Source organism: Streptomyces sp. NPDC055966, assembly GCF_042269865.1.
Classification (GTDB): Bacteria; Actinomycetota; Actinomycetes; order Streptomycetales; family Streptomycetaceae; genus Streptomyces.
This window is the reverse complement of record NZ_JBHJYK010000017.1, coordinates 57501-172843: the sequence shown is the minus strand read 5'-3', so window position 1 is coordinate 172843 and position 115343 is coordinate 57501. Positions and strand designations below refer to the sequence as shown.

The following is a 115343-nucleotide window of genomic DNA, read 5'->3' as shown; positions in this document are numbered from 1 at the left end:
CCAGTTGGGGGCGCGATGGCCGCGGGCCCGCCGCTCCTCCAGGAAGCCGATGAAGGGCGCGACGCCCGTGCCGGGGCCCACCATCACGGCCGGGGTGGCGGGGTCGGCGGGCGGGCGGAAGTGCGGTGCCCGCTGGACCCGGACCGGCACGGGGGTGCCGGGCTCGGCGTCCGCGAGGAACGGGGAGCACACACCCTGACGGGGACGCCCGTCCGGGTTCTCGTACCGGACCACGGAGACCGTCAGGGACACCAGGTGGGGGTCGGTCAGGGGGCTGGACGATATGGAGTACAGCCGGGGTTGCAGCCTCCCCAGCACGTCGGCCCACTCCTGCGCCCCGGCCCGGACGCCGAACTCGGCGACGACGTCGACGGCCTGGCGCCCCCAGGACCACTGCGCCAACTCGCCCTTGTTGTCGGGCCGGAGCAGCTTGCGCAGCTCACGCGGGTCGCGGGTGCGGTCGGCGGCGAAGCGCAGCAGGCCGGGGGTGACCCGGGTGATGTCCAGGTGCCGGAGCAGGGCTTCGGCGAACGGCACCTCTCCGGCGTGCTTGACCTGTACGGCCGTGTCCGCGTCGACGCCGGTGACGGCGAGCCATTCGGTCATCAGCTCCGGCCGGTTGACCGGCTGTACGGACAGGGCGTCCCCGGCCTCGTAGACGAGGGGGGCATCGCTGTCGCGGGTGTCGAAGGTGAACCGCCGGACCTCCTTGCCGGCGCCGGGCAGGCTGAGCAGGCAGTTGCCGGTGAGGCGGGCGGTGACGGGGGTGGGGCGGCTCGACCGGGGCGCGGCCTGCGGGGCGGCAGGGGTCGCGGGCGCGGCGGGGGGCGGCTGCTCGGCGGTGCTCAGCGCGGCGAGTATCCGGTCGAGCCAGGCCCCGGCCGCGCTCTCGTAGTCCGGTTCGCAGTCGATGCGCGGTGCCAGCCGCGTCGCGTCCAGCTCCGCCATGCGCCGGTCGAGGCGCCGGCCGTGGCCGCAGAAGTCGTCGTAGGAGGAGTCGCCGAAGGCCAGGACGGCGTACCGCCTGCCGTCCAGGCGTGGTGCGTCGGGCGCGGCGAGGGCGTCCCAGAAGACGGCGCCGTTGTCCGGGGCATCGCCGTCGCCGAAGGTGCTGGTGATGAACAGCAGGTCGGCGTCCGAGGGCAGGGCGGCGGGGTCCGCCTCCTCCATGGGCAGCAGGGCGGCGCGGTGACCGTCCGCGGTGACCCGCTGCGCGGCCTCGGAGGCGAACTCCTCGGCGTTCCCGGTCTGCGACGCCCACAGGATCACCACCTGGCGGCGGGCAGCGTGCGGCTGTGTCGCGGACGGGGGCGTCGCTGCGGTCGTCCTGGAGTACATGCCGGCCAGGACGCCGTTGACCCACAGGGCGTGCTCCGGGCTGAAGGGGGCGTCCGGCGGCAGGACCGGGACGCCCGGGGCGCCGGACGGGATGCCCGCCAGGAAGCCGGTCAGATACCGGCGTTCGTGTGCGGCGAGGACCGGCGGAGGCGGCGCGGGCTCCAGCCCGAACGGGGCGGGGACGGACACCGTGGACGCCTCTGGGGCGACAGCCGGGGCTGCCACCGGCACCGGGGACCGCACCGTCACCGCGGTGGCGACCTTGGTCAGCGCCACGGCACACATCTTGAACTCGGGCTGGAACGACAGCGGGTCGACGGCGTCGTTGGTCACCGCGTTGACGCTCAGGTACTCCCCGAACAGGTCGTTCCAGTGGAACGGCGCGAAGCAGCAGCCCGGCCGTACGCGGTCGGTGACGACGGCGGGCAGCACGGCCCGCCCGCGCCGCGAGGCGACCTCCACCGAGTCTCCGTCGGCGAGGCCCAGGCGATCCGCGTCCTCGGGGTGCACCTCCACGAACGGGCCGGGGTCGAGCTTGTTCAGCTTGGCCACCTTCGCCGTCTTGGTCAGCGTGTGCCACTGGTGCTGGAGCCGGCCGGTGTTGAGCACGAACGGGTAGTCGTCGTCGGGCATTTCGGCCGCCGGGACGTGCGGGCGGGCGTGGAAGACCGCACGGCCGCTCGCCGTGGGGAAGGCCGGCGCGCCGTCCGCGCCGACGTAGCGGACCGGATTGCGGTCGGGCCCCTCGGGCGTGGCCGCCGGCCACTGCACGGGCGTGGTCCGCAGCCGCTCGTAGCTCACCCCGCGCAGGTCCCAGCCGGTCACCGGGTTCCAGGCGCGCTTGATCTCCTCGAAGATCTCCTCCGCGCTGTCGTACGCGAAGCCCTTCTCGTACCCCATCTCCCGGGCCACGGCGGCGATGATCCGCCAGTCCGCGGTCGCCTCGCCGGGCGGGTCGGCGGCCGGGCGGGCGAGGGTCAGGTTGCGCTCGCTGTTGATCAGGACGCCCTCGGTCTCGGTCCACAGCGCGCCGGGCAGGACGACGTCGGCGTAGGCGTTCGTCTCCGTCTCGGCGAACACGTCCTGGGTGACGACGAATTCGGCGGCTTCCAGGCCCTCGATGACCGTCTTGCGGTTGGCCACGGAGGCGACCGGGTTGGTGCAGATGATCCAGCAGGCCCTGATGTCCCCGTCGGCCATCTTCCGGAACATCTCGACCGTGCCCTTGCCGACCCCGTCGGCGCGCAGGGCGCCCGGCTCCAGCTGCCACAGCTCCTCGACGAAGGCCCGGTCGGCGTCGGCGAGCACGGAGCGCTGGCCGGGCAGTCCCGGTCCCATGTAGCCCATTTCCCGGCCGCCCATGGCGTTGGGCTGGCCGGTCAGCGAGAAGGGGCCGGAGCCCGGGCGGCATATCGCGCCGGTGGCGAGGTGCAGGTTGACCAGGGCGTTGGTGTTCCAGGTGCCGTGGGTGGACTGGTTCAGGCCCATCGTCCAGCAGCTCGTCCACTCCCCCGCCTCGCCGATCAGCCGGGCCGCCTCGCGCAGGTGCTCTTCCGGGATGCCGGTGATCTCGGCGACGGCGGCGGGCGGGTAGTCGGCCAGGAAGCCGGGCATCGCCTCCCAGCCCTCGGTGTGCGCGGCGATGAAGGCGGGGTCCGTGTGGCCGTTCGCGTGCAGCAGGTGCAGCAGTCCGTTGAGCAGCGCCAGATCGGTGCCGGGTCTGATCTGGAGGAACAGGTCGGCCTTGGCGGCCGTGGCGGTGCGCCGCGGGTCGACGACGATCAGCTTGGCGCCCGCCGACTTCACGCGGTCCATCATCCGCAGGAAGAGGACGGGGTGGCAGTCGGCCATGTTGGAGCCGATGACGAGGAAGACGTCGGCCCGGTCGAGGTCCTGGTAGGAGCCGGGTGGTCCGTCCGCACCCAGCGACAGTTTGTAACCGGTGCCGGCGCCGGCCATGCACAACCGGGAGTTCGACTCGATCTGGTTCGTACGGATGAAGCCCTTGGCCAGCTTGTTCGCCAGGTACTGCGCCTCCAGGCTCATCTGGCCGGAGACGTAGAGCGCGACCGCGTCGGGACCGTACTCGTCGATGATCGCGCGCAGCCGTCGGGCGGTCTCGCCGACGGCTGCCGTCAGGGGCGCCGGGCGGGGCTCCGCACCGCGGTCCGGCCGCACGAGGGCCCCGGTCAGCCGGCCGGGGGCGGCGAGCATGTCGGCCGTGGTCGCGCCCTTGGTGCACAGCCGTCCGAAGTTCGCGGGGTGCTCCTTGTCCCCGCTCGCCTTCAGGACCGTCCGCCGTCCGTCCGGTCCCGTGCCGACGTCGAGGACCATGCCGCAGCCCACTCCGCAGTACGAGCAGACCGTCCGCACCTTCGTCGTGCCCTCGCTCCGCGAGCCCGGCGCGGCCACGGGCGCCTCCCTGTCCAGTGCTCGACCTGATCTCACCCTTCGTGACGGTACGAACGGCTCATTACACCGGTGTCTCCGCACCTGATCATCAGCGGTTACGCCTGCCGCACAGCTGCCGGGGGACGCGTGTGAGCCTGCCGCGAGGCCCGGGAGCCGTGGCGGGGGAAGGGGGTCGGGCAAGGGGCAGCCCCGGTCGGCGCGAACGCCGTCCGGGGCTGCCGGGTGGGGAAGGGGTCGGCGCCGGTCGCCGCGGCCGTGCCCGCCGTGGTGCGCTGCCTAGCGGTGACCGGCCTCGTGACGAGTGGCCTCGTGGCGGACGGCCTGGTGACGAGCGGTCTGGTGACGAGCGGCTTCGTGGTGACGGGCGGCTTCGTGGTGACGGGCGGCTTCGTGGTGACGGGCGGCGCCGTCGTGGCGGAGCGCGCCGCCGTTGCGGTGGCTGCGGCCGCCCCAGGAGACGGCGTCGAGCACGCGGCCGCGGTCGTCGCGCAGCGTCGCCGAGTCGGCGTTGTTGTCCCACACCCGGATGCGGCGGTCCTGGTAGAGGTCGGCCTTGGTGTCCCGGCCGACTCCGGTGTGGACGCGCACGGTGGCCCGGCCGGCGAGCCGGACGTGGTGGAAGGTGTATGTGTGACCGTTCCGGTCGGACAGCGTCCAGCGGTCCAGGTTCACCGCCCGGCGCGAGCTGTTGGTGACCGCCACCCACTGCTTGTTCAGCGTGGTGTTGGAGCGGTCGGCCCGGCTCTGCCCGTCGTGCCGTACGCCACTGATGTACACCACCGAGTGCTGACGGCCCAGGTGCTGACCGTCGGCCATGGCCGGCAGGGCCGCTACGCCCACCATGGCGGCGGCCACGGAAGCGGCGGCCGTCACACGACGGACGGAAGAAGAAACGGACACAGGGTCCCCCTTCGCGAGAGCGCGTTGGCGCGGGTCGGCGGCCGGTTGGCCGCGCACGCTCACCCTGCAACCCCGAGCGGACTTTGTGAGGAAAACGCGCAGGACATTACGTTTCTCGCAGCAATCCGTAACTCTCGGATGCAATGACCATTTATGTCCTGAATAGCGAATTCCGGCGGGATGTCGGGCCTGTCCGTGGACGTCCGCCCGAGCGGTCACCCGAAAGTGAGTAACGAGTACGTACTCCATCCGGATCAACCGCCCGGGCGACGGGCGCGAGGGCTCAGCGCACGGGGAGGACCCGGGTGTGCTCGGCGCGTACGGCGTCCAGGCTGCGCGGGTCGAGGCCCAGCAGCCGCAGGATCGTCGGGGCGATCTGCGTGGTGCGCACCGGGCTGTCGACGCGGACGCCGTGCGGGGTGGCGGCGCCGGTGACGACGAGCGGGACGTCGAGGTCGTCGGCGTGGGCGCCGCCGTGCTCGGCGATCTTGCCCTTGCCGCCGGTGTAGACGACGCCGTACTGGGTGACGCCGACCAGGTCGGGCACGCGGGAGTCGCCCGGGCGGGCGTGGAAGTAGCCGGCCGCGGCCACGCCCGCGTACAGGGTCTTCAGCCCGCTCGCCGTGAAGGGCCGGGCCTTGCCGTCGATGCCGTTGCCCGTGCCGGACCGGGCGAGGAGGTAGGCCTTGGCGAAGGCGGTGGCGGCCTTGGACCGGTCGGTGAGCCAGATCAGCATGGCGTCGTCGTCCACCGCGTGGGCGACGAGGTCACCGGCGCCCGGGTGAGCGGCCTTCCAGGCGGCGTTCAGGCCGTCGAGGAGGGGGCCGTCGTCGATGCGGGTCAGGGCCTGGGGGTCGGTGGGCGACTGGCCGTGCTTGGACGACAGGACGACCGTGGTGCTGTCGGCGAGGTGCTGCCTGCGCAGCTCGGTGAGGAAGGCGCCGACCTGCTGGTCCACGTAGTCGAGGCTCTTCGCCAGCAGCGGGCCGGGCACGCCCTTGGCCCGGTAGCCGCCGGCCAGGCCGTCGGACGTGGGCAGCTTCTGGGCGGTCGAGACGGACTGGAAGTTCATGCCGAAGACCGCCGGAGTGCCCACCTTGTGGGTGCGGCCGTGGTCGTAGCCGTCGATCTCGTTGAGGACGGCGCTCACCTTGTAGCCGTCGTACTGCCGGGTCGCGGCGTTGTCCTTCGTCCAGTCGTCACCCGCCGCGTAGCCGGTCGCGTTGCTGTTGATCTCGGGCGCGAAGAGGTCCTGGATGCCCTTGCCGGAGGGGCCGTTGAGGATGTCGTAGGCGGCGTGCTTGTCGGACCAGGCGGTGCGCAGACCCGCGGTGCGGGCCACCTCGAAGACGGTGTTCACGCGCAGGTAGGAGTGCGGGTAGACCGGCCTGCACGTCTTCGGGTCGACCGGCAGCTTCGAGGGGTCGAGGAGGCGGGTGGGGTCGCCCGTCATGTGGAGGATGCTGCCGGGCAGGCCCTTGAGGCCCTGGCCGGCGTCGAGGGAGTCCTTGTTCTTGTCGAGGTCCTCGGTGAGGTCGACCTCGGCACCGGGCTTGGCGCCGGCGCACTTGGTGGTGCCGGCCGGCAGGAAGGCGGAGCTGTAGGTGTCGTCGTAGTAGACACCCGTGGTGCCCGGATCGCCGCCCGTGAGCTGGCCGACCATGCCGGGGAAGGAGTCGGACGGGTTCGTGGTCGCGGCGTGCGTGTACTCCACACCGCCGCCCGCCAGTTGAGCGAGCGCGGAGTGCGGGTGACGGGCCGTGTACCAGGCGAGGTCGGACTGGTGCAGTCCGTCGACGGACAGCAGCAGGACGTGCCGGGCGGCCGGGTGCCGCTGCGCGGGCGCATGGGCGGAGGCGGGCGCGGCCGCCGCGGTGAGCGCGCCGACGGCGGCCAGCGCTGCGGCCGCCGCCGTGATGGTGCGTGCGGGGTGGGACGGGCGTCGGGACAAGGGTTCTCCTCGGACTGTGCTGAGCGAGCGAGATCATGCGAACCGTGCACGGACATCCGAGGGGAGGAACGTGTACGGAAGCGGACCGGCATGTCCTGTTCAGCCCAAGAAACTCATCGGCGCACGCAAAGACGCCCCACGGGTGCGGTCAGCGCCGCGTGCGTGCGGCGGTGCCCGCGCCGTTGACGGTGCCGAAGTCCACGGCGCCCTCCAGCGCCACGCAGGTGCCCGAGTCCAGCAGTCCGGCGGCCGCGCGGCGCATCGCCCCGCACGCGGTCCGGGCGGGCGCGGTACCCACGCCGACCCGGCGGCCCCCGACCGCTTCGAGAGCGATCACGGCCGGTGCGCCCGGTCCGGCCATCGCGTTGACCGGCAACGGACCGCGGCGGACCGGTTCGGCCACCGTGTCCAGGTCCACGAGACCGGGGCCGAACAGGCTGTCGGCGCCCGCCTCGGCGTAGGCCACAGCCCGGGCAGCCCGGCCTCCTCGGCGGCGGTGCGGGCCGCGCTCAGGCGTACGGCCTGGGCGGGAGCGTCGTGCAGCGGACCGCCCGGCGCGAGCGAGTCCTCCAGATCGACTCCGACCGCCCCGGCCTCGACCACGGCGCGGACGGTGGCGGCGACGTCGTCGGCGCCGGGGCCGTAACCGCCCTTGCCTGGACGCCCTGGCGGTCTGCGGCCGTCTCGTCTCCTTCGGCAACGCGAGCGGGGCGGAGCCGTGGCATGCGGGGGCAAGCCACCTGGGCGGAACATTCGGGGACAACCTCAACTCCATTGCCGCAACGCTTACTTCACCTCTTGACGTAAGTGGTCCACACCTTTAGGTTCGCGGCGCGACCACGCCCCGTCCGAGGCTCACGCAAGAGGAGTTGAGGTGCGAACCCCCCTTTCCCCCACACGAGTTCCCGCCGGTCCGGCATCCGGCGGCCGTCGTCGGCCGCGACTGCGCCGGTCGGCCCCGGCCGCCGTACTCGCCGCGCTGGCTCTCGTGCTGACGCTCCCCGCGCAGGCCGACGCCGACGTCCTGACGCTGCTGCCGCAGAACGCCGACGGCCTGGAACAGACCTTCTCCCCCGCCTACGACTACGACGGCGACGGCTGTTACGCCACGGCCGCCATCGGCGCCGACGGCAGGATCAACCCCGGCCTGAAGCTCGGCGGCGACGTCAACGGCCACTGCCACGACTACGCGCAGCTCGCCAACGCCAACACCTATTCACGCGAGAAGTGCAACAACGGCTGGTGTGCGGTCGTGTACGCCAGCTACTTCGAGAAGGACCAGGCGACCCTGGGTCCGGCGGCCATCGGGCACACCCACGACTGGGAGCACGTGGTGGTGTGGATCAACGGCAACGAGGTCCAGTACGTGTCGGTGTCCCAGCACACCGGTTACCAGGTGGCCGCCCGCCCCTCGGTCCGCTTCGACGGCACGCATCCGAAGATCGTCTACCACAAGGACGGCATCTCGACACACGACTTCCGCTTCGCCAACACCAATGACGAGCCCCCGGAGAACGTGACCGGCGGCTGGTTCTACCCGCGTCTGGTGGGCTGGAACGGCTACCCGCCCGGATTCCGCGACAAGCTCATGAGCGCCGACTTCGGCGCGGCGACCATCAAGATCAAGGACGGCGACTTCGCGTACGCCCTGGCGCACTCCATGCCGTCGGGCATCCCCTTCGACCCGAACGCCTGACGCCACATAGGCTGCGGACTCATGAAGATCGAGGACACGGCTCGTCGGGGACGGCCGGAACGCATACGCGACACGCTGAAGCGGCTTGAGGCGGAACGGGACGTGTGGCTGTCGACGGCCCATCCCGACCACGGGCCGCACCAGTTGCCGCTGTGGTTCCTGTGGGACGGACGGGCGATCTGGATGTGCACCGGCGCGACGTCCGCGACCGCGCGCAACGTCCAGGCCGAACCGCGGGTGCGGCTGGCGCTGCCGGACACGTTCGACGTGGTGCTTCTCCAGGGCGAGGCGGAGGCCTTCTCCGACCGGGAGGTGCCCGCCGGGGCGGCCGAGGCGTACACCGGGAAGTTCGGCTGGGACCCGCGCGCGGAGGACGGCCCCTTTGTCTACCTCCGCGTCGTGCCGAAGACGGTGCGTGCCTGGCGCGGCGAGCCGGAGCTGCGCGGCCGGCTCCTCATGCGTGACGGGGTGTGGCTCGGGTCCGACTGAGCGCGTCGCACGCTTCCCCGCGTGCGGTCGGCCTCGGTACGGGACAATGCCGCCATGATCGAGGACATCCACACCGAGAGCGCTCCCTTCGTACGCTTCCCCGACGGCACCGAGCCGCCGCCGTCCCAGGCGATCAGGGTCGGTGACCTGGTGTTCACCTCCGGACAGGGGCCGCTCGACCCGGCCACGCACGCGATACCGGACGACCTCTCCGGTGCGGCCCCGACGAGGACCCGGGTGATCGTGCTCAACGGCGGTTCCAGCTCGGGGAAGTCCGGGATCGTGCGATGTCTCCAGGCCGTCCTGCCGGATCCGTGGCTGGCTCTCGGGACGGACACACTGGTCGACGCGATGCCGGCGGCCATGCGAGCATCGGACACCGGGATCGGGTTCGCCTCGGACGGAGAGGTCACGGTCGGACCGGAGTTCCGGCGGCTGGAGGCGGCATGGATCGAGGGGGTGGCCGCGATGGCCCGGTCTGGGGCGCGGGTCGTCGTCGACGAGGTCTTCCTCGGCGGGGCGCAGTCGCAGCAGCGCTGGCAGAAGGCGCTGGCCGACCTGCACGTGCTGTGGGTCGGCGTCCGGTGCGACCCCGGTGTCGCCGCCGGCCGGGAGGTCGCACGGGGTGACCGGGTCATCGGGATGGCCGCCGCCCAGGCGGACCTCGTCCACCGGGGCGTGATCTACGACCTTGAGGTGGACACCACCCGCGCCGAGTCGATGGAGTGCGCACGGACCATCGCGGGACACCTCAGGTGAACCACCGCCGACGCAAGAAGCTGTACCGGAAGCTGTTCACCGCGATCCTGCACGACGACGTCTCCCGCGTGGCAGCGCTCCTGCGCTCCGGGGCGGACCCGGAGCGGGGTGACGGCGACGGCGCCACCCCGCTCTACCTGGCGTCCGTGCACGGACAGGCCGCGATCGTCCGGCTGCTCCTGGCGGCCGGGGCCCGCCCCGACACCGAGAGCGGCGGACTCGGCTCGGAAGGCACGCCGTTGTGCGCGGCCGCCTGCTGGGGGCACACGGCCGCGGTGCGTGAGCTGTTGGCGCACGGTGCCGATCCCCGCCTGCGCGAGGACGACGGCACCGGCCGCACCGCCCTGGAGTGGGCACGCGACTGCGGCCATCCCGGGACCGCGGCCGTGCTGAGCGCCGCGGAGGCGACCGCTCCGGGCGTCTGACACAGCGGCAGGACGTCTACGGCTGCGCCCGCATCCCGGGGAACAGCCCGCGGGCCCGCTGCGGTCCGGGGCGGTGAACACCGCGTCGGCCGCAACCAGTCTGACGTCGGGGTCCGCCTCGGTCGTGATCGATCCGGTCACGACCGCCTTGCGGTCCTCCGTGCCCGTGCCGCGGGCGCGCACGCACAGCGGGGTCTCCAGCGGGACCGGGCGGGCCCTCGCGGGCGGGACCAGTGGGCCTGCCGGTTCGGTGAGGGGACCGTACGTCCGTGCGCCGTCGGGGAATTCGTCGTGGGCGCGGACGTCGTCCCGGGCTATGCGCAGGGCGACGCCGGTGAGGTACATGTCCGGCAGGGGCAGCTCGCCGGGGCGGAAGTGGTTGCCCGCGGACTCGCACACACCCTCCGGAGCAAGGGACTTGACGGCCAGGGCGAACTGGTCGACGCGTCCGGTGGCCTCCACGGCGATGCCGAAGCCGCGCGGAAGCGGCTCCAGGGACGCGGCGGTGGCGGCGCCCAGGGTGCGTGCCAGGTCGCGGTGCGCGGGCTCGGGGCCGGCGTAGAGGACTTCGGAGGCGCCGAGTGCCCGGGGGACATAGGTCGGTTCACGCGCCAGTGCGCTGCCCCTTCGCGAGGGCCGCCAGGGCGGCGTGGCGGATGACGGAGCCGCCGGCGCCCCAGGTGCCGTCGGCCTGCTCGTGCACCAGCACCCACACCCGCAGCGCGTCGGACTGCTCCGGCCCGGCGGCGGCCGGCACGGTCTTCGTGGCGTCCGCGACCAGACCGGCCTTGCGACGCCCGGTCAGGGCCCCTTGAGGGACGGTCACCGCCTGGGCGCGGAAGAACGCGGTGTCGGGGGCGCCCTCCCAGCGCAGCAGCACCGCGGCGAGGTCCCGCTCGCTGCACACTGCGCCGGCCCGCTTCGGTCAGGGCACCGGCGGGGGCTGTGAGCCGGATCATCGGCATCTGAGCACCCCTCCGTCTATGACAGTCGTCATAGAGCTCGGTCGCGATAGAGCATGGCGGCCTTCCTCGGCCTGTGGCGCGGGATCGTCGTGGACAGCGACTTCCGGGCCGGCCGTCCCGTCCTCGCCGTCGCCGTCGAGGAACCCCCGGGCCACGACCAGCACGCGCGCTCCGGGTTCACCGCCTGGGAGCGTCTGAAGGCCGACTCACTGCGTGCGCACGGCGCCGAGCCCGAGCGGGCGGCGCAGCCGGCGACGCTCACCGCCGCGGCCGTGGAGGGCACGGTCGCCGTGTGCCGCGCCAAGCGCAGCACCGAGCCCCTGGACCACACGGCGGACCGGCTCCGGACCCTGATCCTCGCCACGATCGAGGACCGACCGCACCCACCGAGGCCGGACCGGTTCCGGGCGTCCCGTAGGGGGCCGGGCCGAGGAGCTGGTGGCCGCTGGATGGCGCCGATGCGCGACCCCGGTCCCGGCTACTTCAGGATGTTGACGGCTCGGGCGACCACGAGGACCACGGTCACCAGGGACACCGACGACTGGAGCATCATCAGCATCTTGGACCAGCGGGACAGCGGCATGACGTCGGTCGGACTGAAGGCGGTGGCGTTGGTGAAGGACAGGTAGAGGTAGTCCAGGAACGCCGGCTCCCAGTCCGACGGGGCGATGTCCGGGCTCTGCATCTGGACGAAGAGGAAGTCCGCGTACCGGTGCTGTCCCCGGACCCTGGCCATCGGGCCGCCCCGGTCCCACTCCCAGTACCACAGGGCGAACACGATGACGTTCGTGACCCAGATGACGCCGCCGGTGAGCAGCAGCGGTACCGCCTGGTCGGCTCCCCGGCCGTTCACCAGGTCCGCCACGAGCCGGACCGCCGACCAGCCGTTGGCCAGGCTGATGACGCAGATCAGGGCGAGGCCGAGCCATCGCAGCCACCGGGTACTGGGCTCCACCCGCCGGGGGTTGGCGGCGACCAGACCGGCCAGCAGCACCAGCTCCAGCGCGGGCATGGCCCAGGCGGGGTGCAGGAGGATGAGCCGGTGCGGCAGCGTGAGCTGGAGGCCGACGGCCGCCAGGATCACGACGGTGACCGTCCAGCGCGGCTCGCCCCGGGTCACTCGCTGCCAGGCGGGGACGAGTTCCCGCTCACCGCTCTCCAGCAACCGCTCGATCCTGGCGAGGCGGCCCTCGGCGTCGCCCGGGCCGTCGCCCATGTCGTCATGCATGCCGTCGTTCATGAAGAGGATTGTCGCGGGCGACCCCCTGCCGACGGGAACCCCGCTCACGCGTCGGGCGGGACGCTCGACGCGCGCGCCGGAGCCGGTCCGGGCCGGCGCGAGCCCACGGGCAGGATCGTACGGCCGTGTGTCTCGTTGATGACGGTCGCCGCCGAGGCGTACCAGGCGGCCAGTCCCGTGAGGATGCCGAGCCATCCGCCGACCTGGGTCAGGGCGTGCGGCTCGGCCCCGGTCTGGAACGCCCCGATGGCCAGGAAGACGAAGGTGAGCGTCAGCAGCACCAGCACGGCCAGCACGGCCAGGCTGACCCGCAGCGCGGCGACGGCCATGTAGGCGGTGAAGACGGCCCACCCGAGCAGGAACAGGCCGAGGGCGTTGTGTGCGTCACCGGCGAGGGCCAGGCGCGGCGCGATCCACCAGTAACCCAGCCAGAAGGCGCCGTACGAGACGAAGACCGTCGCACCGAACGTGTTGCCGCGCCGGAACTCGAACAGGCCCGCCGCGAACTGGGCGAGACCGCCGTAGAACAGGGCGAGTCCCAGCACCGGAATGATCGCGGCGCCCTCCTTGAGCAGGTTGGCGTTGATGACCGAGAGCAGCAGGGTGGTGAGGGCGAAGCCGGCCAGGCCCAGCGGGGCCGGGTCGCCGCAGACCGCCGGGCGCGGAGTGTGTGCGGGCGGCTGCTCCGGGTGCAGGCTCCTCGTGTCCTCGTTCATGACCGGCTTCCCTTGTCTCCAGTTGTTCACTTTTACGAAAAGTACCCGTTTGCCGCATTCATTAGGCATGTCCCGAACGGGGAAATACGCGGCGCCGACGACGGGGACGAGGGGGCCGGGCCCGGGGGGGCCGAGGGAGCCGGTCAGCCGGCCGTCGTCGCGACGGCGAGCCCGAACCCGATCAGTACGACACCCGTCACCCGGCCCAGCGCCCGGCGCACGCGCGACGTGTGCAGCAGCGCGGTCCGGCCTTGGCCAGCAGGAGGACACAGCCGCCCAGCCAGGTCAGGGTGAGGCAGATGTGCTGGAGGACGAGGAACGTCATGACCCACGCGGTCGGCAGCCGGGGTGAGGCCGGCGTGGGGAGCAGTCCGGTGCAGAAGACGGCGATCTTCGGATTGAGGGCGTTGCTGACGAGCCCGGTCCGCCATGGGTTGCCGACGCGGGTGGGAGTGCCGGTCTGCGTCGGCACGGTAGCGCCGCGCCGGTGCTGCCACAGCGACTGCGCGCCCAGAGACACCGGATATCCGGCGCCGAGGAGCCTGACGGCCAGGTAGGCGCTCGGCGAGCCGGCGAGTACCGCCGCGAGTCCGGCCACGGTCAGCGCACCCCAGAGCAGCAATCCGGCCGCTGTCCCGCCCACGGTGCGCAGCGCGTCCCCGGTACCGGACGTGAGGGCGCGCCGGGTCACGACGGCCATGTCCGGTCCGGGCACGATGGTCAGCAGGGCGAGGACACCGACGGCTGTGGCGAGATGGGTCCGGAGGGAGATGTTCGCGGACATGGGATCAGGCTCCGATGACCCGATGTGATCGGTCCAGCGAAGGTTTCCTACCGATGGCCGTCGGAGAAACCGAACATTCGAGGACGTGGTGTCCGGCCGCTCATGCCGCCGGCGTGACGTCGCAGGGGCAGGGCCGGTACTCCAGGCCGAGTTCGCTGTCGACGGCGTGGCTGGTGCGGGTCGAGGCGTCGGCGACCTTCTCCCAGGAGCCGTACTTGGCGTAGAGCTGATCGGCGGTGGGGCCGAGCGGGTTGTCGTACTTGGCCATGTTGCGCTCTTCGAGCTGCCGGACCTCCTCGGGCGTCATGCCGGCCCGGGTGATCTCCTTGGCCTCGTTGCGCATGTCCACCAGCCGGCGGGCGATCTCCTCCGGACCGGCTCCCTCCGCGCGCATCTCGCAGCGCACACGGTCCATCTCGCCGATGAGCCCGAGGTACCGCATGCGGATGCCCCGCGCCTGCACCCGCTCCTGCGGGGTCTCGCGGCGGATCTGGCACACCACCGGCTCGGGGCTCGTACAGACTCCGGTGCTCGGCGGTGCCGTGGACAGCGGGGCCACGACGACCGGGCCGCCGCAGTAGTCCGCGCACTGGGCGGGTGCTGCCGCGATCGTGCTGGGCAGGGTGGTGGCGGCCACGGTGGCCAGCACGACGGCGGCGCGTCGCAGGACGCGCGGGGTGAAGGACGGTACACGCATGGTGCCAGTCTTCGGACGGGCGGGCTCCGGGGGCGAGTGGCGCGCGTGAAGATCACACGAGGGAGTGACACAGGCCGTCGGGCGTGCCTCGATCCGTCAACTCCCTTTGCCCGAAGGCGGGATGCCGACGGCGGCCCGCGCGCGGGGAACCGACCCGGGCGCCGCGACCAAGCCACCGCCGAGCCCCGGGCTCGCCGCCCTCCCCAGCGTCCTGCCCGCCGGTTCCCTCAGGGCTCGCGGTGCTCGTGGGCCGCCTGTTCCAGTGCCGCCGCCTCGGCCTGGGCCAGGCGGGTCTCGCCCTCGACGTCGATCGAGCGGGTCAGCCACCAGTACAGCAGGGCGGACACCGGCAGGCCGATGAACAGGGAGATGTCGGCTCCGCCGAGGGCCTTGGCGGCGGGGCCGACGTACAGGGTGCCGACGGAGAAGAAGGGGATCATGGCCACGAAGCCGACCACGTAGGCGATGATGCCGTGCCAGCCCCAACGGCCGTAGATGCCATGGGGGTTGAAGATCTCGGCGATGGCGTAGTGGCCGCGGCGGACGACGTAGTAGTCCATGAGGTTGACCGCGGTCCACGGGATGAAGAGGTAGAGCACGAGCAGCAGGAAGTTGTTGAAGTTCTCAAGGAAGTTGGCGGTCGCGGCCAGCGCGCCGATCAGGGAGAGGGCCGCGGTCAGGCCGAGGGTCAGCAGGCGTACGCCCAGGGTCGGCCGCACCCGCTTGAACGAGTCGATGCCGCTGATGAGGGTCAGTGAACCGCCGTACATGTTCAGGGCGGTGACGGACACCAGGCCCAGGGCGGCGAAGAGCAGGACGATCGCGCCGAAGCCGTCGAACACCTTGTCGCCCGCGGCGTTGATGGACTTGATGGTGTCGAAGTCCTTGCCCGCCCAGGCCGCCAGCAGGGTGCCGAGGACCATCAGCCAGATACCGCCGAGCGCGGAGCCGAAGTACGTCCAGTAGAAGGTCTTGCGGACCGTGACGCCCGGCGGCAGGTAGCGCGAGTAGTCGGAGACGTAGATGGCCCAGCTGATCTGGTAGCCGGCGACCACGCCGAACTGGGCGAGGAACGGCGTCCACTTGAAGGCGCCGAGGTCGAAGGAGCCCGCCGGGTAGTGCAGCGTGACGAGGACGCCGACGGTGAAGATCCCGAAGATGACGAGGAAGGTGTACGTCAGGATCCGCTCGGCCTTGTGGATGATGTCGTAGCCGACCAGTGCGATGACGAGCGCGACCACGGTGACCACGACGACCCACAGCTTGACGCTGCCGTGCAGGGTGGTGTGCAGGGAGTCGGCGGCGAGGATGCTGTTGAAGACGTTGAAGCCCGCGTACTGCACATAGGCGAACAGCCATACGAGGAGGGCGCCGACGTAACCGAACTGCGGGCGCGACTGGATCATCTGCGGCAGGCCCAGCTGGGGCCCCTGCGCCGAGTGGAAGGCCATGAAGAACGTGCCGACGACCGTGCCGGCGACGATGGCCAGCAGCGACCAGATCAGGTTGCCGCCCGAGGTGATGCTGATCAGCCCCACGGCCAGGGTGGCGATCTGGGCGTTGGACATGAACCACAGCGGGCCCAGATGCCAGAGCTTGCCGTGCCGCTCGTTCAGGGGGACGTAGTCGATCGACCGGACTTCGAGGCCTGACACCCTCGGCTCCGCTGAAGTGCTCATGACGCCTCCCGTGCCCGGTCCGTCCCTGAGGGACATTGTTCTCCCGCAGGGGCCCGCTGACGAGTGCCGAGGTGCGGGTTCGCGTGATCGTTATCGACGTCAGGCGGGAAACGCGTCCGAAAGGCGGACGAAGCGGTGGCCGGTGGCGAGCAGATGCGGGACGGCACTCGCGATACCCTCGGCCGTGCCGCCCTCGGGGTGGTTCATGTGACAGATGACGATGGAACCGCCCGGCGCCGCCGCGACGGTCTCGTGGACCTGCCGGTGGGTGAAGGTGGCGCCGCCGTCGCCGTTGACGGAGAAGCTGGCGAAGCGTTCCCCGAGGTCGCGGACGATGCGCGCCGCGACGTCGTCGCAGTACGCGGTGCCGGAGCGGAAGAACCGGGGCGGGGCGCCGAGCAGCCCGGTCAGCTTGGCCCGGTTCCCCGCGACCTCGTCGTACACCTCGCCCGCGCTGCGGGTGCCGGGGATGCCGTAGGCGGAGCGCCCGGAGACCGAGAGGGGGAGGTGGCGGGTGCCGTGGTTGGCGATCTCGAACTGCGGCTCGCCGGCCAGCCGGTGGAACTCCGCCGGATTCTCGTCGATCCAGCGGGAGTTGAGGAACAGCGTCGCCGGGACCTGCCGCTTGCGGAGGAAGTCGATCAGCTCGCGGTCGAAGCCGCTGCCGCCGCGGCCGCCGCACGCGTCGAAGGTCAGCGCGATCTCGTTCTTCGCTGTCGGCAGGGAGTGCACCACTCCGGGCGCGTCGAAGCCCCAGGAGTGCGGCACGCTGTGTCCGTAGCGGGCCACGATCCGGGCGCGGGTGACGGTGGGTCCGGTCGCGGTCCCCGACACCGGGGCCGTGGTGCCGGAGGCCTGCGGGGCCGGGGCCTGGCCCGTCTGCGACGAGCCGGGGGAGGCGGCGGAGGCGTCAGTGCCCTTCTTCTGGTCCGCGCACCCGGCGAGCAGACCGCCCGCCATGGCGGCGAGCACCACGCGACGACCGGCAGTCATCCGTCCGCACCTCCACACCTGATCCAACGCACCTGAACCGACGCACCTGATCGAACACACCTGGTGGAGGCCGCCTCAGCCGGCGGGCTCCCCCAGACGGCCACCGTACGCAGCGCACCGGCCCCGACCGTGAAGACGCAGGTAAGCGCCGGTAAGAGATCGTCCAGAATCACTCGACACGCGGCATGTTCCACTGCCGCGGCCTCCGCGACGGCAGCGGGCCGGCCCACGCCGAAAGTTGGTTGAGAGGCCGCCCCGCGGTGCGGAAGGCTCTGGGTTCATGGAGTTCTTCTGCTACCACCGCGACCGCCCCGGCTCCTCGCCACTGCGCCAGGAACTGCTGGAGGACCACTGGTCCTACATGGACCGGTACGCGCGGGAGATGATCGCGCGCGGCCCCACCTTCGCCGCCGACGGTACGACGCCGACCGGCAGTGTGCACGTCGTCGACCTGCCGGACCCCGCCGCCGCGCGCGCGTTCGCCTTCGACGAGCCCAACTACCAGGCCGGCGTCTACCGGGACGTGCTGCTGCGCCGGTGGCACAACATGCTGGGGCGCACCATGTGGGACTTCCCCGGCGGCCGGACCGGCGGCAACCGCTACCTGGTGCTCGGCCTCGGCGCGGAGTCCGCCGCCGAGCCCGCGCTGCCGGCCGACCGGGACGAGCTGATCGCGTACGGACCGCTGCTGTCGGACGACGGTACGACCCGGCTGGGCACGGCGGCACTGGTCCGCGCGCCGGACCGGGACACGGCCCGAGCCGTCCTCTCCGCGGACGGGCACGCGGCGGTGGAGGTCCACGACTGGGAGTTCGGGGGCCGCCGGACGGTCCGGTGACGTCGGGGTGGCCGGCCCGGCCGTCGAAGGACGTGGGCCCGTGATCAAAGGGCGGGCGGGACCCGGTCCTGTCGCGATACGGTCCGGCCATGCCCCTGTCAGCGAAGACCGCCTACTCCCCGTCCGCCGTCACCGCGGACGACGTCGACCTCGCCGTGCGGCTCGCCGTGGCCGTCCTGCGCGAGGCACCCCCGCACGCCTGGGACGGCAAGGCCGGCTCGCTGGACTGGGACTGCTGGGAGACCGTCGAGCATCTCGCCGACGACCTCTTCGCCTACGCCGCCCAACTGGGTCCCAGGACACCGCCGTTGGAGGGCGAAGTCCCCTTCGTCTGGCAGCGCCGACGGCCCGGCGGGCCGGCGAACGTGATCCACGCCGACCGTACGGCGGGGTCCGCCGGGCTGTTGCAGGTGCTGGAGGCGAGCGGCGCGCTGCTGGTCGCCATGGTGCGTACGACGCCCCCGGGGATCCGCGCCCACCACGTCTTCGGCGTCTCCGATCCCGAGGGGTTCGCGGCGATGGGGATCACGGAGACCCTCGTGCACACCTACGACCTGGCGCAGGGGCTCGGCCTGCCCTGGAGCCCGCCCGCCGATCTGTGCGCGCGGGTGCTCGCCCGGCTCTTTCCCGACGCCCCCGACTCCATGGATCCCTGGCGCACGCTTCTGTGGGCCACCGGACGCGGTGAACTGCCCGGCCGCTCCCGCCTGACGACCTGGCGCTGGGACGGCACGCCTCGCGCGTAGGCCCTGTCGTGACGCCGTCGGCGCTCCCGGCCGGAGCCGAGTGCGGCACCGCGGGTCAGGGGCGGGCGCGAACGCCGATGCCGCCGCAGACGACGAGGTTGTCGCCGGTGATGCAGCCGGCTGCGTCAGGGACGAGGAAGGCCACGGCTTCGGCGATGCAGGCGGGAGCGCCGACGGGGCCGAGTGGGAGCCCTGAAGCGGTTCCGCCTCCTGCACAACACCGCCTCGCTGCTGCCGGTCGGCTCGAAAAGCGGCTGCGGTTCCAGGAGGACATGCTGCTGCTCGTAGAGGCGGCGACGCGCGCCGACCGATTCGCCCACGGGCGTACGTCCCCGGGCCGATGCCGGGCGGGGTGACGGCTCGTTAGTGTCGCGGCGTGCTCACTTCACCGGCCGACCCGCTCGGCCCCGCCGTTGCCCGCAAGGAGTTGCCCGTGACGAGGAGAACGATGTTCGCCGACTGGGCGTGCGGCGTGCTGTACGTCTTCCTGGTACTGGTCCTGCTGACGGGCGCACCGCGTGCCTCGGGCGTTCTGTACGCCGTCGGATGCCTGCTGGCGGTGAGTCTGCTGACCGGTGTCGTACGGCGGCGGCCGGCGGCGGCTCTGACGCTGACGCTGCTCGGGGCCACCGCCGCGGTGGTCATTCCGCACCGCCCCACCCCCATCACGCTGACGTTGCAGGGGCAGGCCCCGTTCCTGTCGTTCCTCGCGGCCGACCTCGCGCTGGGGTACATCGTCGCCACCCGGACCCGGCGGGCCGCCCTGGCCGCCGTGGCACTGGCGTTCACCGTGCAGTTGCTGGTGATCGGTGCCTTCTCCCACGGGGACTTTCTGGTCCTCAACGGCGCCATCGGCCTGCTGTCACTGATCGCGTCCTGCATGGTCGGGCTGCTGTTCCGCGAGCGCCGCGAGCATGCGGTGGCGCTGCGCGCGCAGGAGGTGGCGGAGGCCGTCACGGCCGAACGGCTGCGGATCGCACGGGAGTTGCACGACATGATCGCGCACAGCATCGGCATCGTCGCCATCCAGGCCGGGGTGGCCGGGCGGGTCATCGACACACAGCCCGGGGAAGCGCGCGAGGCGCTGCGGGCCATCGAGGCCACCAGCAGGCAGACCCTGTCCGGCCTCCGCCGCACCCTGGTGGCGCTCCGCCGGGCCGACCCGGACACGACGACGGCCGCGGCGGGCGCGGCGGGCTTGGCGGGTGCCGGGGAGGAGTCGCTCGCGCCCGCGCCGGGACTCGCGGATCTCGAACGGCTGGCGGCGGCGACCGCGGACGCGGGAGTACGGGTCGAGGTGCGGGTCGGCGGGGCGCAGCGGCCGTTGCCGGCCGAACTCGACCTGGCGGCCTACCGTATCGTGCAGGAGGCGCTGACCAACGTGGTCCGCCACGCGGGCACCGGCGCCTGCCGGGTGGCCGTCGACTACGGGGACGAGGAGCTGACGGTGGAGGTCGTCGACGACGGGCGGGGCGCCACCGGTGCCGGCCCGGGGCACGGCTTCGGCATCATCGGCATGCGCGAGCGGGCGGGGCTGTTGCACGGCCGGCTCAGCGCCGGGCCGCGTCCCGAGGGCGGCTTCCGGGTGGTGGCGCGGCTGCCGCTGCCGGAGTCCGTCGCGGCCGGGGCCGAGGCCCGATGAGCATCCGGGTGGTCCTCGCCGACGACCAGCCCCTGGTGCGGTCCGGGCTGCGTGTCCTCATGGCCGACCATCCCGACCTGGAGGTCGTCGGCGAGGCCGCCACCGGTGACGAGGCGGTCCGGCTGGTCGAGGAACTCGCCCCCGATGTCGTGGTGATGGACATCAGGATGCCCGGGACGGACGGCATCGAGGCCACCCGCCGGATCACGACCGGCCCGACGGCGGCCCGTGTCCTCGTCCTGACCACGTTCGACGAGGACGACCATGTGTACGGCGCGCTGCGGGCCGGGGCCGGTGGCTTCGCCGTCAAGGACATGGCGCTGGACGACATCCTCGGCGCGATCCGTGTCGTCGCCGCGGGAGACGCACTGATCGCGCCCGGCGTGACCCGCCGTCTGATCGCGGACTTCGTCGGCCGCCCCGCGGCCGCACCGGAGCGCCGCGTGCGGCGTCTGGCGGGCATCACCGAGCGGGAACGCGAGGTGCTGGCCCTCGTCGGACGCGGTCGCTCGAACACCGAGATCGCGGAGGACCTCTTCATCACGGTCGCCACGACCAAGTCCCACGTCTCGCGCCTGCTCACCAAACTGGGCGCCCGTGACCGGGTCCAGCTCGTGATCACCGCGTACGAGACGGGGCTGGTCGAACCGTACTGAGCCCTCACGTCGCGCGTACGCACCACTCGCGCCACTCCCCGACACCGGGTGAACGCACGGTTCAGGGGCCCGCGGTGGTGAGAACACCCTGGGCACAGTGGGGAAAGCCCCCGGTGGGGAACGGTGACTGGCAGGCTGTTTCGGCCGGACCTCCGTTCCCAGACTCGTGTGCATGACGATTTCCACCGACACCACAGGCACCGCCGAGACCGCTGACACCTCTGTCGCGTCCGGTGCCCCTGCCATCCGCTCCCGTACGTCCGGCTCCGGCGGCGGCAGCGACTTCGCCCGGTTGTCCCGGCGCATCACCGAGGCGGGTCTGCTGAAGCGGCGCCCCGGCTACTACACGGCACGGCTCGGTCTGGTGATCGCGCTGCTGGCAGCCGGCTGGGGGACCTTCCTCGCGCTCGGCGACACGTGGTGGCAGCTGGCGGTGGCCGCGTTCCTGGCCTTGGTGTTCGGGCAAGTGGCCCTGGTGGCCCATGACCTGGCGCACCGGCAGGTCTTCGGTAGCGCCCGCAGGAGTGAGATCTGGGGGCGGCTCTTCGGCAATCTCGGGATCGGCATGAGCTACGGCTGGTGGATGAACAAGCACACCCGCCATCACGCCAACCCCAACCACGAGGAGCTCGACCCCGATGTCTCCCCGGACATCCTGGTGTGGTCCACCGAGCAGGCGCGCAACAGCCGGGGGGTGGCGCGGCTCATCGGCGGGCACCAGGCGCTGCTGTTCTTCCCGCTGCTGACGCTGGAGGGGTTCAATCTGCATGTCTCCGGCGTCCGGGCGCTGCGCTCGCCCTCGATGAAGAAGCGGTCGTTGGAAGGGGTCCTGCTCTTCCTGCACATCGCGGCCTATGTGTCGGCGCTGTTCCTGGTGCTCTCCCCCGGCAAGGCGGTGGCGTTCCTCGCCGTCCACCAGTGCCTGTTCGGTGTCTACCTCGGCTGCACCTTCGCACCGAACCACAAGGGCATGCCCACCCTCACCGGTGACGACCGGCCGGACTTCCTGCGCCGCCAGGTGCTCACCTCCCGCAACGTGCGCGGCGGCCGGCTCACCGACGTGATGCTGGGCGGGCTCAACTACCAGATCGAACACCACCTGTTCCCCAGCATGCCCACGCCGCATCTGCGCCGTGCGCAGGTCGTCGTGCGCCAGTACTGCGCCGAGATCGGGGTGCCGTACCACGAGACCGGGCTCATCCGGTCCTACCGCGAGGCCCTCACCCACATGCACCGGGTGGGAGAGCCCATCAGGCGGCAGCGGCGGGCGTCCTGACGGCACGTCAGGCGGGGTGGAGTGAGGCCGCCGGGACGCCGGCAGGTCAGTCGGCCCGCACAGGATGACCGGAGTCCGTCTCCGTCACGGGCCGAACGGCCCTGTGCGGGCCGGGCGATGCGGCCGCGACGGCCGTGTCGTCCTGCTCCTCCGGGACGAAGACGGCCTCCCCGGTCAGCGCCTTCCTCGCACGCGCGGTGTCCAGAGCGCCCTCCCAGCGGGCCACGGCGAAGGCGGCCACGCAGTTGCCGAGGAGGTTGGTGGTCACGCGCATCGAGTCCATGACGCGGTCCACGCCGAGCAGCAGGGCGACAGCCCCGGCGGGGATGACCCCGAGTGCGGAGGCGGTCGCCGACAGGGCGAGGAACGCCGAACCCGGCACGCCCGCCATGCCCTTGCTGGTGAGCATGAGCATCAGCACGACGGTGATCTGCTGACCGATGGTGAGGTGGACGCCCACCGCCTGGGCCATGAACAGCGTGGCGACGGAGAGGTAGATCGAGGCGCCGTCGAGGTTGAAGGAGTAGCCGGTGGGCAGGACGAGGCCCACGGCGTCGTCGCGGCAGCCGGCGTGCCGCAGCTTCTGCATCATGCGGGGCATGACCGTCTCGCTGGAGGCGGTGCCCAGGGCGAGCACCAGCTCCTCGCGGGTGTAGCGGACGAACTTCCACAGGCTCAGCCCGGTGAACGCCTTCAGCGCCACCGCGAGCAGGGCGAGGAACAGCACGGCGACGCCGTAACAGACCGCGATGAGCTTGCCGTACGTCGACATGACGCCCAGGCCGTACTGGCCGACCAGGTGGGCGGTCGCGCCGAAGACCGCGAGGGGCGCGAGCCGCATGACGAAGCCGACGACCGCGAAGACGACCTCCTGCGCCTGCTCGACGGCCGGCAGGATCGCGGGCACCTTGGTGTGCCCGAGGTGCAGCAGGGCCGCCCCCACCAGGCAGGCCAGGACGAGGACTTGGAGCAGGGAGTTCTCGGCGAACGCCCCCACCGCGCTCTCGGGCAGCGAGTGCAGGACGAACTGGCTGGTGGACGGCAGGGATCCGCCGCCGGTCTTCGCGTCGACGGCCGAGGCGTCGAGCCGGGACGGATCCACGTGCATGCCCGCGCCGGGCCGGACGAGGTTGCCCGCCACCAGGCCGATCAGCAGGGCGAACGTCGTCGCCACCTCGAACCAGAGCAGCGCCTTGACGCCGATGCGGCCGAACGCCCGCAGGTCGCCGGCCTTGGCGATGCCGGTGACGACCACGCAGAACACCAGGGGTGCGATGACGGCCTTGATCAGCCGCACGAACCCGTCGCCGAGCAACTGGACTGCGGTGCCCACGTCGGGCCAGAGGCGCCCGACGACGACTCCGAGCACCAGGGCACAGGCCACCTGGGCGAACAGCGAGGTGCGCAAGAGACGCAGGGCGCGTCGCCGCAGGGACGGTACGGACAGCGACACGGGCATCCTCCGAGCCTTGGTTCCGTCATGCGGAAAGCGCATTCCGATGGATGCCCGCAACTATGGATCAAGACACGACTCCACAGAAGTCCACGAGCCCAGGCCGTGGAAATCTTGGATGTTCGTCCAAGCTCCGGCCGTCGCGCGAACGGTCAGGCGGCGGCGAGGAGTTCGAGGGTGTCGATCACGCGGTTCGAGAAGCCCCATTCGTTGTCGTACCAGGCGACCACCTTGACGTGCCGGCCGTCGACGCGGGTGAGGGCCGAGTCGAAGATCGAGGAGGCCGGGTTGCCAGTGATGTCGGAGGAGACGAGCGGGTCCTCGGAGTATTCGAGGATGCCGGCCAGCGGGCCCTGTGCCGCGGTGCGGTAGGCGGCCAGGACGTCGTCGCGGGTGACGTCGCGGCGGACGGTGGTGTTGAGTTCGACGAGGGAGCCCACGGGGACCGGCACCCGGATGGAGTCGCCGGACAGCCTGCCGTCGAGGCCCGGCAGCACGAGGCCGATCGCCTTGGCGGCGCCGGTCGTGGTCGGCACGATGTTCACGGCGGCGGCACGGGCGCGGCGGGCGTCGCGGTGCGGACCGTCCTGGAGGTTCTGCTCCTGGGTATAGGCGTGCACGGTCGTCATGAACCCGTGCTCGATGCCGGCGAGTTCGTCCAGCACGGCGGCCAGCGGCGCGAGCGCGTTGGTGGTGCAGGAGGCGTTCGAGACCACGGTGTGCAGGGCCGGGTCGTAGACGTGCGTGTTGACGCCGTAGGCGAGTGTGACGTCGGCGCCGTCCGAGGGTGCGCTGACGAGGACCTTGCGGGCGCCCGCGTCGAGGTGGGCGCGTGCGGCCTTGGCCGAGGTGAAGCGGCCGGTCGACTCCAGCACGATGTCCACGCCGAGGTCGGCCCACGGCAGTCGGGCCGGTTCGCGCTCGGCGAGCACCCGGATCCGGCGGCCGTCCACGACGAGGTCGTCCCCGTCGGCGGCCACCGGGCGGCCGAGCCGGCCGGACGTGCTGTCGTAGGCGAGGAGCCGGGCCAGGGCGGTGGGTTCGGTGAGGTCGTTGACGGCGACGACTTCGAGGGCGCTGTCGCGCTCCAGCAGCGCGCGCAGCACATTGCGTCCGATGCGGCCGAATCCGTTGATGGCGATGCGCGTCACGGGTGGTGTCCCTCCGGTTGATCACTGCGGGTCATCACCAGCGTCGCGTGCGACGTCCGGCCGTGGCAGTGTCCGGAGCGCCATGGTTCGCAAGGATCGCGCCACCCTCCGCGTCACACCGCTCTCGCGGTGCTCGTCGCCCTGGCTCCCGCCCGGTCATTCGCCCCGGGTGAAGGTGCGCCGGTACTCGCTCGGGGTGGTGCCGAGGATCTGCTGGAAGTGCAGGCGCAGATTGGCACCGGTGCCGAGTCCGACGTCGACGGCGATCTGCTCGATGCCGCGCTCGGAGCGTTCCAGCAGTTCGCGGGCCAGGTCGACGCGGGCGCGCATGACCCACTGCATCGGTGTGTAGCCGGTGTCCTCGACGAAGCGCCGGGAGAAGGTGCGCGGGGAGACGGCCGCGTGCCGGGCGAGCACGGCGAGGCTGAGGGGCTCGCCGAGCCGGTGCAGGGCCCATTCGCGGGTCGCGGCGAACCGTTCACCGAGCGGCTCGGGCACGCTGCGCGGCACGTACTGGGCCTGGCCGCCGCTGCGGTAGGGGGCGGCGACCAGGCGCCGGGCGGCGTGCTTGGACGCGGCGACGCCGAGGTCGCCGCGGAGGATGTGCAGGCACAGGTCGATGCCGGAGGCGGCGCCGGCCGAGGTGAGGACGCTGCCCTCGTCGACGAAGAGCACGTTCTCGTCCACCTGGATCAGCGGATGCCGGGCCGCGAGTGCCCGGGTGTAGTGCCAGTGCGTCGTCGCGCGTCGGCCGTCGAGGAGACCGGTGGCGGCGAGGGCGAAGGCGCCCGTGGAGATGGCCGCGAGGCGCGCACCCCGGGCGTGGGCGGCGCGCAGCGCGTCGATGACGGCGGGCGGCGGGTCGTCGCGGTCCGGGTGCCGGTAGCCGGGGAGGAAGACGATGTCGGCCCAGGCGAGGGCGTCGAGGCCGTGGGCGACGTGGTACGACAGCCCGTCGCCGCCGGTCACGAGCCCGGGCGCCGCGCCGCACACCCGCACCTCGTACGGCATGCTCGCCCGGGTCGTGAACACCTGCGCGGGGATGCCGACATCGAGCGGCTTCGCGCCGTCGAGCACGAGGACGGCGACGCGGCGCAGACGGGAGGCGGACACGGCGACCAGGGTACGAGAGGGGTCCGACGGGGGTGTGAGGGGTGCGGGCGGCGGTCGTCGGGTCGGGTGGGGTCAGTCGGCCGTACGGCGCAGGACGAGGCAGGCGAAGCCGAAGACGTCGCGGTAGACGCGCAGCCACTCCTCGCGGTGGACCGCGGCTGCCTCAAGGGCCTCTTCGGCGTCGGGGTCGTCCGGGTGGTCCAGGGCCCAGGAGGACAGTGAGCCGGTCCAGGACCACTCGTAGTCGTCCAGCTCCTGACGGGTGCTCACATGGCCGTAGACGGGGGTCCAGCCGTCGGCGACCACCCGGTCCACGGTGGTGGGCAGGTCGGCGAACTCGCCGAGCATCTTGACGGCTTCCTGGCTGGGTTCGCGCTCCCAGATGCCCTCGCCGACGAGGACCCGGCCGCCGGGGGCCAGGTGGGTGCGCGCCGCAGCCAGGGTGGGCAGCAGTCCGCCGAAGGCGTGGGTGGCGCCGACGCTGAGGACGAGGTCGTAGGCGTCGGCGGCGCGGAAGACGGCGGCGTCCTCGCGGTGCAGGGTGAGGCGGTCGTGCACGCCGAGTTCCCTGGCGCGCTCGGCTGCCCGGGTCAGCGCGCCCTCGGAGAGGTCCACGCCGTCCGCGCGGACGGCGGGGTAGTCGGTCAGGGCGCGCACCAGCCATTCGCCGGCGCCGCAGCCGAGGTCGAGGACTCGGGCGTCCGCGCGGTGGAGGCCGCGCTGGAGGAGCCGGTGCACCGAGTCGTCGCACAGGGGCGCGGCGATCGGGTGGTCCGCGTGGGCGCGGCGGGAGATCAGATCACGGTTCACCCCGGGAGCATGCCAGCAGGCCCCACTCGTTCCGCAACTTGGTTGTGGAGATCACCCGTTGGTGTGTCCGCTGACGGAAGAGGGGCCGGTCGTCGGCCGGCTCCGTCAGGTCCCGCAGGGCCGCGAACCAGGCGTCAGCAGGCTCCCCCACCTGGTGGCGGGTCAGCAGGCGGCGCGGGAAGGTCCGGGTGACCCGGAGTTCGGGCCCGGTGCCGCCGTCCAGTGTCACGGCGGACACTTCGAGCAGATGCGTGAGCGGCATCCCGGGGTCACCGCCGACGCGGGCGCGGCGTACACCGCGTCGTGGAGCTGCCGCCAGTCCGCCAGGCGCCCGTTCTCACCACCGCTGTCTCCGGCGCCGGCGGATCCGTCGGCACCGGCATTCCCACCGGTTGCGGCGCCCGGCGGTGCCGGCACCACGTACGCGACGATCCGGCGGTCCCCGGGGGGTCCTCGCGCAGGACGACCGCGGCCCCGGCCACGCCTTCGGCGGCGGCATGCGCCTCGACCTCGCCCAGTTCGACGCGGAGCCCGCGCAGTTTGACCTGGCCGTCGGCCCGTCCGGCGAACTCCAGCCGCCCGTCGGCGGTACGGCGCACCAGGTCCCCGCTGCGGTACATGCGCGCCCCCGGTGGCCCGTACGGGTCGGCGACGAAGCGTCCGGCGGTCGGGCCGGGCCGGTTGCGGTAACCGCGGGCGACTCCGGCTCCGCCGATGTACAACTCCCCGTTCACGCCCGCCGGAACGGGGCGCAGGCGTGCGTCGAGGATCTGCACGTGTGTGCCGCGCGCGGGGGCGCGCCGAGCGGCGGGGTGCCGTCGCCGGGGCGCAGAGCGTCGCTCATCGTGGCGCAGACCGTCGTCCCGGTGGGCCCGCAGCCGTTGATCAGTGTCCGGTTCCTCGCCCAGGCCGTGGCCAGTACCGCACCGCAGGCCTCCCCCGCGACGATCAGTGTGCCGACGTCGCGCAACGCGTCCGGTGCCATGACGCCGAGCGCGGCGGGTGGCACGCTGAGGTGGCTGATCCGCTGATCGGCGGCGAGCCGCGCGAGTTCCGGTCCCGGCAGCAGCCGGCGTGCCAGGGCCAGGACGAGGGTGGCACCGGCCGTGAGCGCCATGCCGGTCTCCGCTAAGAAGGCGTCGAAGCCGGGCGAGGCGAACTGCAGCACACGGCTCGTGGCCGGGACACGCAGCGCGTCGGCCAGGTGGGCCGTCAGGTTGGCGAGCCCGGCCCGGGTGACGGCCACGGGTTTGGGGGTGCCGGTGGAGCCCGAGATGTAGATGACGTAGGCGAGGTGCGCGGGCCGGACGGGAGTGGTGCGGTCCTCGTCCGTGGGGTCGGTCGCGGGCCGGGCGTCATGGGCGCCCTCCGGTGCCGGAAGGTTGATCCGGGTGAGGGCGGGCGTCTCGGGCAGGTCGATGTGCGGGGCGGTCAGCAGCAGTTCCGGGCGGGCGTCGGTGAGGACCGTGGCGAGGCGTGCCGCGGGGTAGCCGATGTCCAGGGGCAGCACGGCCGCGCCCGTCTTCAGCACGGCCAGCACCGCGACGATCAGCTCGACCGACCGGTCCAAGGCCCGCGACGACACCCTCGGGGCCGACTCCGCAGGCGATGAGGCGGTGGGCCAGCCTGTTGGCGCGAGCGTTGAGGTCGCCGTAGGACACCTCGCCCGAGCCGAACCGTAGCGCGACGGGGCAGTGGCGGGGCCGGTAAGGGGACCGGGGCCGGTGCGCGGCATCGGGCCGTCCTCCTCGCTCGGCGGGCCGTGCGGGCTGTTGCACCGGTCCGACCCGGGGGCAGCAGTCTCCCCGGGGTCGGTGGCAGCGGCCTTCCGGCGGTCGGTGGCAAGGGTCTTCCGGCGGTCAGGGGCGGTCGTCAGGAGGCGGTGCGGGGCACCCCGGAGGCTCTCCCGGAGCCTGCTCGGCGGTTCCTGCGGACCTTTGGGCATGACCGCGACCTCACCGCGCGCCGGGAGGAGCGGGCGGCGCGCCGGTGTCCGCCCGGGCGTGCCGTTCCATCTCTCTTCTCAGGGACGCGGGGCGCATGTCGGTCCAGGTGCGGTCGACGTAGTCGAGGCACACGGCGCGCGACGCCGGGCCGTGTGCCGTGGCCCAGCCCGCGGGGACGTCGATGCCGACGGGCCAGAGCGAGTACTGCTCCTCGTCGTTGACGAGGACCAGGAACTCGCCCGCCTCGTCGTCGAAGGGGTTCTCCACCGGTTGTTCTCCTCGGGGACGTGAACCGCCTTGCTGATGCGGCACATTGGGGGAACCCGACACCTCGTGGTCCCCGTGGCTCGTGGTCGGGCGGCCGGCGCAGTCGCTTGTCACGGTACCGGGCCGGCCGTCGGACTCGCCGCCGTTTGCCGGGGGCCCGGTAGGCCGCCCGGGTGCCCGTCCAGGCCGTACACCGTCCGCAGCAGCGCATGGGGGACGGCCGTGTCGAGCGGGGTCGCCCCGGCCGGTGCCGGGTCCTGGACCGTCGCGGGTAACAGCAGTAACCGGGCGGCCAGTTCGGTCGCGAGGAGCCGGGCCGTCGCTTCCGGGTCCGCCGGTCGGACACCGCCCGGGCCGGCGGTGAGGGCGGCGACGACGGGTATGCGGCCGTCCGCGAGGAGCACACGCAGCACACCCGTATCGGCCACGAGGTCGCCGGACGCCGTACGGGTCAGCGTGCCGCCGTCCTCGCCCGTGATGCCGAGGGCGAGGGGGCCATGGGCGTTGACGCGGCCGACGAGCCGGGGCTGCACCAGGCCCGCGGTCACCCGGCGCAGCGCGGTGACCCGGTCCTCGCCGGGGTACGGTGCGACCGGCTCGGCTCCGGCGTCGTGCACGACGACCGGCCGGGCACCGTGGTAGCGCAGGAGCGCCAGGTCCTCGGCGAACGCCTCGCCGAGGGGGCCCGGTTCGAGGACGCACGGGCCGGCGACGACGACCACCACGGCACCGTACAGGCGGCCGATCTCCGGCAACGCGGCCACGAGTGCCCGCACGCCCCCGCCCGCGTCCCGTTCGGTGCCGTCGTCCGCCTCGCCGGTGCGGGGCCCGGGCCGGCTCAGGAGCCGGTCCTGCGGTGCAGCACGCCGGCGCTCCAGATCCGGTCGACCTTGCCCCAGCTCATGGCGGAGGCGACGTCCGGGAAGAAGCCGTGGCCGTTGAGGTTGGCGCTGGTGTTGCACAGGACGGGAACGCCGGTCAGCCGGTGGTAGGCGGTCAGCACCTCGGCCAGCAGCGGGTCGTCGTCCGCGGAGACCGTCTGCAGCCGGGCCGTGCCGTCGAGGTGGACGACCGCGGGGATCCTGTCGAGCCATGCGGGCCGCACCTCGTGCTCGAAGAGCATGTACGGGTCCGGGGTCCCAGGGGCGAAGACGGCGGGGGCCTCGTCGACGAGGCAGATCGGGGCGACCGGACGGTAGTGCTCGCGGCCCTTGATCCGGTTGAGTTCGTCCTTCATCGCCGCGCTGGTGGGGGCGGCGAGGATGCTGCGGCCGCCGAGCGCGCGCGGGCCGAGTTCGGCGCGCCCGTCGAGGACGACGACGGGCTCGCCCGACTCGTGCAGTTCCTGGGCGAGTCGGGCGGGTGTGCACGCGGTCGCGGTCCAGCCGTCGGGGGTCTGCGCGCTGGTCTGGAGGTCCGGGCCGAGCCGGACGTGCCAGTCGACGGGGCGCAGTCCCTCGTGCTGGGCCCGGCCGAGCACGGCGGCGCCGATCGCGGAGCCTGAGTCGTTGGGGAACGGCGGCACCCAGACGTCCGCGAACTCGGGCAGGGAACGCAGGGCGCTGTTCCACTTGATGTTCAGGGCGCAGCCGCCGGCGAAGCAGAGGTTCCAGGGCCCGGCGCCGCGGGCGGTGCGTACGGTGCGGGCGATGCGCTCCAGGAGCAGTTCCTGGAAGAAGGCGTGCACGCTGGCAAGTACGTCCTCGTCGGAGACACCCTGCGGCTCCACGCGCTCGCGCACGGCGTGGAAGAAGGCGTGCACGGGTGGCACGGACGGCTCGAAGAGGCTGCCGTAGCCGCCGACGGTGCGCCGGTACTCGACGGACTCGGGCAGGTCGCTCTCGAAGATCCGGTGGAACTCCTCGCGCAGCGCGGCGAGTGCGGCCTCGCGTGGCTGTCCGAGGGCGATGTACGCCATCAGCTTCCCGGCCACGGAGAGGTCGTCGACGGTGGGTGACTGGACGGTACGGCGGAACGGGCCGAAGTGGTGGCCGGCGATGGCGTAGGCGTGGCCGAGCAGCGGGAAGAGCGCGCCGAGGTTCTCCACGCCGGTCTCGGGGTCCAGCCAGTACAGGCGCGGGAAGAGTCCGCCGTCCCAGATGAGCACGAACGACGGTTCGCCGCGGCGGGCGAAAGGGCTGGAGCAGTATGCGCTGGCGAGATGTCCCGCGGCATGGGCGTAACTGGTGTAAGCGTAGGAACGGCCGTCCATCGGGAACTCGCCCGACGCGCCCGGTCGGGCCGGATCGGGGCAGGCCGCCGATTCCCGGTAGGGGCCGACGGTGAGTTCGACCGGGACCGAGGAGCTGAGCAGCGAAACCACTCCGGTGACATCGCCGTCCCAGCCGTCCACGACCCATTCGTCGACGTCCTGCGGTTTGTATCCGAAATCGGCGAGGATCCCGGGGATCTGACTGAAGTCGGAGACCGTGCTGTACCTCGGACCGTTGCCGATCTTTTCCATCTCGACGCTGAAAACGAGGCGATCGTCGTCGAGCAGGGCCACCGCTCCGTCGTGTGTGAGCTTGAGACCGCAGATAATCAACTTCTCACTCCCTGATCACCTTGGCAGAACAGCCGGTCCCGCATTCCCGGGCTGCCGAAACCGACGAGCAAGCGTTTTCCCGCTCTGCTCGAACTCACATACGCCAGGATTCCTGGATGTATCGCGAAAACGCTTCCGACCGAAACCCGCGTGTCACGACGCATCGGCGCCGCCGGACGCACCACCCGGGTCACCGCTGCGGCTGCCCGCGAAGCCCAGCCCGAAAGGCTGCTCCGCGGGCATGAGTTCGATCATGTTGATGTTGACGTGCGGGGGCTGGTCCAGGCACCACGCGACACTCTGTGCCACGTCGTCCGCCGAGAGCGGGGTGAGTCCGTCATAGAGCGCCTCCGCCCGCTGCAGGTCCCCCTCGTAGCGGACCCGGGCGAATTCCGTCTTCGCCATGCCGGGGGCGACACAGCTGACCCGGACGCCGGTGCCCTGGAGGTCGACGCGCATGTTCAGGGACAGTTGGTGCACGAACGCCTTGGTGGCGGCGTAGACGTTCCCGCCCATGTAGGGGTATTCGGCGGCGATGGAACCCACGTTGACCACGTGACCGGAGCCGCGGGCGACGAGGCGGGGCAGCACGGCCTCGGTCAGGTTGAGCACGCCGGTGATGTTCGTGTCGATCATTTCGCGCCAGTGTGCGGCGGCACCCTGCTGCACGGGACCGAATCCCCTGGACAGACCCGCGTTGTTCACCAGCACCGAGATGTCGCGGTATTCGTCCGGCAGTTCGGAAACCGCGCGGCCGACCGCGTTCCGGTCCCTCACATCGGCGACGACAGGGAGAATGGCTCGATATGGATCCTCTTCCGCGAGCACTTCGAGGAGTTCCGCACGGCGAGCGAGGGCAATCACATCGAACCCGCCGGCCGACAGCACCTGCGCGATCCGCGCGCCGAACCCGGACGAGGCCCCGGAAACCAGCGCGATGCCCCGGCATTCCCTGACGTCCGACATATCCCCCCTCGTTCCCCTCCGCACGGGTCGCAGAGTTTCACGTGCGCACGCACCCCAGGTCAAGGACGCATTTTTCGCAACCGGAACAGGGCGGGTTCCCCGCACGGCCGGTCGGCAACGGCAGCACATTTCGAGTCAAAAACTCTTCAAGATAAGGAAGAAGAAGCGCTCACATCATGAACACCCGTAACTCCTTGCCAGTCAAGCATGGCCTCACACAAGTCGTACCTGTGACGCACGTCACAGGTACGCTCTATGGCGACCCGTTGGAGATCATGACTACAGTCGAACGCCAAGTCCCAGCAAAACGCTCGAAATCCCGAGGCGAATACGGGCAGATATCACGCCCGAAACGCCCGGGTCGAAAGCCTCGCGGGAAACGGGTGAGCAGGCCGGCCCCGCTGTGTGCGACCGTCGCCTGTGCCACGCCGCCCTCTCTCGTCAGGCCCGAATCCCCTCTCCGGCGCGGGCCCGACCCGGATTTCGATCACAGCCTCATGAGCCGACCCCCGTCTGACCACCGGCCTCGACTCGCAAGGGAACGCAGAGTGCCCGTCATCCAGAAACGTCACCTACGCGCGTCCGTCGTAGCCCAGCCGCTGCTGCACCGCTGGTATGCCTGGCCCTATCTGCTGGCCCCCCACACCGGGGCGCTGAACCTGCGCGAACGGCTGCTGCCCATCCTCCGCAACTACCTGCTGTCCCCTGCCCTGCACCAGAGCGCCCTCGCCGATCCGGCCCGTTACGGCGGCCCGTTCCTCGACCCCGGCGACGCGGGCACCGCCGAGGTGGAGTCGCTGCTGGAGACGACCGAGCGCGACGCGGCGGCACGGCTCGCCCTCGCGGACGACATCGACCGGCTGCGTACCCTGCTGGCGGAGCAGGCCACGGGCGGCGCGCTGGAGGCGCTGTACCCCCAGGTGCCCGAATCCCTGCGCGGCTGCGTCGAGTTGGTCTACGACCTCGCCAACCGCCCCTCCTTCCGCTTCTTCGAGCCGCTGCTGTACCGCTCCGCCGCGTTCGAGGAGCACGGCCAGACCCTCTCGCTGACCGCCGTCCCGCCCCGCGGCCAGCCCTTCGTCTACGGCAGCCCCGTGCTGCCCGGCACCGGTCGGCTCGACATCGGCGTGCCGTTCCGCGCCGACGTGTGGGACGACGTCTTCGCCGCCCGTCTCCAGCCGGTGGACACCGGCGAACTGGCCGAACGGCTGGGCCTCGACACCGGCGCGGCGGCCCGCTTCGAGGAGCTCTTCCACGACCCGGCCCCGCACCCGTACCCAGCGGTTCCCGAAGGCCGGGTCCGTATGCGCTACTTCGGGCATGCCGCTGTCCTGATCGAGACCTCGACGGGTTCCGTCCTGCTGGACCCGCTCATCGGCTACCGCGGCGACGGGCACGAGCACTTCACCGTGGCCGACCTGCCGCACCACATCGACGCCGTCGTGATCAGCCACTTCCACTCGGACCACTTCTCGCTGGAGGCCCTGCTCCAACTGCGCACCCGCATCGGCACGATCGTGGTGCCCCGCGCCTCCGGCGGCACGCTCCAGGACCCCAGCCTGAAGGTGATGCTCCAGGCTCTGGGCTTTCCCCGGGTGGTGGAGCTGGGCGAGCTGGAGACCCACCCGGCGGCCGAGGGACTCGACGTCGTCGCGCTGCCCTTCCTCGGGGAACACGCCGATCTCGACATCCGCACCAAGATGGTCCCGCTGGTCCGCGCGCTCGGCCGGTCCTTCATGTTCGCCACCGACATCACCCCGGTCGAACCTGCCCTCTACGACCGGGTGCGGGACATCGCCGGCGAGGTGGACGCGCTCTTCGTCGGACTGGAGTGCGTCGGCGCGCCGTTGGGCTGGCTCTACGGCCCGCTGATGGAGGTCAAGCTGTCCCGCGAGCACAACAAGGCGCGCCGCCTGAAGGGTTCGGACGCTGCCCTGGCCGACCGGCTGGCCCGGCAGGTGGGCGCGCGGCACGTCTACGCGTACGCCATGGGCCTCGAACCATGGCTCAAACACCTCACCGGCTCCGAGTACGACGACGCGTCCGAACCGGTGCGGCAGAGCCGGGTGCTGGCGGAGTTGTGCGAGCGACGCTCGGTGGGCTCGGAGCTGCTGTACCGTCAGGCCGAACGGGTCTGGCCGGCCGCCGGGCGCCGGTCCTGAGCGGGCCGGGCTCTCGTCGATGAGCGACTCCACCGCCGCCGGACGCCCGCTGAGCGGGCGCGAACTGGTGCGCCCGTGGCCCCGGCCCGCGGCGCACACGGTCCTGTACTGCTTCCCGCACGCCGGCGGCGCCGCCTCGGCCTACCGGGACTGGCCGGATGCCCTGCCCGACTGGATGGAGGTGGTGGCCGTACAGCTCCCCGGGCGTGAGCACCGCGTCGCCGAGTCCCCGTGTGTCGATCCGGCCCGGGTGGCGGCGGCCGTCCGCGCCGATGCCGTCCGGCACGCACGGCCGTACGCCGTGTTCGGGCACAGCATGGGCGCCCTGCTCGGCTTCGAGGTCGCGCGCCTGCTGTACGCCGACGACGGGCTGCGCGCTCCCGCGCTGCTGGCCGTCTCGGGGCTGGACCACCCCGCGACGGAGCGGATCCGTCCGGCGCTGTCCCGGCTGCCCGAGCCCGAACTCGTCGACTGGATCGCGGGGTTGGGCGGGTCGCCCGCCCAGGCCCTGGCCCACCCGCAGCTGCTGGAGCTGCTGCTGCCCGCGCTGCGGGCCGATCTCCGGTGGCTGGAGGACCACACGTACCGGCCGGGGCCCCGGCTGCCGTGCCCGGTCTCGGCGTTCGCGGGCGAGCGGGACGACCGGGTCACGCTGCCGGGCCTTGAGGCCTGGGCCCGGGAGACGACCGAGACGGCGACCGTACGGTGCTACCCCGGCGGCCACTTCTGCACCGTCGAGCAACTGCCCGCCCTCGCCCACGACCTGGCCGGCGATCTCGCCGAGGCACTGGACACGGCGGAGGCGGTCCGGTGAGCGCAGGTCCGCAGCGCTGGCTGGTGGAGTGGCAGGCGGCCGCGTCGGCGCCGCTGCTGCTGGTGTGTCTGCCGCACGCGGGCTCCGGTGCCGTCCAGTTCCGTGCCTGGCAGGAGTTCGCCGGCCCCGGGATCGGCGTGGTCGCCGTACAGCTGCCCGGGCGGGAGAACCGGTGGCGCGAGGAGCCGGCGACGCGCGCCGAGGACGTCGTCGAGGCGCTCGTTCCCGTACTGGCCGCGCGGCTGGACCGCCCTTACGTGGTGTTCGGGCACAGCATGGGCGCCCTGCTCGGGTACGAGGTGGCCCGTGCCCTCGGCAGCCGGTCCGGGCAGTGGCCGCTCGCCGTCGTCGCGTCCGCGTGCCGGGCGCCGGACGACCAGGGGGAGCCGACCGGGGCCGCCGGTCGCAGCGACCGCGACCTGGTGGCCGAGCTGGCCGCGGACGGTGCCGTCCCCGAGCACGTCGTGGCCAACGACAAGCTGGTCTCCCTCCTCGGCCGCCCGCTGCGCGCCGACCTCACGCTGTGCGATCGCTATCTGCCGCCGGCCGCGCACCGGCGGCTGCCGTGTCCCGTCCACGCCTGGCGCGGCAGCGCGGACCTCGGCGTCACCGACGGGCACGCCCGGCGCTGGCGCGCCTGGTCCGCCGTACCGGGCGGGCTGCGCCGGTTCGACGGCGGACACCTGTACCACCTCGGCCGTCCGGCCGAGGTGGTGAACGCCCTGCGCCGGCTCGGGGCGGACGCCCTGACGGCCGCGCCGGAGCCAGTGAAGGAGACCGCCGAGCACTGACCCTGGCCACCGCCGGCCGACGCGGCCGTCCCGTCCCCTCGTCCCCGATCCCCGCGCTCGCCGAGACTCGTCAGAAGGAATCGTGTTGCCGAGGAACAACCCACTGTCAGACGTCGGAGAGCCCGATCTCCGGTCGCCCAGGAAATATCTGCTCTGGCTGCTGCGCCGGCAGGCCGGCACGGCGTCCCTCGGCGTGTTCTGGGGCACCCTGTGGATGGCCAGCATGGGGCTCACCCCGCTGGCCATCGGACGGGCGATCGACGCCATCGCCCGCAAGGACACCGGCGGACTCGTCGGGTGGACCGGCGTCATCGTCGGGCTCGCCCTCGTGACCACCGCCGGCAGCCTGCTGCGGCACCGGTGCGACACCATCGGCCGCCTCAAGGCCAACTACCTGACGATCCGTCTCGTCGCCCGGCAGGCGGTCCGGCTGGGCGTCCGGCTGCGCGACCGCGTGGCCGAGGGCGACGTCGTGACGATCGGTACGGCCGACATCTCCCGGCTCGGGGCGCTGCCCGGCGCGGTCGCCCGCGGCACCGGCAGCGCGATCACCGTCGTCGTCGTGGCCGTCGTCCTGCTGTCCACCTCCCTGTCCCTGGGACTGTTGGTGCTCATCGGCGTCCCGGTCCTGCTCGCCGGCACCGGTCCGCTGCTCAGCCCGCTGCACAAACGGGTCGGCCGCTACCGCGACCTGGAGGGCGAACTCACCGGCCGGGCCTCGGACATCGTGGCCGGGCTGCGGGTGCTGCGCGGCATCGGCGGCGAGAAGGCCTTCGGGGAGCGCTACCGCAAGGACTCCCAGCGGCTGCGGCACGCCGGTGTGGAGGTCGCCAAGGTGGAGTCGGTGCTCCCGGCCGCCGAGGTGCTGCTGCCCGGTGTGTTCGTGGTCGCCGTGGTCTGGGTCGGCGCGCGGCTCGCCGTCGGCGGGCACATCTCCGCGGGTGACCTCGTGTCGGCCTACGGCTACGCGGCGTTCCTGATGCTGCCGATGCGCACCGCGACCTCGGCCGTACAGGTGCTCGTCGCCGCCGACGTGGCCGCCCAGCGTGTCGTACGCGTGCTCGCCGAGGCACCCGACGCCACCACCGGCACCCGGCCCGCCGAACTGCCGGACGCGCCCGACCTGGTCGACGCAGAGACCGGTCTGACGGTGCGGCATGGTCGGCTCACCGCCGTCGTGTCCGCGTCCCCCGAGGAGAGCGCCGGCATCGCGGCGCGGCTCGGGCGGTACCGCGCGGGCGAGGTGTCCCTCGGTGAAGTGCCGCTGTCCGCACTGCCCGTGGAACAGGTGCGCCGGCACGTCCTGGTCGCCGAGGACGGCGACACCCTCTTCTCCGGAGTGCTGCGCGACGAACTCGCCTGCGGGCGTACCGAGGAGGAGCTGCGGGCCGCGCTGCACAGCGCCAACGCGCAGGACATCGTCGAAGCGCTGCCCGACGGGCTGGACAGTGTGGTGGCCGAGCAGGGCGCCACCTTCTCGGGCGGTCAGCGGCAGCGGCTGCGGCTGGCCCGCGCGCTCGTCGCGGATCCGCCGGTGCTCGTCCTGGTCGAGCCGACCAGCGCGGTGGACGCGCTCACCGAGGCGGCCGTCGCCGAGCGGCTGCACCGGGCGAGGCAGGGGCGGACCACCGTGGTGATGAGCACCAGCCCGCTGCTGCTGGACCGTGCCGACGAGGTCGCGTTCGTCGTCGACGGCAAGGTGATCGCCACCGGCACGCATCGCGAACTCGCCACCCGGACGCCCCAGTACGCCGCCACCGTCCTGCGGGACGGGACATGACCGACCGCGTTCTCGCCCGATCGATCGCCGCTGTGCGAAGGAGTGCCCCGTGAGTCTCCCGGTCGCCGACGCGCCGGAGGTGCGCCGTCAGGTCCGAAGCCTGGTCAGAGGCCATTTCGGCCTCCTCGGCCGCACCGTCCTCTGGTTCGTGCTCGCCACCGCGTGCGGGCTGGTCGTGCCCGCGCTGCTCGGCCATCTGGTCGAGGACGTGGAGAAGGGCATCTCCACCACCCGGGTGGACGTCATCGTCGTGGTGATCGCCGGACTGCTGCTGGTCCAGGGCGTGTTCACCCGCACCGCCCGGCTGCTGGGCGCCCGGCTCGGCGAGCAGGTGCTGGCCGACATCCGCGAGGGCTTCGTACGCCGGGTGCTGGCGCTGCCGCTGTCCGCCGTGGAGAAGGCCGGCACCGGTGATCTGCTCACGCGCAGCACCCGGGACGTGGACGCCCTGTCCAACGCCGTACGGATGGGCGCCCCGGCCATTCTCGTGGCGAGCCTGTCGGTGCTGCTCACGTTCGTGGCGCTGCTGGTGACCAGCCCGCTGATGGCGCTGCCGTGTCTGGTGGCGGTCCCCGTGATCTGGGGGTCGACGCGCTGGTACCTCAGGCGTGCGCGCTCCGCCTACCTTGCGGAGGCGGCCAGTTACTCGGATCTGACGCAGGGGCTCGCCGAGACGGTGACGGGTGCCCGTACGGTCGAGGCGCTGGGCCTCGGCGAGCGGCGGCTGTCCCGGACCGACGAGGACGTGCGGCGCTCCAACGCGGCCGAGCGGGGCACCCTCTTCCTGCGCAGCGTGTGGTTCCCCCTGATGGACTTCGGCTACATCCTGCCGGTGGCCTCGACGCTGCTGTTCGGCGGCCTGTTCTACGTGCACGGGTGGGTGAGCCTCGGGGAGGTCACGGCGGCGGCGCTGTACACCCGCGCGGTGATCGACCCGCTGGACGAACTGCTGGGCTGGCTGGACGAGTTGCAGGTCGGCGACGCCTCGCTGGCCCGGCTCGTCGGCGTCGGCGCGGCCGTCCCGGAGGCCGTGGGCGGCGGGCGGCGTCCCGAGGACCACCGGCTGGCGGCGGACGGGGTCAGCTACGCCTACCGGGCGGGCCACGACGTCGTCCGCGACGTCACCCTGCGGGTGCGGGCCGGGGAGCGGGTGGCCGTCGTCGGGCCGTCCGGAGCGGGCAAGTCGACGCTCGGCCGGATCCTCGCCGGTGTCCACGCCCCGCGCGACGGCTCGGTCACCGTCGGGGACGTACCGGTGGGTGAGCTGCCCCTGGAGGAGCTGCGCCGGCATGTCGCGCTGGTCACGCAGGAGCACCATGTGTTCCTCGGGACGGTGCGCGACAACGTGACGCTGGCGGACCCCGAGGCGGCGGAGGAGCGGGTGTGGGGCGCGCTGGACGCGGTCGACGCCGGGGACTGGGTGCGCGAGCTGCCCGACGGGCTCGCCACCGAGCTGGGCTCCGGCGGCCACGAGGTCTCCCCCGGCCAGGCACAGCAACTGGCCCTCGCCCGGCTGGTGCTCGCCGATCCGCACACCCTGGTGCTCGACGAGGCCACCTCGCTGCTCGACCCCCGGGCGGCCCGGCACCTGGAGCGTTCGCTGGCGGCCGTGCTGCGCGGCCGTACCGTCATCGCCATCGCCCACCGGCTGCACACCGCGCACGACGCCGACACGGTGCTCGTCATGGAGGACGGGCGGATCACCGAGCGCGGCAGCCATGACGACCTGGTCGCCGCAGGCGGCTCCTATGCCGCGCTGTGGGACTCCTGGCACGGTCCGGCCGCCGATGCCCCGGCCGGCTGAGCACGGCCCGGCCGGGGCGCACCACCCTCCGGAAGCGGGACACGAACCATCGGGAGAGTGACGTGAAACCGGACCCCACCCTGGTAGTCGATGCCGCGGCCGTCGCGACGATCGTCGGCGAGATCGGCATCGGCCCGTTGTACGACCTGGCGATCGAGCGGCTGACCGAGGTGCTCACCTCGGCCGGCCCCGCTCCCGCCGCTCCTCCGGCGCCTTCTCCTCCTGCTCCCGCCGAGATGAAGGCGCGCGACGGCTTCCTGCTCACCGCACCCCGGCTGGGTCTGCTGGAATGGATGCCGGCCGTCCGGCACGGGGCGACGGTCTCCATGAAGCTGGTGGGCTACCACCCGCACAACCCGGTCAAGAACCAACTGCCCACTATTCTCTCGACGTTGCTCGCCTTCGACGTCGACTCCGGTCATCTGCGCGCGATCGTGGACGGCACGTTCGCCACGGCCGTCCGCACCGGGGCGGCCTCCGCCCTGGCGACGCGCATGCTGGCCCGGCCCGGCGGCTCGGTGCTCGGCCTCGTCGGCTGCGGCGCCCAGGCAGTGACCCAACTGCACGCGCTCGCCCGGGTGTTACCGCTGACCGAGGTGCTGGTGTGTGACAGCGACATCCGTGCGGAGACCACCTTCGCGGCGCGGGCCCGGGTGCCCGAGGGGCTGGTCCGGGTCGCCGAGCGGGCGGAGGTGGAGGAGCGCGCCGACGTCCTGTGCACGGCGACCTCCGTCGCCCCCGCGCAGGGGCCGGTGATCCAGGGCACCGCCCTGCGCCCCTGGGCGCACATCAACGCCGTCGGCTCGGACATGCCCGGCAAGACGGAGCTGCCCGTGGACCTGCTGCGGCACGCCGCCGTCGTCCCCGACCACCGCGAGCAGGCCGTGGCCGAGGGCGAGTGCCAGCAGCTGCGTCCGGACGAGATCGGCCCCTGCCTGCCCGAACTGCTGAACGATCCCGGCAGGCAGCGAGAGCTGCGTGGCCTTCGGACCGTCTACGACTCGACCGGGCTGGCCCTCCAGGACCTCGTGATGGTCGAACTGCTGGAGGAACTGGCCCTCGACGTGGGCGCCGGAGAAAGGCTCGTGATCGAGGCGACCGCCCACGACCCACAGGACCCCTACGGGTTCCTGCCCGAATCGGTCACGCGGGCGTGCTGGCCCGCGGAGGAGGTGTGACCCCCATGTCACAGCACACCGACCCGCCGGCTCCCACCGACGGCTGCGCCCCGCCGGGACATCACCGGGGACCGGTCGTGGACATCGGCGCGCGGACCGCCCTGGACCTGGTGGACCGGGAGACCGCGGCCCGCCCCGACGCCTTCGCGGTCCGCGAGCAGGGCCGTCGGCCCGTGTCGTACGCGGAGCTGGACCGGCTCGCGAGCACCGTGACCGACCGTCTCCTCGGGGAGTTCGGCGTCGGCCCCGGGGACACGGTGCTGATCGCCGCGCGCGCCGGAGTGGACTTCACGGCGGCGGTGCTCGGGACCCTGCGGGCCGGGGTGGCCTACCTGCCGGTGGACATGACCTATCCGCGCGAGCGCATCGAGCAGATCTTCCGCTCCAGCAGCGCTCGGCTGATGGTGCTGGACGACGGCGTGCGCGGCCCCGCCGTCCCGGGCACGGACACGCCGACGACGACGCTCACCCGGCTCCTCGTGGAGTACGCCGATCCGCCGCCGCCCCGGCCGCGGATCGCCCCCGAGGACGCGTCCTACGTCATCTTCACGTCCGGCTCGACGGGCGCGCCGAAGGGCATCGTGCAGACGCACCGGACCCTGGCCAACCTGGCCGCCTGGCAGGCGGGGGGCTCCGGGCTCGGCCGGGAGCGCCGGGTGCTCCAGTGCGCGCCGCTCACCTTCGACGTGTCGGTCCAGGAGATCTTCTACACGCTCGCCTCGGGCGGCTGCCTGTACGTGCCGCGGCCCGAAGTGCGGCGCGATCCGCGGGACCTGATGGACTACATCATCGGTGAGGCCGTCGAGGTCGTGGACTTTCCGCAGTCCCTGATCGACATCCTCATGTCCCTGCCGGTCACGCTCGAAGACGCCCCGGCCCTGCGGCACGTCATCAGCGCCGGCGAGACCGTACGGGTCACACCGGAGCTGTCCGGGCTGCTCACCCGGCGCCCCGAGATCACCCTGCACAACCACTACGGGCCGGCCGAGAACCACATGGTGACCAGCCACTCGGTGAGCGCGTCGAGGGGGAATCTGGAACCGCGCCCACCGGTCGGGGCCCTGGTGTGGAACACCTACATCCGCATCCTGGACGAGGAGTTGGCACCGGTGCCCGACGGCGAGGTGGGCGAGGTGTACATCGGCGGGGTCGGTGTGGCGCGCGGCTACACCGACCCCGAGCTCACCCGGACGGTGTTCGTGGCCGACCCCTTCGTCCCCGGGGCGCGGCTGTACCGCACGCGCGACCGGGGGGTGTGGCGCACCGCCGACGGCACGCTCCAGCTGCTGGGGCGGATCGACGACCTGATCAAGGTCCGGGGCAACGCGGTGGAGCCCCGGGAGCCCGAGACCCGGCTCGCGGCCCTGCCCGGGGTGAAGGACGCGGCGGTGTTCGGGGTGGCGCGGGCGGACGGCGGAACGGAGCTGCACGCGGCGCTCACCGGGGATCCGCCGCCGGCCCAGGAGCTGCGCCGTTCCCTGCTCGCCGTGCTGCCGGACTACATGGTGCCGGTGCGCTGGTGGGTGACCGACGAGCTGCCGTACTCGGCCAACGGGAAGCTGGACCGCCGGGCCCTGCCGGGCCCGGGAGCCAGACAGCTGGCCGTGGTCCCTCACCAGTCGAACGCCTCGCGGTAGCCCCGCTTCTCGATGCAGTACGTCCGGAACGCCCGTGCCTTGTCGACCATGACTTCGTCCCCGGTGCGCCGGGCGGCCTCCAGGAACCAGTCGAAGGCGGCGGTGACCGGCGCGCGCCGCTCGAAGTGGAGCGCGGCGAACCGGCGGAAGGAGGTGCGCAGGGTGTCCCGGGTCAGCTCCGGTCCGGAGCCGATGAGTTCCTCGATGTCGGCCTCGGTCGCCTCGGGGAGATCGATCAGCCGGACGGGTTGCGTCGCGGGGAGGTCGCCGCGGATCTCGACGGGTTCCTCGGCGTCCGCGAAGTCGAGGCAGAGGGAGAGCCGGGCGGGTCCGGAAGCGCTGCGAGCCGAATGAGGATGTGTGGTGTGAATTTTCCAGACCTCACCAAGACGGAGGTGGTAGACGAGATTCCCCTCGGAATGCAGGGATTCCTCACTGGTGCGCAGCGGAACCTGCAGCCTGGTGCCCGGTTCGGCGAATTCGAGAAAGTCGACGTGCGGGGCGAGAATTCCGTCATCGAGGCTGAAGATCCGGACCCACTGGAGCCGGTCCAGCGGGAAGTGCTCGGTGACGAGAGACATGACGCCGGGCAGTCGCCGGCCCAGCTCGGTGAGGCTCAGGCGGTCGCCGTGGGGCCGGAACGCGGTGTCGGAATCGGCACCGGAGCCGTTGGCCAGCACATGAGCCGACCAGGAGCCGAAGGTGAAGGCGTCGTACTCGCCGCCGGGGTCGTGCCGGTCCACGAGCGCCAGCTCGGATTCCAGGCCGCGGGAATCGATGGGCAATACCGCAAGTCGCTGCGACTTGAGCATGGAGAATTCCCTTCATTGCCGGGCGCGTTGAGACAGTGGAAATCCACTGACTTCCGTTCGCCACCATAACGCTACCTAGACAGGCAATCTGTCAATCCCCGAAAACCCGCCGACCTATCGAGGGGAACCATGACCGATCCGATCCAGGAACTGTGCCGGCTGTTCGCCCGGGCGCTGGAGTTGGAGTACGTGACCGAGGACACGGACTTCTACCTGGCCGGTGGGCACAGTCTGTCCGCGCTGGCGCTCGCCGTGTCCGTCGAGGAGGCGGTGGGGGTTCCGGTGCGGGTGCGCGACATCCTCGAATGCGCCACGCCGAAGCTGCTGGCCGCGCGTCTCGCCGAGGCACGCGCCACCGCGGCCGGCGCCCGTCCCGCGCCGTCGTCGCACCCCGGCCCCGTGCCGGAGTCGGTCCGCTGGCTGTGGCTGGCGCGCCAGGGCGAGCACGGAGGGACGGGCGCGTACACGGTGCCGTGTCTGCTGCGCGGCGAGGGGGAGGTGGACACCGACCGACTGGCCGCGGCCGTCGCCACGCTGCCCGAGCGCCATCCGGCGCTGCGCACGGTGTTCGTGGAGCGGCAGGGCAGCCCCGAGGCAGTGGCCACCGACCGGGCGGCCCCGCTGGACGTGGTCGATCTGCGCGGCGAACCCCTCGCCGACGGCTCGTTCGAGGCGCTGGTCCACGCACGTGTCGAGGTCCCCTTCGACCTGGCGGAAGGCCCGCTCTTCCGCGCGACGCTCTTCCTGCTCCCGGAGGGCGCCTGGTGGCTGCTGCTGACGGTAGATCACCTGGTGTGCGACGGGCGGTCGTTGCGGACCTTGGCCGCCGAACTCGTCGCGGTGTACGGCCGGTTGTCCGTCCCGGCTCCCCCGTCCGCTCCCGGACCGGGGCGAGCCACGCGTTCGCGGGAGGAGTCGCTGGCGTACTGGCGTGAGCTGCTGACTCCGGCGCCGGTGCCGCTGCTGCTGCCCGTGGACCGGCATCGGCGGGGGCGGGCGGGCGCGGTGACGGACACCGTCGTCCTGGACATCGAGGGGCGCCTGGTGGAGCGGCTCCCCGCGCTGGCCGCGGCCGCGCATGCCGGCACCTTCGCGCCGCTCGCGGCGGCCGTGGCCCGTGCGCTGGGCGAGCTGACCGGCAGCACCGACGTCTGCCTCGGCACCCCGGTGGACCGCAGGTCCCTGATCGGCCGGGACGGCGCCGTCGGCTTCCACGTCGCGACGGTCCCGCTGCGGCTGGATCTGTCCGGCCGCGCCGACCCGGCCGCACTCGTGCGCCATGCGGCGGCACGCACGGCGGACGCGCTCGACCACAGCGAGGTCGCCTTCGACGAACTGGTGGCGACCCTCGACCCGCCCCGGGCACAGGGGCGCGGTCCGTTCTTCGACGTGTGGGTGGCGCTGTACCCGCACATCGACACCGGCCCCGCCGCACCGGGCGGCATCGCACTGCACGGCGGCCCCTTCCTGCTCCGGCAGGGCATGTTCGAGCTGTCGTTCCAGTTCGTCGAGCACGCGCGGGGGCTACGGCTGTGCCTCCAGTACGACACCGCGCGCTACGACCGTGACACGGCCGAGCAGATCGCCGCCCTCGCCCTCGCCGAACTCGGCCGCATCGCCGGGGAACCCGGGGCACCGCAGCCGCCTTCGGAGCCCGCGCCGGCCCTCGCCTTCCAGGGCTTCCGTTTCGACACGTGACCGTCGCCCCCGCCCCCGCCCTTGCCCCTCCCCGCGACAGGAGACGCACATGACCACGCTCCCGGACACCCTCCCGCTGACCGAACTCCGGCTGACGCCCGACGAGGCCGCCGAGACGGCCCGGCTGACCGGGAACCTCGCCCGGGACCACCAAGCGGCGGACGGCGAACGCCTGCTGGAGGAACTGCCGTTGCTGGCCTCCCGGCTGCCCGAGCGGGTCCGCCGGTTCCTGCGTGCCTTCCAGCTGGACCGGGCGGGCGGGTACTGCGCGATCAGCGGTCATCTGGTGGACGACGAGCGGATCGGTCCCACTCCGGCGCACTGGCGCGGCGAGCGGGTCCATCCCGAACTGCCGGAGGAGATCCTGCTGTTGCTCTACGCCGCTCTGCTCGGCGAGCCCTTCGGCTGGGCCACCCAGCAGGACGGGCATCTGGTCAACGACGTGTTCCCGGTCAAGGAGTACGAGACCCTGCTCCTCGGCACCGGCAGCCGGACCGCGCTGACCCTGCACACGGAGGACGCCTTTCATCCGTACCGCGCGGACTACATCGTCCTGGCCTCGCTGCGCAATCCGGACGGCGTGCCCGTGACGGTGGCGGAGGCCGACTTCACCACGCTGCCGGCGGACGTGCTGGACGTGCTCTTCGAGAGCCGGTTCCGGATCATCTCCGACGACTCCCACCTGCCGCACAACAACACCGTCAGCACACCGGAGGACCGGCGGATCTTCGCCGGCATCACGCGCCTGATCGCCGGACTCGGCCGGGTACCCGTGCTGTTCGGCTCCCGGACGGATCCGCTGCTGTGCTTCGACGCCACCCATATGGCACCGCCCGAGGACGATCCGCAGGCGGTACGCGCCTTCGCCGCCGCCCACGAGCTGCTCACCCGCGCCGCACGCCCGTGTGCGCTGGAGCCGGGCACGTTCGTGTTCCTCAACAACCACCGGGTGGTGCACGGCCGCGAGGCCTTCACGGCGCGCTACGACGGCACCGACCGCTGGCTCAAGCGCGTGAACATCACCCACGACCTGCGCAAGTCACGGAGTCTGCGGCGGTCCGTGGGGACCCGGCTGATCGGCTGAGGCGGATCCGGCCATGACGGCTGCGCGCCGAGGCAGGTCTCCCGGGTTGTCGGGCCGGGTGCCCGGTGCACCCGGCCCGGGGTCACGACCGGGCGGACGCGCGGCAGACCCCGGCCACCGTGGGCTCGGCGAAGAAGTCGTCCAGCTCCACCCGCAGTCCGGCCCGGTTCTCCAGCTCGACCAGGAGCAGCGCGGCGGCCAGGCTGTGGCCGCCCAGGTCGAAGAAGTCGTCCTCGGGAGCCACCGAGCCCACCCCCAGCACCTCGGCGAAGAGCTGAGCGACCTGGCCGGCGAGGCCGTCGGCGGACTCCTCGGTCCCCGGAAGGGAGGAATCATGGCGCTGTTCCGGTACGGCGGCCCGCAGCAGCTCCGCCGCGCGCTCGGCGAGGGCGGCCCGGTCCACCTTGCCGTTGCGGGTGAGCGGCAGGGCCTCCAGCCGGACGAGCCGGCCCGGCACCATGTGGTCGGGCAGCACCCGGCGCGCGCCGACGCGTACGGCGTCCGGGTCGGCGTCGCCGCACAGGAACCCGACCAGGGCGGGCGAGCCGTCGGCCCCGCCGGCGGCGACGGCGACGGCGGACGCGACGCCCGGCAGCGAGCAGAGCCCGGCCTCGACGTCGCCGAGTTCCACCCGGTGGCCGCGGATCTTGACCTGGCTGTCGGCCCGGCCCAGGAACTCCACACCGGCGGGCGTCCACCAGCCACGGTCCCCGGTGCGATAGCGCCTGCCGCCCGGCTGTCCCGGCGCCTCGGTGAACAGGCGCGCGGTCAGGGCGGGGTCGTTGACGTAGCCGTCGGCCAGCGCGGTCCCGGACAGGTGGATCTCGCCCGGGAAGCCCGGCGGCAGCGCACGGCCGCGTTGGTCGAGGACTTCGAGGACGGTCGTGTCGAGGGGCCTGCCCACGGGGAAGCCGTGCCGGGGGCGTTCGGTGCAGTCGTAGGCGGTGGAGCCGACCGAGTTCTCCGTCGGCCCGTACTCGTTGACCAGCCGTACGCCGGGCGACAGGCGGAAGTGACGGGCGATCAGTTCGGCCGGGCAGGCCTCACCGGCCACGGTGACCAGGCGCAGACATCCGGGTGCGGCGAGCGCGTCGAGCAGGACCCGGTACAGGGAGGGCACCAGGGTGATGTGTGTGGCGCGGTGCCGCTGCGCCAGGGCCGCGACGCGCTGCGGCACCAGCCGGTCGGCCTCCGGCAGGAGCAGCAGCGTGCCGCCCGCGCCGAGGACGGAGAACAGGTCGGAGACGGAGCTGTCGAAGGAGAGCGAGGGCACCTGCACGAGCCGGGTGCCGCCGTCCAGTTCGTGGTAGCGCCGTTTCCAGGCCAGGTATCCCGCGACGGCGGAGTGCCGGATCGCGACGCCCTTGGGTGTTCCGGTGGAGCCGGAGGTGTAGATGACGTAGGCGAGATCCTGCGGGCCGGGCGGCGCGGGCAGGTCGTCGGGGTCCGCCGCGGGCTCGGGCGGCGCGGTGAGCGCGTCCGCCGCCAGGACGGGAACCGGGTGGCCGGCGCGCGGTCCGGTACCGTCGGTGACCAGGGCGGCGCAGCCGACGTCGGCGAGGACGAAACGCAGTCGCTCGGGCGGCAGGGCGGGATCCAGGGGTACGTAGGCGGCCGCGGCGCGCAGGATACCGAGGATCACGGCCACGGCCTCGGCGCTCTTGGCCACGGCGGTGGCCACCCGGTCGCCGGGCTTCACCCCGGCCGCGCCGAGGCCGCGGGCGACGGCGTCTGCGCGGGCGCCCAACTCGGCGTAGGTGAGCCGTCGTTCGCCGTCCACGACGGCGATCGCGTCCGGGGTCGCGCGGACCCGGTCGAGGACGGGCTCCAGCAGGGTGCCCGGCGGCAGCCGCGGGGCGTAGCCGGCGCGTTCCCAGCGGGCCACCTCTGCGTGGTCCTCGGGCGCGGCCAGGTCGATGTCCGCGCAGGTGGTGTCCGGTTCGGTGCAGGCGCCGAGCACGGTGACCAGGCAGCGCAGCACGACGGCGGCCCACCAGGGGTCCAGCCGTCCGGTGTCGCAGGAGGCGTGCAGGGTGCGGGTGCCGTCGGCTCCGTGACGCAGGCCGACCACGAGGGCGGTGTCGCGGGGCGACGGGCCGGGCAGGCGGTCGGAGCGGACCAGGAGGGCGAAGGGCAGCGCGGGGTCGGTGTCGGCCACGCCCGGCGCCTGCCGCAGCGCTCGGTCGACGTCGAGGATCAGCTCCCGCAGGGTCGCGTCCGTCGCGGTCCCGACCGGGCAGAGAAGGGCGCCACGGGGTCCGGCGACGGCGAGCACCGGTTCGGCCACGTCCTCGGCCGCGCGCAGGACCAGCGCCGCTGCGGCGGTCAGGACGACGAGTTCCTCCAACGGGCGTTCTCCGGCCACGCGTTGCAGGCCCTGCCGTGCTGCCGGGGTCAGTTCCTCGGAGAGTTCGGCGCGTCCCCGCGCCCCGGACTCGGCCAGTCTGGCCCGCAGCGGGGTCGGCGTCGCGGCCGTGGTGTTCCGGCGTACGTTTTCAGAGCTCATGACGGGTCCTCAAGGGGGTCGGAGCAAGGAATGTCCTGCCGGAAATCCAGGATTCACTTCCCTTCGAGAAGCGTTCCAAAACACTGGATTCCGCCACCGTGAAATCACGTTCAGCAAAGCCGTACGGAGCACTTCTGGATTCCATGGACGCGTGTCGTCCAGGTCATTTAATTCACTGCCCGAGAGTCTGACAGCAGGCTGCCTATTTTCCCGCATTACCACTCTGACCTGTGGCGATGATGCCACATGGGCGAAAGTCCCATTAGTGTCACCGATTGCAGGATAGCAGCGGAGGAGATCGCTATACAGCCCCCCGCTTCCCTACGGCACAGCAGCCTCAAAATCTCACCGTAAAACACTTGGCCGACGCCTCGCCACTATGGCACTCTCGACGGGGAAGGTCACGATCGTGAATGACGAAAGGACCGCACATCCATGACGCCCGAACCGGAGGAACTGACTCCACTCGGTTGGGACGAGGGCTTCGCCGAGAGCTGGACGACCGCCCTCGAAGACCTCGACCCCAGGTGGCGCGACCTGGCCCGCCCCGCCCGTGTGGTCCGGGTGGACCGCGGGGTGTGTACGGTCCTCGACGGCGCCGGGGAGCAGCGCGCCCGCGTCTCCCTGCCGCCCGCGCTCCGCCAGAGCGCCGAGGGCCAGCCGGCCGTCGGCGACTGGGCGGCCGTCGTCCCGCCCGAGACGGGGGACGAACTCGCCGGGCTGGTGGGCCTGTTGCCGCGCCGCTCCGCGTTCACCCGGCGGGCCGCCGGGCGGGAGACCGTGGAGCAGGTGGTCGCCTCGAACATCGACGTCGTCTTCATCGTCGTCCCCCTGACGGGCCGGCAGCGGCTGCGCACCATCGAGCGCTATCTCGCGGTGGCCTGGCAGAGCGGCGCCCAGCCGGTCATCGTCCTGACCAAGGCCGACCTGTGCCCGGACGTCGCCGAGGCCGTGCAGGAGGTCGAGTCCGTGGCCTTCGGGGTGCCGGTCGTCCCGCTGAGCGTCCGCCGCGAAGAGGGCGTCGAGGCGCTGTACGACCATCTGCAGCCGGGGCGTACGGTCTCCCTGGTCGGCGCCTCCGGCGTCGGCAAGTCCACACTGGTCAACCATCTGTACGGGCAGGACCGGCAGGCCACCCGGGAGATCCGCAGCGACGGCAAGGGCCGGCACACCACGACGCATCGGGAGCTGGTTCCGATGCCGGACGGCGCCCTGCTCATCGACACTCCCGGGATGCGCGCGCTGGGCGCCTGGGACATCGAGGAGGGCCTCCAGCAGGCCTTCGGCGATGTGGAACAGCTCGCCGGCGAGTGCCGTTTCGGCGACTGCCGGCATCAGGGCGAGCCGGGGTGCGCGGTCAACGCGGCCGTTGACGCGGGCGATCTCTCCGGGGATCGCGTCGCCAACTGGGAGAAGCTCCAACGCGAGCAGCAGCGACTGGAGTTGCAGCAGGACAGCCGGGCCCGCGCCGATGAGCACAAGCGCGTCCGTGCCCGTCAGCGCGCGCTGAACCGCCGTCCACACCGCTGAGGTCACCCCACCGCACCGGGTGCGCCCTACGGCCGGGGCGGGCGCGGTCCGGGCCCCCGGCACCGGGCCGGCCGCTCCGTCGCCGCGCCGTCGGACCGGCGCTCACCGGTCCGCTCCGGGACCCGGCGGCGTATCCCTGAAGCGTCCCTCCCCCACCAGCTCGGCATACCCCGTCCGGCGCCTCGGCCGAGGCGCCCCGTGGCAGAGGAGATCGTGGTGAGCGTTGCGGAAGGCCGAGCGCGGGTGGCCGTCGCGCTGGACGACGAGACCGGTGCGGCGCTGCGCGCGCTGTGCGCGGCGGCGGGTGCCGGGACGCCGACGGCAGCAGCGGCGCTGCTCCGGATCCTGCTGCACCGGCTGACCCGGAGCACGGTCACCCCCATCCGGGTCGAACTGCCCGGCGCGGGCGCGGTATTGAGCCCGCCGTTCGACCCGGACACCGGCTTTCGGGCCTGTCTGCGCGCGGAGCAGCGTGCCATGGAGGCGGCAGGTGTCGGCGCGTCGAGCCTCCGGAGCCACGCCGGTGTCACGCTGGTGGCGCCGGGGCACACCGTCGTCGCCGCCGAGAGCCCGGACCCGGCCGCCGTTCCGCTGACCGTGCGGAGCGACGCCTGCGACGCGAGCGGTGCCCGACGCACGGCGGCCCAACTCGCCCTCCTGGCGCGGGAGGCCTGCGCCGCGCCGGACACCCCGGTGGGCCGCCTGCCGGTCCTGCCGCCCCGCCAGCACGCCGGTCTGCTCACGCTCGGCACCGGACCACAACAGGCGCTGCCGCACCACCGCACGGTGCTCGACCTGTTCGCCGAGCAGGTGCGCCTGCGCCCCGACGCCGGCGCCGCTGTCTGCGGCGACCGTGCCTACACGTACGCCGAACTCGACGGCATGGCCGACCGGTTGGCCGCGCGGCTGGCCGCGACGGCGCCGACCGGGCCCGAACGGATCGTCGCCCTGGTGTGCGCCCGCACGGAGTGGATGCTGGTCTCCCTCCTGGCCGTCCTCAAGACCGGCTCGGCGTTCCTGCCGCTGGACCCGGAGCAGCCGGCCCGCAGGCTGCGTGCGCTGCTGGCCGACAGCGCGGCGGTGGCCGTCCTGACCGACGCCGCCCGGGCCGAGCTGCTGTCCGGCACGGACCGGCCGGTCGTGCCCCTCGGCCGGGACGTCCCCGCCGACCCGGCCCCGGTGCGGCTGCGGCCGGCGGGCCCGGGGGATCTGGCGTACGTCGTGTACACCTCGGGCTCCACCGGCTCCCCGAAGGGGGTCATGGTCGAGCACCTGGGCATCCTCAACACGGTTCTCCACCGCATCGGTCACTACGCTCTCGGCCCGGACTCCCGGCTCCTCCAGGTCGACCCGGTGCACGCCGACGCGGGCATCTCCGACGTGCTCTCCGCCCTCGGAGCCGGGGCGCAGCTGGTGGTGCTGGAGCGGGAGCAGCTGATCGATCCCGACGAGGTCGCGGCCGTGATCCGGCGGGAGGACGTGACCCATGTGCAGACCGTCCCCAGCCTCTACCAGCTGATCCTGGACTACGCCGGGGACCGGCTGCCCTCACTGCGCCAGGTCGTCCTCGGCGGCGAGCGGCTCACCGCGGCCCTCGCCGCCCGCCATCACCAACTCCTGCCGCACGCCGAGCTGTTCAACGAGTACGGCCCGTCCGAGGACAGCGTCGCCACCACGCTCGTCAAGATCGAACCGGGTGTCGAGGAGCCACCGGTGGGCCGGCTGTTCCCGAACAAGACGGTGGACCTCCTCGACGAGCACGGCGTGCTGGTGCCGTTCGGCGCTCCCGCGGAGATCTGTGTCGGCGGCGTCGGACTCGCCCGCGGCTACCTCGGCGACCGACGGCGCACCGAGGAACGCTTCACGGCGAACCCGGTGCGCGGCGGGGCACGCATGTACCGCACGGGCGATCTGGGGCGATGGTTGCCCGACGGCAGCCTGGTGTGCCTGGGCCGGATCGACGACCAGGTGCAGATCCGGGGCCACCGGGTGGAGCCCGGCGAGGTCACCGAGGTGCTGGCCAGGGCTCCCGGGGTGCGGAACGCGGCGGTGGTGGCGGTACCGGGCGGCGCGGACGGCGCGCTGCGGCTCGTCGCCTATGTCGTCGGCGCGTGCGAGCCCGCCCGGCTGCGGGCCCATCTCACCGAGCGGCTGCCCGCACACCTGGTGCCCGACGCCTATGTCCCGCTTCCGGCGCTCCCGGTGACCTCCATCGGCAAGCTGGACCGCGCCGCGCTGCCGGCCCCGCCCGCCCCGGCAGCACAGGCCGAGGAGGCGGCCGGGGGCGCACTGACCGGAGCCGAACTCCGGGTCGCCGAGGTGTGGTCGGCGGTGCTCGGCCGCAGCGTGCGGCAGCCGGACGCCGACCTGTTCGCGCTGGGCGGCCACAGCCTGATCGCGGCCCGCATCGCCAAGGAACTCGGTGTGGCGGTCAGCACGGTCTTCGCCCGACCGACGGTACGGCAGCTCGCCGCCGCGCTCCCCGAAGGCGCCCCGGTTCCGCCGGCGGCGCCCGCTCCGCCCCAGGGGCCCCAGGGGGACGAGCAGGCCTTCCCGCTGTCCCGGGCCCAGCGCAGGGTCTGGCTGACCTCACGGCGCACCCACGCGGACCGCTTCATCATCGCGGACCTCGTCCGCACCGGCCGCACCCTCTCCCCCGGCACGCTGCGCACCGCGCTGGAGGCCGTCGTCGCCCGCCAGGAGTTGCTGCGGGCTCGGGTGCAGGCCTCGGGGGCGTCGGCCGAACTGACAGTGGCCGACCGGCTGCCCGACGGCGTACCCCTGCGTGTGACCCGGCTGCCGGGGGCCGATCCCGACGGTCCGGAGGTCCGGCAGGCGCTGCGAGCCGCCCGGGCCGTGACCTTCGACCTGGACCGGGCACCGCTGTTCGAGGTGTGCCTGATCACCGGCCCGGCCGGCGGCGACCTGCTGACGGTCAGCGCGCATCATCTGGTCTATGACGGTGCCAGTGTCACGGTCCTGCTGGACGATCTGTTCGCGGCGTACGACGCGGTCGAGCGGGACGGCCGTGCCGAACTGCCCGCGCTGGACTACCAGTACCGCGACTGGGCCGCCGAGGAGCGGGCCTGGCTCGCCTCTCAGGAGGCGGCGCAGCAGGAGGCGTTCTGGCGGAAGCGACTGGAAGGGGTGCGGCCGGCCCCCGAGTTGGTCGACCCCGCGCGCCGGGAGCGACGCCGGGGCTCAGCGGGGCTGGTCCGTCGCACGCTGGCGGCCCACTCGCTGCACGGCGCCCCGGGAACGCCGTACGCCGTGGTGGTGACCGCGTTCACCGCGCTGCTGCATCGCACGACCGAGGCGACGGATCTGCTGCTGGGCTTCCCCGCGAGTCTGCGGCACACCGCGGCGGCCGACGCGTTGGTCGGCTACTTCGCCAACGCGGTGCCGCTGCGCCTGGAGTTCGCCGCCGAGGACGAGCTGGGCGCGCTGCTGGCGCATGTGGGAGAGCGCGTCGTGGAGGCGTACGAGCACGCGCGGCTGCCCTTCGACGTCCTCGTGGAGCGCCTCGGCATTCCGGCGCAGCCGGGCCGGAGCGTCCTGCTCGATCTGGGCGTGAGCTGGGAGAACGCGACCGTCGGCGGTGCTGCCCGGCAGGTCGAGGACGTGCTGGCGGACACGCTGCCCGCCGACAGCGACCTGTGGCTGTACGCGAGCGTCCGCGGCGAGGTGCTGCACCTGGATCTCACCTACGACCGGAACCTGGTGACGCCGGACGAGGCGGCCGGCTTCGCCGACGATCTCGTGCGTCTGGTGTCCGCCGTGGTGGACGAACCGCACACACCGGTGGGCGCGAGCCCCCGCGGCCGGGAGGAGGCGGAGGTATGGGACACCACGCGTTACGACTTCTGACTCCGCAGCGCTCTCCGCGGGCCGCGGGGCGGCACGCCGGTGCGGGCCGCCACCGCGCCGGTGGCTCAGACCAGGGCCCGGCCGTGCGGTGCGTAGCGCCGTCCGCTGGCCCGGCGCAGGTCGGCCAGGACGTTGATGCGGCGCAGCCAGCGGTCGGTGCCGTCGTAGCGGGCGGCGAAGGGCCTGCGGCCGTGCACGGCACGCTTGTTGTCGACGATGAGCAGCTCGCCGGGGCCCACCACGACGTCGCGGAGGCCGGCGTCGATGGCGGCGATGGCCGCGTCCAGGGCCTCCAGCGCCTCGCCGTCGAGGGTGCGCGGCATGAAGGCCGGGTCGATCCGGATGTAGGGGGCCTCGCGGTCGCCGTAGAGGACCGCCGTGCGGCGGGGCTCGCTCTGCTGGTCCGCTATGTCGCGGAAGGCCTCGGCGACCCAGCTCTCCTCGTCCACTCCGGTGGTCCGGCTGTTGAACGCGGCGGTGTGCGACTCGTCGGGCCGGATGACGAACCGTTCCTCGAAGAGCAACCGGCGTACCCCGTCGTCCAGTTGGATGTCCTGGACCGTGGCGAAGGTGGTCGGCACCCGGTCGTGGTTGCGGATCCCCGCCAGCATGATCCAGTCGGCGCGCAGCGGGTGGAATGCGTCCTCGTTGTGCCACTCCAGCGGGGTGGTGGAGCTGGAGCCGAGCTGTTCCGCCTCGTGTCCCTTGATCGGGAACAGGTCGAGGACCAGGCGGCCGCGCTGCTGGGTCAGGAAGGAGACCGGATCGCCGAGGAATGTGCCGAACAGGAGCAGCAGGGCCGTGGCCCGCTCCGCCTCGGCACTGACCGGCTCGTGGACGTAGTCGGCGGGGGTCGGCCCGGCCAGCGCCTCGGACACGGGCAGGTTGGCGACGACGAGGCCGCCGTAGGGGCGTCCGGTGATCCGGAAACGCACGAGGTGGGACCGGATCCGCACGGGCATCTCGTGGGCGAGCAGGGTCAGTTGGTCGAGTCGCTGGTCGAGCGGCTGCTCGTGGTTGTCGTCCAGGGCCGCCTCCGCCAGGTCGCGCAGGGCGGTGCGCTCCGCATCGGTCAGTTCCAGGCAGGGCATGCCGTCGTCGGCCCGCTTCGGGAGTTCCGCGACGGGAAGGGCTCCGCTGAGGTTCATGAGGTGTGCTTTCCTTTTCTGTATTCAGGCAGTGTTCGGGACAGACGAACCCTCACGAGAGTTTTGGAACACACGGAGATCCGGGCCGGAGCAAACCTCTTCCGGCTTAAAATCCAGGAAAATTCGACCCGGTCGAGAATTGCCCGAACGGCGCTTCGGAAACGCGGTCGGGCGCCCCCGTGCCCCCATTTCATCCACCGGCCGCCGTCCCCACGTCGCCGGAATAGACTGGGCGGAAGCCTAGTCACACCACGGTGAATACCCCAGCGGCTCGTCATGTGAGCCGCATCACTCCCACTGTCTCCTCGCTCTCCGCAGCCGTCAAGGATATTCGGACCGGCGAGGGTCTCGACGCATTACGTCACCCCAGCGGGGCACCGGCCCGCTTTTCCTGACACGCGCCTTCTCCAGCCCTTTTCGAGCCCGAGGAGCCACCATTGCCGAAAGGCCCCGACCCTACCTCCGGACCGACCTGTTCCGCGCCCGAGGCCACTCTTTTCGGCCATGGTGCGGAAAGGGACCCCGCCGCCGTGCGCGTCCACTGGCTCGCCGCACTGAAGGGCATCCGCCGGGAGCCCCTGCTCCAGCCGGGCGGGGCGAGTGCGCCGGTGCCGGAGGCCGCGTGCGTGCCGGCCGAACGGACCGCGGCCCTGCGGCACATGGCGGGCGACGACCCGGTCGGCCTGCACCTGCTGCTCCTCGCCGCGACCCGGCTGTGCCTGGGCGCGTTCGGCGCCGCCGAGGACCTGGCCGTCCTGTGTCCCTCCCCCGACGGCTCCGGCGCCGAACTCGCCCTGCGCACCCGGCTCGCACCGGACACGCCGATGACCGAGTTCCTCGCCTCGGCCCATGCCGACCTGGTCGCCGCGACGCCGTTCGCCTGGCGCCACCGTGACCCGCTCGCGTCCCGGCTCGAAGCCGCCGGTGCCGCAGAGTCCGGAGCCCTCGCCCAACTGGCCGTGCGCTGGGGGCCGCAGAGCGGGTCCCCCGCGGGGGTCGAGGTGCGCGGGCATCTGACGGAGGACGGCACCCTGCGGGTGGAGGCCGCCGTCGCCCACGAGCGGGTTCCGGCGGCCGTGGCCGCCCTGCCCCGGTGTGTCGCGGCCGCGCTGGCCGACCTCGCCCGCGATCCGCGGCGCCCCGCCCGCCAGCTGGACGTCCTCGGCCCGGCCCAGCGCGCGGAGTTGGAGCACCGGAGCGGACTGCCGCTGCCCGCCGCCTACCCCGCCCGCACCCTCGTCGACCTGGTCGACTCGGCCGCCGCGCACCACCGCGACAAGGCCGCCGTGGCCGAGGACGCCACCCGGCTGACGTACGAGGACCTCGTCACCCGCTCGGCGTTGCTCGCCGCCACGCTGCGCGCCGAGCACGGGATCGGCCGCGGTGACCGGGTCGCCGTGGTGCTGCCGCGCGGCGCCGCGCTCGTCGTGGCCGTGCTGGCCGTGCTGCGCGCGGGCGCCGCCTGGGTACCCGTCGACCCCGCCCATCCCGCACAGCGCGTCAGCCATCTGCTCCGGCTGAGCCGGGCCAAGCTCCTCATCGGTGACCACCGCCCCGCCGGCCCCGCCCTGCCCACACTGCCCGCGGCCCGGGTCCTCGACCCGCAGCCCCCGGCGAGCGACCCGCCGTCCGCGCCGCGCGTCGGGCCCGCGGACGAGGCCATGGTGCTCTTCACCTCGGGCTCCACCGGCCTGCCCCGTCCGGTGAGCCTCCGGCACGACCAGCTGTGCCACAAGGCGGTCAGCTCGGCGCGGCAGCTGGGCATCGACGCCGGCGTGCGGTGCGCCCTGCTCTCGGCGCTCACCTCGGACGCCACGGCGTACCAGATCTTCGTGACACTCGGCGCCGGCGGCACGCTGATCGCCCTCGGGGCACCCGACGAGCTGGACCCCGTCACGTTCTGGGAGCGGATCCGCGCCGAGCGGGTCACCCTCGTCAACTGCGTGCCGGGCCTGCTCTCGGCCATGCTCGACGCGCTCCCGCCGTCGGCCGGCCTGCCCCTCGGCCATCTGATCCTCGGCGGCGACGCCGTACCGCGCGGCCTGATGGCCCGCACCCGGGGCCGGTTGCGCATCGGCAGACTGGTCAACCTCTACGGCCCGTGCGAGGCGACCGTGGAGTGCGTGTCGTACGTCTGTGCCGGCGACCGGGCCGCCGAGCTGATGGCGGTGCCCATCGGCACTCCCTCGCCGGGCTTCGGCGTGCTGCTCGTGACGCCCTGGGGCACGCTCGCACCCGTCGGCGTCCCCGGCGAGATCTACGTCGCCGGGCCGGGCGTGGCGGCCGGCTACCTCGACGCGCCCGAGGCCACGGCCCGCCGGTTCGTGGCCTGCCCGGTCGGCGGCATCGGCCACAGCTTCCGCACCGGCGACCTCGCCCGCTGGAACGCCGACGGCACACTGGACTTCCTCGGCCGGATCGACGGCCAGGTCCAGCTGCACGGCCACCGGGTGGAGCCGGGCGAGGTGGAACAGGCGCTGGTGCGGCTCGCCGGTGTCCGGGAGGCGGTCGTCCTGCCCCGCTCCGGCGGCCGGGACGCCGTGACCCTGGCCGCCTGGTACACGGCCGACACCCTCCTCGAACCCGGCGTCGTACGGGCCCGGTTGGCCGAGCACCTGCCCGCGCACATGGTCCCCGCCCAGCTCACCCGGCTGCCCGAGCTGCCCCGCACGCCGCACGGCAAGACCGACCGCACCGCGCTCGCCGCCATGCCCGCGCCCCGCCCGCAGACCGCGTGGATGCCTGAGGACGACGCGGCACGGACCGTGGCCCGCGCCTGGGAGAGCGTGTTCGGGCACCCGCCCCGAGCCGCCGACGAGGACTTCTTCGCGGCCGGCGGCCACAGCCTCACCGCCGCCCAGCTCGTCAGCGCCCTGTGCGCGGCGGAGCCGGAGTGCGGTGTGGCCGTACGGCAGATCTTCACCGCGCGCACCCCGGCGGCCCTGGCCGAGGCGGTACGGCAGGGCCCGCGCCGCACCCCCGCGTCCCCGCCCGGCGCACCCGCGCCGACCCTCCCCGACGAAGCCGCCGAGACCGAGGCAAGCAACGCGCAGCGGCGCATGTGGCTCCTGGAGGCCCTGGACGAGGGCGAGTTGCGTGCCTACAACATGGTCGAGGCGTACGAACTCGACCGGCCGCTGTCGCCGCAGGCACTGCGCGCCGGGGTACGCGCCCTCGCGGTGCGGCACGAGTCGCTGCGCACCACCTTCGAGATGCCGCGCGACGGCGCGGGGGCGGTACTGCGGCAGGTCGTGCACGACATCACGGACCTGGACCTCGAACCGGTGCTGGAGCGGGTCGCTCCCGACCGGTTCGAGGCCGCCCTCGCCCGGGCACGGGACGAGGAGACGCGGTGGCGCTTCGACCTGGCCCGCGGTCCGCTCCTGCGGCTGCGCCAACTGAGCGCCGAGGGGCGGCCGTCCGTTCTGCTGTTCAACATCCACCACTGCGTCAACGACGGCTGGTCGTACTCCGTCCTGCTGCGCGACCTGCTCACCGCGGCCGCCGCGTTCGAGGCGGGCCGGCCGTACGAGCCGCCCGCGCTCGCGGGCCACCGCGCGCACACCCGGGCGCTGGCCGGCCGGCTGGCAGGACAGAGCGGCGCGGCCCACGCGGCGTACTGGCGGCAGGCACTCGCCGGACTGCCGGTGCTCGCGCCGCTGCCCGCGGACCACGCGCCGGGTGCGGTGCGCGGCAGCGCGGGCGGGCAGGCCCGGGTGGCCCTGGGCGAGGAGCGGACGCGGGAGCTGCGCGCCCTGGCCGTGCGGGCCGGCACCACGCCGTTCATGGTGTGCGTGGCGGCGGCGCGCGTGCTGCTGCACCGGCTGACGGGCGTCGCGGACCTGCCGCTCGGTACGGTGGTCGCGGGCCGTTCCCAGCCCCGACTGGCCGAGGAGGCGGGGCTGTTCGCGAACACGGTCGTGCTGCGCACCGTGCTGGATCCGGCGGGCACCTTCACCGACCTGCTCGACCGGGTCCGGCGGACGGCACTCGATATGCAGGAACACGAGGAGTACCCGTTCGACCGGATCGTGGAGGATCTCGCGGTGCGGCGGGAGCCGGGCCGCAATCCGCTGTTCGACGTGCTCGTCGAGACGGTGATGTCACCGACCGTCGAAGCCGGCACGGGCGACGGCCGGCGCACCGCCCGGCACCTGGACGACCCGCCCGAGGTCAGCGACTTCGACCTCTGTCTCGGCTTCCTGATCGCCGAGCCCGGGTCCGGCCGCCCCACGGAGATCCGCGTCGGCTATCGCAGCGACCGGTACACCGCGCGGGGTGCGGCCCGGATCGGCGAGCGGCTGCGCGAGGTGCTCGACGCCGTGCTGCGCGAACCCGACACGCCGCTGCCCGCACTGCCGCTCGCGTCCGACGGCGCCGGAGCGGCCCGCACGACCACCGAACTGCCCCTGTCCGAGGGCGCCGTGCACGCGCTGGCCCGGATCAGTGGCGGCCGGGCGGCGGAGGAGCTGGTGGTGCTGACCTCCGCGGTGGCCCGGGTGGCGGCGAACACGGGCGGCGCCGGGGAGGTCCAGGTACAGCGGTCGGGGGCGCGGGTGCCCTGCCCGGTGGACGCCGGGGCCGCGACGACCCCGGCCGGCCTGGTGGTCGCCGTGGACCGGGCGGTCAGGACGGGAGCCCCGGCCCGCGTACTGCCCGGGGTGCTCGTGGCGTCGGAGGCGGTCGCACCGCCCGCCGTCGGCGTGCCGCTGAGCGTGACCCTGCTCGCCCCGGCCGCGGCCGGCCGGCGCGTACTGCGGCTCGACGCGGGCCCGGAGGCCGCCGGACAGCGCACGGCCGAGGCCCTGCGGCACGAGCTCGACGCGGTGCTCAGCTCGTTCGCCCGGCCCCGGGAGCCGTTCCCGCACCGACAACCGCCGTGCGAGGTGTCCGCCGCGCACGGCGCCGACCCCAGGAGGAATGCGTGAGTCCGGACGCGTCCATCACCCATCTCGTCGGAGCGTCGGCGGTCATCCTGCTGGCCGCCAACCTCGGCGGCTGGGTGTCCAGGAAACTCGGACAGCCCAGCATCGTCGGCCAGTTGATAGCCGGCATCGCCCTCGGCCCGAGCCTGCTGAACCAGCTGCCCGCCGTCGTCGGCGACACCCTGTTCCCGAAGGCCATCGCACCGATGCTGACCGGGCTGAGCCAGGTGTCCCTGGTCCTCTTCCTCTTCGTCGTCGGCTACGAACTCAACCTCGACCTGCTGCGCGGCAGGTCCCGTACGGCGCTCGGCATCGCGGCGGCCGGCTTCGCCGTGCCGATGCTGCTCGGCGCGGGCGCCGCCCTGCTCTTCCACGGCACGCTGGAACAGCTCGGCGCGCCCCGCGGCATGCCGGTGAGTTCCGTGCTCTTCCTGGCCGTCGCGGTGTCGATCACGGCCGTTCCCGTGCTGATCGTCGTGGTGCGCGAGAACGGGCTGGCCGGCACCGTGCCCGGGGTCCTCGCGGTCTCGGCAGCCGGGCTCATCGACGTCGTGGGATGGGCGGTCCTGCTCGGCACCATCATGGAGCGCGGCGACGGCTCCGGCATGTCGCTGCCGGCACGGCTCGTCCTGCTCCTCGTCTTCGTCGCCGTGATGGTGTGGCCGGTCCGCCTGCTGCTGCGGCGCGTGCTGCGCTCCCCGCACGTCTCCGCGCAGGCCCGGCTGGCGCTGCTGATCGGGTTCGCCTTCGCCGCCGCCTGGGGCACCAGTGTGCTCGGCCTGCATGTGATCTTCGGCGCGCTGCTCGCCGGTGTGGTCACCCCGCGCGAGCCGGACGGCACGCTGGACCCGGAGCTGGTGCACTCCCTGGACGGCGTCGGTTCGCTGCTGCTGCCGTTCTTCTTCGTGGTGTCGGGGCAGAGCGTCTCCGTCGGCGCGCTGGGCGGCACCGCGGTGGCCGTCCTGGTGGGCGTGACGGTGCTCGCGGTCGTCGCCAAGGTGGGCTCCGGCGCGCTCGCGGCACGCGCCTGCCGGCTGGACCGGCGGACCTCGCTGACCATCGGGGTGCTGCTCAGCACGCGCGGGCTGACCGAGCTGATCGCCCTCAACGCCGGTTTCCAGGCGGGTCTGTTGAGCGGGCGGCTCTACACCGTGTTCGTGCTGATGGCCATCGCCACCACGCTTCTCACACAGCCCCTGCTGGTGCTCTGCCGCCGGATGCGGACGCCGGACGACGACGCGCTCGCCGCGGCGGATCCGGTGTCCGCGGGGACCGCGCGCGGTCACTGACCCGCTCGGCACGGACGGCGGGTTCGCCCCCATGAGGGCGAACCCGCCGCGTGCGGACGTGGCCGGCTACGACTCGGCGGGCGTGGCGGCCCGGTACAGCCGGCGCATCTCCGCCTCCAGTTGCGCGAGCTGTTCCGGGCGCGGCCTGCTCCGCGGGGTGAACAGGCCGTCCTTCTCCCAGCGTTCCGGTTCCAGGCTGACCGCCGACACGTTCAGCCAGCCGCGGGCGCGGACGGACGCGACGTGTTCGGGCAGGGCGTCCTCCAGCGCCAGGTAGAAGACGACGTGGGCCAGTTCCTCGATGCGGTCGATGCCGTCGCGGACGCTGGTGAGCACCTGGCCGAACGGCGGGACCTCGGCGTCGGTGGCGGGCAGGTTCTGCTCGAAGAGGCGGGCGAGGGTCGGCAGGTCGTCGTAGTAGTCGATGTAGTCGAACTCGAAGACGCCCCGGTAGCGGCGCGCCCAGGCCTTGAACAGGTTGAGCATCGCGCCCTGGGTCGCGACCACGTGTCCGCCCAGCGCGCTGAGCGTCGTGCTGGCGGACTCGTCCAGGAACGTCCTGCCGTAGAACTGCGGGTCGGAGAACGCCCAGCCCACGTAGTAGTCCCAGACCGTCTTCAGGGAGGTGACCACGGGGTTGTTGAGGAAGGGGTAGGCGCCCTGGATGTTCTGGGTGAGCCCCTCCGACAGGGACAGGAACCAGCGGTTGGCGTAGCGCACGTAGTCCGGTTCGAGGGTGCCCGCGCGGTCCCTGCCGATCATCTCGGTCACGAAGCTGTTGGCGTAGCCGATGAGGTTCGAGCCGACCGAGTAGTAGGGGTCGGCGAAGACGGCGGCGTCGCCGACGCACGCCCAGCGTTCGTGGGAGAACAACTGGTGCGTGGAGTGGCTGTAGTTCTTCAGGACGCGGAAGTCGAGCACCGGCAGTTTGCGGATGGCCGGGTCGAAGCCGGGGACACGCTCGACCACGAAGTCGACGGCCTTCTCGATGCGGTTGAACTTCGTCACCGGATGGAGTGCGTCGGAGACGACGATGCCGACGCTGGTGTGGTGGGGGGCCAGCGGGATGGCCCAGACCCAGCCGCCCTCGATCATGAAGTGGTTGGTGGACTGCCAGCGCGGCCCCTGCACCCGCTCGTGCCAGGCCGTGTGCTCGGCCGCCACCAACTCGTCGGTGTCGAGACGGCCTTCGAGCCGGAACCACACCGAGTTGTGCGGCTGGGCGAACCGTTTGGTCAGTCCGAGCTTGCGCTGGAGCAGACGGTGGCGCCCGGTCGCGTCGACGACCCAGCGGCAGGTGACGGTGGTCGTGCCCTCGCCTTCGCCGTCGGGCTGGTACGTCACCCGGTGCGGGGCGTCCCCCTCGCCGAGGTCGATGTCCAGGACCCGTACGCCCTGTACGAGCCGGGCGCCGGTGCCGGCCACGACCAGGCGGAGGTGTTCCTCCAGGGAACCGCGGTTGAGCTGGTAGCTCTTGGCGGGCAGGTACCGGTTGACGCCGTACTCGGACTCCCGGTGGAAGTCGGGGCGGTCGCCGAAGAAGTAGCGCAGGCCGAGCTTTTCGAGCTGGTGCTCCTCCAGGTAGTCCCGCAGTCCGACGACCGCGGCGAGGTAGTACGCGCCCACCTCGATCGTCGACTCGCCCACTTTGAACGCGGACAGCGGGATGGGAGAGCGATCACGCTCGCACACGAGCACGCTGAGCTCGGGGTGGGCGTCCTTGAGCTGTTTGGCGAGGCAGAGCCCGGCGAGGCCGCCGCCCGCGATGACCACGTCGTGGTCGACGTCGGGGAAATCAGGGAAAGCGGAAGGAGTACCGGCCTGTTCGCTCACGCTGCGTCCACCTCGCTGCTTCGTCGGTTCTCGATCATGAGGGCCAGGCTGCGGACGGTCCGGCCCGTATAGGGATCCGCGTTGTCGAGCTGGACGCCGAGTCGTTCCTCCACGTCGGCGACGAGGTCCATCACGCTGAGGGAGTCGCCGCCGAGGTCGAAGAAGTCGTCGTCGAGGCCGACGCCCAGGGGCGCGAAGATCTTCCGCCAGATCGTGAGGAGTTCGGCTTCGACGGGGGTCGCCGGCTCGGGCGGCGCACCGGTGCGGTCGGAGGCGTCGGCGTACAGCGCGGCCAGGGCGGCCTCGTCGACCTTGCCGTTGCCGGTGACGGGCACGGCGTCGACGGGGATGATCGCCGAGGGGACCATGTAGTCCGGCAGGTTCTCCCGCGCCGCGGCGCGCAGCCGGTCCACGTCCTGTGCGGTGGGGCCGACGACGAAGGCGATGAGCCGGGGTGTCGCCGCGTCGGTGTCGCGGCGCAGGAGGTGGACGTGGTCGACGGTGTCGTCCGCGGTCAGCACCTCGGCCACCTGGCTCAGTTCCACGCGTCGGCCGCGGATCTTCACCTGCTGGTCGCGGCGCTCGACGAACTGGAGGTCGCCGTCCTCGCAGAGCCGGACGATGTCTCCGGTGCGGTAGACGCGTTGGCCGCGGAAGCGGGGCGAGGAGGGGACGAAGAACTTCTCGGCGGTCAGTTCGGGATCCGACAGGTAGCCGCGGGCCAGTCCGGCTCCGGCGAGGAAGAGCTCACCCGTGCCGCCCGGGCCCAGGGGCTCGCCGTCCTCGCCCACCACGAAGGCCTCGGTGCGGTCGATCGGCTTTCCGATGAGCACCTGCCGGTCCGTCGGCGCGAGGGGATGAACCGTGGAGCACACGGAATTCTCGGACGGCCCGTATTCATTGAGGAGTTTCACGTCCGGGAGCCGCGAAAAGTGTTCCCGGACCAGACTGGAGGTAAACCATTCTCCGGCGATCGTGATGCTCCGCAGCGCCTTGGTCTGCTGCGGGCTCATGCCCCGGAGCAGCCGGTGGTACAGGGCGGGCGTGATGAGGAAATGGGAGACTTCGCGCTGTTCCATCAATCCGACGAGATAACGCCGGTCGGTAATGCGGTCCCGTAGGGGCAGGAGCAGTCGCGTACCCGAGGTCAGGGCACAGAAGGTGTCGGCCACGGCGCTGTCGAACGAGGGGCGCGGCATGGCCAGTGTCGTGTCGTCCGGGCCGAATCCGTAATAGGAGTTGCGCCAGATCAGGGTGTGGATGATCGAGTGGTGCTCGACGGCGATCGCCTTGGGTTTGCCGGTCGTGCCGGAGGTGTGGATCACGTAGGCCAGGTCCGTGGCGGCCGCCGCCGGGGCGGGGTCGGTGTCCGGCGTGGCGAGGGTCGCGGTCATGACGTCCGTGACGAACAGCTCACCGCGGAAGTGGGCCGCGCCCGCCACCGACGAGGACTCGACCAGTACCGCCCGGGGTGCGACGCTCTCGATGATCCGCTGGGTCAGGCCCGGCGGATTGTCCGGATCCAGCGCCAGGTAGGCACCGCCGGCCTTGAGGACGGCGAGCATGGCGACGATCACGCTCGGCGGATGGCGCACCAGGATCGCCACGGGATCGTCCGGCCGGACGCCGGCGGTGTCGCGCAGATAATGCGCCATTTTGTTGGCCCGGCGATTGAGATCGCCGTAGGCGATGCATTCCCCGTCGTACTCCAGGGCAATGTTTTCGGGCGTCTTCCGGACGCGCTTCTCGAAAAACTGGTGAAGGGTTCGCGGTGTGTCGGATATCATCGAAGCACGCCCCCTTGCGCGTATTCCATGCATTCTCGACTACGGCACTTTATCGGTGGCCATTCGGACGATCAAGAGCGCGTCTCCGCATTCCGCGGCCACGGCAGCGGATGTCCCGGTGCATGGCCGATTTCAGCCTGACTGGGATTCGAAGGCGCGCACGAGCGAGCCGACCGTGGCGGTCGCCGAGTTCTGTGGAAAGAAATGCCCGCCGGGTATCGCGGCGAGCCGGAACGGTCCGGCGCACAGGTCGCGCCAGGTGGCCGCCACTTCGGCCGTCACATCGGAATCCTCGTCCCCGTACAGCACGGTGACCGGCGTGGTCAGGGCCGGCCGGTTCGCCGACGGGCGGAAGGCGGCGTGCGCGGTGAGATCGGCGCGCAGCAACGGAAAGAATCTCTCGCGGAATCCGGGGCGCGAGAGCCCCGCCGTGTTCGCTCCGAGGCGCTTCCACAGGAGTTCGATGTCGTGGTCGTTCCGGACGGCCCGGGGGGTCGCCGGTCCCGGCGCTCCGGCGGCGAGCAGGACGAGATGCGCCGGCGGGCGCCCCGCCGAGGTCAGCCGATGCGTCAACTCGTAGGCCAGACAGGCGCCGAAGCTGTGTCCGAGCAGGATCAGTGGTGGGCCGGGCAGTGTCCGGACGTCCGGCAGGGCGTCCTCGACGAGTTCGGCGACCGAGCCCAGGGGCGTCTCCCTGCCCCGCTCCTCGCGCCCGGGGGCCACGTAGGCGTACAGATCCAGCCAGTCGGGCAGCCGGCGCCGCCAGGAGACGAACGTCGTCGCGCCGCCGCCGGCGTGCGGGAAGCAGACCAGCGCGGCCCGCGGGGATCCGGGCGTCTCGGCGGCGGGCGGGGCGAAGCGGTGCAGAGACACGTCGGCGCTACCGGGGTCGAGATGCGTCGGGCATGGTGGATTGTGCTGGCACAGTGCTCCCTTGACCGGTCGAAGAGGCTGGCGTGATCGGCTGAGGCGCGTCCGGTTTCCGCATCGGGCCGGATGCGGTGGCTCACGGGAGGTCGGGAGGTACGGCGTCCGGTCTGTTCCCCGGAAAACCTGCGCGGTGCAGTGCAGTTGGTCGTGCCGCCGGTGTGTGGGCGTGCGTCTGAAGGTGGACCCCCGCTTCGCGACTTCCATGTGTACCACAGGTGACAGATCATGGACCTGACTATTTTGCGCCACGGGTGACAGCCGTCGGAGACAGCCGTCCGGACACGACAGCGGGCCCCGCCGGTGGTGAACCGACGGGGCCCGCTGCACCGGAACTCCGGGAGGCGTACGGCCGTTGAGCGTGGTCAGTCCGTGCCGGACTCCATCGCGGCGCGGTCGAGCAGCACGTCCTCCTCCGGGGCCTCGCCGCGCGAGGCGATCGCCTCGGCGCCGCCGTGGGCCATCGCGCCGATCAGACCGGTCGACGCCGCCTGCGCCGCGCCGATCAGCGCCGGATGCTCGGTGCCGACCATGCCGAGGCCCGCGTACTGCTCCAGGCGCGCGCGGGAGTCGGCGATGTCGAGGTTGCGCATGGTGAGCTGGCCGATCCGGTCCGAGGGACCGAACGCGGAGTCCTCGGTGCGCTCCATGGACAGCTTGTCCGGGTGGTAGCTGAACGCCGGGCCCGTGGTGTCCAGGATCGAGTAGTCCTCACCGCGCCGCAGCCGCAGCGTCACCTCGCCGGTGACCGCCGCGCCGACCCAGCGCTGGAGCGCCTCACGGATCATCAGCGCCTGCGGGTCCAGCCAGCGGCCCTCGTACATGAGGCGGCCCAGCTTGCGGCCCTCGGCGTGGTACTGGGCGAGGGTGTCCTCGTTGTGGATCGCGTTGACGAGGCGCTCGTAGGCGGCGTGCAGCAGCGCCATGCCGGGGGCCTCGTAGATGCCGCGGCTCTTGGCCTCGATGATCCGGTTCTCGATCTGGTCCGACATGCCGAGGCCGTGCCGGCCGCCGATGGCGTTGGCCTCCATGACGAGCTCGACCGGCGAGGCGAACTCCTTGCCGTTGATCGTCACGGGCCGGCCCTGGTCGAAGCCGATCGTCACGTCCTCGACGGGGATCTCGATCGTGGGGTCCCAGAACCGCACACCCATGATCGGGTCGACGGTCTCGACGCCGGTGTCCAGGTGCTCCAGGGTCTTCGCCTCGTGCGTGGCGCCCCAGATGTTGGCGTCGGTCGAGTACGCCTTCTCCGTGCTGTCGCGGTACGGCAGCCCGTGCGCGAGCAGCCACTCCGACATCTCCTTGCGGCCGCCCAGCTCGGTCACGAAGTCCGCGTCCAGCCAGGGCTTGTAGATCCGCAGGTGCGGGTTGGCGAGCAGGCCGTAGCGGTAGAACCGCTCGATGTCGTTGCCCTTGAAGGTGGAGCCGTCGCCCCAGATCTGGACGTCGTCCTCCAGCATCGCGCGCACCAGCAGGGTGCCGGTGACGGCGCGGCCGAGGGGCGTGGTGTTGAAGTACGCGCGCCCGCCGGAGCGGATGTGGAACGCGCCGCACGCGAGCGCGGCCAGCCCCTCCTCGACCAGGGCCGCGCGGCAGTCGACCAGGCGCGCGATCTCGGCACCGTAGGTCGTCGCACGGCCCGGCACCGAGGCGATGTCGGGCTCGTCGTACTGGCCGATGTCGGCGGTGTAGGTGCACGGGACGGCACCCTTGTCGCGCATCCACGCGACGGCGACCGACGTGTCGAGGCCGCCGGAGAAGGCGATGCCGACGCGCTCGCCGACCGGAAGGGAGGTGAGGACCTTGGACATAGGAAGAGTATGCACTATTACGCATGGCCATGCATAGTCGGCAGCGCGGACGAGTGTCGCGAACCTCTCGGGCATGTCACGTCCGGCGATCGGGGCGGGCGTCGGAAAGCCGTACGCGAAGGCCTGCCCGAACCACGCCGAACACGCCCCCGGCTCCCTCAGCCCTCCGCCGCGAGCGCCGCACGCAAAGCGGCGGCACGCTCACGACGCACCTCCCGGGACGCCGCACGCAGCCCGGGCTCAGGCACCCGGTACCCGTCGTCCTCGAAGCGCGGGACGACGGAGATGTGCAGGTGGTGCAGCACCTGGCCGGGCGCGTGGTTGTTCTGCACGAGCGTGCTGCCCACGGCGCCGTACGCCCCACGCACCGCACGCGTCACCCGCGCGACGACCCCGAAGACCTCGGACAGCAGTTCGGGCGATGCCTCGTGCAGGCCGGTCACATGGGCGACGGGCAGCACGAGTGTGTGGCCCGGGTTGTTGCGGCGCTCCATGAGGGCGGGGACGACGAAGACGTTCGGTGTGCGGTGGGCGATCAGATCCGTGTCGGTCTCGCCGCGCCCGATCGGGCAGAAGGGACAGCCACCGCCCGTCCCCCTCCTCACGCTCGCCGCAGGCCGGGCGTCGGTCATACGGGCTCGGTCGCAGGGATGTCGGCGATCTGCGCCGTAGCGGCCGCCGGCACCGCGGCCATGAGCCGGGCCACGTCGATCTCGACGCTGCTGTCCGGCCGGCCGCTGCCGCAGTGCACCCGGCCCAGGCCGCCGACCGTCTCGTCGAACACCACCAGCGCGCCGCGGTCCCCGGAGACCGGGCACACCCCGCCGGGCCGCATGCCGGCCCTGGCCAGCCGGTCGGCCCCGGCCGGCGCGAGGTCGGTGCGGCGGATCCCGGCGGCGCGGGCCAGGGCGCCGTACCGCAGCCGGGCGTGGCCCGGCAGGGCCGCCAGCACCAGCCGGTCGTCGGGCGTGACGAACGCCAGGGTCTTCACGGTCCGGTCCAGCGGGACGCCGAGCGCCGCGCAGACCTCCACGGCGTCGGCCACGTCCGGGTGCTCATGCAGCCGGAACGGCACCCCGAGCGCAGTGAGTACGTCGAGCGGGCCGGACGATGCGGGTTCGTTCATCGCACGGAGACTACCGCCTCTGCCGACGGCTGCTCTGCGCGCGCTCCCATCTGCCCCGGCCGGCCGGGGCCGGGGCTGTCCTCCCGGCCCAAGATCGCGCACAGCGCCTGCTGTCAGGAGGCGCGGTCCGGACGGCGTGGGCCGTTCGCCCCCCCTGACCTGCTCCGCCCTCGCCGCCGTGACCGGGTGAGCGCGCCCGGCCGACGGCCGCCGGTCAGCCGCCGGTCAGCAACTGTCGTACGACGAATCCGGCCGAGTCCACCCCCGAACTGCCTCCTTCGACGAGCGCCGCGACCGAGATGCGGGAGTCGTAGGCGGTCAGCCAGCCGTTGGTGTGGTCGCCCTCCTCCGCGGTGCCGGTCTTGGCGCCGACACCCGTGAGTCCGCCCAGACGCGGAGCCGCCGTACCGGTCGTGGCGACGCTGCGCATCATCGACCGGAGGTAGCCCGCCGTGCCGGCCGAGATGGGCCGGGGTGCGCTCTCCTGGTGCTGTCCGGGGAGGATGACCGGCTGCTCGAAGCCGGCGTTGCGGACGGTCGCCGCCACGGACGCCATGAACAGCGGGGTGGCCGTGACCCTGCCCTGGCCGATGAACTGGGCCGCCTGGTCGCCGCCCTGCGCGTCCGGCGGGATGCTCGGGTCGGTGGTGGCGACCCCGCCGCCGATCGACCAGCTGCCCATGCCGAAGACGTCCACGGCCTCGTCGTGCAGCGCGGAGGCGTCGCCGTCGTGCACCAGATAGTGGAAGCCGTCCTTGATGAAAGAGGTGTTGCACGACACCGTGAACGCCTGGGCGAGCGTGGCACCGGGAACGGCCGGGACGCCGGGGTCGTTGTGGAACAGCTGGCTGTTGGCCATCAGCGAGTCCGTGCACGGGGCCGGGCTGCTCGGCGTGAGGCCCGCCCGGTCGAAGAGGGCCGCCGCGGTGATGATCTTCATGGTGGAGCCGGGCGACTTGATGCCGTTGATGGCGATGTCACCGTCGTCGCCGCTGTGCGCGACGGCGAGGATGTGGCCGGTGCGCCAGTCGAGCGCCACGGTGCCGGCGGGCTTGCCCTGGAGGTGGGCGTCCTGCACCGCGCTCTCGGCCACCGCCTGGAGCCCTGCGTCGACGGTCGTCCTGATCACCGGAGTCCGCCCCTTCGTGAAGACCTGGACCGTCTCCACGGCTCCGCCATCGCCGTCGACCACGGCCACCCCCGTCCCGGCGCTGCCACCGGTGGGCTCGGCGTTCCTGCCGATGGTCGCCGCGATGTCCCGCAGGGACGGGAAGGCGGACAGATCCGTCGTGCCGTCGCTCGCGACCACCTTCGCCGCGTCCGGGTCGGCCGGCAGCCTGCCCGCGATCAGCGACTGGCCGTCGCCCATGCCCGGGTACAGCACCGAGTTGTTCCAGTGCACCGCCGGCACACCGCTCGCGCTCTTCAGCACCGCGACGGCGCTGGAGTAGTTCCAGGTGCCGCCGGCCACCTGGGCGGCGACGTCGAAGGTGACCTTCGTGGCACCCGCCGTCACCGCCGACGGCCCCACGGCCACGACGTGGTCGAACGACACCTTCTTCAGATGCAGGCCGTCGGCGTAGTCGCGCAGGGCTCGTGAGGCGGCGTCCGGAACGTCGGTGTCGCTCGCCGCGCCGTCGACGTGCTGCTTGGACCAGCTGTCCAGGAACGCCCGCGTCAGCCTCACCGCCTCGGCGCCCGACGGCGGCTTGCCCGACAGCTCCGACGCGGCGAACGTGTCCCCCGCCGTAGGCCGGGCATCGCCCGCGGAGCCGGATGTCAGGCCGTTGAGCAGGTTGTAGGTGCCGAGTCCCCCGAGAGCGAGCAGCGCGGTGCACGTACCGGCGAGGCCGAACTTCACAGCTCTGTTCATGTACCGGATCGTATGTACCTTCCACGGAGTTCCGTACCGGTCCTCCATAGATCGTTATGCGACCGTCAAGCTGTGGTGTCCCCAAATGCCCTGGTCTACAGGGGAGTTCAGCGGAGATGCCGGGGCGCGACCGACACACGGACCGCACTTCCGCACAACCCGACGTAGACATCGGAGGTATCTCGGAGTAATCCCCGCCGGAGTTATTGACAGGTGCACGCGGCATCCCTACGTTCCGCGATACACCCGATGTCTTGATGTTCCGTCAGGTTGGAGAGCTCCGATGACCTCGCAGCCGGAGAAGCACCCGCCGGTCCGCCGCAGATCCGTGCTCGGCACCGCACTCGGCGGTGCGGCGGTGGCGGCACTGCCCGCAACCGCCCACGCCGGAGAGCCGGTCCAGTCCGTAGAGCCGGTTCAGCCGGCCGAGTCGGGACAGCCGGCGGGCGCCGGGCGTCCCTGGCGGCTGCGCGACACCATGACCACCGACGGCTCGTGGCAGCGCTTCCTGCGCGGCCAGGACTTGGTGTGGAGCAGGCTGCCGGCCCTGTGGCACGAGGGGCCGTTCCTCGGGGACGGGCTGCTCGGCAGCATGGTCTACCAGGAGCCCGGCGCCAACAGCATCCGCTTCACCGTGCAGCACGGCCGTGTCCAGGACCATCGGCCCGAGTTCGGCAGCGGCTGGGGCACATGCCGGCTGCCGGTCGGGCACCTGACGCTCGATCCGGTCGGCACCATCACCGCCGTCGACTGGCGCCTGAGCCTGTACGACGCCGAGCTGACGGGCACCGTCACGACGTCCGCCGGAACGCTCACCCTCTCCGCCCTCGTCCACGACGAGGTCCTGGCCGCCCGCGTCACGGCCTCCGGCGGCGAGCGGGTCGTGTGGACCTTCCACCCCGAGGAGGCGATCAGTCCCCGGAAGATCCAGGAGGCCCCGCCCTCCGGCTACAGCGCCAACCCGGCCTGGACCACCCGCACCACCCCCGACGGCACCGAGCAGGTCCTCCAGCCCCTGACCGGCGGCGGCCAGACCGCCACCGCGTACCGGCGCACCGGCGACGACCTCCTGCTCAGCGTCGGACACAGCTTCCCCTCCGGCTCGGCCGCCGAGGCCGACTCGCTGCGCCATCTGCGCCGGGCCTCCTCGTACGGAGTGCTCCGGCGCCGGCACACCGGCTGGTGGCACGCGTTCTACCGGAAGAGCTTCGTGTCGTTCCCCGACCAGCGGCTCCAGAGTTTCCACTGGATCCAGCTCTACAAGGCCGCCTCCGCGAGCCGCGCGGGCGGTCCCGTGATGGCCACTTCCGGCCCCTGGCTGGAGCCCACCCCGTGGCCCGCGGTGTGGTGGAACCTCAACGTCCAGCTGGAGTACTGGCTCATCCAGGGCTTCAACCACCCGGAACTCGACTCGCTCGCCACCACACTGCGGCAGAACCAGGAGCAGCTCGCCGCGAACGTGCCCGCCGCCTACCGCGCGGACAGCTCCGGCATCGGCCGCAGCTCCGACATGTTCGCGAACCGGGAGGTGGGGCAGCCGGGCACCGGCGCCGAGACCGGCGACCTCACCTGGGCACTGCACAACGTGTGGCTGTCGTACCGGCACTCCATGGACACGTCCCTGCTGCGCGACACGATCTACCCGGTGCTGCGCCGGGCGATCAGCTACTACCTGCACTTCCTCGCACCGGGCAGCGACGGCAGGCTGCACCTGCCGAGCACCCTCTCCCCCGAATACCCCGTCGTGCCGCCGCAGGACACCAACTACGACCTGGCCCTGATCCGCTGGGGCTGTCAGACCCTGATCGACTCGGCCCGACTGCTCGGCGTCAAGGACGAGTTGATCCCGCGCTGGCAAGAGGTGCTCACGCGGCTCACGCCGTACCCGGTCGACGACAACGGCTTCATGATCGGCGCCGGCACCCCGTACGCCCAGTCCCACCGGCACTACTCGCACCTGCTGATGGTGTACCCGCTCCACCTCGTCAACTGGGACCAGCCCGAGAACCGTGACCTGATCACCAAGTCCGTGGTGCGCTGGCATGCGCTGACCGGCGCCCACCGAGGCTACAGCTACACCGGTGCCGCCTCGATGTACGCGACGACCGGCGACGGCGACACCGCGATCGCGTATCTGCGGAAGTTCTTCGACCCCACCACCCGCTACCCCTGCCGGGCCAACACGCACTACACCGAGGCGGGTCCGGTCATCGAGACACCGCTGTCCGCCTCGCAGTCCCTGCACGACATGTTCTGCCAGAGCTGGGGCGGCACGGTCCGTGTCTTCCCGGCGGTTCCGTCCGCCTGGGCGGACGTGACCCTGCACAACTTCCGTACGCAGGGCGCCTTCCTGGTCAGCGCCGTCCGCACAGCCGGGGTCACCCGGTTCATCCGGGTCCGGAGCCTGGCGGGCGAGCCGCTGCGGCTCCGGCACGGCCTGAGCGGGACCGTCACCGCGGTGCTGCAGGACGGCACCCCGGCCCCCACCCGGGACCTCGGCGACGGCACCCTCGCCATCGACCTGCCCAAGGACCACGAGGTGCTCGTCCACTCCGGCTCCCGACCCGACCTCGTCATCGCACCCGTCGCCGTCAGCGAGCCGGGTGCGGCGTGGGGCCTGCCGTAGCCCCTGCCACCCGAGGGGGCCCGGCCGGTCATGTGTGACCCGTCGCCGAGGCGGCGCACACACACCCCGCACGGATATCTCCGGACGACACCTCCGCATTCGACCTGCCGCCGCACACGAGCGCGTGGCTCGGCGGCCACCGGGCCGAGAACGAGGGCCCGTTCGGCCCGTCGGGCCGCTCGCGACACCCTGGCGGGCCACGGCACCGGCGACCTGGACCGTCACGGGATCCACCGTCACCGGCGGCCTCGCGCCCGATGCCACCGCCCTGCCCAGGCATTTCACCGACCCGAGCGAGGACTCCGACCCCAGGCGAGCGCGTAGCCGTCTAGCCGTCTAGCTGTCTAGCCGTCCGAGGGCTACTGCCCTCAGTTCGTCCAGCGACTCCCGGGTCAGTTCCGCCAAGGAGCACATCTCACCCGCCGCGATCCAGCGTTCGAAGGCGACCTTGAAGACGGCGACGCCCGCCTCGGCGGCCAGGCTCGCGGTCGGCTCGGCCACGCCACGGCGCCGCAACGTGTCCGCGAGGGCGGCCGACAGGGAGGCGAGCTTGATCAGCTCGCGCTCGTGGAGCTCGGCGTTCCCCATGATCACCGCCTGCCGTCGGCACGCGAACTCGCGCCGGTCGGTGAACAACTCGGCCGTGGCGTACAGCCCCCGCGCCACCGCGTCGAGCGGAGCTGCGGACCCCGGGGCGTCCGCGACGGCGGTCACGAACAGGTTCTCCAGTTCGACGGCGCCGGCGAACAGCACCTCGCGCTTGTCGGCGTAGTGCCGGAAGAACGTCCGCTCCGTGAGCCCGGCCCGCTTGGCGATCTCCGCCACGGTGGTCTGCTCGTACCCGCGCTCGCCGTACAGCTCCAGTGCTGCCTTCGCAAGGCGTCCGCGCGCGTCCGGCTCCCATCTACCCATGGGCCGCATCCTACGTGATGACAGTGCCTGACATCGGGTGTACCGTCTATGACAGTCACTGACATCGACTCTTTGGGGCTTCCCATGCGCATCTTCGTGACCGGCGCCTCCGGCTGGATCGGATCCGCCGTCGTTCCCGAACTTCTCGACGCCGGACACCAGGTCGTCGGCCTCGCCCGCTCCGACGCCTCCGCCGCCGCGCTCGTCGAGGCCGGGGCCGAGGTCGTCCGCGGCACCGTCGACGACCTCGACGTCCTGCGGGAGGCGGCCGCCGCCTCCGACGGGGTGATCCACCTCGCCTTCAAGCACGACATCGCCTTCTCCGGCGGCTTCCAGGACGCCGCCGAGGCCGACCGCCGCGCCGTCGACACCTTCGCCGAGGCCCTCGCCGGCACCGACCGCCCCTTCGTCCTCGCCTCCGGCGTGGCCGGTCTCAAGCCGGGCGTGACGGCGACCGAGCAGGACATGCCGACGCTCGACGGCTCGCCGATGTCGGTCCGCGCGGCGACCTCCCTGGCGACGCTCGACCTCGCCTCACGCGGCATCCGCTCGTCCGTGGTGCGGCTGTCTCCGACCTGCCACGGCGACGGGGACAACGGATTCATGGCGTTCCTGGTCGCCCTCGCCCGCGAGAAGGGCGTCTCCGGCTACGTCGGCGACGGCGCCAACCGCTGGCCGGCCGTCCACCGCCTCGACGCCGCCCGGCTGTTCCGCCTCGCGGTCGAGAAGGCGCCCGCCCGCTCGGTCCTGCACGGTGCGGCCGAGGAGGGTGTCGCCATCCGCGACGTCGCCGAGGTGATCGGCCGCCACCTCGACGTGCCGGTGACCTCCGTGGACCCGAAGGACGCGCCCGCGCACTTCGGCTGGCTCAGTGGCTTCATCGGACACGACGCCCCGACGTCCAGCGTCCTCACCCGTGAGCTGCTGGGCTGGGAACCGACCCGCCCCGGCCTCCTCGACGACCTCGACCAGGGCCACTACTTCACCACCCCGGCCACCTCCGAGTGACCAGCCGCCCACCCCGCTGACCAGGCTCTCCCCCGGGCCCAGATCCTCACCTTCTGCCGTGAAGCGACCCGGGGGAGGCACGCAGACGGGGTTCCGGCTGCTCGGATCGGCAGCTGTGATCACCGAGCACGGTGATGTGCTGCCGGGACCGGCCAAGCGCCCCGGCCTGCTGGCCATGCCGCTCCTTCGAGGAACCGGTCGCCCTTTCCCGCGCCCAGCGCCAACCCGCCGACGCCGTACGGATGTTGCGGGACGCCCTGGCCTGCCAACAGGGCCCGCGCTGACCGGCGCCGTGCGCCGCCGGCCACTGGACGCCGCGGCCGGCGGCGTGGAGGACCTGCGCCTGGCCTCGGTGGAGGCCCTGGCCGAGGCGTACGGCCGGCCCGGCGAGCACGCCAAGGCCGCCGCCGTACTGCGCACGGAGGCCGTCGCACACCCCCTGCGCGAGTCCCCGGCCGCCGCGCTGATGCTGCCCCTCGGCCGGTCCGGACGCCAGTCCGACGCGATCGCTGGTACTACCGCACCCGGCGGCTGCTCGCCGAGGAACTCGGCGTGGACCCCGGCGCGACGCTCACGAAGGCGTACGCCACGCTGCTGCGCGCCGCCGAGCCCGCCCCACCCCGTCCGCGCAGGCACCGGTTCCCGAACTGCGGCTCAGCCGGTTAGCGGGCGGTGGCCCGGGAACGGCTGGGGTGCGGTGAGGTCGAGCAGGCCGATATAGGTGTCGAGGCGCGTGGCCGCGCGGAGCATGGCGAGGCCCTGTGCGGTGAGTTTGCGTTGCCAGTCCTCCAGGGAGGCGGCCAGCGCGTCCGTGCCGCCGGCGGTCCGGATCTGCCGGACCACCGTGGCGATGTGGTCCAGGAGATGACCGCCGCGGCGGAGCAGATGTGCCAGCTCGGCGTCGCGGATGTCGGCGGCGTCGAAGACGCGGTATCCGGTGGCCGGGTCACGGGCGGGGTTGAGGATGCCGGCCTCTTCCCAGCTGCGCACGGTCGCCGGAGTGACCCCGAGCCGATGCGCGAGCTCGCCGACAGTCCGGGTGCCGTGCGCCGGTGCGGGTGCCGGGGCGGTGCCGGACCCCGCCGTCAAGTGGTCCATGGCCGTGCGCACCGCGTCGAGGGTGTCCCGGTCACGCAGCAACCGGCTGTGCCCGCGGTCGATGACCGCCAGCGCCTCGTCGAGCGCGTCCCGGTGGAGCGCGTTCATGATCTGCCCGCCGGCCGCGTGGCCGTACGCCGGGACGAGCGCGAGGAAGGCACGGAGCGCGGCGGCGTGCAGCTCGGTGTAGACGCGGTAGCCGCTCGGTGTGCGCTGCGCGGGAGGGAGGTACCCGTCGCGCTCGTAGTTGCGGACCGCCTGGGTAGAGATGCCGTGCTCGCGGGCGAGATCAGTGGGTCGCAATGTCTTCACCGGTTGAGACTTTACGGGAGCATCAGGAGAGGGATCACGTGAGGATGCGCGGGATATCGCGGCAAAGACTACGCCGATATTCGCCAAAAGTCTCAATCGTTCTTTCAAGGATACGCTTGAGGCTCATGACCCAGGACATCCGAGACTTCGTCACCCCGTCGTGCGACCTGCTGGCGCTGGGTGAGCCCACCCACCAGGAGCCCGCCTTCGGCAGGGTGCGCAACGAGCTGTTCGCCCAGCTGGTCGGGCGCGGCTTCCGGTCCGTGGCCCTCGAGACCGACCGCGTGGCCGCGCTCACCGTGAACGACTACGTCCAGGGGGGAGCCGGCAGCCTGGACGCGGTGATGAACGACGGTTTCTCGCACGGTTGGGGAGCGTTGGCCCCGAACAGGCAGCTGGTCAGCTGGATGCGGGACCACAACCGGAACCGGCCGCCGGAGGAACGGCTGGTCTTCCACGGCTTCGACACTCCGTCGGAGACCTACAGCGCGCCCAGCCCGCGCCCGTACCTGGAACACGCCCGCGACTACCTGGACTTCGACGTCGACCTCACCGGCCTCGCCGGGGACGACGACCGGTGGAGCCGCGCGGAGGCGGTCCTGGACCCGGCCATGTCGCCCGGGGCCACGACGGAGGCCGAGAGGCTGCGACGCGTCGCGGACGACATGTTCGGCTCGCTCCGCACCCGCGCCCCCGAACTGATCGACGCCACCTCGCGCGAGCGGTGGATCCGGGCGAGGACCCATCTGACCGCCGGCCTCGGTCTGCTGCGCTACCACCGGCAGTCCGCGATCCAACCCGTCGACTCCAACCCCCGCCTCACCGCGCTGCTGGCCACCCGGGACGCCCTGATGGCCCAGAACCTGCTGGACATCCGGGACATCGAGGCCGCGCGGGGCGCCACCCTGGTGTTCGCGAGCAACCTCCATCTGCAGCGCAACCAGGCCGGCTGGCACCTGGGCGACGTGGGCGCGGACTGGTGGGGCGCCGGCGCGACCGTGGCGCGGCTGCTCGGCGACCGGTACCGCTTCGTCGCGGGCAGCCTCGGCCGCAGCAACGCCCTCGGCCTGGGCGACCCGGCGTCAGACACCTACGAGGCCGTCCTCCAGGCCCGCTTCCCCGACTGGGGCCTGACCGCGCCCGATACGCTCAGCACCGCCCGAACCCGCACCCGCACCGACACCGCCCCGCGGCAGGGCTACTTCCCTCTCGACCGGGCGACCCTCGACGCGGCCGACGCGATCCTGCACATCGGTGACGGCTCGGCCGCCGCACAGCCGTGACGCCCGACCGGGCCCGTACTGTGGGCCCATGACCAGCGAGACTGATCTGCGCAGCCTGCTCGGCGGCATGCGCCCGGAGCTGAATCCGGGCCGCTATGTCTTCACCATGGCGGAGGGCGATGTGCCCTCCGGGGTCACCCCGGTGGTGACGGTCGCCGAGCAGGAGGGCCTCACCCTCGTGGTGCCGCAGGCCGAGGCGGACGCGGCGGGGATGGCGTACGACTACGTGGCCGGGTGGATCACCCTGCGCGCGCACTCGGCGCTGGGCGCGATCGGCCTGACCGCGGCCGTCTCCCGCGCCCTGGCCGACGCGAACCTGAGCTGCAACGTCGTCTCCGCCTTCCACCACGATCACCTTTTCGTGCCGTACGAGCACGCCGAGCGGGCGGTCGAGGTGCTGCGGCGCCTGGCACACGAAACCTCCTGAGGGGCAAGGCCGTTCGCGAGGGCCTCAGCGCAGTCCGAGGCAGGGCAGCCAGGTCCGTGGCGCGCCGTGTGCCGCGGTGAGGAGGGCACACAGCGCGCCGGACGCCCCGCCGAGGAGTCCTCTGCTCTCCTGTCCGAGGGCGCTCAGCTCGGGCAGGCGCGCCAGCAGCCGGGCGAGCAGCCGCGCTTTCAGCTCGGCCGCCGCGGGCAGGTGTGCGTGGTGGTCGAAGGCGTCGGCCACGGCCAGCACACCCGCCGCGCCGTGGCAGAGCGCCAGGACGTCGGCCGGGCGGTCACCGAAGAGGTGGAAGGTCTCGTCGTAGCGTTCGGCGAGCGTGGTGAAGGCCTCGGCGGCCCAGGCGGCCGAGGCCGGATCGCCGAGCGCGTCCGCCGCGTCCCACAGGGCCCAGGACACCCCCGGTGTTCCGTAGCACCAGGCCTGGCGGGCGCGCGCTCCGGTGGGCGGTGGGCCGTCGAGTCCGGCACCGTCCCAGGTGCGGACGTAGCGGGCGTCGACGAAGGACTGCCGGGTCAGCCAGCGGGTCGCACGGCGCAACGCACGGGTCGGTCCGGGGCGCGGGCCCAGGTGGCGGACGGCGGCGGTGAGCGCGGCGACGACCCCGGCCGCGCCGTGCCCCATGCCGGTGTTGACGCGTCCGTCCAGCCAGCCGAGCCGCGGATGTCCGGCGTAGCCCGCCGTACGCAGACGCGGCAGTTCGTCGGCGTCGCACAGTGCCGCCACATGGTCGGCGAACGGTTCGAGCCCGGCCGGCTCCGGCTCGGTGCCGGCGCACAGCGCGAGCAGGATGCCGGACGGGCCGGTGATCACGTCGTAGTCGGGGAAGGAGACCTGCTCACGGCGCCAGCCACGCGCCGGCGCGATGCGGACCAGTTGGTCGCGCAGCCGGTCGGCGGCGACGTGCAGTCGAGGGTGCAGCCGGGCTCCCGTGCGCAGGCTCACCGATGTTCCGGCCAGCCCGCCGTCGTACAGCCCGCAATGGCCCGGCCCCTGCCCGGCGGTACGGGCCCACACGGCCACCGCCCGGCTCGCCGTCCCGGCACTCCCCGGCCCGCCGACATCGTGCAGCAGGGCGGCCAGCACCGGGATTCGTGCGGCCGAACCGGCCGGCCCCTGGTAGGGCGCCGGGTCGGGATCGCCGGTCCACCGGTCGGTGACGACGGGGCGCCGTACGGCGTTGGCAGCGCGCTCCGCGAGCGGGGGCACCAGGAGTTCGACGAAGCGCGCACCCGTCAGCCGTTCCACGCCGGTGAGAAAGGCCCGGTAGCCGTCCGGGCCGTCGTAGCTGCCGTACAGGGTGTGCAGGGCGGCGGCGAACCGGGCGTCCAGGATGCCCGCGGGCGAGGCCGTCTCCAGTACCGCGACCGGTCCGGGGCCGGGCAGGGGACGCAACAGGCAGTCCAGGGGCCAGGCCGGCAGCGCGGTCCGGGCCGGTGGTGCGCCGAGGGCGTCCAGCAGGGTGTCGTCCAGGTCGACCTGTTCCTCGCCGGTGTGGGCGGCCAGGTGGGCCAGCAGCCGGGCGTAGCCGGAACCGGCGGTTCGGGCGGGGTGCCAGCCGGCGTACCGGTGCGCGGTCCGGGGCGGGGACGGTGGGGCGGTGCCGTCCGGGAGGGTGCGGGCGAGGATCTCGCCGAGGGGGCGCGGCCGTTCGTCGAGCGCCGCCGTCTCGGGGAGCCGGACTCGCTCCCGCGGTGCCGGGAGCCGGTCCGCGTCGCGCAGCCAGGCCACGCGGGCGGCGATCGCCAGCCCCCACTGCACCCGCTCCGCGGCCTTTCGGGGCACGGCGGCCGAGACGGTGCGGTACGAGTCGATGAACCAGGTCTCGGCGTCACCGGCGCGCGCACCTGATGCGGGGCCGGCGTCCCTTGCGGGCCGGGCCGGCGGGCTGTGCTCCCCCGGCTCGGGCGCCTGTGCCGGCGCGGACGGGGATGCGGTGGGCGGGCCGTCGTCGGCCGGTACGGCGCCGGGGGCGGGCGGTCGGACCTGGTGCGGGTCGGCCCGGGCCGGCACGGGGCGCGGCAGGGTGTCGTGCGCGCGCACCGTCTCCGGGGACACCCATTCCGTGCTGCGGCGGCGTGGGGCCGCGCAGACCTGGAGGACGCCGAGTTCGACCAGGTGGGCGAGGAAGCCGCGCAGCACGGCCGGGCCCGGGTCGGCCGCCCGGATCGCCGCGGTACCGAGGAGCGTCGTCTCGATGTCCCCTAACTCCCTTGGCCCGTCGGCGAGTTGGCGGAGCACGGCGTCCAGCGGCCGGGTGCGCCGGAGTACGACCTGCCGCATCCTGTCGCGCCCGCCCGGGTCGATCACCCAGCAGCGCAGCACCCCCGTGCCGGTGTCCGCGCCGTCGCCCGGCGGGTCGAGGAAGTGCAGTGGTGCGGGGGCGAGGAAGGTCGCGGGGTCGGCCGCCCTGAGGTCCAGGCCGCCGAGCCGGCCCCGCAGCAGGTGCACGTTCTCCACGGCTTCGGCGGCCAGCGCGCCGAGCGCCGTGCCGGGCGGAATCAGCGGCGTCGCCCCGCCGTCGCCGGTCCCGGCGTCCCCGGTCGTCGGGGCGACCGGCAGCGGGACGACCTGGCCGGCCCATCCGCGCGGAGTCGTCTTCGCGGCCGCCCGCCCGAGGGCCCGCCACAGATACGCCCCGCGTTTGCGCAGCCGCTGCCCGTGCCACGACTCGCCCTCGGCCAGCCGCCGGACGACGTCCGCGCACACGCCGGGCGCCGCTTCGTCGAGGAACGCCCGCATGACCGGAGCGGCACACACCAGGGACCAGCCCAGCTCCCCGACCCGTGCGCGCTCGGCCGCGACCGCCCGCTCCAGCTCGCGCAGATCCTCGTCCGCCGACGCGGCGTCGCGGCACAGCCGGACGGCCTCCTCCGCGAGGTCGCCGGCGACGGCCAGGCCCTCCAGGAGCCGGCAGTCCGCCGGCCGAGGGGCGGCGCCGGAGTGCAGTCGGCGGCGCAGGGCCAGTACCGCGCGCCGGTCGGCGGCGGTCAGCTCGGGACGGGGTACGACGGTGTCGCCCAGCTCTGCGGCCAGTGCGCGGGCGCGACCGGCGCGCCGTTCGCCGTCGCGGGCGTGCTCGGTGAGCCGGGCGAACAGGTCCGGGCTGCCCGCCGCCGCCCAGGCCGCCAACGGCATCCCGGCCACTCTGAGCAGCGCCGTGCCGCCCGGCATCGGGGTGTCGCCCATCTCAGCGCCTCCCGTCGTCGGCGAGGGCGTGGGTCAGCAGGCTCTGCCGGGCGAGGGACAGCCGTCCGCGGTTCCAGTGGAAGATCACGTAGTAGGCCGCGGCGCGGCGTGGGCCGACGACGGCGCCGCCCGACTCGAAGTACGCCGTGCGCCATCGCTCGGCACCCCGGCGCAGAGCCTCCGCATGCGCCTCGACGGCCGCCCGTCGTGCGGCGGGCAACGGAGCGAGCAGCGTACGGGGACCGGCCTGCCAGGCGTCGCGGATGCCGGCGGCGGCCCGCTGGGCGTCCTCGTCCAGGCCGGTGCCCAGCCTGCGCCCGGTGTCGTCGCGCACCACCTCCCACACCCCTCGGTGCTCCCAGCCGACGATGCCGAGCCCGTCGAGGAGTTCGGCCAGCAGCGCCAGGGACAACCGCCAGTCCGCGAGCTCCCCTGTGCCGTCGCCGGTGTGGTGGTCGAGCCAGGCGAGGGAGTCCGCCGTGAACAGCTCGTGCACGAGCCGCATCGACGGCGGGCCGCCGAACAGGTACGTCTCCGGCTCGTACACCGCGCAGACCGGTGCCGCGGTCTGCCCGTAGAGCCCCTCGAAGCGGCGTAACAACTCCGTGCGCAGCAGGCCGTGTTCCGGTTCGCGGGCCTCGAACCGGACACGCAGACCGGGCGGCTTGTGCATGAAGAAGAAGGAGCGCACCGTGCCCGAGGCGATGAGGTCGCGGGCCGTGTCCGCGACGCAGCGGTACGTCGGCCGCCAGGCCGCGCGGCCGGGTGCGAGATTGACCTGGACCCAGCCCGTCTCGGGTACGGCGGCGCGGAGCGCGGACAGACCGGCCGTCAGAAACGTGCGGCGGGCCGCCGCGTAGGCGGGACCGTCGCCGATGTCAGGCACGGTACCCAGGGAAATGCCGCGTGCGTCCCGGAGACAATCGGCCAGCAAGTTTTCGACCTCCACTGTGCTCCTTCCCTCTGGCGACCGATGAGGGGCCGAGGTGAATATCCGCTCCCGCCCTTGGAATTCCGCAATGGCGCCCGCCTGAAAAACAGACGGCAATTCTTCATATGATCAATGGGGTTGCGCCTGGTGCACGAAAAGCGCGCGATGTGCCACGGGCGCACTCCGCGCGCCGATGCGGAGGGGCACGGCCGAGTTATCCACAGGGCTGTCGTGCGAGACGCCATGTCGTGCATGATCGGCTTCTGCGCTGATCTGTGCGGCACAAGGCCGAGACAACGGGTGGGGTCGGTATGCGACGTCGATGGGTAAGAGTCCTGGCGATCACGGTCGTCGTACTGGCCGTGCTGCTCACGGTCGCCGACCGGGTGTCCGTGCACTACGCGGACAAGGAGGCCGCGCGCCTCGTCAAGCAGAAGTACGGCTACGCCAACTCCACCGACAGCCACGTGGACGTCTCCATCGAGGGTTTCCCGTTCCTGACGCAGGTGCTCGGCCAGAACTTCGGCCATGTCAGACTCACGGCCGGGCAGTTCACCGTCGACACCACGAGCAACGCCCAGGGCGGCTACCTGCACGTGAAGGAGTTCGATCTCGACCTGCGCGGTGTGACGGTGACATCGCTGACAGCCCGCAGCGCCGAGGCGAACCTCGCCACCGGCACCCTGAAGCTCTCCTACGACGAACTCTCCGGCGTGGTGACGAGGTTGGCGGGCAGCGGCGGCCCCCTGCGCGTCTCCCAGGCCCCCGGCTCGGCGGAGCAGGCGGCGAAGGTCAGGATCACGGGCACAGCCGGCGGACAGCACGTGGACGGCACGGGCACGCTGCTCGCCCAGGGCAACGAGCTCACCCTGACCATTCCTGGTGTCCAGCGGCCGGCGCCCGTCTGGCGGGTCGACCTCCCGGAAGGCGTCGGCTTCACCGCGGCCCGCGCGACCGCGGACGGCGTCGACATCAGCATGGTCGGCCACCAGGTGACGCTGGGCAGATCACGCTTCGAGAGATGAGTGTGCCGCTGCCGTCATGACCCGCGAGGCGGAGCCGGTCGAGGTGCGGCGGCGGGTGCGGGTGCTCGCACCATGGTTTTGAAGGGGGGACTGCCGGTCCGGGCCCGGCACAGGTGAACCCGCCCGTCCGTCGGCGCCGGGCGGACGGAGGGGCGGGCAGGGTGCGAGGGTGTGGCCTCACCCTCCGAGGAGTTCGGCCGCCTGGGCGGTTCCCTCGACGCGGGCGCGGATCTTGGCGAAGGCCGTCTCGCGTGATGTCGACGTGTCATCGGCGAAGGGGGCGAAGCCGGCGTCGTCGCAGGTGCCCAGCTGGTCGACGGGGATGTACCTGGCAGCCCGAAGCACCCGGTCGCGGACTTCTTCGGGGGTCTCGACGCGCGGGTCGATCGGATCGGTCACGCCGACGAAGGCCCGGACTCCGGGACGGAGTTGGTCGGCGATGACACGCAGCACGCGGTCGGGGTCGGCCTCGCCGGCCATCTGGAGGTAGAAGTTGCCCGCCGTGAGCCGGAGGAACCGGGGCAGCAGCTCGGCGTAGTCGACATCGAGGCTGTGCGTGGAGTCCTGGTCGGCGCCGGGCCCGCAGTAGACGCCGATCCGGGCCTGCTCGCTCTCGGTGAAGCGGGCCAGCACCTGGTTGTTCAGCTCGACGAGATCGTTCAGCACTCCTCCACTGGGGTCCAGCTTGAGGGTGAGACGGGCCTCGTCGAAGTCGAGCTGGACGACATGCGCGCCCGCGTCGAGACACGCGCGGATCTCCGCCTCCGACTCTCCCATCAGCTGATGGAGGAACTCCTCGCGCGGGAATCCAGAGATCCCGCTCGGCGGATAGAACAGGCTCAGCACGGACGGCGCGACGACGGCCTGCTTCACCGGAGTGTTCGTGTACTGCCGGGCCGCCCGCAGGTACTGCTCGGCGGACACCTTGTACCGGAAGGGACCCGCGGTCAGCACGGGCAGCTGCCGCTGGTGACCGTCGGCGAAGGGGATCACCACACCCTCGGGAGACAGGCCGGGCGTGCCCGCGACGGGGTACGTGACGAAGTCGGGCTTGGACTGCTCGCCGTCGGTGACGACCGGCGAACCGGCCTTCTCCAGCCGCTCGATCGTGTCGCGGACGGCCCTCTCCTGAACCAGCCTGAAAGTACCCTCGTCCGTCCGCCCGGCCTGGTGGTCGGCCATGGCGGTGAGCAGTTCGGGAGAACGGGGGAGGCTGCCGATGGGTTCGGTAGGAATGTTCACGGCGGCAGCCTAGGAACCGCATCCGCCCGGACCCGGTCCGAACACCCCCGCGCCCGCCCAGGTCCACCCGCTCAGGGCATGGCCGCCCCTCCGGCTTGACCTCGGACGACAGCCGGAGGACACCTCGCGGTCTCGCCGCTTGACCTTGCCCCCGGGGGCAAGGTTTAGCGTGGAGCGAGGTGAGCGGCATGAAGATCAGTGAACTGGCGCGCCGGTCAGGCGTGACGACGAAGGCAGTGCGGTACTACGAATCGCTGGGGTTGGTCACGCCCGGGCGTCTCGCCAACAGCTACCGGGACTACGACGAGGACGACGTGCGCCTCGTGCGGGAGATCAGGGCGCTGCACCGGCTGGGAATCCCCGTCGAGCGCACCCGGCCGTTCCTGGAGTGCCTGGCGGCCGGGCGTGCGTACGCCGACGACTGCCCCGCCTCGCTGGCCGCCTACCGCGAGGCGATCGACGAGCTGACCGAGCGCATCGAGGCACTCGCCGCGCGCCGTACGACGCTGATCGCCAACCTGAACGCCGCCGCCCACCGCGGCAGCACCGTCGTACCCTCCGAGGCGAGCGGCACCGGGGACGAGGACTATCTGACGCTCCCGGCGGACCTGCCCGTCCCCGAGGACGACGGCGCCGCGGACCACCTGCGCGGGACGGCGGCGCCCGGGGCGGCCCTGTGCGACACGGCGGGCAGGACGATCCGTCTGGACGCACTCGGCCCTCGCCGTACGGTCGTCTATGTCTACCCGCTCACCGGCCGCCCCGGCACCGATCTGCCGCAGGGCTGGAACTCCATTCCCGGAGCCCGCGGTTGCACGCCCGAGACATGCGGCTTCCGCGATCACTTCCAGGACCTCCTGGAAGCCGGCGCCGGCCGGGTGTACGGGCTGTCCAGCCAGGACGGCGCGTACCAGAACGAGGTCGTGGAGCGCCTCGGGCTGCCCTTCGACATGCTGTCCGACCCCTCTTTCGGGCTGGCCGACACCCTCGGCCTGCCCACGTTCGAGGCGGACGGTACGCGGCTGTTCAAGCGGCTCACGCTCGTCATCCGCGACGGTGTGATCGAGCACGCCTTCTATCCGGTCTTCCCTCCGAACGAACACGCCGAGCAGGTCCTGACCTGGCTGCGCGACAACCCGCTGTAGGACACCGGCCACCGCCTCCTCGCCGGCCGGCGCCCGGCCCCACTCCGTCCGCACTCCAACCCGACCGAGAGGCCCGCCCGTGTACGTGCCCAAGCCCTTCATGCCCGAGGACACCGACGTCCGCGATCTGCTGACCGGCCTCGGCGCCTGCGACCTGGTCACCATGACCCCGCAGGGCCTCCAGGCCACCCTGCTGCCCTTCGAGCACGACCGGGACACCGGTGAACTCGGTTCGCTGATCGGTCACATGGCGCGGGCCAACGGCCACTGGCGCGAGCCGGTACAGGGGGAGGCCATGGTGATAGTCCACGGGCCGCAGGCCTATGTCTCGCCCACCTGGTACGCGACGAAGGCCGAGCATCATCGGGTGGTCCCCACCTGGAACTATGTCGTCGCCCACGTGTACGGGCAGTTGGTCGTGCACGACGACCCGGTGTGGGTCGAGGCGCAGATGCGCCGCCTCACCGACCGGCACGAGGCCGGTTCTGCCGAGCCCTGGTCCCTCGACCAGGCTCCGGCGAAGTACGTCGAGGGGCGGTTGCGCGCGGTCATCGGCGTCGAAGTGGTCATCAGCCGGATCGAGGCCAAGGCCAAGCTCAGCCAGAACCAGCCCGAGCAGAACGTCGAGGGCGTCATAGCCGGGCTGGAGGCGCGCGGTCGGGGCGATGACATGGCGGTCGCCGCCGCGGTGCGCGCACACCGCCGACACGCTGCCACCTCCTGAGGCCGCGGCGGTACCGGGCAGGGCTTCAGTGGCCGACGGCCACCGAACCCTGCACCGGCTGCGGCTGCGGCTGCGGCCGGCGGATCATGAACACGTCCACCGGATCCTCGGACTCGACCGTGAAGCCGTGGCGCGCGTAGAGCTTCAGGGCCCGGCTGCCCCGTAGCACGTTCAGCCGGACGGGAGTACCGTCGCGGTCGCAGCGCTCCAGCAGCATGCTCAGCACGGCCGAGCCGATGCCTCTGCCCTGGAGGGCCGGGTCCAGGTAGAAGTGCTCCAGCCAATGGGCGTCGGCGGCCGGCCGCAGCGCCACGCAGCCGGCCAGGGCGCCGGCCGCCTCCACCACCCATGTGTGCGCCGGAGTGAACCCGTCACGCAGCCGCTGCCGCACGCGCCGCTCGTCGTAGCGCCCGAGGCGCTCCAGGTCCGCCCTCAGCACCACGGCCCGCAGCTCGGCCACCGCCTCGACGTCCGCCGCCGACGCCTGCCGTATCTCCCAGTCAGCCACGAGCGCGATGCTACCGACCGCCCAGGAACGTCAGTACGGCCGAGCGGAACCGGTCCGGGTCGTCCAGCCACGGGAAGTGTCCGGCTCCGGGCTGTACGACGAGTTCGGCGTGCGGGAACAGCGCGGCGAACTCGGCCACCACGGGCGGCGGGGCACCGGGGTCGACTTCCCCGGCGATGAGCAGCACGGATGCCGCGCAGCGGGCGAGTGCCGCGCGGGTGGTGTCCGGGTCGAAGGCACCCTCGGCACCGAAGGCCGCCAGGATCCCCCGGTCGAGCTGTTCGTTCTCCGCGGCCCTGTGCGCCCGGGCCGCCTCGTCCCAGCGGCCGTACGAAAAGGGGGCAATGGCCTGGAAGTTCTCGGCCGTGGCCGCGCCCGCTGCGATGGCCTCCAGGGCCGCGAAGGCCGCCGGGAACCAGGGTTCGTCCCGACGGGATCGCACGGTCTCGCGCCGCAGCCCGTCACTGATCGGCAGGCCGACGGCACGGACGCTCGGGGTGACGAGGGCGAGACGGCCGATGCGTCCGGGGTGGCGGCCCAGGTACTGCACGGCGATGTTCGCGCCGGCGCTGTGCGCGAGCAGGTCCATGCGCTCCAGGCCCAGGTGCGTGCGCAGGGCCTCCACGTCGGCGACGAGACGGTCGCACCGGCAGGAAGCGAGGTCCCGGGGCGTCGCGGACCGGCCGGTGCCCCGCAGGTCCAGCCGGATCAGCGTGCGGTGCTCGGGCAGTCCGCCCAGGTCACCGAGGTAGGTCGACTGCTGGGGGCCGCCGGGCAGGCACACCACGGGCTCGCCTTCGCCGCGGACATGGTAGGCCAGCTCGGTGCCGTCGTACGAGGTGAAGGATCCCATGGCTGACATGGTGCGGACCACCGCGCGCACCGGCAATCGGATATGCCGTGCCGTGACCCTGCCCACCGCATTTCCCGGGCGGGAAATGACTGAACACATGAACGGCCGTCGCAGCACATCTTGTTGACGCGCGGAACATCGGGTTCACTCGGTGCAACGCATATGTTTCACTCAGCAGAAAACAGGCTGACCCACCCGTATCATCCATGTGTTGTGCGCACCCAAGCGCAACTCACGCTCCCCGCCTGCCGTCATCGGCCGGGCGGGGCGGCACATCACCGTCGGACACGGAGGAACAGATGTCTGAGAACACCTCACCCGTCACCGAGTTGACCTCGCAATACGTCAGCCAGGTGTCCAACGACCTCGACAACAACGTCAAGGAGCAGGACCGCATCGCCACGGAAATCTCCGCTCTACAGAGTCAGTTGACGGCTCTTCAGCACGATCACGGCGTCCTGGTGAGCATGCAGCAGGCGCTCGGTGTCACCGCCCCGGCCGGCGTGCCTGCCGTCACCGACGGTGCCGTGGTGCCCGCCCCGCGCAAGACGCCCACCTCCGCACCTGTCACGCCCGCCGCACCCGTCGTGGACAGGACGCCGAAGAAGGCGAGCGTCGCGGAGCCCGAGTCCACGAAGCCGGCAGCCAAGAAGCCCGCGGCGAAGAAGTCCACCGCGAAGGCCTCCCCGGCGAAGGCATCTGCGCCGAAGGCGACGCCGACGAAGACGTCCGCGGCGAAGCAGGCGGTCCCCCAGACCGCTCAGCCCACGCTCGTCGAGCTGGTCCGGCGCCACCTGACGGACCAGACGGAGCCCCGCTCCGCGGCGGAGGTCACCGAAGCCCTCGGCAAGGCGCATCCCGACCGGGAGATCCAGACCAAGGTCATCCGCACCACCCTGGAGAACCTGGTCGCCCGCAACAGCGCCCAGCGCAGCAAGCAGGGCACGTCCGTCTTCTACACCGCCGCCCGCGCCGCGGAGTCCGCGCCGGCGGACAAGGCCGAGGCCAAGCCGGAGACCACCGAATAGGTCATGGCCACACCTCTGCCGTGCCGAACGTGCCGACCGGGCGCCGAGGGCACGTCTCCACCGCTCGGGGCCGGTCATGGCCGCCACCGGCACGCGCGCCCACCGCACGACGGCAGGCTCGGCCCGAGCCCTGGCCGCGACCGAGACATGACGTGTACGCACCCACGGCCGCAACCCGGACGTGGACACGAACCAGGATGCTGACACGCGCCGGAACATGGACGCGGAAGGAAGCACAGGCGCGGGCATGAGCGTAGGCGTGGGCATCAGCGTGGGCAGGGGAACGAGCGTGGGGGCGCTCGGCCTCGGCCCGCCCCAGCCAGGGTGCCCTCGGTCTGCGCGGGCTGCGCGGCGACGGCTACGACCAGATCGGCGGCGGAGGGCAGGTCGTCGATGAGGTCGGTCGCCTCGCCGCCTCGGTGCGGCAACGGGGGACCTCACCGGCCGCGACAGCGGCCTCGTACGCCCTCACACGCCCACGCCCGCGCGGCCCCTGGTCGTCGGCGAGTTCGGGCACGCGGCCGCCCGGCCGCACCATCAGCCCCGGCAGGGACGGCCCGGCCACGCGAGCCGGGCGGGGAACGGCCCGGCGGGAGGACGCACCGGCCCGCTCCCCGGAGCGCAGCGCGTGCGGAGCCGGGCGATCCGTGCACTGTGGAGGTACGGGCGGCACGCCCACGGCCCATCGCCCTGCGCGAGGTGGATGCTCGGTGGTGTTCCCTGCCTCCGCAGGACACGAGGGCACGTGCCGTACCACCGACGGATACTCCGCCCCCCGGTGCACGCGAGGAGATGCGATGTCCGATGCCGTTGCGCCGGTTCGGCCGGTCCAGCCGGCCCTGGAACCCGCGGCCGCGGAGTTCGCGAAGGCGACGGCCGATCCGCCGTACCTGTTCGAGTGGCCGCCGCGGAAGGCCGTAAGCGCCGGAGCCGAGGGCACCGGTTGGTGCGCGAGCCGGCCGTCGAGGCGGATGCCGCGGTCGCCTTCCCCACGTACGACCTCTCGCCCGAGGCCCACTACCCGGTGACCCAGCAGGTGCTGTTCTACCCGGTCACCGACGCGTCCTTCGACACGCCGTTCTACGGCCAGTTCGCCACGGGTTACTGCCCGGCGCCGCGACGCCATGCGGCGGTTCTGGGACCAGTACACGGCCGACGCGGACGAGCGCTCCCGGATCACCGCCTCGCCGCTGCGCGGCACCGCCGAGGAGCTGTCGGGACTGCCCCCGGCGCTGGTCGTCACCGCCGAGGCGGACGTGCTGCGTGACGAGGGCGAGGCCTACGCCAACAGGCTGCGTGCGGCGAGGGGGTACCGGTCACGGCGGTCCGGTTCCAGGGCATCGTCCACGACTTCGTGATGCTCGACGCCCTCCGCGGCACCCACGCGGCACGCGCGGCCATCGACCTGGCGACCCGCACCCTGCGCTCCGCCCTGCACACCGCCTGAGACGGCCGGTGCGGCACTGTGCCGGCGGCGGTCCGCTCCCCCAGAAACCGCCGCCGGCCGTTTGGAGCCGGTTGCCTCGTCACCGCTGCGGCAAGGCGAACTCGGCAGTGGCACCGTGTCCGTTGAGGCCGATGCCGAATTCAGGGAATTCGATTCCCCGGTGGTTTACCCTCACCCGTCCACATTAACGGTCGCCGCCATGAAGAAATGATTCCTCGACCACATTTCATACTGGACGACTATTCCCCTCGCCGCGCTCGCACCTGGCCGGTGCCCGGCGGCGCTCACTCGTGGGGTGGAGACCTTTTCCACCCTCGATCCACCCGTGGGTGCGTGCGTCGGGCATGCCGGGTGGGCGATCGTGGACGGTGACATCGCCAAAGGTGAGGAGCGTGCGGGATGGCTCTCCCCAGTGACTTCGCCCTGCTGGGCATCGTGTGCTGGATCGGGTACGAGGTGCTGCTGCGCCGCCGGGAGTTCGCGGCTGCGGGTACGTGGCAGGCCGACGACCGCGACCGGGGTTCGACCCGGCTGCTGATCGTCTGCTTCGTGGCCACGGGTGTGATCAACACGGTGTTCAACAGCACGGCGACGGCCCAACTGCCCATACCGGTGCGCTGGTTCGGCATAGCGGTCCTGGCCGGAGGGCTGGCCCTGCGGGCCTGGGGCATGCGCACGCTGTCCCAGTACTACACCCGCACCCTGCGCACGGTCGACGGTCAACGGCTGGTCCAGGAGGGTCCGTACCGGCTCATACGCCACCCCGGGTACTGCGGCAGCCTGCTGGTGTGGATCGGCTACTCGCTGGGCCTCGGCAGCTGGGCGGCGACCTTGATCGTGGCAGCGCTGCTGACGACGGCCTACCTGTGGCGCATCAGTACGGAGGAACGGCCGCTGACAGCGGCCTTCGGCCCGGCGTATGCGGACTATCGCGAGAGGACGAAGCGTCTGGTGCCCTATGTCTTCTGACCGTTCCGAGTCCGCGGGTCGCCCACCGCCAGGGTGTGTGTCCTCGCCCCGTCAGGTCGAGGTCCGTTCACCGCCAGCGTGCCCCGCGCCGCACCCGTGCAATGGACGCATGACTTCACAAGCACCCCTGAACGGCAAGAAGGTACTCGTCACCGGCGGCAGCCGGGGCATCGGCGCGGCGGCGGCACGGCGACTGGCGCGGGAGGGCGCGGACGTGGCCGTGACCTATGTCCACGGGAAAGAGGCGGCTGAGGAGGTGGTGCGGGCCGTCGAGGCACACGGGCAGCGGGCGGTCGCGCTGCGCGCGGATGCCGCGGACGCGCAGGAGGCGGCGGGAGCGGTACACCGTGCGGCGGAGGCGCTCGGAGGTCTGGACGTACTGGTGAACAACGCGGCCCTCGGGCTGATGCAGCCACTGGAGGACATGTCGCTCGACGACGTGGACCGGCTCATCGCCGTCAACATCCGCGGGGTGTTCCTCGCCTCCCAGGCCGCTGCCGCGCTCATGGCGCCCGGCGGGCGGATCATCACCGTCGGCAGCTGTATCACCGCGCGCGTGCCCGGCCCCGGGGCCACCCTGTACGCGATGAGCAAGTCGGCCGTCGTGGGGCTGACGAAGGCGCTGGCCCGGGAGCTGAGCGGGCGCGGGATCACCGCACACGTCGTCCACCCGGGTCCGATCGACACCGACATGAACCCCGCCGACGGTCCCTCCGCGTCCGGCCAGGCGGCCATGACCGCACTCGGCCGCTACGGCACGGCCGAAGAGGTGGCGTCCGCGATCGCCTACCTCGCACGACCGGAGGCGATGTACATGACGGGCACGGAGCTGTCGGTGGACGGCGGCTACGCGGCATGAGCGGGTGGGGCGCGCCGGGCACGGATGCCGCAGCCACCGGCCGACGTCTCAGGCGGGCTCGGGCTGCGCCTTGCCGCGCCGGCTGGGGAGCAGGCCGAACCCCGCCCCCAGCGAGACGAGGCCCATGCCCACCGCGGCCATGACTCCCTGTACGCCGTCCGCCGCTACCGCGCAGAACGCGGCGACGGCGCCGTTGAAGAGGAAGAGGAACCACAGCACCGGCCGTGCGGAGTCTCTGTCTCTTCGTCACGGTGCTGCTGATCACGGCCGTCGGCACGGTGGCGATGGTCGGGGCCTGGCTGCTGCCCGAGACGGTGCTGCTGGTCCGGCGCATCGCCGGGGCCGAGCGCGCCATGACGACGGCGTGGACGGGCCGGGAGATCCCCGAGGCCTACCCGCCTCTCACCGGCCCGGTACGCCTGCGGCTGCGCACCGCTGTGCGCGACCCCGGTACGCGCACCGATCTGCGCTGGATGACCGCCTCGTACGGCTATGGCGCGCTCGTCCTGCTCGCGCTGCCGCTGTGGCCGGTCGGCCTCGTCGTCGACGGGGTGCGGTGCGGCCTGCTGCGCCGTGCCCCAGTGGTGCTCCCGCTGATCACCCGGCTCGCCGATCTGGAGGCCCGCTGGTCACAGGCCCTGCTGCGGCCCGCACCGCAGGCGCTGCTGGCCGCTCGCGTGGAGCGGCTCGCCGCCACCCGAGCCGATGCGATCACCGCCCACGAGGCGGAACTGCGCCGCATCGAGCGCGATCTGCACGACGGCGCCCAGGCACGTCTGGTGTCGCTCCCGATGCGGCTCGGGCTCGCCCTGCGCGCCTACGACCGGGATCCCGAGGCCGCCCGCGCACTCCTGGTCGACGCCCACCGCCACGCACAGGAGGCGCTGACCGAGCTGCGCCAGGTCGTGCGGGGCATCCATCCGCCGATCCTCACCGACCGCGGTCTCGTCGGAGCCGTGCGGGCGCTCGCGGGGAGCAGCGCGCTCGACGTGGCCGTGAGTGTCACGGGCGGGCTGGAGGAAGGACCGCGGCCCCCGGCGGCGATCGAGGCCGCCGCGTACTCCGCCGTGGCCGAGGCGCTGACCAACGCGGTCAGGCACGGGGGCGGCCGGCGGGCGGACGTACGGCTGGAGCGACTGCGCGCCGGGGCGTGGGCGGTGATCAGCGACGACGGTCACGGCGGCGCCGACGAGCAGAGCGGGACGGGACTGCTCGGCGTCCGCCGCCGGGTGGCCGCGCTCGACGGCGAACTGACCGTGTCCAGCCCGGCCGGCGGCCCTACCGTGATCGTGGTGGAGCTTCCGTGCGTCTGGTGACGTGCGCTCCCCCTTCGCCTCGGTGCGGCCCCGGCCCGACGGCCAGGGGCGGTGCACGATCAGTGAGGTCGCCACGTTCACCGAGCTTCGTGCGCACACGCTGCGCCGGTACGAGCAGATCGGGCTGATGCGGCAGGTCGGGCGGGGCTTTCTCACCGGGTCCTTCTCGGACGCGGGCAAGGAGTTGTCCGGCGGGGACTTTTCGGCAGGTGATGCACCGGGTGGCACCGGCGTTCTCCAGCAGACGGCTGCGCCTGCGGGTGCCGGGGGGCCAGGTGGCGGGCGAGCGCTACGCCGACATGTCTCTCGCCTCCGTGGCCCGGGAGTCCTAGGAGCCCCATGTCACGCGCGCCCGGCCGTCTCCGTCCCGGACAGCCCGTCCGGGACGGAGCACCGCTTCAGCATGCGCGGGAGGCTGCCCGAGCCGTGGAGTGCCCGTACCTGCTGCGGGGCCGCTGGCGTCGCCGGTCCGGGAGGGGGCTCCTCGGCGTCAGCCGCCGTCGAACAGCCCTGAGGTCCGCACTCCCAGGTGGCGCAGTGCCGCCGCGGCGGCTCCGGCGCCGCACATGCCATGGGCGCCGGGGCCCGGCGGGGTGGCGGCCGAGCAGAGGAACACCCCGGGCAGGCCGGTGGCGTACGGGTCGAGGGCCGGGCGGGGGCCGAGGAGGAGCTGAGAGGTCGTCTTGGCTCCGGTGATGATGTCGCCGCCCGTGAAGTTGGGGTTGGCGGCGGCGAACCGGGCGGGCCGGACGGCCTGTCGGGCCACGACGCGGTCGCGGATACCGGGGGCGAACCGCTCCAGCTGCCTCAGGATCGCGTCGGTGGCGTCGCCGTCGTAGTCGTACGGGACATGGGCGTAGGTGTACACGGGATGCACGTCACCGACCGAGCGGGTGGGATCGGCCAGGTACTGCTGGGCGACCAGGACGAAGGGCCGCTCGGGCATGCGTCCGGCCACGACGTCCTGGAGCGTCCGCGCCACCTCGGCGAGCGGGCCGCCGAGGTGCACGGTGGTGGCCCGGCGCGCGTGCTCGTTCGTCCAGGGCACACCGCCCTCGACGGCCAGATCGAGCTTGAAGACGGCGGGCGCGCGAAGGAAGCGGCCGTACGCGGCGCGCGTCCGGGGCGGCAGCCGGTCGCCGTAGAGGGCTGCGGTCTGGCTCGGGTCGAGGTCGAGGAGGGTGACGTCGGCGGGCGGGAGTTGACGGTGGTCGGTGACGCGGACGCCGGTGTGGACGGTGCCGCCGTACCGGCGCAGCACACGTTCCATGCTGGAGGCGATGGACTGTGAGCCGCCCTCGGCCACGGCCCAGCCCGCGTCGTGGCCCGCGGTGAGGATGCCGAGCGCGATGGCCGAGGTGAACGGGCGGGACAGCGGGCGCAGGGCGTGGGCCGCGACTCCCGCCCACAGCGCCCGCGCCTGCGGGGTGCGGAAAAGGCGGGCGAGGGCGGTGGCAGGCAGGGTGGTCGGGATGCCGAAGCGGGCGAGCAGCAGCGGGTGCGCGGGCAGGTGCGGCAGCGGGCCCAGGACGTCGTGCGCCAGAACGTTCCAGTGCCGCACCGGGGTGGCGAACAGGGCGCGGTAGCGGTCGCCGTCGGGTCCGAGGAGACGGGCGGTGTCCGGCACCGAGCGCAGCAGGGCCCCGCCGCTGCCGTCGTCCAGCGGGTGGACGCAGTCGACGTCCGCCGTCCGCCAGCGCAGCCCGTGCTGTTCGAGGCCGAGCGCGCGCAGCGCCGGGGAGCCGGCGGCGGTGGGGTGGACGGCCGAGCAGTGGTCGTGGAGGAGGCCGGGCACAAGTGCCTCGGAGCTGCGGGTGCCCCCGCCGATCTCGTCGGCGGCTTCCAGGACGGTCACGGCGAGCCCCGCCCTGGCGAGAAAGGCCGCGGCGGCGAGCCCGTTGGGCCCGGCGCCGACGACGACTGCGGACGTCATGCCGCACCCCCGAGGTGTCCCGTGTCGGAAATCGGTCGTGGAATCGGTCGTGGAATCGGTCGGATATCGGTCGGATGTCGGTCGGGAATCACGTGGCCGGGGTGATCGTAACCCGCAGGTGTTTCATGAGGGGCTGGTCGCTCTGCTCGCTGTGGTCGCACAGGGCGACGAGCACGTTCATCTCCGGCATGTACCCGGCCGCGCAGCCGCGGGGCATGTCGTACGGGATCGCGAGGAAGCCGTCGAGGGTGCGGGTGGTGCCGTCCTTGGCCGTGCTGACGATGTCCACGGGGTCGAACTCGCCGATGCCTCGTTCGCGCATGTCGTCGTCGTTCATGAAGACGAGGGTGCGCAGGTTCCTGATGCCGCGGTAGCGGTCGTTGTCGGAGTAGATGGTCGTGTTCCACTGGTCGTGGGAGCGCATGGTGCCGAGGGCCAGGGTGCCCGGGGCGGGGACGACGTCGGGCAGCGGGGCGGCGGAGAACTCCGCCTTTCCGGACGGTGTGCGGAAGACCAGCTCGCGGGCGGGCTGCTTGATGCGGAAGCCCAGCGGCAGTCGCACCCGTCGGTTGAAGTCCTCGAATCCGTCGAGGACTTGGGCCATGGTGTCGCGGATCCGGTCGTAGTCCTCGACGTACCACTGCCAGGGCGTCGGGCTGTCCGGCAGGGCGGCGCGGGCCAGGCCGGCGATGATGGCGGGCTCGGAGAGCAGGTGCCGGGAGGCGGGACGCTTCATGCCGACGGACAGGTGCACCATGCTCATCGAGTCCTCGACCGAGGTGCTCTGCGGGCCGGTGCGCTGCTGGTCCTTCTCGGTGCGGCCGAGGCACGGGAGGATGAGCGCCCGGCGGCCATGGACGAGGTGGCTGCGGTTCAGCTTCGTGCTGACCTGGACGGTGAGGTCACAGGAGCGCAGCGCCTCGTGGGTGAGCGGGGTGTCGGGCGCGGCGAGCGCGAAGTTGCCGCCCATGCCGACGAACACCCTGACGTCGCCCCGCCGCATGGCCGCGATGGTGCCGACGGTGTCCAGGCCGTGGGCGCGGGGCGGGTCGATCCCGCACACCTGGGCGAGCCGGTCGAGGAGCTCGGCGGTCGGGCGGTGGTCGATGCCGCAGGTGCGGTTGCCCTGGACGTTGCTGTGCCCGCGCACCGGCGACGGTCCGGCGCCCTCGCGGCCCAGATTGCCGCGCAGCAGAAGGAGGTTGACGATCTCGCGGACCGTGTCGACGCCGTGTTCGTGCTGGCTCACGCCCAGGCACCAGCTGACGATGCTGCGATCGGCGTCACGGTAGACGCGGGCCGCCCTGAGGATGTCGGCGCGGTCGAGGCCCGACTGGCGCTCTATCTCCGCCCAGGGCGTGGCCTCGCACTGTTTGCGGTAGTCGTCGAAGCCGGCGGTGTGGCGGTCGATGAACTCCTGGTCGAGTGCCTTGGGATCGCTGCCGGCCTGCTCCAGCAAGGCCTTCGCCATGCCGCGCAGCAGGGCCATGTCGCCGCCGACACGCACCTGGAGGTTCAGGTTGCTGGTGCGGGTGGAGTGGAAAGTGGCCATGTCGGTGATGTCGTGCGGGATGATCGTGCGCCGGGCGGCCGCCTCGATCAGCGGGTTGACGTGCACGATCCGGGTGCCGCGGCGGTAGGCCTCGGCGAGGGCGGTGAGCATCCGGGGTGCGTTGGAGGCGGCGTTCACGCCCATGATGAACAGGGCGTCCGTCATCTCCCAGTCCTTCAGGTCGACCGTGCCCTTGCCGGTGCCGAGCGAGGCCTCCAGGGCGCGTCCGCTGGCCTCGTGGCACATGTTGGAGCAGTCGGGCAGATTGTTCGTGCCCAGTTCCCGGGCCATCAACTGGTACAGGAACGTGGCCTCGTTGCCGAGCCGGCCGGAGGTGTAGAAGGCGGCCTGGTTCGGGTCGTCCAGCTCGCGCAGGGTCCGCCCCACCAGTTCGAAGGCGTCGCGCCAGCTGATCGGGACGTAGTGGTCGGAGTCGGGGTCGTAGACCATGGGCTCGGTCAGCCGGCCCTGATCCTCCAGCGCGAAGTCGCTCCACTCGGACAGGTCGCCCACCGAGTGCCGCGCGAAGAACGCGCGGTCGACCCGCTTGCGGGTCATCTCCCAGGTGACGTGCTTGATCCCGTTCTCGCAGATGTCCAGGCGCAGGCCCTTGGTGTCGTCCGGCCACGCGCACCCTGGGCAGTCGAAGCCGCCATTCTCGTGGTTCATCTTCACGATCGCGCGTGGTCCGTCCACCAGCGCGCCCTCGCGCAGCAGGAATCCGCTGACGCTCTTCGCGGCGCCCCAGCCGGCGGCGGGGTGGTGGTAGGGGCGGAAGGACGGTTCCCCGCCGGGAGCGGGGCCCACGTGGAGCTCCCGCTCTTCCGCCCCCTGCGCCGGCCGCCGCGGCTGATCGTCACTGGAGTGCCGGGAGGTGCTCACGACTCTCCCTCAGGACTGGGGCCGCTTGCCGTGGTTGGCGGCGTGGTTGCGCCGTGCCTTCTTCTTCCTGCGTCGCTTCGAGGACATGTCAACCTCCTGTCGATACGAGAAACATCCTTCGTCCGAATGTTTCGGACATGTTCAGGGCGCTATTCCCTGCGGCCCTTGCGCCGACTCTCGCCGGACTTCATGCGGCCCTCGCGCACCTCGCGGTCGACCTCGGCCTGTGCCTGCTCGTACGCCGCCTCGGGGTCCTCCCGGCGCCCGCTGCGCAGGCCCGCTTCCCGCCGGTCCTCCCGGGTGCGCTCGGCGAGTTCCGGCTCGTCCGGCCGGCGGGGCAGGCCCCGGCCGTGACCGGTGTCCGGCTCGCCCTCGACCCGCTTGTTGGACTTGTGGTGATGGTGCGTCATGAGTTCTCCTCCGTCACTTCTCCGTCGCCGCGGAACCGGCCTCGGCGGGCCCGGCGGGCCCGGCTGCCCCGGCGGTCCCGGCCCGCTCGCCGGAGTCGCCGTTCTTCCGCACCGAGCAGTGCAGCGAGTCGTCCACCACGTCGGCGACGATCGTGTTCCCGGGCTCGGCCTCGCCGCTCAGCAGCAGGGTGGCGATGCGGTTGTCGAGTTCCGCCTGGATGGTGCGGCGCAGCGGGCGGGCGCCGAACTCCGGCTGGTGGCCGTGCGCGATGAGGAGCTTCTTCGCGGACTCCGTGACCTCCAGTTCGATGCCCTGCGCGTGCACCCGGCGCTTGCTCTGGTCCAGCAGATGGTCGACGATCCGGCTCAGGTCGTCCTCGGTCAGGCCGTGGAAGATGATGATGTCGTCGATGCGGTTGAGGAACTCCGGCAGGAACCTGGTCCGCAGGTCGTCCATCAAGTCGTCCTTCAGGTCGGACACATCACCCTTGTGGTCGAGGATGCGGTGCGCGCCGATGTTGGACGTCATGATGACGACGCAGTGCCGGAAGTCGACGGTACGGCCCTGGCCGTCGGTGAGCCGGCCGTCGTCGAGGATCTGCAGCAGGGTGTTGAACACGTCGGGGTGTGCCTTCTCCACCTCGTCGAACAGCACGACGCTGTACGGCTGGCGGCGCACCTTCTCGGTCAGCTGGCCCGCTTCCTCGTAGCCGACGTATCCGGGCGGGGCGCCGACCAGCCGGGCGACGGTGTGCTTCTCCTGGAACTCGCTCATGTCGAAGCGGATCATGCGGTCCTCTTCGCCGAACAGCAACGCCGCGAGGGTCTTGGCGAGTTCGGTCTTGCCAACGCCGGTGGGGCCGAGGAAGAGGAAGGAGCCCACGGGCCGGTTCGGGTCGCCCATGCCCGCGCGGTTGCGGCGCACGGCCTGCGAGACGGCGGTGACCGCCTCGTCCTGGCCGACGATCCGGGCGTGCATCTCCTCCTCCAGCCGGAGGAGTTTCTCCTTCTCGCCGGCGGTGAGCTGGGCGACCGGAATACCGGTGCGGCGGGAGACGACGTCGGCGATGTCGGCGGCCGTGACGGACACGACGCCCTCGCGGCGCTCCTCGATCCCGGCGAGTTCGCCCTGCACCTCGGAGATCTCCCGCTTCAGCTCGGACGCCTTCTCGAAGTCCTCGGCGGCGACGGCCTGTTCGAGCTCCCGACGCAGCTTGGCGATTCGGTCCTCGCGGCTGACCACCTCGGTGGAGCGGCCCACGCGGCGCAGCCGCACCCGGGCGCCGGCCTGGTCCATGACGTCGATGGCCTTGTCGGGCAGGAAGCGGTCGGTGATGTAGCGGTCGGACATCTCGGCTGCGGCCACCAGCGCCGCGTCGTCGAAGCGGACCTGGTGGTGGGCCTCGTAGGAGTCGCGCAGCCCTTCGAGGATCTGCACGGTCTCCTCGACGCTGGGCTCGGGCACCATCACGGGCTGGAACCGGCGCTCCAACGCCGCGTCCTTCTCGACGTACTTGCGGTACTCGTCGATGGTCGTGGCGCCCACCACGCGCAGTTCGCCGCGCGCGAGTGCGGGCTTGAGCATGTTGCCCGCGTCCATGGATCCCTCGCCGGTGGCGCCGGCGCCGACGACCGTGTGGAGTTCGTCGATGAACAGGATGATCTGGCCCTTGGCGGCCTGTACGTCCTCGATGACCTTCTTCAGCCGCTCCTCGAACTGTCCCCGGTACTGTGCTCCCGCGACCATGCTCGACAGGTCGAGGGAGACGACCCTCTTGTCCTTCAGGGTGTCCGGGACCTCGCCCGCCACGATGCGCTGCGCCAGCCCCTCCACGATGGCGGTCTTTCCCACGCCGGGTTCGCCGATGAGGACGGGGTTGTTCTTGGAGCGCCGGGAGAGGATCTCCACGGTCTGCTCGATCTCCTCGGCGCGTCCCACCACCGGGTCGAGCCTGCCCGCCTTGGCCTCTTCCGTCAGGTCCCGGCCGTACTCGTCCAGCGTCGTGGCCGGCTGCTTGCGTTCGGCGGGCACCGAGTCGGCCCGGGCGGACTGCTCGGCGAGGCCCGACAGTTTCTCCGTGTCCATGCCCTCGGCGCGCAGCAGCTTGGCGGCACCGCTGTCGCTGTCCCCCAGCAGGGCGCCGAGGATGTGCTCCGGACCGATGTACGACACACCGGCCGCCTGTGACTGTGCGTAGGCGGCGCCGAGCGTGCGCTTGGCCGCGGGGGTGAGACCCGGCTGGGCGGACGGCTCGCCGGACTCGCGCGGCAGGATCTTGGCGATCTCGGCCGCGAGCGTGTCGGGATCGACGCCCAGCTGGGACAGCAGCCGCCGGGACGGGTCGACCTTCGTGGCGGCCCAGAGCAGGTGTTCCGTGTCGAGGTCGGTGGTGCCGTCCTCGACGGCCCGCCCCGCGGCCAGGTTGAGCAGTTCCTGGGAGGCCTCCGTCAGCAGCCGTCCGATGGGCACGCGCTGCACCGCGGGCGGTGATGACGCCGGCGACATCCCGAAGAACCGGTTGAACAACTCGCTGAACGGATCCGACGAACCGAAAGGAGCACCGAACGACATCGACATGACATCTCCTGAGCGCGGCGAAACAGTGATCCGCGGGGGGGTCGTACGCGATCCGGGGTCAGTACTCACTGAACCCCTCCGCACACGGCACCGCAAACGGAGCAGCCGGGGGGGAGCGGGTCGGGCGCGGACGTCAGGGTCCTGCCGTCGCCGCGCCGCCCGGAGCGGCCGGGAGGTCGTCGAGGAAGCCGATGCTCGGCACATGGAAGAGGCAGCCCGTGACCGGCACGGAGAAGTCGAGGATCCGGTCGTGCTGTTCCGGCTCGCGGCCGAGGAACATGTTCCGCAGCATTTCCTCGGTCACGTCCGGGGTGCGGGAATAGCCGATGAAATAGGTGCCGAACTCGCCGGTCCCGATGGTGCCGAAGGGCATGTTCTCACGCACGATCTTGCGTTCGTCGCCGTTCTCGTCGGTGATGGTGTTGAGGGCGACATGGGAGTCGGCGGGCTTCACGTCGTCGGGGAGTTCCACGTTCGCCAGCTTGGTGCGCCCGATCACCAGGTCCTGTTCCTCGGCCGACAGGGCGTTCCAGGCCGTCATGTCGTGCAGGTACTTCTGCACGATCACATAGCTGCCACCGGTGAATTCCGGGTCCTCGTCGCCGATGAACACGGCGTCGTCCGCGACCGTCCCCTCGGGGTTCTCGCTGCCGTCGACGAAGCCGAGCAGATCGCGTTCGTCGAAGAACCTGAAGCCGTGCACCTCGTCCACCACGGTGGCCGCGCCCTGAAGGCGCTCCCCGAGCAGCCGGGCCAGTTCGAAGCACAGGTCCATCCGGAGGGAGCGGACGTGGAAGAGGAGGTCACCGGGGGTGCCGAGGGCCCGGTGGCGCGGACCGACCAGGTCCACGAAGGGGTGCAGCTCGCGTGGCCGGGGCCCGTCGAAGAGCCGGTCCCAGGCGTGCGAGCCGATGCCGACGACACAGCTCAGCCGCTCGGCGGGCGCGCGGAACGCCACCGAGCGGCGCAGGCCCGACACGTCCTCCAGCAGGTCACGGACGGTGCCCTCGCCGCCGGGCACGAGGGTGACGACGAGGAAGACGGCGGCCCTGGCCGGCGGGACGATGACGGGCTGCGACTCGACCACGGACGTCTGCCTCCTCGGCGGATCCTGTGCAACGAACCGCTCGCCGCATGCCTCGTGCACCGGGGTATCGCGGCCGGCTCCTTCGCACCAGCATGGCGCCGCCCGTCCGGCTCGGCAGTTCGGCAGCCGGACGGGATTGGCGTTCCGGTCGGCCGTCGGGTACACCCGTCCCGTGCTCTTTCGTCAGCTCGAATACCTCGTCGCACTCTCCCGCGAGCGGCATTTCGCCCGCGCCGCCCAGGCCTGCTACGTGTCCCAGCCCGCCCTGTCGGAGGCTCTGCGCAAGCTGGAGGAGGAGCTCGACGTGCCCCTGGTGCGGCGCGGCCGCAAGTACGAGGGCCTCACTCCTGAGGGCGAGCGCATCGTCGTATGGGCGCAGCGGATCCTGGCCGACCGCGACGCCCTCAAGGACGAGGTCGACGCGCTGCGCGGTGGCCTGACCGGCCGGATACGGATCGGTTCGGTGCCGACCGCGTCCGCCGCCGTCGCCCATCTGACCGGCCCGTTCTGCGCGGCGCACCCGCTGGTCACGGTGGAGGTCAGTGCGGACATGCAGTCGGTGGACATCCTGCGGCAGTTGCAGAACTTCGAGCTCGACGCGGCCGTCACCTATCTGCGCGAGGACGTGTCGGAGCAGTTCTTCCACACGGTGCCGCTGTACCGGGAGCGCCATGTGCTGCTGCTCTCGGCCGACGACGACCTGGCCCGGCGGACGACGGCCACGTGGGCGCAGGCGGCGCGGTTGCCGCTGTGTCTGCTGAACCAGGGCATGCAGGGGCGCCGGGTGCTGGACGAGTTGTTCGCGCGGGCCGGGACGCAGGCCTCGCCCCGGCTGGAGACCGATTCCGTGGCGGCTCTGTTCGCCCATGTCAGGACGGGGCGGTGGGCGAGCATCGTGGCGCAGGCATGGCTGCACGTGTTCGGTGTGCCGCCCGGCATGCGGGCGGTGCCGCTGGTCGAGCCGGCCGCCTCGGTGCCCGTGGGGCTGGTGGTCGCCGCCCGGGAGCCGGAGTCGGTCATGGCCCGGTCCCTGACGGACATCGCCCGCACGACCGACGTGGCCACCGCCCTGGAGCGCGTCCCCGGGGACCCGGGCCGCTGATCGCTCCGTGTGGGTCAGCCGACCGGCGCGGACACGAGGCGTTCGGCGCCGGTGTAGACGTTCATCGAGGTGCCGCGCAGGAACCCGACCAGGGTCAGCCCGCTCTCGGCGGCCAGGTCCACGGCCAGCGAGGACGGCGCGGAGACGGCGGCGAGCAGCGGGATCCCGGCCAGTACGGCCTTCTGCACCAGCTCGAAGGAGGCGCGCCCGCTGACCATGAGCACGGTTTCCCGCAGCGGCAGCAGACCGGAGCGCAGGGCGTGTCCGACGACCTTGTCCACGGCGTTGTGCCGGCCCACGTCCTCGCGCAGGCACAGCAGCTCGCCGTCGGCCGTGAACAGGCCCGCCGCGTGCAGTCCGCCGGTGCTGTCGAACACCCGCTGGGCCGCCCGCAGCCGCTCGGGCAGCGCGGCGAGCAGCTCCGGACCCACGCTCAGCGGGTCCTCGGCCACGGACCAGCGGCGCACCATGCGCACCGCGTCCAGGCTCGCCTTGCCGCACAGCCCGCACGAGGAGGTGGTGTAGAAGTTCCGCTCCAGCGACGCGGCGGGCAGCGCCACCCCGGGGGCGAGGGCGACGTCGACCACGTTGTAGGTGTTGGCGCCGTCCGCCGTGGCGCCCGCGCAGTAGCGGATCCCGGTCACGTCGTCGGCGGCGTGGACCACGCCCTCACCGGCCAGGAATCCGGCCGCGAGGTCGAAGTCGTCGCCCGGGGTGCGCATGGTCACCGTGAGCGGCCGGCCGCCGACCCGGATCTCCATCGGCTCCTCGGCGGCCAGGGTGTCGGGCCGGTGCGCGGGCACGCCGTCCCGGATGCGCAGCACCCGCCGCCGTACGGTCACCCGTCCCACGACGCCGCTCCGCGCGCGGGCTCCAGGCGGACCAACACCCCTTTGGAGGTGGGTGTGTTGCTGATGTCCGCGACGCTGTCCAGCGGCACCAGGACGTTGGTCTCGGGGTAGTAGGAGGCGGCCGAGCCACGGCTGGTGGGGTAGGCGACGACCCGGAAGTCCGGCGCCCGGCGCTCGCGTCCGTCGTGCCAGACCGCGACCAGGTCCACCAGGTCACGGTCGGCGAACCCGAGGTCCTGGAGGTCGTCGGGGTTGACGAGGACGACGCGGCGGGCGTTGTGGATGCCCCGGTAGCGGTCGTTCATCGCGTACGGGACGGTGTTCCACTGGTCGTGCGAGCGCAGCGTCTGGAGCAGCAGGTGCCCCTCGGGGATGTCGGGCATCGTGAAGTCGTTGCGGGTGAAGACGGCCTTGCCGCTCGGGGTGCGGAAGACGCGCTCGTTGACCGGGTTGGGCAGCCGGAAGCCGCCGGGCTCGGCCACCCGGGCGTTGAAGTCCTGGAAGCCGGGGACGACGCGGGAGATGCGGTCGCGGACGGTGCCGTAGTCCGCCTCGAAGTCCTCCCAGGGGATGGCCGGGGTGTCGCCGAGGGTCCTGCGGGCCAGCCGGCTGATGATCGCGACCTCGCTGAGCAGGTGCGGGGAGGCCGGGGGCAGCTTGCCGCGGGAGGCGTGCACCTCGCTCATGGAGTCCTCGACGGTGACGAACTGCTCGCCGGCCGCCTGGACGTCCCGGTCGCTGCGGCCGAGGGTGGGCAGGATGAGGGCGATGTCGCCGCAGACCGCGTGGGAGCGGTTGAGCTTGGTGGAGATGTGCGCGGTGAGCCGGCAGCCGCGCATCGCCTCCTCGGTGACGTCGCTGTCCGGGGTGGCCCGGACGAAGTTGCCGGCGACACCGAGGAACACCTTGGCGGTGCCGTCGCGCATGGCCCGGATGCTGCCGACCGAGTCCAGTCCGTGCTTGGTGGGCGGGGTGAAGCCGAACTCGCGCTCCAGGGCGTCGAGGAACGGCTGGGGCATCCGCTCCCAGATGCCCATGGTGCGGTCGCCCTGGACGTTGCTGTGCCCGCGCACGGGGCACACACCCGCGCCCGGCCGTCCGACATTGCCGCGCAGCAGAAGGAAGTTGACGACCTCGCGGATGGTCGGGACGCCGTGCTTGTGCTGGGTGAGTCCCATCGCCCAGCAGACGATGATCTTTCCGCTGCGCAGCACCTGTTCGTGGACGGCCTCGATCTCCTCGCGGCTCAGCCCGGTCGCGGCGAGGACGTCCTCCCACGCGATCTTCCGGGCGTGGTCGGCGAAGTCGGTGAAGCCGGTGGTGTGGGCGCTGATGAAGGCGTGGTCGAGGACGGTTCCCGGGCGCTCGTCCTCGGCCTCCAGCAGCAGCCGGCCCAGCGCCTGGAACAGGGCGAGGTCGCCGCCGGGGCGGATCTGGAGGAACTGGTCGGCGATCGCGGTGCCCCGGCCGATGACCCCGCGGGCCTTCTGGGGGTGCTTGAAGCGGAGCAGTCCCGCCTCGGGCAGCGGGTTGACCGCGATGACCTTGCCGCCGTTGCGCTTGGTCTCCTCCAGCGCGGACAGCATGCGGGGATGGTTGGTGCCCGGGTTCTGTCCGACGACGAATACCAGGTCGGCGGTGTGGATGTCGTCCAGCGAGACGCTGCCCTTGCCGATGCCGAGCGTCTCCATCAGCGCGGATCCGCTCGACTCGTGGCACATGTTGGAGCAGTCCGGCAGGTTGTTGGTGCCGTAGGCGCGGGCGAACAGCTGGAGCAGGAAGGCCGCCTCGTTGCCCACCCGGCCGGAGGTGTAGAAGAGGGCCTCGTCCGGGGAGTCCAGCCGGCGCAGTTCCTCGGCGAGCACCTCCAACGCCTCGTCCCAGCCGACGGGTTCGTAGTGCTCGGCGCCGGGCCGCTTGATCATGGGCTCGGTGAGCCGGCCCTGCTGGTTGAGCCAGTAGTCGGACTTCGCGCCCAGTTCGGCGATCGAGTGCTCGCGGAAGAAGTCGGCGGTGACGCGGCGCGTGGTGGCCTCGTCGTTGATGTGCTTGGCGCCGTTCTCGCAGTACTCGTTGAGGTGCCGCTTGCCCGCCGCGGGCTCGGGCCAGGCGCAGCCCGGGCAGTCGGTTCCCTTGGCCTGGTTGATGTTCAGCAGGGTCAGCGCGGTGCGTCGTACGGACGTCTGTTCCAGGGAGTACGTCAGCGCGTGCGTCACCGCCGGGACGCCGGTGGCCCAGCGCTTGGGCGGGGTGACCGACAGGTCGTCTACGGGGTCCTCGATGCCGCTCATGATCCGGCAGCATCCGCCTCGTCACGCGGAGAAGTCAAAGAGGTGTTCTCGATGAGCCGATAAGCGGCGGTTATCACATAGGCGGCATCTATCGGCCGACAAACGGCCCCTCTTTGACTTCGCCGGATGCCTGATCAACGATGACCGGCATGAGGGCATCCGGGACGGACACGGCCGACGGCACGGGACCGCACGGAGCGGTGTCCCGCGCCACCGCAGCGCACACAGCCCCGGCCGCGCCGGACGCGCTGCGGGCCGGCCGGGACTGGGAGCGGGCCCGCTCGATCGCCCGGTCCTGTGCCGGGCGGCCGCTGCCCGCCGGCCCGCGCTCCCTCGCCGACGCCCTCGGCCACGCGCTCGCCGAACCGCTCCTCGCGCTCACCGATCTGCCGTCGTTCGACACGGCCGCCATGGACGGCTGGGCCGTGGCCGGACCGGGCCCGTGGCGGCTGGGCGGCGCCGGAGTCCTCGCCGGAGCGGAGCCCGGTCCGCTCGGCCGGGACACGGCCGTCCCCATCGCGACCGGCGCCCCGGTGCCGCCCGGCGCCACCGCCGTGCTGCGCCGCGAGCACGGCGAGGCGGACCCCGCGCAGGACCTGCTGTACGACCGCTCCCCCGGGCCGGTGTGCGAGGGGCAGGACATCCGGGCACGCGGCCAGGAGTGCCGCTCCGGTGAGCCGCTGCTGCCGGCCGGCACCACCGTGACCGAACGCGTGCTGGGCCTCGCGGCGGCGGCCGGGTACGACCGGCTGACCGTGCACCGCCGCCCGAGCGTGGAACTCCTCGTCCTCGGCGACGAGTTGCTCGACCAGGGTGTGCCGCGCGGCGGGCGGGTCCGGGACGCGCTCGGCCCGCTGCTGCCGCCCTGGCTGCGGGGCCGCGGCGCCGAGCTCATCGGCCATCGCCGGGTCGCGGACGACCCCGGCCCGCTCCGTGAGGCCGTGCGCAGCTCACCCGCCGACGTCGTCATCACCACCGGGAGCACCGCCGCGGGCCCCGTGGACTTCCTGCACGACACGCTGCGGTCGGTGGGCGCCCGGCTGCTGGTCGACTCCGTGGCGGTGCGACCGGGCCATCCGATGCTGCTCGCCGAGCTGCCCGCGACCACGGACGGCCGGGCGCGCCGGCTGGTCGGGCTGCCCGGCAACCCGCTGGCCGCGGTGGCCGGCCTGGTCACGCTCGCCGAACCGCTGCTGCGTCGGCTCGGCGGCCATCGCGAGGCCGGTCCGGTCCGGCTGACGACGACCGCCGCCCTGCCGGGCCATCCGCGCGACACCCGGCTGCTGCCGGTGTTCACGTCCGGCCAGGAGGCGACACCGCTGCCCTTCGACGGCCCGGCGATGCTCCGCGGCCTCGCCCTGGCGGACGCCCTTGCGGTGGTCCCACCGGGCGGTGTCGCGGCCGGCACCACCGTGGACGTATTGGAACTGCCCTGCCGGTGAACCGCTGACGTCCCGGTGCCGACCGGCGGATCCGTGTCGTACGACAGCCCCGTGCCGTACGGCGGCCCGCGCTCGGCGGCACTGGCGTGGGGGCATGCGTCACGAGGTGACCGAGGCCGACACCGCGGCCGTGGTGGGCAGTGGTGACGTGCCCGTGCTGGCCACGCCCCGGCTGATCGCCTGGCTGGAGGCGGCCACCGTGCGGGCCGCCGCGCCCTTCACTACGACCGGTCAGACCACTGTCGGCACCGAGGTGCGGGTCCGGCACGTGCGGGCCACCCGGGTGGGCGGCCGGGTGGAGGTGAGCGCCCGGCCGCTGCCCTCCACGACGGACCGGCGGCTGACCTTCCTGGTGCGGGCCGTCGACGGCGCTGGCCTGCTGGTCGCGACGGGCGAGATCGACCGGGGGGTCGTGGACCGGCAGCGCTTCCTCGCGCAGGCACCGGACCCGACGGCGGGGCGCTGACCTGCACGCCTCACACCGGTGTGTGCCCTTCCAGGTACGTCCGTACGACCGCCGGGAGGTCGGCGTCGGCGGTCTCGGCGAGCGAGGCCCAGCGCAGTCGGTCCGGTGCGACACGGGCGCCGTCGGACGGGGACTCGCTCAGCAACTGGCACACGACCGCCGTGGCACCGTCCTGCGGGGTCAGGCTCTCGGTGCCGTCGACGAGGTAGCCGGTGAGTTCGTAGACGACGCGCGCGGCGGTGGCCTCGGCAGGCTCGGCCTGTTCGGGAGCGCCGGACGGCAGTCTCCAGCCCTCGCCCCGCTCCGCCAGCAGCAGCCGTCCGTCGTACAGGACGACGGCCTGCACCACGCCTTCGGCGGGCTCCAGCGTCATGACCGACCAACCCCTCCCCCGGCGCGCTCGGCCGGGTTCTCCTCCCCCTACCCAGGGCCGGGCACACGCACGCCGTGCCGGTCAGTACAGCACCGGCAGGTCCCCGGGCCGTACCCGCACCGTCACCGGCAAGGTGGCCTCGACCTCGCCGTCGGCGCCGTAGTAGACGGGCCGGCTCGCCTCGATGCGCAGTTCCCGGCCGCGCAGGACGCGTACCTCGGGGCGGTCGACGTGGCCGCCGGTCTTCAGCTCGTTCATGAGGGCGAAGAACAGCCGGCGGGGCGCCTCGCGGATCATCACGATGTCCAGCAGCCCGTCGTCGACCCGGGCGCCGGGGGCGATGAGCCGTCCGGAGCCGTAGTAGGGCGAGTTGGCCGCGACGACCGTGTAACCGCGGTGGGTGTGCTCCTCGCCGTCGACGGTGACGCGGTAGTCGGCCGCGCGCCAGCCGGTGACGGCGCGCAGGCCGCCCGCGTAGTAGGAGGCGGAGCCGCGCAGCAGCCGGGCGTGGTTGGCGTGCCGGTTGGCCACGGCGTCGACCCCGGCGTACACGCTGCCGAGGACGACGGTGCGCGCGTGGACGGCCGACTCCACCTCGACGGTGTCGACCGGCCGGGGCTCGGCGCGCAGCAGAATGCCGGCGAGCGCGGCGGGGTCGGAGGGCAGGTTCAGGGCGCGGGCGAAGTCGTTGCCGCGGCCCGCGGGCACCAGGCCGAGGACGGCTCCGGTGCCGCTCAGCGCGCCACCGATGCCGCCGGCGATGCCGTCGCCGCCGACGGCCAGGACGATCCGGCCGCGCTCGCCGGCCCGGCGCGCGAGGTCCTGGGCGTGGGCGAGGCTGTGGCTGTACTCCGTCTCCAGTTCGGCGCCGGCCTCGCGCAGCAGCCGGGCCAGGGGCAGCAGGGTCGCCGCCCCGGTGGAGCCGCCCGCGGTGGGGTTGACGACGGCGGTGAACTGTCGCATCGGTGTGCCTCCGGGGCGGTGACGGGTCGCGCTGAGGGGACGGTGGGGTGGCCGGCGGGCCGGGTCAGTCGGTCAGGCCGTGGTCGGGCAGCAGGACGCCGGGGTTGAGCAGGCCCTCGGGGTCGAGGCGGCGCTTGACCGCGCGCAGGGCAGAGATGCCGAGCGGTCCGGCCTCGCGGACGTACCAGTCGCGGTGGTCGGTGCCGACGCCGTGGTGGTGGGAGATCGTACCGCCGGCGGCGAGCACGGCCTCGTTGGCCGCGTGCTTGGCGGGCTCCCAGTGGGCGACCGGGTCCTCGCCCTGGGCGCTGACGACCGTGAAGTACAGCGAGGCGCCGTTCTCGTACACGTGGGAGATGTGGCACATCACCAGGGGCGGGGTGCCGGCCTCGGTGAGGGTGTCGGTGAGCGCGGTGCGCACGGCGGTGTAGAGGTCGGGGACGCGGGACCAGAAGGCCGCGGTCTCCAGGGTCTCCGCGAAGGCGCCGATGTCGAGCAGCGCGTCGCGCAGGTACGGCGCCGAGAAGCGGCCGTGGGCCCAGCGCTCGCCGGGTTCCGTACCGGCCGGTGTGCCGCCGCAGGCGGTGAGGACGGTGGCGGCCTGCTCCCGGCGGAGCGCGGTGTCCTCGGGCGTGCCCTCGTAGCCCGCGATGGCGAGGCAGCCGGCCGTGCTCTGGCTCAGGTCGCCGCCGATGGAGTCGGGTTGGGCCAGGCCGATGAAGGTCTCGGTCTCGTCGGACAGGCGCAGCACGGTCGGCCGGGGTCCGTCCTGGGCGAGCGTGCGCAGCGCGGCCGCGCCCTCCGCGAAGGACGCGAACCGCCAGCCCTCGTAAACGCACGCCTCGGGGCGGGGGCGGATGCGGACGGTGACGGAGGTGATGACGCCGAAGGCGCCCTCGGAGCCGAGGATCAGCTGGCGCAGGTCGGGTCCGGCGGCGGAGCGCGGGGCGCGGCCGGTCTCGATGGTGCCCTCGGGGGTGGCGAGGGTCAGGCCGAGGACCATCTCGTCGAAGCGGCCGTACCCGGCGGAGGCCTGGCCGCTGGAGCGGGCCGCGGCGAAGCCGCCGATGGTGGCCCACTCGAAGGACTGCGGGAAGTGACCGAGGGTGAAGCCCTGTTCGGCGAGGAGTGCCTCGGCCTCGGGGGCGCGCAGTCCGGGCTGGAGGACGGCGGTGCGCGAGACGGGGTCGAGGTCGAGCAGGGCGTCCATGCGGCGCAGGTCCAGGGCGATGAACGCGCTGCGCTGCGGGGCGAGTCCGCCGACGACCGAGGTGCCGCCGCCGAAGGGGACGACGGCGAGGCCGTGCGCGGCGCAGGCGCGCAGCACGGCGAGCACCTCGTCGTGCGAGCCAGGCAGGACGACGGCCTGCGGGACGTCCGTGACGTCCGCGGCGCGCATGCGCAGCAGGTCGGGCGTGGACTTGCCGCGGGTGTGCCGGAGGCGGCTCTCGCCGTCGGTGCGGACGTGCTCCGCGCCGCCGACGGCCTCGGCGAGCGCCTTGAGCGCGACGGGCGAGGCCGTGGTGGCGGGCACCTGGATGTCGTCGAGCGAGAGGGCGGGGGTGGTGCTGGGCTTGACGCCGAGGAGGTCGCGCAGCAGGCCGGTCACCGAGTCGGGCAGGGGCGCCGCCTTGGCCGGGTCGCCCCAGCCGTTCCACAGCATGTCCATTGAACGGTCGTCCTCACAGGTCGGTGTGCTCGGTTCGGTGCTCGATGTGCTCGGTTCGCGCGACGGCCCGGCGGCCGTTGCCCGGGAGGGTCTTCTCCTGCCGGACCCTCGGGGCGTTACACTGTGACACATGACGCCTATTCGTCACAACGGTTCGGACAACGATCATGTGCTCGACGCGGTACGCGACTGCGTGCTGGCCGTCGGAGTCCGCCGCACCACCCTCGCCGACGTGGCCCGCCGCGCCGGCGTCTCCCGGATGACGCTGTACCGGCGCTGGCCGGACCTGCGGACCCTGGTGGGCGATCTGATGACCCGGGAGTGGATCGACGTCGCCACCCGGGCCATCCCCGAGGTCTCTGACGGCACGGACACCCGCACCCGGATCGTGGACGGGCTGGTGGCGGGCGTCGAGGCGTTCCGGGCCCATCCGCTGTTCCGCAAGATCGTCGACGTCGATCCGGAGCTGCTGCTGCCGTACGTGCTCGACCGGCGCGGAGCGAGCCAGGAGGCCCTGCTCGCGCTGCTGGCCGACGCGCTGCGCGAGGGCCACACGGACGGCTCCGTGCGCTCCGGCCATGTCGAACGGCAGTCCCGCGCACTGCTGTTGACCGTGCAGTCCTTCACCCTGTCCCTGCGCACGATGACCGACGAGGAAGATCCGGAGCTGGACTCCGCCGCCTTCCTCGGCGAGCTGCGCACCCTCCTGGAGAGGATCCTCACGCCATGAGCCACACCAGGACCGACGCCGGCTCGTCGCTCGACGCATCGCGACGGGCCCGGGAACTGAGCGAGGCCGCGGACGGCAGGGTGGTGGACGTCCTGGTCGTCGGGCTCGGCGCCACCGGTGCCGGAGTCGCGCTGGACGCGGCGGCGCGCGGACTGGACGTGGTCGCGGTGGACGCCCACGACCTGGCCTTCGGCACCTCCCGGTGGAGCTCGAAGCTCATCCACGGCGGGCTGCGCTACCTGGCCTCCGCACAGTTCGACGTCGCGCACGAGAGTGCCGTCGAGCGCGGGGTGCTGATGACGCGTACGGCCCCGCACCTGGTGTCGGCCCAGCCGTTCGTCCTGCCGCTGACCCCGCTGGTCTCCCGCGCCCAGGCCTCGCTGGCATGGGCCGGGCTGCGCGCCGGGGACGTGCTGCGCCTCGCCGCCCGCACCCCGCGCCAGGTCCTGCCCGCCCCGCGCAGGCTCACCGGGACGGAGGCCCGGCATCTCGCGCCCTCGGTCCGCCCGGCCGGGCTGCGCGGCGGGCTGCTGTCCTGGGACGGCAAGGTGACCGACGACGCCCGGCTGGTCACCGCGCTCGCGCGGACGGCCGCCGCGCACGGGGCCCGGGTGCTGACCCGGGTCCGGGCACTGGAACTGACCGGCACGGGCGCCCGGATCCGCGACGAACTGACCGGCGAGGAGGGCGAGATCAGGGCCCGCGCCGTGATCAACGCGAGCGGGGTGTGGGCGGGCGACCTCGTCGAGGGCATCCGGATCCGCCCCTCCCGCGGCACCCACCTCGTCCTGCGCTCGGAGCGGCTCGGCTCGCTGCCGGCCGGCCTGCACATCCCGATCCCCGGCGAGACCAACCGCTTCGTGCTGGTCCTGCCGCAGGGCGACGGCCGGGTGTACGTCGGCCTCACCGACGAGCCGGTCGAGGGCGACATCCCGGACGTGCCCGAGGTGCCCGAGACCGACATCGGTTTCCTGCTGGACGTCCTCGGCTCCGCCCTGGACGCGCCGGTGACCCGGAACGAGGTCGTCGGCGCCTTCGCCGGGCTGCGCCCCCTGCTGGACACCTCCGGCCACGACGGCCGCGACGGGGAAGCGGCCCGCACCTCCGACATCTCCCGTCGGCACGCGGTGCTGACGTCCCCCGACGGCGTCACGACGATCGTCGGCGGCAAGCTCACCACCTACCGGCGGATGGCGCAGGACGCCGTGGACGCCGCGACCGCCGCCCGGGGTCTGCACGCCGCCCCCTCCCGCACCGCCGCGCTGCCCCTGGTCGGCGCCGCCTCGCCCGCGCGGCTGCGCGCCCTGCCCGCACCGCCGCGCCTGGTCCGCCGCTACGGCACCGAGGCCGAGGCCGTCCAGGCCCTCTCGTCCCGGGACCCCGCACTGGCCGAGCCGGTGCTGCCGGGCCATCCGGTCACCCGGGCCGAACTGGTGTGGGCGGCCCGGCACGAGGGCGCGCTGGACGAATCCGACCTGCTGGACCGGCGCACCCGCATCGGCCTGGTCCCGGAGGACCGCGCCGAGGCGCTCGGCGTGGCACGTGAGGCGCTGGCGGAGGCGGCGGCCGTACGGTCCTGACCCTCCGGCCCGCCCCGGACGGGTCTGGAGCGGGGCGCGGGTGGCGGCACCGACGCGCCGGCGGTGACCCGGGCGGTGCCGATAGGGAGGGCGGCCGTACCGTCCTGGACCGCCGGTCGGCGGCAGGGCGTCACGGGGCGGGTCACAGCAGGCGGCGGATGTCGCCGCGGACGCGGTAGAAGCCGCCGGCCGCCGGGTGCAGGGCGTCCACCACGTAGCGGGCGCCCGGTTCCCGTATCGCGCGCGGGAACTGGACGTTCCAGGAGGTGTCGTAGCCCTCGGACACCACGTGCACCCGCATCCGGCCGCCCTGCTGGACGCACTCGACCACGACCGATCCGACGGGAGCCCGGTCGACGGTGGACACCGCGGCCACGGCGGTGGCGGGCTGGTAGGTCGGCAGGGCGGCGGCGAGCTTGACGTCCCGCGCCACCGGCACCGTGCCCTGCTGGGCCGCCGAGATCGCCGCCTCGCTCGCGTCGACGCACACCAGCGAGCCGTCGGTGGTCACCAGGTACAGGCGCTCGTCGCGGTACTGCATCGACAGCGCCGAGCCGCTGCCCGTGCCGAGCTTCCACAGCCGGGTGCCGTCCTGGTCGAAGCAGTAGACGGACGAGGCGGCGTCCCCGGCGAAGACGAACCGGCCGCCCGGTGAGGTGGCGCAGGAGTAGACGGCGTCGTCACAGGCGTACGTCGCCTCGATCCGGCCCGTGGCCTTCGACAGCCGCTGGACCACGTGGTGCCCGGTGCCCGCGTAGACGGCGTCGTCCTCCTGCCAGCCGAACAGCACACTGCCCCGGGTGGCCGTGTGCCACAACTCGCCGCCGCCGTCCGGCGCGTAGGCGGTGACGCCGCGGTGGTGGCCGTGGTAGACGGCGCGGTCGTCGGCGCGGACCATCCAGGCGTGCTCGCCCTGGCTGCGGCGGGACCACTGGTGTTCGTCCTCGTGGTCGATGACGGTGAGCCGGCCCGCGCGGTCCGAGACGTTCAGCACGCCCTCGTGGATGTCCAGCCAGAAGATGTCGACGTCGGCGGCGATGTCGTACGCGGCGAACGGGAGCTTGGAGGACAGGTCGTAGACCTTGCCGTCGTCGCAGCCGGCGTAGATCCAGAAGTCGTCGGCGACCAGGCACTTCACGCCGTCCGGCAGGCCGAACCGGACGAGCACGACGCCCTCGTGGTCCAGGGTGTAGACGTCACCCGCCTGGTTGCCCACCCAGCAGCGGTCGTCGTCGACATGGATGCCGAACGCGGACGAGCCGGTGCGAAAGCGCCACAGCACCGGGGCCACGGCGCGGGCGGTCGACGGGGCGGAGCTGACCTGACGCCGGGTCACCGCGCGCGGGGCGCGCTGCCCCTGGACGGCCGGGGCGTATCCCTTGCGGACCTTCTCCCCCACCTTCCTCGCGGCGGCCGCCTTGGCCTTCTCCACGGTCGGGAACGTCGTCGTCTGGGCCTGTCCGGCAGCACCGATCCTGCCGTAACGCACCGTCACCACCAGGCCGTCGACAGTGACTTCGTAGAACTTGTGGGCGCCGCCGCCCTCCTGCGACAGCTCCAGATACGTCGTCGACACCGCGGACGCCGTGGACATGGCAGACCCCTCCCCAGGATGGACCCGTGGCCGTTCCCGCAGGTCCTCACTGGTCACAACCATAGAGGCCACCACTGACAACGGG

The 115343-nt window shown here is 72.7% G+C and carries 89 protein-coding genes and 4 pseudogenes (1 of these 93 only partly in view); 42 read left to right on the top strand and 51 right to left on the bottom strand.

Annotation, left to right across the window (positions count from 1 at the left end; genetic code table 11):
* The 4 genes and pseudogenes from ACFC8N_RS31965 to ACFC8N_RS31950 all read right to left on the bottom strand — a co-directional run.
* Positions 1–3750, bottom strand: partial view of a molybdopterin-dependent oxidoreductase gene (locus ACFC8N_RS31965; RefSeq protein WP_376291867.1) — the 5' portion only. The gene continues 348 nt to the left of window position 1, outside the view; the window shows 3750 of its 4098 coding nt (coding positions 1–3750); its start codon is at positions 3748–3750; the stop codon falls past the left edge of the window.
* A gap of 276 nt (positions 3751–4026) precedes the next feature.
* Positions 4027–4623 (bottom strand): lamin tail domain-containing protein, encoded by a 597-nt coding sequence (locus tag ACFC8N_RS31960; protein WP_376291864.1) that lies wholly within the window; start codon positions 4621–4623, stop codon positions 4027–4029.
* A 310-nt stretch (positions 4624–4933) separates the two neighbouring features.
* Positions 4934–6601, bottom strand: a complete 1668-nt coding sequence (locus ACFC8N_RS31955) for an alkaline phosphatase family protein (protein WP_376291861.1) — start codon at positions 6599–6601, stop codon at positions 4934–4936.
* A gap of 148 nt (positions 6602–6749) precedes the next feature.
* Positions 6750–7354 (bottom strand): annotated as a pseudogene (locus tag ACFC8N_RS31950) (isocitrate lyase/phosphoenolpyruvate mutase family protein).
* Positions 7355–7544: 190 nt separating this feature from the next.
* Between ACFC8N_RS31950 and ACFC8N_RS31945 the strand changes: the two are divergent.
* The 4 genes from ACFC8N_RS31945 to ACFC8N_RS31930 all read left to right on the top strand — a co-directional run bounded on the left by ACFC8N_RS31945 (position 7545) and on the right by ACFC8N_RS31930 (position 9970).
* Entirely contained in the window at positions 7545–8297 is a 753-nt protein-coding gene (locus tag ACFC8N_RS31945) for an NPP1 family protein (protein WP_376292018.1), read from the top strand.
* Positions 8298–8318: 21 nt separating this feature from the next.
* Positions 8319–8786, top strand: coding sequence for a pyridoxamine 5'-phosphate oxidase family protein (locus ACFC8N_RS31940; RefSeq protein ID WP_362817883.1), 468 nt, complete (start codon positions 8319–8321; stop codon positions 8784–8786).
* A gap of 237 nt (positions 8787–9023) precedes the next feature.
* Positions 9024–9545 carry a chloramphenicol phosphotransferase CPT gene (cpt, locus tag ACFC8N_RS31935; protein WP_376292015.1) on the top strand — a complete coding sequence of 174 codons (522 nt, stop codon included), beginning with the start codon at positions 9024–9026 and terminating at the stop codon, positions 9543–9545.
* Positions 9542–9970, top strand: coding sequence for an ankyrin repeat domain-containing protein (locus ACFC8N_RS31930; protein WP_362817880.1), 429 nt, complete (start codon positions 9542–9544; stop codon positions 9968–9970). Before cpt ends, ACFC8N_RS31930 begins: the two co-directional genes overlap by 4 nt.
* Positions 9971–10574: 604 nt before the next feature.
* On the opposite strand, the gene ACFC8N_RS31925 is transcribed toward ACFC8N_RS31930, so the two are convergent.
* The gene (locus tag ACFC8N_RS31925; protein WP_376291858.1) at positions 10575–10877 is read right to left on the bottom strand and encodes a 4-oxalocrotonate tautomerase family protein; all 303 of its coding nucleotides are present in this window, start codon (positions 10875–10877) and stop codon (positions 10575–10577) included.
* A gap of 111 nt (positions 10878–10988) precedes the next feature.
* On the opposite strand from ACFC8N_RS31925, the pseudogene ACFC8N_RS31920 reads away from it, so the two are divergent.
* Positions 10989–11261 (top strand): annotated as a pseudogene (locus ACFC8N_RS31920) (TetR/AcrR family transcriptional regulator); the annotation flags it as partial.
* A 152-nt stretch (positions 11262–11413) separates the two neighbouring features.
* On the opposite strand, the gene ACFC8N_RS31915 reads toward ACFC8N_RS31920, so the two are convergent.
* The 6 genes from ACFC8N_RS31915 to ACFC8N_RS31890 all read right to left on the bottom strand — a co-directional run bounded on the left by ACFC8N_RS31915 (position 11414) and on the right by ACFC8N_RS31890 (position 17044).
* Positions 11414–12175 carry a hypothetical protein gene (locus tag ACFC8N_RS31915; RefSeq protein ID WP_356035861.1) on the bottom strand — a complete coding sequence of 254 codons (762 nt, stop codon included), beginning with the start codon at positions 12173–12175 and terminating at the stop codon, positions 11414–11416.
* A 44-nt stretch (positions 12176–12219) separates the two neighbouring features.
* A complete protein-coding gene (locus ACFC8N_RS31910) occupies positions 12220–12891 on the bottom strand; it encodes an acetate uptake transporter (protein ID WP_356035859.1) in 672 nt (223 codons plus the stop codon).
* Between the two features lie 196 nt (positions 12892–13087).
* Positions 13088–13675, bottom strand: a complete 588-nt coding sequence (locus ACFC8N_RS31905; protein ID WP_376291856.1) for a LysE family translocator — start codon at positions 13673–13675, stop codon at positions 13088–13090.
* Positions 13676–13775: 100 nt separating this feature from the next.
* Positions 13776–14372 carry a hypothetical protein gene (locus tag ACFC8N_RS31900; RefSeq protein ID WP_376291853.1) on the bottom strand — a complete coding sequence of 199 codons (597 nt, stop codon included), beginning with the start codon at positions 14370–14372 and terminating at the stop codon, positions 13776–13778.
* 227 nt (positions 14373–14599) lie between these two features.
* Positions 14600–16051: a cytosine permease gene (locus ACFC8N_RS31895; protein WP_362817872.1), complete on the bottom strand. Its 1452-nt coding sequence runs from the start codon at positions 16049–16051 to the stop codon at positions 14600–14602.
* Between the two features lie 99 nt (positions 16052–16150).
* Positions 16151–17044, bottom strand: coding sequence for a polysaccharide deacetylase family protein (locus tag ACFC8N_RS31890; RefSeq protein ID WP_376291850.1), 894 nt, complete (start codon positions 17042–17044; stop codon positions 16151–16153).
* 280 nt (positions 17045–17324) lie between these two features.
* Here ACFC8N_RS31890 and ACFC8N_RS31885 point away from each other — a divergent pair, with 280 nt between their 5' ends.
* The 5 genes from ACFC8N_RS31885 to ACFC8N_RS31865 all read left to right on the top strand — a co-directional run bounded on the left by ACFC8N_RS31885 (position 17325) and on the right by ACFC8N_RS31865 (position 22202).
* The gene (locus ACFC8N_RS31885) at positions 17325–17882 is read left to right on the top strand and encodes a YciI family protein (RefSeq protein WP_376291848.1); all 558 of its coding nucleotides are present in this window, start codon (positions 17325–17327) and stop codon (positions 17880–17882) included.
* Between the two features lie 89 nt (positions 17883–17971).
* Complete coding sequence (locus ACFC8N_RS31880) at positions 17972–18628, top strand: hypothetical protein (protein ID WP_356035845.1); 657 nt, start codon at positions 17972–17974, stop codon at positions 18626–18628.
* A 433-nt stretch (positions 18629–19061) separates the two neighbouring features.
* A complete protein-coding gene (locus ACFC8N_RS31875; protein ID WP_376291845.1) occupies positions 19062–20270 on the top strand; it encodes a sensor histidine kinase in 1209 nt (402 codons plus the stop codon).
* Positions 20267–20926, top strand: a complete 660-nt coding sequence (locus tag ACFC8N_RS31870; protein WP_356035840.1) for a response regulator transcription factor — start codon at positions 20267–20269, stop codon at positions 20924–20926. Before ACFC8N_RS31875 ends, ACFC8N_RS31870 begins: the two co-directional genes overlap by 4 nt.
* Positions 20927–21098: 172 nt before the next feature.
* A complete protein-coding gene (locus tag ACFC8N_RS31865) occupies positions 21099–22202 on the top strand; it encodes a fatty acid desaturase family protein (protein ID WP_376291842.1) in 1104 nt (367 codons plus the stop codon).
* A gap of 46 nt (positions 22203–22248) precedes the next feature.
* Here the strand turns inward: ACFC8N_RS31865 and ACFC8N_RS31860 are convergent, their stop codons facing one another.
* The 11 genes from ACFC8N_RS31860 to ACFC8N_RS31810 all read right to left on the bottom strand — a co-directional run bounded on the left by ACFC8N_RS31860 (position 22249) and on the right by ACFC8N_RS31810 (position 32516).
* Positions 22249–23655 carry a cation:dicarboxylate symporter family transporter gene (locus tag ACFC8N_RS31860; protein WP_376291839.1) on the bottom strand — a complete coding sequence of 469 codons (1407 nt, stop codon included), beginning with the start codon at positions 23653–23655 and terminating at the stop codon, positions 22249–22251.
* Positions 23656–23807: 152 nt separating this feature from the next.
* Positions 23808–24806: a type I glyceraldehyde-3-phosphate dehydrogenase gene (gene gap, locus ACFC8N_RS31855; protein ID WP_376291837.1), complete on the bottom strand. Its 999-nt coding sequence runs from the start codon at positions 24804–24806 to the stop codon at positions 23808–23810.
* A 156-nt stretch (positions 24807–24962) separates the two neighbouring features.
* Entirely contained in the window at positions 24963–25919 is a 957-nt protein-coding gene (locus tag ACFC8N_RS31850) for a GlxA family transcriptional regulator (RefSeq protein WP_376291834.1), read from the bottom strand.
* Between the two features lie 72 nt (positions 25920–25991).
* On the bottom strand, positions 25992–26729 hold the full coding sequence (locus ACFC8N_RS31845; protein WP_376291831.1) for an SAM-dependent methyltransferase: 738 nt from the start codon (positions 26727–26729) through the stop codon (positions 25992–25994).
* Positions 26719–26991, bottom strand: a complete 273-nt coding sequence (locus ACFC8N_RS31840) for a hypothetical protein (protein WP_376291828.1) — start codon at positions 26989–26991, stop codon at positions 26719–26721. The genes ACFC8N_RS31845 and ACFC8N_RS31840 overlap by 11 nt, the downstream gene beginning before the upstream one ends.
* Positions 26992–26998: 7 nt before the next feature.
* Positions 26999–27463, bottom strand: coding sequence for a hypothetical protein (locus tag ACFC8N_RS31835; protein ID WP_376291826.1), 465 nt, complete (start codon positions 27461–27463; stop codon positions 26999–27001).
* Complete coding sequence (locus ACFC8N_RS31830; RefSeq protein WP_376291823.1) at positions 27460–28299, bottom strand: AMP-binding protein; 840 nt, start codon at positions 28297–28299, stop codon at positions 27460–27462. The genes ACFC8N_RS31835 and ACFC8N_RS31830 overlap by 4 nt, the downstream gene beginning before the upstream one ends.
* A 385-nt stretch (positions 28300–28684) precedes the next feature.
* Positions 28685–28942 carry an MbtH family protein gene (locus ACFC8N_RS31825; protein ID WP_376291820.1) on the bottom strand — a complete coding sequence of 86 codons (258 nt, stop codon included), beginning with the start codon at positions 28940–28942 and terminating at the stop codon, positions 28685–28687.
* 110 nt (positions 28943–29052) lie between these two features.
* Positions 29053–29718, bottom strand: a complete 666-nt coding sequence (locus ACFC8N_RS31820; RefSeq protein WP_376291817.1) for a hypothetical protein — start codon at positions 29716–29718, stop codon at positions 29053–29055.
* Between the two features lie 62 nt (positions 29719–29780).
* The gene (locus ACFC8N_RS31815) at positions 29781–31487 is read right to left on the bottom strand and encodes a carbamoyltransferase N-terminal domain-containing protein (protein WP_376291814.1); all 1707 of its coding nucleotides are present in this window, start codon (positions 31485–31487) and stop codon (positions 29781–29783) included.
* Positions 31488–31640: 153 nt separating this feature from the next.
* Positions 31641–32516, bottom strand: coding sequence for an SDR family NAD(P)-dependent oxidoreductase (locus tag ACFC8N_RS31810; RefSeq protein ID WP_376291813.1), 876 nt, complete (start codon positions 32514–32516; stop codon positions 31641–31643).
* A 485-nt stretch (positions 32517–33001) separates the two neighbouring features.
* Between ACFC8N_RS31810 and ACFC8N_RS31805 the strand changes: the two genes are divergently transcribed.
* From ACFC8N_RS31805 to ACFC8N_RS31775, 7 genes are all read left to right on the top strand, one after another.
* Complete coding sequence (locus ACFC8N_RS31805) at positions 33002–34615, top strand: MBL fold metallo-hydrolase (protein WP_376291810.1); 1614 nt, start codon at positions 33002–33004, stop codon at positions 34613–34615.
* A 19-nt stretch (positions 34616–34634) separates the two neighbouring features.
* Entirely contained in the window at positions 34635–35429 is a 795-nt protein-coding gene (locus ACFC8N_RS31800) for an alpha/beta fold hydrolase (RefSeq protein ID WP_356035799.1), read from the top strand.
* Positions 35426–36220 (top strand): thioesterase II family protein, encoded by a 795-nt coding sequence (locus ACFC8N_RS31795; RefSeq protein ID WP_376291808.1) that lies wholly within the window; start codon positions 35426–35428, stop codon positions 36218–36220. Before ACFC8N_RS31800 ends, ACFC8N_RS31795 begins: the two co-directional genes overlap by 4 nt.
* A gap of 85 nt (positions 36221–36305) precedes the next feature.
* Positions 36306–38000: an ABC transporter ATP-binding protein gene (locus ACFC8N_RS31790; RefSeq protein ID WP_376291805.1), complete on the top strand. Its 1695-nt coding sequence runs from the start codon at positions 36306–36308 to the stop codon at positions 37998–38000.
* A 49-nt stretch (positions 38001–38049) separates the two neighbouring features.
* Positions 38050–39804 (top strand): ABC transporter ATP-binding protein, encoded by a 1755-nt coding sequence (locus ACFC8N_RS31785; protein WP_376291802.1) that lies wholly within the window; start codon positions 38050–38052, stop codon positions 39802–39804.
* 62 nt (positions 39805–39866) lie between these two features.
* Positions 39867–40982, top strand: a complete 1116-nt coding sequence (locus ACFC8N_RS31780; RefSeq protein ID WP_376291799.1) for an ornithine cyclodeaminase family protein — start codon at positions 39867–39869, stop codon at positions 40980–40982.
* Between the two features lie 5 nt (positions 40983–40987).
* Positions 40988–42619, top strand: a complete 1632-nt coding sequence (locus ACFC8N_RS31775) for an amino acid adenylation domain-containing protein (protein WP_376291796.1) — start codon at positions 40988–40990, stop codon at positions 42617–42619.
* On the opposite strand, the gene ACFC8N_RS31770 is transcribed toward ACFC8N_RS31775, so the two are convergent.
* Positions 42595–43431 (bottom strand): putative nonproteinogenic amino acid hydroxylase, encoded by an 837-nt coding sequence (locus tag ACFC8N_RS31770; RefSeq protein ID WP_376291793.1) that lies wholly within the window; start codon positions 43429–43431, stop codon positions 42595–42597. The genes ACFC8N_RS31775 and ACFC8N_RS31770 overlap by 25 nt on opposite strands.
* A 129-nt stretch (positions 43432–43560) precedes the next feature.
* On the opposite strand from ACFC8N_RS31770, the gene ACFC8N_RS31765 reads away from it, so the two are divergent.
* Both ACFC8N_RS31765 and gntD (ACFC8N_RS31760) read left to right on the top strand, forming a co-directional pair.
* Complete coding sequence (locus ACFC8N_RS31765) at positions 43561–45129, top strand: condensation domain-containing protein (RefSeq protein WP_376291790.1); 1569 nt, start codon at positions 43561–43563, stop codon at positions 45127–45129.
* Between the two features lie 49 nt (positions 45130–45178).
* Positions 45179–46213 carry a guanitoxin biosynthesis L-enduracididine beta-hydroxylase GntD gene (gene gntD, locus ACFC8N_RS31760; protein ID WP_376291788.1) on the top strand — a complete coding sequence of 345 codons (1035 nt, stop codon included), beginning with the start codon at positions 45179–45181 and terminating at the stop codon, positions 46211–46213.
* Positions 46214–46295: 82 nt separating this feature from the next.
* Here the strand turns inward: gntD (ACFC8N_RS31760) and ACFC8N_RS31755 are convergent, their stop codons facing one another.
* On the bottom strand, positions 46296–48719 hold the full coding sequence (locus ACFC8N_RS31755) for a non-ribosomal peptide synthetase (protein WP_376291786.1): 2424 nt from the start codon (positions 48717–48719) through the stop codon (positions 46296–46298).
* Between the two features lie 435 nt (positions 48720–49154).
* Here ACFC8N_RS31755 and rsgA point away from each other — a divergent pair, with 435 nt between their 5' ends.
* A complete protein-coding gene (gene rsgA, locus ACFC8N_RS31750; protein WP_376291783.1) occupies positions 49155–50249 on the top strand; it encodes a ribosome small subunit-dependent GTPase A in 1095 nt (364 codons plus the stop codon).
* A 216-nt stretch (positions 50250–50465) separates the two neighbouring features.
* Positions 50466–54116 carry an amino acid adenylation domain-containing protein gene (locus tag ACFC8N_RS31745; RefSeq protein WP_376291781.1) on the top strand — a complete coding sequence of 1217 codons (3651 nt, stop codon included), beginning with the start codon at positions 50466–50468 and terminating at the stop codon, positions 54114–54116.
* Between the two features lie 65 nt (positions 54117–54181).
* Here ACFC8N_RS31745 and gntD (ACFC8N_RS31740) read toward each other — a convergent pair whose 3' ends face one another.
* On the bottom strand, positions 54182–55264 hold the full coding sequence (gntD, locus tag ACFC8N_RS31740; protein WP_362817835.1) for a guanitoxin biosynthesis L-enduracididine beta-hydroxylase GntD: 1083 nt from the start codon (positions 55262–55264) through the stop codon (positions 54182–54184).
* 530 nt (positions 55265–55794) lie between these two features.
* Between gntD (ACFC8N_RS31740) and ACFC8N_RS31735 the strand changes: the two genes are divergently transcribed.
* Together ACFC8N_RS31735 and ACFC8N_RS31730 are read left to right on the top strand one after the other, a co-directional pair.
* Positions 55795–60192, top strand: coding sequence for an amino acid adenylation domain-containing protein (locus ACFC8N_RS31735; protein WP_376291778.1), 4398 nt, complete (start codon positions 55795–55797; stop codon positions 60190–60192).
* Complete coding sequence (locus tag ACFC8N_RS31730) at positions 60189–61478, top strand: cation:proton antiporter (RefSeq protein WP_356040630.1); 1290 nt, start codon at positions 60189–60191, stop codon at positions 61476–61478. Before ACFC8N_RS31735 ends, ACFC8N_RS31730 begins: the two co-directional genes overlap by 4 nt.
* A 66-nt stretch (positions 61479–61544) precedes the next feature.
* Here ACFC8N_RS31730 and ACFC8N_RS31725 read toward each other — a convergent pair whose 3' ends face one another.
* From ACFC8N_RS31725 to ACFC8N_RS31695, 7 genes are all read right to left on the bottom strand, one after another.
* Positions 61545–63311, bottom strand: coding sequence for a tryptophan 7-halogenase (locus ACFC8N_RS31725; RefSeq protein WP_362817830.1), 1767 nt, complete (start codon positions 63309–63311; stop codon positions 61545–61547).
* Positions 63308–65098, bottom strand: a complete 1791-nt coding sequence (locus tag ACFC8N_RS31720; RefSeq protein ID WP_376291775.1) for an amino acid adenylation domain-containing protein — start codon at positions 65096–65098, stop codon at positions 63308–63310. Before ACFC8N_RS31720 ends, ACFC8N_RS31725 begins: the two co-directional genes overlap by 4 nt.
* A 132-nt stretch (positions 65099–65230) precedes the next feature.
* On the bottom strand, positions 65231–65971 hold the full coding sequence (locus tag ACFC8N_RS31715) for a thioesterase II family protein (RefSeq protein WP_376291773.1): 741 nt from the start codon (positions 65969–65971) through the stop codon (positions 65231–65233).
* Between the two features lie 419 nt (positions 65972–66390).
* Positions 66391–67839 carry an argininosuccinate synthase gene (argG, locus tag ACFC8N_RS31710; protein WP_376291771.1) on the bottom strand — a complete coding sequence of 483 codons (1449 nt, stop codon included), beginning with the start codon at positions 67837–67839 and terminating at the stop codon, positions 66391–66393.
* A 158-nt stretch (positions 67840–67997) separates the two neighbouring features.
* Positions 67998–68471, bottom strand: coding sequence for an HIT family protein (locus ACFC8N_RS31705; protein ID WP_376291769.1), 474 nt, complete (start codon positions 68469–68471; stop codon positions 67998–68000).
* A complete protein-coding gene (locus ACFC8N_RS31700) occupies positions 68468–68965 on the bottom strand; it encodes an aminoacyl-tRNA deacylase (RefSeq protein ID WP_376291766.1) in 498 nt (165 codons plus the stop codon). The genes ACFC8N_RS31705 and ACFC8N_RS31700 overlap by 4 nt, the downstream gene beginning before the upstream one ends.
* A 214-nt stretch (positions 68966–69179) precedes the next feature.
* Positions 69180–70838 carry a penicillin-binding transpeptidase domain-containing protein gene (locus ACFC8N_RS31695; RefSeq protein ID WP_362817824.1) on the bottom strand — a complete coding sequence of 553 codons (1659 nt, stop codon included), beginning with the start codon at positions 70836–70838 and terminating at the stop codon, positions 69180–69182.
* Between the two features lie 283 nt (positions 70839–71121).
* On the opposite strand from ACFC8N_RS31695, the gene ACFC8N_RS31690 reads away from it, so the two are divergent.
* Positions 71122–73464 (top strand): Tat pathway signal sequence domain protein, encoded by a 2343-nt coding sequence (locus tag ACFC8N_RS31690; RefSeq protein WP_376291763.1) that lies wholly within the window; start codon positions 71122–71124, stop codon positions 73462–73464.
* A 336-nt stretch (positions 73465–73800) separates the two neighbouring features.
* Here ACFC8N_RS31690 and ACFC8N_RS31685 read toward each other — a convergent pair whose 3' ends face one another.
* Positions 73801–74376 carry a TetR family transcriptional regulator gene (locus tag ACFC8N_RS31685; protein ID WP_356033375.1) on the bottom strand — a complete coding sequence of 192 codons (576 nt, stop codon included), beginning with the start codon at positions 74374–74376 and terminating at the stop codon, positions 73801–73803.
* Positions 74377–74460: 84 nt separating this feature from the next.
* Between ACFC8N_RS31685 and ACFC8N_RS31680 the strand changes: the two genes are divergently transcribed.
* Both ACFC8N_RS31680 and ACFC8N_RS31675 read left to right on the top strand, forming a co-directional pair.
* Entirely contained in the window at positions 74461–75384 is a 924-nt protein-coding gene (locus tag ACFC8N_RS31680; protein ID WP_356033372.1) for an SDR family oxidoreductase, read from the top strand.
* Positions 75385–75559: 175 nt separating this feature from the next.
* Entirely contained in the window at positions 75560–76105 is a 546-nt protein-coding gene (locus ACFC8N_RS31675) for a BTAD domain-containing putative transcriptional regulator (protein ID WP_376292013.1), read from the top strand.
* Here the strand turns inward: ACFC8N_RS31675 and ACFC8N_RS31670 are convergent.
* Entirely contained in the window at positions 76039–76794 is a 756-nt protein-coding gene (locus tag ACFC8N_RS31670) for a TioE family transcriptional regulator (RefSeq protein WP_356033370.1), read from the bottom strand. The genes ACFC8N_RS31675 and ACFC8N_RS31670 overlap by 67 nt on opposite strands.
* Positions 76795–76919: 125 nt before the next feature.
* On the opposite strand from ACFC8N_RS31670, the gene ACFC8N_RS31665 reads away from it, so the two are divergent.
* Both ACFC8N_RS31665 and ACFC8N_RS31660 read left to right on the top strand, forming a co-directional pair.
* A complete protein-coding gene (locus ACFC8N_RS31665) occupies positions 76920–78077 on the top strand; it encodes an erythromycin esterase family protein (protein WP_376291758.1) in 1158 nt (385 codons plus the stop codon).
* A gap of 28 nt (positions 78078–78105) precedes the next feature.
* Entirely contained in the window at positions 78106–78504 is a 399-nt protein-coding gene (locus ACFC8N_RS31660; protein WP_356033365.1) for an ACT domain-containing protein, read from the top strand.
* 24 nt (positions 78505–78528) lie between these two features.
* Here the strand turns inward: ACFC8N_RS31660 and ACFC8N_RS31655 are convergent, their stop codons facing one another.
* Both ACFC8N_RS31655 and ACFC8N_RS31650 read right to left on the bottom strand, forming a co-directional pair.
* Positions 78529–81708 (bottom strand): lanthionine synthetase LanC family protein, encoded by a 3180-nt coding sequence (locus tag ACFC8N_RS31655; protein WP_376291755.1) that lies wholly within the window; start codon positions 81706–81708, stop codon positions 78529–78531.
* A 1-nt stretch (position 81709) separates the two neighbouring features.
* Positions 81710–82594, bottom strand: coding sequence for a thiopeptide-type bacteriocin biosynthesis protein (locus tag ACFC8N_RS31650; protein ID WP_376291752.1), 885 nt, complete (start codon positions 82592–82594; stop codon positions 81710–81712).
* Positions 82595–82950: 356 nt separating this feature from the next.
* Here ACFC8N_RS31650 and ACFC8N_RS31645 point away from each other — a divergent pair, with 356 nt between their 5' ends.
* Complete coding sequence (locus ACFC8N_RS31645) at positions 82951–83664, top strand: DUF2993 domain-containing protein (protein WP_376291750.1); 714 nt, start codon at positions 82951–82953, stop codon at positions 83662–83664.
* A gap of 177 nt (positions 83665–83841) precedes the next feature.
* Here the strand turns inward: ACFC8N_RS31645 and ACFC8N_RS31640 are convergent, their stop codons facing one another.
* Positions 83842–84906 carry a cobalamin-independent methionine synthase II family protein gene (locus tag ACFC8N_RS31640; RefSeq protein ID WP_376291747.1) on the bottom strand — a complete coding sequence of 355 codons (1065 nt, stop codon included), beginning with the start codon at positions 84904–84906 and terminating at the stop codon, positions 83842–83844.
* Between the two features lie 188 nt (positions 84907–85094).
* Between ACFC8N_RS31640 and ACFC8N_RS31635 the strand changes: the two genes are divergently transcribed.
* Positions 85095–86051 (top strand): MerR family transcriptional regulator, encoded by a 957-nt coding sequence (locus ACFC8N_RS31635; protein ID WP_376291744.1) that lies wholly within the window; start codon positions 85095–85097, stop codon positions 86049–86051.
* Positions 86052–86130: 79 nt separating this feature from the next.
* The gene (locus tag ACFC8N_RS31630) at positions 86131–86775 is read left to right on the top strand and encodes an FMN-binding negative transcriptional regulator (RefSeq protein WP_376291742.1); all 645 of its coding nucleotides are present in this window, start codon (positions 86131–86133) and stop codon (positions 86773–86775) included.
* 25 nt (positions 86776–86800) lie between these two features.
* Here ACFC8N_RS31630 and ACFC8N_RS31625 read toward each other — a convergent pair whose 3' ends face one another.
* Together ACFC8N_RS31625 and ACFC8N_RS31620 are read right to left on the bottom strand one after the other, a co-directional pair.
* On the bottom strand, positions 86801–87283 hold the full coding sequence (locus ACFC8N_RS31625) for a GNAT family N-acetyltransferase (protein WP_376291740.1): 483 nt from the start codon (positions 87281–87283) through the stop codon (positions 86801–86803).
* Positions 87284–87293: 10 nt separating this feature from the next.
* Positions 87294–88136, bottom strand: coding sequence for an alpha/beta fold hydrolase (locus ACFC8N_RS31620; protein ID WP_376291737.1), 843 nt, complete (start codon positions 88134–88136; stop codon positions 87294–87296).
* Positions 88137–88435: 299 nt separating this feature from the next.
* On the opposite strand from ACFC8N_RS31620, the gene ACFC8N_RS31615 reads away from it, so the two are divergent.
* The 4 genes and pseudogenes from ACFC8N_RS31615 (at position 88436) to ACFC8N_RS31600 (ending at position 92439) form a co-directional block, all read left to right on the top strand.
* Positions 88436–89164, top strand: a complete 729-nt coding sequence (locus ACFC8N_RS31615; RefSeq protein ID WP_376291735.1) for a hypothetical protein — start codon at positions 88436–88438, stop codon at positions 89162–89164.
* A 797-nt stretch (positions 89165–89961) separates the two neighbouring features.
* A pseudogene (locus tag ACFC8N_RS31610) lies at positions 89962–90611 on the top strand (alpha/beta hydrolase fold domain-containing protein).
* Between the two features lie 399 nt (positions 90612–91010).
* Positions 91011–91580 carry a methyltransferase family protein gene (locus ACFC8N_RS31605; RefSeq protein ID WP_376291732.1) on the top strand — a complete coding sequence of 190 codons (570 nt, stop codon included), beginning with the start codon at positions 91011–91013 and terminating at the stop codon, positions 91578–91580.
* A 109-nt stretch (positions 91581–91689) separates the two neighbouring features.
* The gene (locus tag ACFC8N_RS31600) at positions 91690–92439 is read left to right on the top strand and encodes an SDR family oxidoreductase (protein WP_356033332.1); all 750 of its coding nucleotides are present in this window, start codon (positions 91690–91692) and stop codon (positions 92437–92439) included.
* A 48-nt stretch (positions 92440–92487) separates the two neighbouring features.
* Here ACFC8N_RS31600 and ACFC8N_RS31595 read toward each other — a convergent pair whose 3' ends face one another.
* Positions 92488–92658 (bottom strand): hypothetical protein, encoded by a 171-nt coding sequence (locus ACFC8N_RS31595; RefSeq protein ID WP_376291730.1) that lies wholly within the window; start codon positions 92656–92658, stop codon positions 92488–92490.
* Positions 92659–92663: 5 nt separating this feature from the next.
* On the opposite strand from ACFC8N_RS31595, the gene ACFC8N_RS31590 reads away from it, so the two are divergent.
* Entirely contained in the window at positions 92664–93755 is a 1092-nt protein-coding gene (locus ACFC8N_RS31590; protein WP_376291727.1) for a histidine kinase, read from the top strand.
* 1 nt (position 93756) lies between these two features.
* Positions 93757–93882, top strand: a pseudogene (locus ACFC8N_RS31585) (MerR family DNA-binding transcriptional regulator); the annotation flags it as partial.
* Positions 93883–94245: 363 nt separating this feature from the next.
* Here ACFC8N_RS31585 and ACFC8N_RS31580 read toward each other — a convergent pair.
* From ACFC8N_RS31580 to ACFC8N_RS31560, 5 genes are all read right to left on the bottom strand, one after another.
* A complete protein-coding gene (locus ACFC8N_RS31580) occupies positions 94246–95688 on the bottom strand; it encodes a phytoene desaturase family protein (RefSeq protein WP_376291724.1) in 1443 nt (480 codons plus the stop codon).
* 88 nt (positions 95689–95776) lie between these two features.
* Positions 95777–98047, bottom strand: coding sequence for an FdhF/YdeP family oxidoreductase (locus ACFC8N_RS31575; RefSeq protein ID WP_362817780.1), 2271 nt, complete (start codon positions 98045–98047; stop codon positions 95777–95779).
* A gap of 224 nt (positions 98048–98271) precedes the next feature.
* Entirely contained in the window at positions 98272–98532 is a 261-nt protein-coding gene (locus ACFC8N_RS31570; RefSeq protein ID WP_356033324.1) for a hypothetical protein, read from the bottom strand.
* 13 nt (positions 98533–98545) lie between these two features.
* Positions 98546–101110 carry an ATP-dependent Clp protease ATP-binding subunit gene (locus ACFC8N_RS31565; protein ID WP_376291720.1) on the bottom strand — a complete coding sequence of 855 codons (2565 nt, stop codon included), beginning with the start codon at positions 101108–101110 and terminating at the stop codon, positions 98546–98548.
* 133 nt (positions 101111–101243) lie between these two features.
* Positions 101244–102197, bottom strand: a complete 954-nt coding sequence (locus tag ACFC8N_RS31560; RefSeq protein WP_356033318.1) for a Dyp-type peroxidase — start codon at positions 102195–102197, stop codon at positions 101244–101246.
* Positions 102198–102369: 172 nt separating this feature from the next.
* Here ACFC8N_RS31560 and ACFC8N_RS31555 point away from each other — a divergent pair, with 172 nt between their 5' ends.
* Positions 102370–103299 carry a LysR family transcriptional regulator gene (locus ACFC8N_RS31555; RefSeq protein WP_356033315.1) on the top strand — a complete coding sequence of 310 codons (930 nt, stop codon included), beginning with the start codon at positions 102370–102372 and terminating at the stop codon, positions 103297–103299.
* A gap of 14 nt (positions 103300–103313) precedes the next feature.
* On the opposite strand, the gene fdhD is transcribed toward ACFC8N_RS31555, so the two are convergent.
* On the bottom strand, positions 103314–104150 hold the full coding sequence (gene fdhD, locus ACFC8N_RS31550) for a formate dehydrogenase accessory sulfurtransferase FdhD (protein WP_376291717.1): 837 nt from the start codon (positions 104148–104150) through the stop codon (positions 103314–103316).
* Positions 104138–106441: an FdhF/YdeP family oxidoreductase gene (locus tag ACFC8N_RS31545; protein WP_376291715.1), complete on the bottom strand. Its 2304-nt coding sequence runs from the start codon at positions 106439–106441 to the stop codon at positions 104138–104140. Before ACFC8N_RS31545 ends, fdhD begins: the two co-directional genes overlap by 13 nt.
* Before the next feature lie 149 nt (positions 106442–106590).
* Between ACFC8N_RS31545 and ACFC8N_RS31540 the strand changes: the two genes are divergently transcribed.
* Positions 106591–107883, top strand: coding sequence for a molybdopterin molybdotransferase MoeA (locus ACFC8N_RS31540; RefSeq protein ID WP_376291713.1), 1293 nt, complete (start codon positions 106591–106593; stop codon positions 107881–107883).
* A 94-nt stretch (positions 107884–107977) separates the two neighbouring features.
* The gene (locus tag ACFC8N_RS31535; RefSeq protein WP_376291711.1) at positions 107978–108349 is read left to right on the top strand and encodes a thioesterase family protein; all 372 of its coding nucleotides are present in this window, start codon (positions 107978–107980) and stop codon (positions 108347–108349) included.
* Between the two features lie 10 nt (positions 108350–108359).
* Here ACFC8N_RS31535 and ACFC8N_RS31530 read toward each other — a convergent pair whose 3' ends face one another.
* The 3 genes from ACFC8N_RS31530 to ACFC8N_RS31520 all read right to left on the bottom strand — a co-directional run bounded on the left by ACFC8N_RS31530 (position 108360) and on the right by ACFC8N_RS31520 (position 111354).
* Positions 108360–108722 carry an NUDIX domain-containing protein gene (locus ACFC8N_RS31530; RefSeq protein ID WP_356033302.1) on the bottom strand — a complete coding sequence of 121 codons (363 nt, stop codon included), beginning with the start codon at positions 108720–108722 and terminating at the stop codon, positions 108360–108362.
* A gap of 81 nt (positions 108723–108803) precedes the next feature.
* Positions 108804–109685: a diacylglycerol kinase family protein gene (locus ACFC8N_RS31525; protein WP_356033299.1), complete on the bottom strand. Its 882-nt coding sequence runs from the start codon at positions 109683–109685 to the stop codon at positions 108804–108806.
* Positions 109686–109749: 64 nt separating this feature from the next.
* Positions 109750–111354: an FAD-binding oxidoreductase gene (locus ACFC8N_RS31520; protein WP_376291708.1), complete on the bottom strand. Its 1605-nt coding sequence runs from the start codon at positions 111352–111354 to the stop codon at positions 109750–109752.
* A gap of 130 nt (positions 111355–111484) precedes the next feature.
* Between ACFC8N_RS31520 and ACFC8N_RS31515 the strand changes: the two genes are divergently transcribed.
* Positions 111485–112084 carry a TetR/AcrR family transcriptional regulator gene (locus ACFC8N_RS31515; protein ID WP_376291706.1) on the top strand — a complete coding sequence of 200 codons (600 nt, stop codon included), beginning with the start codon at positions 111485–111487 and terminating at the stop codon, positions 112082–112084.
* The gene (locus ACFC8N_RS31510; protein WP_376291705.1) at positions 112081–113664 is read left to right on the top strand and encodes a glycerol-3-phosphate dehydrogenase/oxidase; all 1584 of its coding nucleotides are present in this window, start codon (positions 112081–112083) and stop codon (positions 113662–113664) included. The genes ACFC8N_RS31515 and ACFC8N_RS31510 overlap by 4 nt, the downstream gene beginning before the upstream one ends.
* 142 nt (positions 113665–113806) lie before the next feature.
* Here ACFC8N_RS31510 and ACFC8N_RS31505 read toward each other — a convergent pair whose 3' ends face one another.
* A complete protein-coding gene (locus tag ACFC8N_RS31505; RefSeq protein ID WP_376291703.1) occupies positions 113807–115258 on the bottom strand; it encodes a WGR domain-containing protein in 1452 nt (483 codons plus the stop codon).
* Positions 115259–115343: the final 85 nt, after the last annotated feature.

Bases quoted from the DNA above. Each gene is read 5' to 3' on its own strand.
- ACFC8N_RS31775 (WP_376291796.1), top strand. From the start codon at position 40,988: ATGTCACAGCACACCGACCCGCCGGCTCCCACCGACGGCTGCGCCCCG.
- ACFC8N_RS31525 (WP_356033299.1), bottom strand. From the start codon at position 109,685: ATGCGACAGTTCACCGCCGTCGTCAACCCCACCGCGGGCGGCTCCACC.
- ACFC8N_RS31840 (WP_376291828.1), bottom strand. From the start codon at position 26,991: ATGCCGCTCACGCATCTGCTCGAAGTGTCCGCCGTGACACTGGACGGC.
- ACFC8N_RS31890 (WP_376291850.1), bottom strand. From the start codon at position 17,044: ATGACTGCCGGTCGTCGCGTGGTGCTCGCCGCCATGGCGGGCGGTCTG.
- ACFC8N_RS31940 (WP_362817883.1), top strand. From the start codon at position 8,319: ATGAAGATCGAGGACACGGCTCGTCGGGGACGGCCGGAACGCATACGC.
- ACFC8N_RS31620 (WP_376291737.1), bottom strand. From the start codon at position 88,136: ATGGGATCCTTCACCTCGTACGACGGCACCGAGCTGGCCTACCATGTC.
- ACFC8N_RS31535 (WP_376291711.1), top strand. From the start codon at position 107,978: ATGCGTCACGAGGTGACCGAGGCCGACACCGCGGCCGTGGTGGGCAGT.
- ACFC8N_RS31520 (WP_376291708.1), bottom strand. From the start codon at position 111,354: ATGGACATGCTGTGGAACGGCTGGGGCGACCCGGCCAAGGCGGCGCCC.
- ACFC8N_RS31675 (WP_376292013.1), top strand. From the start codon at position 75,560: ATGCCGCTCCTTCGAGGAACCGGTCGCCCTTTCCCGCGCCCAGCGCCA.
- ACFC8N_RS31765 (WP_376291790.1), top strand. From the start codon at position 43,561: ATGACCGATCCGATCCAGGAACTGTGCCGGCTGTTCGCCCGGGCGCTG.
- ACFC8N_RS31580 (WP_376291724.1), bottom strand. From the start codon at position 95,688: ATGACGTCCGCAGTCGTCGTCGGCGCCGGGCCCAACGGGCTCGCCGCC.
- ACFC8N_RS31605 (WP_376291732.1), top strand. From the start codon at position 91,011: ATGGCTCTCCCCAGTGACTTCGCCCTGCTGGGCATCGTGTGCTGGATC.
- ACFC8N_RS31505 (WP_376291703.1), bottom strand. From the start codon at position 115,258: ATGTCCACGGCGTCCGCGGTGTCGACGACGTATCTGGAGCTGTCGCAG.
- ACFC8N_RS31515 (WP_376291706.1), top strand. From the start codon at position 111,485: ATGACGCCTATTCGTCACAACGGTTCGGACAACGATCATGTGCTCGAC.
- ACFC8N_RS31770 (WP_376291793.1), bottom strand. From the start codon at position 43,431: ATGCTCAAGTCGCAGCGACTTGCGGTATTGCCCATCGATTCCCGCGGC.
- ACFC8N_RS31880 (WP_356035845.1), top strand. From the start codon at position 17,972: ATGCCCCTGTCAGCGAAGACCGCCTACTCCCCGTCCGCCGTCACCGCG.
- ACFC8N_RS31530 (WP_356033302.1), bottom strand. From the start codon at position 108,722: ATGACGCTGGAGCCCGCCGAAGGCGTGGTGCAGGCCGTCGTCCTGTAC.
- ACFC8N_RS31870 (WP_356035840.1), top strand. From the start codon at position 20,267: ATGAGCATCCGGGTGGTCCTCGCCGACGACCAGCCCCTGGTGCGGTCC.
- ACFC8N_RS31755 (WP_376291786.1), bottom strand. From the start codon at position 48,719: ATGAGCTCTGAAAACGTACGCCGGAACACCACGGCCGCGACGCCGACC.
- ACFC8N_RS31690 (WP_376291763.1), top strand. From the start codon at position 71,122: ATGACCTCGCAGCCGGAGAAGCACCCGCCGGTCCGCCGCAGATCCGTG.
- ACFC8N_RS31680 (WP_356033372.1), top strand. From the start codon at position 74,461: ATGCGCATCTTCGTGACCGGCGCCTCCGGCTGGATCGGATCCGCCGTC.
- ACFC8N_RS31545 (WP_376291715.1), bottom strand. From the start codon at position 106,441: ATGAGCGGCATCGAGGACCCCGTAGACGACCTGTCGGTCACCCCGCCC.
- ACFC8N_RS31685 (WP_356033375.1), bottom strand. From the start codon at position 74,376: ATGGGTAGATGGGAGCCGGACGCGCGCGGACGCCTTGCGAAGGCAGCA.
- gntD (WP_376291788.1), top strand. From the start codon at position 45,179: ATGACCACGCTCCCGGACACCCTCCCGCTGACCGAACTCCGGCTGACG.
- ACFC8N_RS31885 (WP_376291848.1), top strand. From the start codon at position 17,325: ATGGAGTTCTTCTGCTACCACCGCGACCGCCCCGGCTCCTCGCCACTG.
- ACFC8N_RS31720 (WP_376291775.1), bottom strand. From the start codon at position 65,098: ATGATATCCGACACACCGCGAACCCTTCACCAGTTTTTCGAGAAGCGC.
- gntD (WP_362817835.1), bottom strand. From the start codon at position 55,264: ATGAACCTCAGCGGAGCCCTTCCCGTCGCGGAACTCCCGAAGCGGGCC.
- ACFC8N_RS31570 (WP_356033324.1), bottom strand. From the start codon at position 98,532: ATGACGCACCATCACCACAAGTCCAACAAGCGGGTCGAGGGCGAGCCG.
- ACFC8N_RS31635 (WP_376291744.1), top strand. From the start codon at position 85,095: ATGAAGATCAGTGAACTGGCGCGCCGGTCAGGCGTGACGACGAAGGCA.
- ACFC8N_RS31540 (WP_376291713.1), top strand. From the start codon at position 106,591: ATGAGGGCATCCGGGACGGACACGGCCGACGGCACGGGACCGCACGGA.
- ACFC8N_RS31565 (WP_376291720.1), bottom strand. From the start codon at position 101,110: ATGTCGATGTCGTTCGGTGCTCCTTTCGGTTCGTCGGATCCGTTCAGC.
- ACFC8N_RS31915 (WP_356035861.1), bottom strand. From the start codon at position 12,175: ATGAACGACGGCATGCATGACGACATGGGCGACGGCCCGGGCGACGCC.
- ACFC8N_RS31905 (WP_376291856.1), bottom strand. From the start codon at position 13,675: ATGTCCGCGAACATCTCCCTCCGGACCCATCTCGCCACAGCCGTCGGT.
- ACFC8N_RS31800 (WP_356035799.1), top strand. From the start codon at position 34,635: ATGAGCGACTCCACCGCCGCCGGACGCCCGCTGAGCGGGCGCGAACTG.
- ACFC8N_RS31700 (WP_376291766.1), bottom strand. From the start codon at position 68,965: ATGAACGAACCCGCATCGTCCGGCCCGCTCGACGTACTCACTGCGCTC.
- ACFC8N_RS31900 (WP_376291853.1), bottom strand. From the start codon at position 14,372: ATGCGTGTACCGTCCTTCACCCCGCGCGTCCTGCGACGCGCCGCCGTC.
- ACFC8N_RS31705 (WP_376291769.1), bottom strand. From the start codon at position 68,471: ATGACCGACGCCCGGCCTGCGGCGAGCGTGAGGAGGGGGACGGGCGGT.
- ACFC8N_RS31910 (WP_356035859.1), bottom strand. From the start codon at position 12,891: ATGAACGAGGACACGAGGAGCCTGCACCCGGAGCAGCCGCCCGCACAC.
- ACFC8N_RS31645 (WP_376291750.1), top strand. From the start codon at position 82,951: ATGCGACGTCGATGGGTAAGAGTCCTGGCGATCACGGTCGTCGTACTG.
- argG (WP_376291771.1), bottom strand. From the start codon at position 67,839: ATGTCCAAGGTCCTCACCTCCCTTCCGGTCGGCGAGCGCGTCGGCATC.
- ACFC8N_RS31655 (WP_376291755.1), bottom strand. From the start codon at position 81,708: ATGGGCGACACCCCGATGCCGGGCGGCACGGCGCTGCTCAGAGTGGCC.
- rsgA (WP_376291783.1), top strand. From the start codon at position 49,155: ATGACGCCCGAACCGGAGGAACTGACTCCACTCGGTTGGGACGAGGGC.
- ACFC8N_RS31660 (WP_356033365.1), top strand. From the start codon at position 78,106: ATGACCAGCGAGACTGATCTGCGCAGCCTGCTCGGCGGCATGCGCCCG.
- ACFC8N_RS31865 (WP_376291842.1), top strand. From the start codon at position 21,099: ATGACGATTTCCACCGACACCACAGGCACCGCCGAGACCGCTGACACC.
- ACFC8N_RS31665 (WP_376291758.1), top strand. From the start codon at position 76,920: ATGACCCAGGACATCCGAGACTTCGTCACCCCGTCGTGCGACCTGCTG.
- ACFC8N_RS31615 (WP_376291735.1), top strand. From the start codon at position 88,436: ATGTCTGAGAACACCTCACCCGTCACCGAGTTGACCTCGCAATACGTC.
- ACFC8N_RS31600 (WP_356033332.1), top strand. From the start codon at position 91,690: ATGACTTCACAAGCACCCCTGAACGGCAAGAAGGTACTCGTCACCGGC.
- ACFC8N_RS31895 (WP_362817872.1), bottom strand. From the start codon at position 16,051: ATGAGCACTTCAGCGGAGCCGAGGGTGTCAGGCCTCGAAGTCCGGTCG.
- ACFC8N_RS31510 (WP_376291705.1), top strand. From the start codon at position 112,081: ATGAGCCACACCAGGACCGACGCCGGCTCGTCGCTCGACGCATCGCGA.
- ACFC8N_RS31695 (WP_362817824.1), bottom strand. From the start codon at position 70,838: ATGAACAGAGCTGTGAAGTTCGGCCTCGCCGGTACGTGCACCGCGCTG.